Here is a 115,343-nt window from a genome sequence, read left to right as displayed (position 1 = left end):
CAATTTTAATCCCCCTTAAAAGAGTAGCTGTTATTAAGCAGTACATTCTTATTAAATATATGATTAATTAAGGAGATAATGAGTGAATTGTTTGTAACAATTTATTAGTACTATCATAATATGTACCAAAAAGAAGGGGGGAGAAATAAATGCATCATTACCCGTACTATCCATACAGCCCGTATTATGGTTTGCCACGACACTATATGGATATTTATGATGACAGAAGTGGATTACTTGATATGTACCCAGAAATTTATAGGAGGATTTATCCAAGTGTACAGGAGGTTTGTAGACATTATGACGTTTATACAGACCCAAGAATGCATCCAAGGGTGGATCCTGCTGTTGTAGAAGAAATGGCAGACAGGGTTTATGAAATGGAAATGTCTAGACCATATGAGCAGCAAATAGGAGGAAGAGGGATTTTTAGAGACTTAATTAGTATTCTAATTATTAGAGAGCTGTTAGGCAGAAGGAGACGTCGTTATAGACCTTATTACTAAGGAAAAGATTAAAAGAAGCTGGGTTAAAGTTTATGGCTCAGCTTCTTTTCTTTAGAAAAAGAAAAGGCCTTAATTATGTATAAGAATAAAGGTGTAATAAAAACAAAAAAGTAGTAATATATATTTATAAAACATATGTTGTGGAAGTGTGTCTCTAGTGTGAACAAAAAAATATAAGTAAAGATAGAAAAAAATATATACCAATTATTTGAAGTATTTAGAAATGAATAGAAATTACACAGTAATCACTAAAAATTTAAAAGACCGAGTAGTATTGAAATTATAAGGCATTGAAGCATTCAAGTTATACATAATTAATAAAATTTAGAATTATTTAATAAATTCTAAATTTTTTCTATTTATTAAAATCATTTGACAAGTCTAGTCAAGCAGTATATACTTAATTCTACAGCACATGGACAATGTATAATTTTAAATAAAAGTTAGGGGGAGAAAAATGAGTACTAAAGTAGAAAGTCAAAAGAAACGTGGCTTATTTAGTAAGTTTCTTGACGTTATAGAATTCGTCGGAAACAAATTACCACATCCAGTAACACTGTTTGTTCTTTTAAGTTTAATCGTTATTATTATTTCTGATATTGCAGCAAGAGCTGGCGTGGTAGTGGAATTTGAAAGACTTGTTAGTGGAGAATTGCAAGCAGAAACTGTAGAGGCAGTGAGTTTATTAACTAAAGATGGTATTAGAAGAATTTTCTCAGAAGCGGTAGGTAACTTTACAGGGTTCCCTCCTCTAGGAACTGTATTAGTTGCTATGCTAGGGGTTGGGGTTGCTGAAGGTACAGGATTAATTCAAGCAGCTTTAAGAAAACTTGTTCTTGTAACACCAGCTAGATTAATTACATTAGTTGTTATTTTCGCAGGTATCATGTCAAACGTTGCATCTGATGCAGGATACGTTGTACTTGTACCACTTGGGGCATTAATTTTCTTAAGTTTTGGAAGACATCCTCTTGCAGGACTTGCAGCAGCATTCGCTGGGGTGTCTGGTGGTTTCAGTGCCAACTTAGCTATAGGTACATTAGATCCGTTACTAGGTGGAATCAGTCAATCTGCAGCACAAATGTATACACCAGGATACATCGTTGATCCAACTGCAAACTGGTACTTTATGATTGTTTCAACCTTTGTTATCATGGCTGTAGGAACATTCGTTACAGAAAAAATTGTTGAGCCTCGTCTAGGTGAATTTAAAGGCGATGCAGAAGTAAATATAGATCAAATTACAAAAGAAGAATCAAAAGGATTAGTATGGGCATTAATTGCATTATTAGGATTTACAGCAGTTATTTTAGCACTAGTTGTGCCACAAAACGGTATCTTAAGAAATGATGCAGGTGAAATTCTTGGATCTACACCATTTATGGGTGGTCTAGTACCAATTATTGCATTAGGATTCTTAATCCCAGGTATTGCCTATGGTATTGCAGCAAAAACAGTAAAAAATGATAAAGACGTTGCAGGATTTATGGGTAAAGCAATGGCTTCTATGGGTGGATATTTAGCACTAGCCTTTGTTATGGCACAATTCGTTGAGTACTTTAACTGGACGAATTTAGGTACAATATTAGCGGTTCAAGGTGCAGATTTCTTAGAGGCAACAGGTTTAGTAGGATTACCGATGTTAATTGGATTCATCATTGTATCCGGATTCATTAACTTATTTATCGGTAGTGCTTCTGCAAAATGGGCTATCATGGCACCGATCTTTGTACCAATGCTAATGAGATTAGGTTATTCACCAGAGTTTACACAATTAGCATACAGAATTGGTGATTCAACAACAAACATTATTACACCACTAATGTCATACTTTGCAGTTATTGTTGCATTTGCTCAAAAATATGATAAGAAGACTGGTATCGGAACACTTATATCAACAATGCTTCCTTACTCAATATTCTTCTTAGTTGCATGGGCATTACTATTTATTGTGTGGTTCATAATTGGGTTACCAATTGGACCAGGAGTTTATGTAACATTATAAGATCCAATAAAATGAAAACAGGTGCCTTTTTATTGGCACCTGTTTTTTTAATATTAAATAGGGCATAATATAAAATAAAGATAAAGTACATATATTTTGGAGGTTAAAGAATGGTTAATCAAGAGAGAATTGTAAAAGAATTTGTGGAACTCGTTCAGATTGATGGTTTATCAGGCAAAGAAGGGAAAATATCGAAAGTTTTACAGGAAAAATTAAAGGATTTGGGATTAGAAGTTACCATAGATGATGCAGGAGAAAAGGTAGGTGGTGAGACAGGTAATATAATTGCTAGACTAAAGGGGAATAAGTCAGGAGAGAAAATTCTTTTTAGTTGTCATATGGATACCGTTAAGCCTGGAGAGGGAATAAAACCAGTTATAAAAGAAGATACGATTTATAGCGATGGTACTACAGTATTAGGAGCAGACAATAGGGCTGGTATTGCATCGGTACTTGAGGCCATAAGGTTACTAAAGGAAAATAAAATAGATCATACAGATATTGAAGTTATATTTAGTATTTGGGAAGAAGGCGGCTTATTTGGCGCAAAGAACTTAGATATAGACAAAATTGAAGCTAAATATGGATTTGTAATTGACAGCACTGGTTCTCCCGGGGAAATTATAACTACGGGACCAGCACAAGACAAAATCAATGTAAAAATTAAAGGGGAACCAGCTCATGCGGGATTAAATCCTGAAAAGGGAGTCAGTGCAATTATGATTGCAGCAAAAGCCATTGAAAATATGAATCTTTTAAGAATAGATGAAGAAACAACTGCTAATGTAGGCGTAATTAAAGGAGGAGAAGCAACAAATGTTGTTACTCCAGAAGTAATAGTGAATGCAGAGGCAAGGAGTTTAAATGAAGATAAATTAGATACTCAAACGAAGCATATGGTAGATGCCTTTATCGAGGCAGCTAAAGACTTAGGTGGAGAAGTAGAGTTAGATGTAGGTAGAGAATATCCATCTTTTAATATAGAAGAAGATGAAGAGATCGTAACAAAAGTGAAAGAAGCTTTTAAAAATATGAATATTGAAGCTTATACAAAGGCTACCGGTGGTGGAAGTGATACCAATATCCTAAACAGTCATGGTATAAAATCTGTTAATTTAGGAATGGGTGCCCAAAAACCACATACACTAGGAGAGCATATTAAGATAAAGGATCTACGGGATAATGCACAGATGATTGTAGAAATTATTAAAATATTTACTGAAGCATAAGTTTAATAAAAAAAATTCCAAACAATAATCTTGTCTATTTTGACAAGATTATTGTTTTATAATCTTCTACAAGCCCTTTTATAGACAAGATTATATAAAAATATTGATTTTTATAGGAAAATAGTTTTTAATTAATCTACTGTATAAAATAATTAATAACAGCACATAACAAAACAACATATATTTAGATGAGATGGCGGTGAGTAGCAATGGCGATTATGAATCATGACCAAACACCAATTTTTACAGCTTTAAAAGCGTACCGAAAACGAAATGTAGTTCCCTTTGATGTCCCTGGACATAAACACGGATTAGGTCTTCCTGAATTTGTTGAATTTGTAGGGAAAGAAGTAATGGAGATCGATGTAAACGCAATGAAGTGTTTAGATAACATATGCAATCCGATTAGTGTTATTCAAGAGGCTGAGGCACTGGCAGCAGACGCCTTTGGCGCTGATAATGCTTATTTACTAGTAAATGGTACAACATCAGGCGTACAAACCATGATTATGAGTGCTTGTCAACCTGGAGATAAAATTATTCTTCCTAGAAATGCACATAAATCCGCTGTGGCAGGGATTATACTAAGTGGTGCAATACCTATTTATATTCAGCCAGAAATAGATGAAAAATTAGGAATTGCAATGGGGATAACTATTGAAAGCTTAGAAAAAACCATTGGAAGGCATCCTGATGCAAAAGCTGTTTTTATTATTAATCCAACCTATTATGGAGCTACATCAGACTTGAAAGAGATTGTAAAAATCGCGCATAGAAGTGGCATGGCAGTTTTAGTAGACGAAGCCCATGGTGCACATATGGCATTTCATGAGGATTTTCCTATAAGTGCAATGGAAGCTGGTGCCGACATGAGCGCAGTTAGTACCCATAAAACCGGCGGATCGTTGACACAAAGTTCTTTGCTTTTATTACGACAGGGAATTATAGATCCTTTTACTGTTAAAAAGTCTTTAAACTTAACCCAGACCACAAGTGCCTCCTACTTGTTAATGTCAAGTATAGATGTTGCTAGGAAACAGTTGGCAACAGAAGGTGAGCGAATATTTACAAAGGCACTTCACTTAGTAAGAGAAGCAAGAAAAAAAATAAATGAAATAGAAGGGCTATATGCCTTTGGTCAAGAAATTGTAGGAATGCCTGGTGTACATGCTTTTGATGAAACAAAACTAAGTGTGCATGTAGCTAAAATAGGGTTAACAGGTTTTCAAGTATACGACCTTTTAATAGATGAGTACAATATCCAGGTAGAGATTGCAGATTATTATAATATTATGGCAATTATTAGCGTAGGGGATAATGAACAATCTATTGAAGTGCTTGTGGATGCCTTAAAAGACATTGCATTAAAACATAAAAAAGAGCAGAGAATCCAGTTTAAAAGTAGTGTGTTAAAAAATCCCGAGGTAATTGTTTCTCCTAGAGATGCTTATTACAGTAGTAAGAAGAAAGTACGATTAGAAGATGCAGCCGGAGAAGTAAGTGGGGAATCAATTATGGCATATCCACCGGGCATACCAGTTGTGGCTCCAGGTGAGCGTATTACTAAAGAAATAGTGGAGTATATAGCCCTGCTAAAAGAAGAGGAAAGTTTGTTACAAGGAACAGAAGATCCATTTATAGATTATGTTAGAGTTTTAGGGTTTAGTGCTAAATTTTAACGAATAAAAGCACCAGTATTATTTTTAATGCTGGTGCTTTTATGTTAAAAGATAAATTAAGCATTCAATTTTGATTTAAGCATTTCACCTATTTCAAAAACATTGCCAGCACCCATTGTTATAACCATGTCTCCTGGCTGTACATTTTTACTTAAATAGGTTGAGATAGTTTCAAATTCAGGAATGTAGACTACATTTTCATTTGGAACAATGCGGTCAGCAAGGTCTTTACTGCTAACTTCTCCTGTATCCGGTTCCCTTGCAGCATAAATATCCGTAATAATTACATGGTCAGCTAAAGAGAAAGATGTTGAAAAGTCATTTAACAAAGCCTTTGTTCTACTGTAGGTATGGGGCTGAAAAACACACCACAATTTATTGTGGGAATAGTTTTTCGCTGCCTCTAATGTTGCTTTTATTTCAACAGGATGATGGGCATAGTCATCAACAATTTTGATATTATTAACCTCGCCAATAAAGTCAAAACGACGTTGGATCCCGTTAAACTTTTGAATTGGTTCAACTAAAGCATTAGGCTCAATTCCAAGGGTAAATAAAGTGGTAATTGCTGCTAGTGCATTATAAACATTATGCATACCCGGTACGCTTAACTGAAAAGGTCCGTATTGCTTATTTGAATGGACAACATAAAAACTAGGGTGGCCATCTTCATTAAATACAATATCTCTTGCTTGAAAATCCGAGTTGCTGTGAATACTATAAGTGATTAAATTACAGTTTAAGTCTACGGTTACGTCCTTAACGTTGGTGTCGTCCCAGTTTGCGACTAGGAAGCCTTCTGCTGGAATTTGATGAGCAAATTTATTAAAAGCAGATTTAATATGATCTAAGTCTTTAAAATAATCTAAATGGTCCACATCAATATTTAAAATAATACCGATAAACGGAAAGAACTGCAAAAAGCTCTCGACATACTCGCAAGCCTCCGTAATAAAATGTTCTGTATTACCTATTTTTACGTTTCCACCAATTTCTTTTAAGTCACCGCCCACTAAAATAGTAGGATCAAGCTTTGCATATGCCATTAAAAGAGAAATAAATGAAGTAGTAGTGGTTTTACCATGACTCCCTGAAACAGCAATAGATTTATTATACTTTTTCATTAACTGACCAAGCATTTGCGCACGGGTAGTTTGAGGAATCCCCTTTTCCATACCGGCTACTCTTTCTGGGTTATGTTCTTTAATAGCTGCGTTATAGACAATAAGATCCGGACTGTGAACGTGGGATTTTTCATGACCTATAAAAATTTGTGCCCCTTTATCTCTTAATCTTACTGTAGTTTTAGAGTCCGTTAAATCTGATCCAGAAACTTGATAACCGTGATGGAGAAGTATTTCAGCAATGGCACTCATGCTTATACCACCAATGCCAATGAGATGTATATGCTTAATTTTATGTTCCGAAATATCGAAATTAGACAATTGCGTCACTCCTTTAATTTCATTGAGCATTTGCTACTATTGTTTCCAAGTTATACAATTATATGAACAAACAAGTAATATTATAGCATACAAGATATAAAATAGTCTGTAAATTTTAAAGATATAAAGGTAAATAGCCTGGGATATAAATTGTAAATAGGACCAAAATTGTTTTTATTTTTTATTTATGTTAAATAAGCTATAATATAGGTAAATATTTTAAAGGAACAAATAAGATGGGAGGATTAGAAAGAATGAATAAATTAAAAAGAAATGAACGGATCGCAGCAATGGTTAAAATTTTATCCGACTATCCAAATAAATTATTCACATTAAATTACTTTACAGAAAGATTTGATGCAGCTAAATCAACAATTAGTGAAGACATTGTCGTTGTTAAACAATCTATGAATAAATTAGGGCTTGGACAGGTAAAGACCGTAGCTGGGGCTACTGGAGGTGTAAAGTATGTACCACAAACAAGCCAGTACCAAAATAAGAAAGTATTAGATGAAGTATGTGAAAAGTTAATTGAAAAAAATAGAATTCTACCAGGTGGATTTCTGTATATGATGGACGTGCTTTTTTACCCTGCAATTATACAAAAAATCGGAGAAATATTTGCAAGTCAGTTTACGGATAAAAAGTTAGACTATGTTGTTACAGTTGAAACTAGAGGAATTCCCTTAGCCATTATGACTGCTAAAGCCTTAAATTTACCCCTAGTTATTTTAAGAATCAATAGTGAAGTTACAGAAGGTTCTGTAGTAAGCACAAGTTACACATCTGCTACTACTGGGACGATAAGAAGATTATCTTTAGCAAGAAGGGCAATAAAACCAGGTTCAAAAGTTGTAATTATAGATGACTTTATGAGAGGTGGAGGTACTGCTAAAGGAATGATCGATATGATGCAAGAGTTTGAATCAGATGTGGAAGGTATAGGTGTTTTAGTAGCTACCAAAATACCAGAACAAAAGATGGTAGATGATTATATACCACTGCTGATTTTCGATGAAGAAAATGAATGTGATGGAAAAATAAATTTGTACCCCAACAGCCAACTTGTACAAAATGAAAAAAATTCTGAAAACTTAAAAATATAAGAAGGAAAATTTACACAAATGAAGAATAAAGTAATAATAGGGAAAATTTTCATTTTTTTGCCCAAGCCAAAAACATAAAGACTTGCAGCTGGAAGGTGGTGAAAGACAGATGAAAGTAACAGATGTACGGGTTCGTAAAGTAGCAACTGAAGGAAAAATGAAGGCAATTGTATCTGTAACCTTAGATGATGAATTTGTAGTACATGATATAAAAATCATTGAAGGACAAAGTGGTCTCTTTATTGCAATGCCGAGTAGAAAAATGGGTGAAGGAGACTTCAGAGACATTGCTCATCCAATTAAATCTGAAACAAGAAACAAAATTCAAGAGGCAATTTTTAATGCCTATGAAGCAATGAATAACCAATTAGAAGATCAAGTACTAAGTGAAGCAGTGAGTGAATAAAATAAGTACTTAATAAAAGAGGCCTTACATAAGTAGGCTTCTTTTATTTTTTGCAGATAATCAAAACGCCATATAGCCAAAATGTAGTGTGAAAGGGTTTATTAATTTTATAAAATAGTATAAACTAATAAGGACAAAATGTAAAAATAGATCTGAGGACGGTGAGTAAATGAAAATTCAGGGGATTATTTTAGCTGCCGGTGCTGGAACACGAATGAAATCAGACATACCTAAAGTATTACATAAAGTTTGTGGTGAGACAATGCTGGATCATGTTATAAATAGTGCGATAGATGCAGGTGTAAGTGAGTGCATAGCAATAATTGGTCATGGGGCAGATAAAGTGAAGCAAACACTAAACGAAGATGTAAAAATTGCGATGCAGCATGAACAATTGGGAACAGGCCATGCAGTACAGATGGCTTTTGATCAAATAAATGATGAGGGTATCGTGCTACTGTTGTGTGGGGATGGACCTTTAGTAACTGCAAACACTTTAGAAAATATAATAGACTTTCATAAAAAACAAAAAAATGCAGCCACTGTTCTTTCTACAGAGTTACAAAATGCATTTGGATATGGAAGAATTGTTAGAACAAACAATCAAGAACTTGAAGGAATAGTTGAAGAGAAAGATGCAACTAATGAACAAAAAGAAATAAAAGAAGTGAATTCTGGCATTTACTGTTTTGATGCAAAAGCGTTAAAACATACACTGCCTTTGCTACAAAACAACAATGCACAAAAAGAGTATTATCTAACAGATACATTAACCATTCTAAAAAATGAGAATAAAAAAGTAGGCGTTTACAAAATAAATGACTATGAAGATATTATGGCGGTCAATTCAAGAATCCAGTTAGCAGAAGTAGAAAAAATAATGCGAAAACGAATCAATGAGTATCATATGAATAATGGGGTTACAATTATTGATCCAAGCAATACATATATTGAAAAACAAGTACAGATTGGATCAGATACGATTGTCTATCCAAATGTGATACTTAAAGGGGAAACAGTTATAGGCAAAGCCTGTATAATAGGGCATAACTCCAGAATAGAAAATGCTGAAATAGATAATAATGTAGAAGTACAAAATTCAACAATAATTGATAGTAGAGTAGAGTCTGGAACAACCATTGGACCCTATGCGTATCTGCGTCCTAAAGCACATATTGGACAGAATGTAAAGATAGGCGACTTTGTAGAAGTGAAGAACGCTAAAATAGGGAATAATTCTAAAGCTTCTCATCTAGCATATATAGGAGATGCAGAGGTGGGGGAAAATGTAAATATTGGATGTGGCGTTGTTTTTGTGAACTACGATGGCAAAAATAAATATAAAACCATAGTTGAGGACAATGCCTTTATTGGAAGCAATTCAAATCTTGTGGCACCAGTAAGGGTGGAGGCTTCGGGGTACGTAGCTAGTGGATCAACAATTACAAAGGATGTTACGACTGGAAGTTTAGGCATAGAAAGAGGCAAACAAAAAAACATAGACGGTTGGGTTGAGCGAAAAAACAAAGGGAGGAAATAACATAATGAACACAAGTGGTAGCGAAATTAAAATATTTAGCGGAAATGCAAACAAATCCTTAGCGGAGAAAATAGCCAAAGCACTAGATTTACCATTAGGAGATGCTCAGGTAGGTACTTTTAGTGATGGGGAAGTTTATGTAAATATAAATGAAACTGTAAGAGGGACAGATGTTTTTGTTATTCAACCAACAGACCCTCCAGTTAACGAAAACTTAATGGAGCTTCTAATTATGATTGATGCACTAAAAAGGGCTTCTGCAGGAAGAATTACCGCAGTACTTCCTTACTACGGTTATGCAAGACAAGATAGAAAAGCAAAGGCAAGAGATCCGATTACAGCAAAGCTTGTTGCAGATTTATTAACTACAGCAGGAGCGGATAGGATATTAGCAATGGACCTACATGCAGCACAAATACAAGGATACTTTGATATCCCTGTGGACCATCTTTTAGGAGTTCCGATACTAGCAACACATTTTCAAAATAAACAAATAGAAAATATTGTTGTTGTTTCCCCAGACTTAGGAAGTGTAACAAGAGCAAGAAACTTTGCTAACCACTTAGATGCGCCAATAGCAATAATAGATAAAAGACGTCCTAAGGCAAATGTATCAGAGGTAATGAATATTATCGGAGATATAAAAGATAAAAATGTTATTTTAATTGACGATATGATTGATACTGCTGGTACAATTACACAAGCTGCCGATGCACTAATTAACTTTGGCGCAAAGGAAGTTTATGCTTGTTGTACCCATCCAGTTTTATCAGGACCAGCTATTGAAAGAATACAAAATTCATCAATTAAAGAGTTGATAACAACAGATACAATTCAATTACCTGAAAATAAGAAAATTGATAAAATAAATATAGTATCCGTAGATCAGCTATTTGCAGAAGCGATTAGAAGAATTTATCAGAATTCATCTGTTAGTGAGATTTTCGAATAGACAAAAAGAGGTGTAGACATATGTATGTCTTGGTTGGACTAGGAAACCCAGGAAATAAGTACGATGGCACACGCCACAATATTGGTTTTGATACAATAGATATTTTTGCTGCAAACCATAATATAGCTATTACTAAATTAAAACATAAGGCTTTAATAGGAGAAGGAAGAATCTTCGGAGAAAAGGTTCTTCTCGTTAAGCCCCAAACATATATGAACTTGAGTGGTGAAAGTGTACAGGATATTATGAATTACTATAAAGTAGAACCTGAGAAGCTAATGGTTATATATGATGATATTGATTTAAATGTGGGAGCAGTAAGAATTAGGCAAAAGGGAAGTGCCGGAACCCATAACGGAATGAAATCAATTCTGTATAATATACAAACCGATCGGTTTCCAAGAATACGTATCGGCGTAGGTCGGCCACCACATGGCGACCTTGTAAACTTTGTACTCGGGAAGTTTACAAAAGAAGAAGTTCCATTAATGGAGGAAGCGGTTAAGAAATCTTCTGATGCTTTAACGTCTTTTATAAAAGATGGAATTGAGATTGCAATGAATAAATATAACGGATAATATGCAAAATGTAAATAAGATTACATTTTAAGGAGCAAGATCATGATTAGAATTTTGATTGCAGGTATATTTTCCGCTGGATTTTCTTATATATTAAATAAGCTTATGCTAACAAAACTAGGGGATAGGGCATTGATTGTTCTTATCCCCTTTATAGAGGAAATGGCTAAGAGTACAGCAGCTATTGTACTAAAAACTAACTTTATTGGTGTACACTTTGTATTTGGTTGTATAGAGGGCATATACGATTATATTTACTCAAACAAAAAAATTGGTAAGTGGGCTGCCCTGGCAAGTGTGATTAGTCATACATTCTTTGGTAGTGTTACTTTTTTAATTTACACAACCACACAAAGAGCATTGCTAGGTATTTTAGTCGCCTGGATTTTTCACAGCACTTGGAATTGGTATATCACAAATAAAATCTAATTAACTTTTAATGGATGGTGTAAAATGTTGTATCAAGCTTTATTAAATCCTATAAAACAATCAATAGCCTATCAACAACTGATGGATAACATTCAGAGTAACAAGTTGCCTACTATACTTCAGGGCCTTATAGAAGTACAAAAAGGCCATTTTATTTCCTGTTTATTTGAAGACATCCAGCAACAAGTGTGCATCGTAACCCACACAGAGCTAGAAGCCCGTCAAATTTATGAGGACTTAAGTATTTATTTAGACGACAAGGCAGTATTTTTTCCGAAAAAAGATATACTCTATCATCGAATGGAAGCAATGACTGATGAAGGACAGGAAACAAGGGTAAACGTACTTAAAAAACTGCTGGCCAAGGAGCCTTGTATTATTATTACAACAATAGAGGCCCTTTTATTTAAATTACCAAATCCGGATGTGTATAAAAATTTTCAATTGAAATTTTGTGTAGGAGAAACGATTGAGTTAGAGAATATACTAGAAACCTTAACGGTTCAAGGTTATGAATCCGTAGAGATGGTAGAGGCAAAAGGGGAGTACAGTCTTAGAGGCGGGATACTTGATGTTTACCCAATGACGGAAAAGGAACCAATACGTATAGAGTTATTTGATGACGAAATTGATTCAATAAGAGGGTTTGAAGTAGATACACAAAAATCCGTCAGTCGTCGGGAGTCAGTTGACATATATCCTGCTGCACAAACAGTTATAGAAAAAGAAGATAGGATATTGATGATTCAAGGCATAAGAAAAGAATTAGAAAAAAGGTTAAAAACTATTGAAGAAGAAAAAGGACAGGTTTTAGAAAAGAAAATAAATAGTTATATAGAAAAGTTAGAAAATACATCTAATTTTAATGGAATAGAAACATTCTATCCTTACGTACAAAAGCAGGATATATCTTTATTAGATTACATAGATCGTGAGGCTATTCTATTTATAGATGAACCCAATCGTATAAAATCAATGGGACAAGAAGCAATTGAAAATTTCAGATCCTATTTTAACAATCTTCTTGAAACTGGAGAGGTACTACCAACCCAAGGCAATATGATGGTAAACCTTAATGAACTACTGATGGAGATACAAAAACGTAGGCTTATATTGCTAAGTTTATTACCACAAAATCCAGTTTTTGAATATAAGGAAATACAACAGGTTTTAACAAGACCGGTTCAAATGTTTCATGGCAAGATCGATATCTTAAAAGAACAACTGAATCTATACCTTCAAAATAAGTACAAAGTAGTATTGTTGCTATCTACTAAAGATAAGGCTTTAAATTTATTAGAAGAACTAAAAAATAATAATATATCAGTGCAATTTTTAACAAAAGACAATCAAGTGATTCAAGAACAACAGGTTAATATTCTAGTTGGCCACGTACAAAAAGGGTTTGAATATGTCCAGGAAAAATTCATTGTCATTACCGACTATGAAATTTTTGGTGTGCAAAAAAAGAAAAAACATGCAAAAAAAATGAAAAATGCCGCTCCAATTAAATCCTTTATAGATTTAAAAGTTGGGGACTTAGTGGTACATGAAGGACATGGAATAGGTAAATACGAAGGCATAGAGCAATTAAGGGTTGAGGGTGTAAAAAAAGATTATCTTAAAATAAGTTATTTTGGCCAAGACAGTTTGTATGTTCCTACAGATCAGATGGACTTAATCCAAAAATATATTGGTGGAGATGATCGAAAACCAAAGTTAAATAAATTAGGTGGAACAGAGTGGGCGAAAACAAAGCATAAAGTTAAAAAAGCAATTGAGGACATGGCAGAGGACTTGTTGAAGCTGTATGCTCAAAGACAAGAACAAAAAGGATATGCATTCTCAGAAGATACTGAGTGGCAAAAAGAATTTGAATACATGTTCCCCTATGAAGAAACACCTGATCAGTTAAAATCAATTGCAGAAGTTAAAAAAGATATGGAGTCAGAAAAGCCAATGGATAGGCTCCTTTGTGGTGATGTGGGCTATGGAAAGACAGAAGTTGCTATACGAGCCGCCTTTAAAAGTGTTATGGATGGAAGACAAGTAGCATTTTTAGTACCGACAACAATTTTAGCTCAGCAGCATTATAATAATTTTAAACAGCGCTTTAGTAAATTTCCAGTAAAGGTAGAGATGTTAAGTCGATTTAAAACCCCAATACAGCAGAAGAAAATACTGAAAGAAGCAGAAGAAAACAAGGTAGATGTAATAATCGGTACCCATCGTATACTATCAAAAGATTTAAAATTCAAAAATCTAGGACTACTAATAATCGATGAAGAACAGCGATTTGGGGTAAAGCATAAAGAAGTATTAAAACAACTAAAGCAATCCATAGATGTACTTACACTGACCGCTACACCGATACCCAGAACCTTACATATGTCATTAATCGGAATAAGAGATATGAGTGTAATAGAAGATCCACCGGAGGAAAGGTATCCTGTACAAACATATGTATCTCCCTTTAATGAGGCATTAATAATTGATGCAATTACAAGGGAAGTCAATAGGGGTGGACAGGTATTTTATGTGTATAACCGTGTACAAGGAATTCATGCCATTGCCAATAGAATAACTAATTTAATGCCCCAAATGAGAGTAGCTGTAGCCCATGGACAAATGGGTGAGCGTCAGCTAGAAAAGCTAATGCTTGATTTTTATTATCGTGAATATGACATACTCGTTTGCACTACCATTATTGAAACTGGTTTAGACATACAAAATGTAAATACGATTCTTATACATGATGCAGATAAATTAGGTTTATCACAGCTTTACCAGTTAAGGGGACGGGTAGGTCGATCAAATCGACAGAGTTATGCGTATTTAATGTTTGAGCGAGATAAAATGTTATCAGAAGCATCTGAAAAACGATTGAAAGCAATAAAAGAATTTACCGAGTTTGGTTCTGGGTTTAAAATAGCTATGAGAGATTTAGAAATTAGGGGTTCAGGTAACTTATTAGGGGCACAACAACATGGACATATGTCGGCTATAGGCTATGACCTATATGTAAAGCTATTGGAAGAGACCATGGCAGAACTAAAAGGTGAAAAAGTAGAAAAATATGAAGATACTTTAATTGAAGTTAATATCGATGCTTTTATATCTGAAAGATTTATAAAAAACCATAGTCAAAAAATTGAAGTATATAAAAAAATAGCGCTTATCAGGGAACTACAAGATATGTATGATATAGAAGAGGAAATAGAGGATCGGTATGGGGATATTCCTACTAGTGTTCGGAATTTACTGCAAATATCATATATAAAAGCCCTTGCACAAAAGATGGGAGTTCAATCTATTCAGCAAAAAGACAATGATATTACAATACAATTTAAAGACTTAAATCGTGTTTCTTTAGAAGAAATTTCAAATGTATTAAATAAATTTAAATTCAAACTTACCTTTCATGCCCAGGAACAGCCATATTTTATCTATAAAATAAAAAAAGGAATAGATCAAGAAGATATACTCAAAGATTTAAGAAAGATTATTGAAGGGGTACTGTCTTGAAAAATGGGCAAAAATCCTGTATAATATACAGATGGTTTACATTAGTGAGGAGGAAGTATTGTGATGAATAAGGCTATAAATAAAAAAGTTGTATTAGCCATGGCAGGGATTATGATATTGGTAACTGTATTATCAGCATGCGCTTCATTATACCCAACAGATAAAGAGGCAGATTTACCAAGTGATGCAGTAGCGGTAGTAAATGAAGAAGTCGTTTCTTTAGAAGAATTTAATAAATTATTAGCACTACAAAAGTTAAACTATGAAAATCAGCTAGGGCCAGAAGCATTGTCTCAAGAGATAGAGGGCGTAACTTTGTTAGATCGTATTAAAGAAAGTGTTTTGGAGCAAATGATTTTTAAGGAAGTTGTAACACAAAACGCGCTTGAAAGTGGTGTTGAAGTTACCGACACTCAAGTAGATGCAGAATATGAGTCATTTCTATATTCAATAGCAGAGGATGAAAACTTCCAAACTGCATTAGAGGAATATGGTTGGGATGAAACTTTTACAAAAGAGTTCTTTAGAAGAGAATTACTAACTGAAAGATATGCAACAAGTTATATGGACGAACTAGAAATATCCGACGAAGAAGTTCGTGAATTCTATGATGAAAATATTGACTATTTTACAGTTGATCAAGTAGAAGCAAGACACATTCTTGTAGAAGAGAAAGAATTAGCTGAAGCATTAATAGAAAGAATTAATAATGGAGAAGATTTTGAAGAATTAGCAAAAGAATATTCTATTGAACCTAATGCTAATGAATCTGGAGGTTATCTTGGAGAATTTGGTAGAGGTCAAATGGTACCAGAGTTCGAATTAGCTGTATTCTCAATGGATAGTGGAGAAACAAGTAGTGAACCAGTTAAAACAGACTTTGGGTATCATGTAATATTAGTAGAAAATAGAATTAATGAAGTATCAGAATTTGAAGAAGAAGTAGCGTTTATAAAAAATGAATTAAAACAAGAAGCTTTCCAGCACCATATAATTGACTTAATGGAAAACGCTGAAATAACAACTAGAAGCAATCTATAAAAAATAGTGGGGGACAACACCCTCCACTATTTTTTTATGTAATATATAAGTTTGTTTTTGTACTATAAAAAAATATATCCTTTATCTTTAAATTAACGACTTGTTTTTATAGATAGCTCTATAAGATGATGAAGTGTGTTATTTTCTAAATTACCTGACTATCTATTTTAAAATTAATTAAAGATATAAGTTAATTCTTTGACTTGTAAATTGAATAATATGGAAGGAATCAAAATTTTTCCTCGTGAATAAAAAATAACCTTTGGTAAAATACTATGATTACACTAAAATTTTACTTATTTAGGAGGGAAACGTATTGAAGGCAACTGGAATTGTAAGGCGAATTGATGATTTAGGGAGAGTTGTTATTCCTAAAGAAATAAGAAGAACATTGAGGATAAGAGAAGGCGACCCTCTTGAAATATTTACTGACAGAGAGGGAGAGGTAATACTGAAAAAATACTCTCCTATTGGTGAGTTGAGCGAATTTGCTACAGAATACGTTGAATCACTTAACGAAGCATTAAATCATGTTGCAATAATAGCTGACAGAGATACGGTGATCGCAGTTGCAGGTGGATCAAAGAAAGACTACATGGAAAGACGTGTAAGCAAACAACTTGAAAGAATGATGGAAGATAGAGAGGTCCAGCTGTTAAATCAAGGAGACAGATTTGTTGCTATAACTTCAGATGAAGGTGATGAAAGCAAGTATACTGCTCAAGTAATTGCACCAATTGTTACTCACGGAGATCCTATAGGAGCTGTTATCCTTTGTTCAAAGGAAAACGGTATATCTATGGGAGAATTAGAGAAAAAAATTGCCACAACGGCATCGTCCTTTTTGTCTAAACAAATGGAACAGTAAAAAAGCATTAGCTCCGTGATCCGGGGCTATTTTTTTTAACTTTATTTTGATATAATAAATCGATATGTAGAATAGGAGAGTGGAGGCTAGGAAGTTGAAAAATTCTTTTATTAAAGGCGCATTTATACTAGGAATGGCCGGAATAATTGTAAAATTTATAGGTGCATTTTTTAGAATCCCATTAGGAAGGATCATCGGATCTGAAGGATTAGGTTACTATCAAGCTGGGTATTCAGTATTTAACTTTCTATTAGCTTTTACTGCAGCAGGATTACCAACAGCTATTTCTAAGCTTGTATCAGAGAAAAGGGTTAAGGGAGACTATAAGGGTGCCCATAAAGTTTTTAAAACCGCTTTTTTCTTATTACTAGGGTTAGGTTTAGTTGGAACGATTGTATTCGCATTAATTACATCTTATTTAGTAAATGAAATATTTAAAAACCCAAATGCTTATTATGCAGTAATGGCTTTAGCCCCTGCATTGATATTCATATGTTTACTTGCCGCATTTAGAGGCTATTTTCAAGGGATGAAAAATATGAAACCTACAGCCACTTCCCAAGTTGTAGAGCAGCTTGCAAGGGTTACGATTGGGTTAACCTTAGCTGTAGTGTTACTCAATAAACTAGACGTGCGCTTTGCGGCAGCAGGGGCATCATTTGGCGCTACCGCAGGAGGTTTATTTGGGTTAGTTATTATGCTTTACATATATCAAAAACAAAAAAATAGTATTATACCAAGGGATATAGAACATATTCAAGTAGAAGAAGAGAGAACAAAACAAATTATAAAAAATATTTTAAAAATATCTATACCTATTTCCATTGGTGCAGCCGTAATGCCATTAATCAACATGTTAGATACAATTGTGGTTATAAGAAGGTTACAAGATATAGGATTCACTACAGAAGAAGCAAATAGCTTGTTTGGTCAGCTCTCTGGAATGGCAACGACCATGGTTAATTTTCCACAGGTAATAACCGTAGCAATAGCAATGAGTGTTGTTCCAGTTATTTCTGAATCTGCAGAGATTGGCAAGTGGGATGATGTCAGAGAAGATACAAAATCAGCAGTTAAACTGGCACTTTTGATAGGGTTGCCTGCTGCTGTAGGTTTGGCAACCTTATCCCATCCAATTATGGCCATGCTTTTTCCAGATGAGCCAGCAAGCGTAGGACGAATTTTATTGTTTTTGTCTTGGGCGGTAATATTTTTGACCCAAGTACAAACTTTAACTGGTGTTCTTCAAGGTTTAGGCAAACCACACATTCCTGTAAGAAATTTAATTATTGGTGCTGGCGTAAAATTAGTAATCACTTATATCTTAACAGGTATTGAAATAATTAATGTTTTGGGTGGTGCCATTGGAACAGTAAGTGCTTACTTTGTTGCCTTTACGTTAAATCTGATAGCAGTAAAAAAAGAGACCGGAGTGGTATTTTCAAAGCGAGAGTTTCTATTAAAGCCAATTTTATCTGCAGGAATTATGGGACTAATAGTACTTATTGTATACCATCAGTTATACCCGTTTTTAGGTAATACAATAGCTACACTATCATCAATTGTAATAGGTGGAATAACCTATGGAATTATGCTTCTTAAAACAAAAACCCTAGGGCAAGTAGAGTTAGAATTATTACCAGGAAGTAAAAAAATAATAAAAGTTTTAAGACATTTTAAACTCATATAATTATAAACACATTGAAAATACTTGCTTATTTGTTGACATATTACAATAAAAATACTATAATGTGAATAATTTACTCTTTCTATTGCAATATTAAATAAAAATTGTTTAAAAAAGAGGATTTTACAAATTTACAGAGAATATGACTATACGTATTCTAAATTCAAGGAGGTTTATACTTATGAACAAAGCAGATTTAGTTGCTAAGATGGCTGACAAAGGTGAACTAACGAAAAAAGATGCAGAAACTGCATTAAACGCATTTATGGAAAGTGTTGAAGAAGCACTAATTGATGGAGAAAAAGTACAATTAGTTGGATTCGGGACTTTTGAAGTAAGAGAAAGAAAACCAAGACAAGGTAGAAATCCGAGAGACCCTGAGCAAGTAATTGAGATTCCTGCATCTAAAGCACCAGTTTTCAAAGCAGGGAAAACTTTAAAAGAAAAAATAAACGACTAATATAACAAATAAAAATCAGGGATAACCCCTGATTTTTTATTTGTTATATTAAATTATATTAAAAAATAAATTCGCAAAATAGATTACAGATTCAACTTATATATTTTACTTTATTAACGTGGGAGATGATGATCAGTGCGTTTAGATAAATATTTAAAAGTCTCACGACTTATTAAGCGCCGAAGTGTAGCTAAGGAGGCTTGCGAAAAAGATCGTGTACTAATTAATAATAAAATAGCTAAACCAGGAACAGAAGTAAAAGTAGGGGACCAAATTGAAATAAAATTTGGAGATAAAAGTGTAAAAGCAGAAATAACTAGCGTTGTAGAGCATGTAAGGAAAGAAGCAGCAAAGGATATGTTTAAAATTTTATAAAAGTAATAAAAAGAACTGGAATAGGAAACTCCTTTTTTCAAATAATAATAATAAATCCAAGAAAAAAGGAGGATTTCCATGATTAACAGTAAATATAGAAAATTGATAGTCTTACTTATTGTTTTAACAATAATATTGGCAGCGTGTAGACCAGAGCAAAGACCTGAAATAGAAGGGCAAGATGAACAACCAGCTGAAATGCCGGCGATTCCTGAAGAAATTAGTCAAGGGGAAGGACAGGAACCGATGCTAAATGTTTATATTGCAGAAACTGGAGAAATAAGAGAAATGGCATTTGAAGAATATCTAAATGGGGTTCTAGCAGCCGAAATGAATAATGATTTTCCTTTAGAAGCTTTAAAAGCACAGGCAATTTTAGCAAGGACCTACGCAATGGGATTTATTGCTGATGGTAAGTCTAAGCATGAAGGCGCACATATATCTACGGATATAGAAGAAGCTCAAGCTTGGAAGGAAGAAGAGGTTAACGAAAGAATAGAACAAGCAGTTCAAGAGAGTCGAGGGATGGTTGCTGTATATGACAACCAATATATAAACGCTTGGTTTCATGCACACGCAGGAGGACAAACTGCGACAGCACAAGAGGGATTAGATTATGATGAAGAAGAGCCCCCCTACGTACACGTAGTCGAGTCTCCAGATTCCCCAGAAGCACCAGAGGAAGATGCGAATTGGACAGAAACATTCTCAAAAGATGAGATAATTGCCGCTGTACAAGAACTTGGTGAAGAGGTTGGAGACTTTAGCACAATAGAAGTAATTGAGACAGGACCATCAGGTAGAGCAACAATGATTCAAATTGGTGAAGCAGAAGTTTCAGCTCCTGGATTTAGAATAGCAATCGGGAGTACCCGAATGAAGTCTACTTTTATAGAAAATGTTGCAGTAGAAGGAGATCAAGTATCAATAAGTGGAACAGGATATGGACACGGTGTTGGGATGAGCCAGTGGGGTGCATATCAACTTGCAGAAGAAGGAAGCGTTGGTGAAGAAATTGTTAAGCATTACTTTAAAGATATAAATGTAGTGCAGCTATGGGAATGAAGAAGAACATCTTGAGTTAGTAACTCAAGATGTTTTTTTATTTGTGAATGAATGGTGCAAGTTCTAATCCCATTTAAATAGACATAAAAATGAGTATAAGAAAGTATGGTATAGGTCTTCATAGGGGGTGATTTTTTGGAAGAACGAAGAACTGAGCGGCATACAAGGCATAGTTTAGCCTTAGAGAGCAGAGAAAAATTAAATTTATCTGGTGTAGTACATGTAGAAAGTTTTAATGATGAAACAGTAATACTTGAAACCGCAGGAGGCGTTCTAACCGTTAAAGGTCAAGCGTTAGATGTAAAAAAGCTTAATCTAGAGGATGGAAATGTAATGATTAGGGGAAAGATTAACTCTTTGATTTACAGTGACCGTGAGGGATTTGGCGCCAAGGGGTCTAGTTTCTTTGGTAAAATGTTTAAATAGCTGTGGCGATTTTTCGCACAGCTAATTTTTTTCTAATTAGTAACACATTGATTATTAAAAGCATACACTAATTAAATAAAGAAATACGGAGGTGAGGACATGCATCTTTATAGTGTTTCTCAAGAACTATACATATTTTTAGCCTGTGTATATGGTGGATTACTAATAGGTTTTGTGTATGATATTTATAAAATATTTAGATTGGTGTTTAACCCCAAAAAAATTGCAACGATGCTACAAGATTTAATTTTCTGGATAATTATTTCCTGTATTGCTTTCTATATTTTAATATGGAGTAATAAAGGCGTTATCAGATTTTATAATTATTTAGGATTTATATTAGGAGCTTTCGCATACTACCATGTACTTAGTAAAGCCATCACAAAAACAATTTTATTTATACTGCAATCAATAAGAACCTTTGTAATAGATTTATTCAAACTAGTCACATATCCACTTCGTGTCGTAGCATGTCTATTTCAGGGGCCATATTCCTATTGTAAAAAGAAAACAAAGCCTGTATACTATAAGTCAAAGAAAATTGTAAAAATGCCCTATAAAAGTATAATAAAAACAAAAAGAAACGTGAAATTATATTTTACGAAGAAATAATCCATAAAAACTAGAGGAGGGATGAAGTTGCAAAAGAAGAAAAAAAATAAAGGAAAAATAAAGTTTTATTTTTTAGCCATTCTGTTAGTGTATTATGGATATACCTTCTTTCAACAACATCTACAGTTAAAAGATTTAGAAGAACAAAAATCCTTAGTTAAAATGGAAATTGAAAAAGCAGAGCAGGAAATAGAAGCTTTAAATGAGGCGATTGACCTAGGAGAAACTGATGAATTTATTGAAAAGTATGCAAGGGAGCACTTAAGAATGATCGGTGAAGGGGAAACACTATATATCGATATTTCAAGATGATATAAGAAAAGGTATGTACCTTTAAGCGTTCATGTGATATAATACAAGTAATTGTTTAATTCAAAATTTATTATTATTTCGGCGTTACATAGTCGATCAAGGAGGAGAATTTTAGCTTTATGCCATTGGATGTAGGAGTTATAGTTGAGGGGACCGTTTCGGGAATTACAAATTTTGGTGCATTTGTTGAACTTGAAGGAGGGCAAACGGGACTAGTACACATTTCTGAAGTTGCTGATGATTACGTAAAAAACATTAGGGAGTACTTACAAGACAAGCAAAAAGTAAAAGTAAAAGTTCTATCCATAAATGATGAAGGTAAAATTAGTTTGTCTATTAGAAAGGCTGCGCCACCAAAAAAGAAATCAATGAAGCCAGCTGAGGTTGACTGGTCAAATATGAACAGCGTTGGTTCTGGAATGTCTTTTGAAGATAAGATGAACCGATTTATGAAAGACAGTGAAGAAAAAATGCAAGTAATAAAAAGCAAAAATAAAGCAAATGGTAGAAAAGGCAATGGCTTTTCTAATCGAAAATAAATTTTAAAATACCAGGGGATTATGCTGGTATTTTTCATATAATAGGAAAGTGCGCTTTCTTATTACATAAAAAATAAAAAAATATTTGAGAGCAATCAAAAAAGATATCGGGGAACCGATATCTTTTTTTTGATGTGATGAAATGTATATTGTTTTTTAAGTATTATTTTAAATAAAATCTGTAAAAGCCTTTATTACTTTATCCAAATCATCGACTAAAGGGTTATGGCTACATCCTTCTAAGATGTGAAGCTGAGCGTTATCACCGATCCCGGATACAATATCCTTTGCTACTTCAACTTTTACAACAACATCTTTATCTCCTTGTAGCACAAGGGTGGGAGCAGTAATTTGATCCACTTCCCCTGTACCAGGCTCTACACCATTATGTTCATGAGAGATATTAAAGTGTATAAGGGCATAGTTTACATCGATAAGGTTTCTTTGTTTAAACATAGCATCGATATAGGCATCATAGTGTTCCTCTGTTGGTTTATTAAGATTATAAAGGGTAAAATCAGCTACTTTTTTAACAATCCATTTCCGTCTTTTATTAAGTGCTTTTATAAGCATTTTAATATCTTTATAAATGTCCTCTTTTGATGTAATATATTGACCGATTTTAGGCTTTTTAAGGAAGTTCTTCTTATAGGCAGTATAGCCCTTAATATTTCCAGAAGCAAGAAGGACTAACTTATCAACATAGCCTGGGTATGTTGCAGCGAATTGCATACAAACCGCCCCACCTAAGGACCACCCAGCTAAAGCAAAGCTATTTAAGTCCAAAGCATCTGCAAATAACTTTAAATCTTCTGCATAGGTCTTTATATCGTCAGCTGGTGTATTATATGTAGAATCACCAAAACCTCTCATATCAATAGCATATACCTTATACTCAGAAGGTAAGTTTTCTATAAGCAAATCCCAATGAATAGAAGAATTCATATTTCCATGAACAAGTACTAGAATCTTCTCTCCCCCAGTACGTTCCCTGTAAGCTAAAGTTTCATCGTTACTCAATTGTATTTTCTTTAACGCTATACTAGTCGACATAATAAACCTCCATTTCAGCATTTAATTCTATAACTATTATATTATGGTTATAAAAAAGAATCAATCAAATATCAATTCAGAATAATTTTTATCCTATTTTAATAAATAAATTTTTAACAATGAAAGGAAAATAAAGAAATTTGTCGAAAGAACTATATATAATATACTAAAATATAAGGAGTTTAAGTATATTTTTAGATTTTAAAAGATAGAAACTAAGTTTTATGGCAAGGAGAGAGAAACTTGAGCTTAAAATTTATAGAAAAAGTATCAAGGGAAAAGGGATTAGAAAAAGAAGATCTAGAAGTTTTGCAATTTGGGTATAAGTTGTTAATAGGTAGTATTTTAGGTTACCTTGCCATACTCGTTCCAGCCTATTTATTTGGGACATTAACAGCAGTTTTCTCCGCTACTATTACAACTTCCTTATTTAGAGTAACTAGCGGTGGCGCCCATGCTAAAAGTCAAAAACAGTGTATAATTTTTGGCATGATTATATTTAATGCCATAGGTAGTGCTGCCGTTTATACAAGTACTATGATGAATGTGGGACATGTCTGGGTATTATTTATAAGTACAATTGTGATTGCTACAATTAGTTTATATTTATTTGCACCTGCTGATACACCAGGCAAACCGATTAGTGAAAAAGCACAAAAAAGCAAACTAAGATTTTTGTCATTTTCTTTTTTACTTATTTGGGTAGTAATATTGGGTCTAGGTTTCAAGGGGGATTATTTTAATCATCAGTTAGTAGTAGCAAGTTGTTTTGGTTTATTGTGGCAAAGTATTTCACTATGGCCAATAACCTATAGGTTTTTTGGCTACTAATTAATTTTTTTTGGGATAAGAGAAATTTAAAGGGGGAAATAAAATGAAGAAAAAATTAGTAGGGTTTATGATTACAGCTTTAACTTTTATTGCTTTTTCAAATATTGCAGCAGCATCATCAGTTACGTTCCATCAACCAGAACTTCCAGCAAAATTTAAAAAGTAAGTTTTAAATAGACCCAAAGGAGGCACATGCTATGATTTACTTAACCAATTTTATACACGCTTGGCTCATCTTCATCGCCCCCTTGAGCCTTTTTAATGTTAAAAGTAGTTTAAATGAACAAATTATATTTACGTTTATTTATGGCAATGCATTACATCTAATACGCACCTATTTTATGCCCATAGCACCTATGATGACCCATACGGTATTATTAATGATGATAACAATTTTTTTGTATAAAGTGCTAATAAAACAGCTTATATGGTCTAAATGTATTTTAATGGCATTTATATGGATCATTGCTCTAGTAATAGCAGAATTATTAATTACTTTCCCAATCATGCATATAACAGGTATTACAGTAGCAAGTGCCGATACTGTTTTTGCTCACAGACTAGTTATATTATTCACATCAAATTTAGGGTTGATTATGATATATGCAATAGGAAGATTTAAACATAGAAAATCAAAGGTCTCAGCAAAAAACTTTTAAAAAAGTTTGATATTTTTTCAAATAAACATGTATAGTTTATATTACAATAATAAGTTTAAGATGTATAACTGAAACATATACACAGAAGCGGTAGCTATAGCATAAGATACATATTACAATTTTGAGTTGGTGAAGTTTTGAAAAATAAAGTCATAAGTTTATTGGTTAATAATAAAAAAAATATAATTATATACACTATAACCCTTCAGCTTACGCTAGTACTATTTATTTCTGCAATGTACATTGTTAACGAATGGGACTTGATAGGCGATGAGTACATAAATATAACTTGGACAGCTAACTTTGTATTTGGAACACTCTTAATTAGTGGTGTCATAGGAGTCTTGAGTCTTTTTTGGTTAGAGAACATCTTTAATATTATAGACGAAGAAAACCGTTATAAAATCCAACAAGAAAAATTAAAGCAAATGGAAGCGCATAATGATATTTTACGGGGACAAAAACACGACTTTATGAATAATCTTCAAGTCATATGGGGTTTAGTAGCAATGAATGACAGAGAACGGACAATAGATTATATTAATGAACTAACCCAAGCTTTTAAATACGATGAAACCGAGAGTATAGATGTGTGTGAAGATTGTCAATATCTGAATACATTACTACAAAACAAGGCGTATCAATGTAAAGAACTAGACATTACTCTAGAATTAAATCTTTATGATATAGAAGCATTAGCATTTGTTAACCCAATAGACAAAGTAAATATTTTTGGTAATTTAATTGATAATGCTATTTACGAGGTAAAAAAGCTAGAGCGCAGTGAACGGAAAATAGCAATAGATGTATATAAAGAAAAAAGTGAAGTTTTAATCGACATTTTTAATGTAGGCCCTAAAATAGACGATCAAATTAAGCATAACCTGTTTGACAAAGGATTTACTACTAAAGGGGATAAAGGTAGTGGATTTGGGTTGTTTAATGTAAAAAAAATTGTAGACAAATATAATGGTGCCATTGAGGTCTTAACGGACCAGTATGGAACAAGTTTTTTTATAAAACTACATAATTAAATAGCATCTTTGCACGTAACAATTACATAAAAAAAGCCATTTATAAAAGATATGGCTTTTTTTTATGCAAAAATTAACGGATTTAGAGAAAATGCATAAATTTCAAACAAATTTAGATGTTAAAATTATTTTATTACTAAAAAATTTTAAAACAAGTAAAAATTTCAACAAATAATAGAAAGTATTAATAACTAAATTATCAGATAATTCAAAAACAAATATTAATTTTTAACTATTTTTCAATAATATTGTTGTAAAATGTCGTTTTATTTAAAAAAAACCATTTTTAAGGATGTTTTTGGCACAGATATTGCTCTTATGTATAAACAATCCACTAAGAAGTGGGAAACGCATTAGCAAATAATTAAGAAAGAAAGGTAGGAGGAATTGTACATGTCTAATAACTTATATCAAGTTCAGGCTGGGCCTGAAGGATATCTTCCACCAGCTGCTGCTACTATGGGAGTCAAATTACCTGAAACAGGACAAGCATTAGTAGAAGGAAGCATAGTTTTGGAAGATGAAGCAATGGAAACAATTGCAGACAAGATTTTAGCTGCAAAAAATCCTGTATTTTTCCCAGGGCCACTTGTATTATGGGCGTGGAAAGAGGGAGTAGAAGAAAAAGCAGAAGCAGTAAAAGCACTTGCAGAAACCGCAGGGGCTAGGATTATACCAATGCCGGACTATCGTCCAAAGTATCCGATGATTAATCCTGAAATTGAAATTAATCCGAATCATCCAAATCTAACTATTTGGCACAATGATATAGATCTTTGCATATTTGTAGGGGTGCATTGTCACTATGCAAATATAGCACTGAAAATAATTAGAGGTGGAACTAATTGCTATACTGTTGCACTATGTGGTGAAGAAGGTCACGAAGATGCTATGGCATCTCTAAGAGATGTTAACTTAGATAAAATGAAAAAACTAAATGAAATAATTAAAGCAAAAAAGGAGGGACTTAAGTGAAAAATCAAAGGGTTGTTGAACCTGAACACTTATTTTTCGAAGCCGAAAGAGAGCAAAAATTTATTACAGGAAGTCAAGCTGTAAAAGAAGCTATTAAAAGAGCAAATGTTGATATAGCTATTTCTTATCCTATTACGCCTCAATCGGAAAGTATGCATTTAGTAGGAGATATATATGCTGAAGGATACCTTAAAGAATATTTTCGTGGAGAAAATGAATTTGCGGTAATGTCTGAGGTAGCAGGGGCAGCTATGGGTGGAGCTAGAGCCTTTACTGCAACAGGTGGTCCTGGGACATTAAGAGCCTTTGAAATGTTTCCAACATGGGTTGGTGCAAGGTTACCGATTGTCTGTACTTTTTTAACTAGAGGAATAAACTCACCTCTAACTATTCAGCCAGATACAATAGAAATGTCATTTATGCTAGATACAGGGATGTTAATGCTACATGCAGAAACTGCTCAAGATTTATATGACATGACCTTAAAAGCTTTCATGATAGCGGAAAAAACAGATGTACATATCCCAGTAGGGGTGTTTGCTGATGGTTTCTTTGTAACACATACTAGAGAAACAATAGAAGTTGCACCAGAGGATATTAAACTACCTTCTTATGATGCTTATAGTGCACCAGTACCAGTAATGGATATGGAAAATGCTCCAGTAAGACAGATGCGTGATCCATTTGTAATGAAAAGTAACTTTATTAGTTATGCTGCCCATGCTTCATGGCAACAAGAGACGGATGCCGCAGCACAAAGAGCTCGTAAGTACATACACAAATACTTAGGAGGACTAGTGGAAAGTGAAAATGAAGATGCAGACGTTCTTATTGTAGCTTCAGGTACCGCTGTTTCACAAAGTAGAGAAGCAATTGCCCTTGCTAAAAAAGAAGGATTAAACGTTGGTTTAGTTAAAATAAAAAGTATCAGACCTTTCCCTACAGAAGAAATTAGAGAATTAACAAAGAATGCAAAAGCAGTTATTGTACCTGAGTTTAATAGAGTAGGATGGTTAAGCAGAGAGATTAAGTCTGTAGTTAATGATTCTGACAAGGTTATTGGCGCACCAAGAGTATATGGTGGTATGACGATGCCAGTAGAACTAATTTTAGATGAAATCAGGAGGTGTTCCGTATGAGTAAAAGTCCTATGAAGATATCACCTTGTTTTGAGGATATCATGCCTAAAGAATACACGGAACTAGTTGAACAGGGCCCATTTGGTAGAGATGATGTAGGTGTTTCAAATCTAGGGAATTTTAAGGAATTAATAGAAGAGCATCCGCTTTGCGCAGGGTGTGGGTTAGCACTTTCTATGCGTATGATTTTGGCTTCTTTACCAGATCCAGAAAATACAATTATTGTCGGATCGACAGGATGTAGTGCATTAGCCTTTTCACAAGTAGCTGTTCATAATATTCACTCCGTATTTGGAAATCAAAATGCAGTAGCATCAGGATTAAAAAGAGCGTTAAAACTAAGATTTCCTAATAAACCAAAGGATGTAGTTGTAATAGCAGGAGACGGTGCAACTGCAGATATCGGACTTGACATGGTTATGCATTCTTGGTTCCGTGGAGAGAACATTACGACAATTATGTTAGATAATGAAGCTTATGCAAATACAGGTGGACAAGAAAGTGGAATGACTACAGAAGGATCAGTACTTAACATGGCACCAAAAGGTAAGAACTTCAAAAAGATTGAATTAACAGACATTGCTGAAAAATCCGGTTGTGGTTATGTAGGAAAATGTAATCCTGCTAAACCTAAAGTTCTAGAAAAAATGGTACGTAGAGCTATATTAACAGCTCGAGAAGTAGGACCAACTTATGTGCAAGTATATGGACCATGTCCAACGAATTACAAGCTTAAGCCAGACGAAGTAATAGATACCATAAAAGCTAGAGAAAAAGATGGAACTTATGCTACAAAAGAGTATATATCCGAAGAAGTACAAGAATTACTGAATCGCCTAGAAGGGGGTCAGAAATAATGAGTGAAAAAATGTCTATAAGGATGTCCGGTTTAGGAGGTCAAGGGGTTGTTACAGCTGCCCACATACTTGGTGATGCTGCAACCCGTGATAAAAAGTATAGTACAGTAAATCCTTTCTTTGGGGCTGAAAAAAGACTTGCTCCTGCAGAAAGTTATGTTCGTATATCTGATGATCGAATTAATGAGCGTGGAGAAATTCTTTCTCCAGATGTTATTATGATTTTTCATCCAGATGTTATTACTAAGGGTAAGTGTTATACCATGCCTTTCTTTGATGGTTTAAAGCCTAATGGTAAAATCATAATTAACTCAGATACACCACTTAAACTGTCTCAAGAGGAAATGCGTACATTAGATAAACTAAATGTTAAGATATTTTATGTGCCAGCAACTAAAGTAGCTACAGAAGTAGGTGGTACAGAACTTTCTACAAATATGGCTATGCTTGGTGGTCTAATGAAAACGACTAATCTAGTAAGCTATGAGTCTCTAAGAGTAGCAATTGAAGATAGATTTGATGGTGGTAGTTTCGTAGCATCAGGATCTACTGCTGCCCTTGATGATGTATTAAAGAGTAAATATAATAAAGTAGCTCAACTAGTAGAAAAGAATATGAATGTAATGGAAGAGGCTGCAGCTGCAGTTAACGAATTTGATTATAAAAGTCTGTTACAAGGTCAGGAGGTAAGATAACTATGTATGTTTCGGCTAAGGTAGATAAAGAAAAGTGTATCGGATGCAAACTATGCATATTTGCTTGTCCTGAACCAAATGTATTTGATTTTATCGAAGAAACTAGAAAAGTAGAAGTAATTGAAAGTCGATGCAAGGGTTGCGGGCTTTGTGCTAAAGCATGTCCAAAAGATGCTATATCTCTTAACTTTTAAATAACAAAAGTAATACACATTAGGAAGGGTTAATAATAAACCCTTCCTAATGTTATATGAATGGAGAAAATAATTTTGGGGATAGGGGATGTTTTATGAAAAAAATATTAGAAAATCGCTGGTCTGTTGTTTTTGGTGCTGTTTTATTACAATTATGTGTTGGGGCGATATATTCTTGGAGTTTATTTAACCAACCCCTTATGGATAAGTTTGGGTGGACAAATAGTGAGACTGTGTTTACATTTTCGCTGATTATATTTGTTTTTGCATTTGTAACAATTTTATCCGGCAGACTTCAGGATAAAATTGGCCCTAAAATTGTAGCCACTATAGGTGGTCTATTTTATGGCGTGGGTTTAATGTTATCATCCACTGCAACCTCCACAACGCAGCTTTACATTTATTACGGAGTGATATCAGGGATAGGAGTAGGTTTTGTTTATGTATGCCCACTGGCTACATGTATAAAATGGTTTCCTGATAAGAAAGGATTTATTACAGGGATTGCAGTTGGTGCATTTGGACTAGGTAGTTTAGTCTTTAAATCAGTAATACAGCATTTATTAGATGCAACTGGCGTTTCTGCAACTTTCTTATATTTAGGAATAATTTATACAATACTAATAATAATAGGAGCACAGTTTCTCAGAGTCCCTGGGGATCAGGGTATGTCCTCCAGCAATGTAGTAGTTGATAGCAATAACTTTACAGTTTTAGAAATGGTTAAAACTAAAGCTTTTTATTTAATATGGATTGTATATTTATTGGGATCTATGAGTGGTTTGTTAGTGATTGGATTAGCAAAAGATATTGGTGTAGAATTAGCAAATCTTGATCCTGTTGTTGCTACAAGTGCAGTATCTATGATTGCGCTATTTAATGCAGCGGGAAGACTTTCCTGGGGAGCCTTATCAGATAGAATGGATAGATTAAAAGTTGTATTCATGATGTTTTCTATCACTGCAATATGTATGGTCATAATGAGTGTGCTTTCTTTAAACTTTGTTACTTATTTTGTTTCCGTAGCAGGAATAGCCTTTTGCTTTGGCGGATTCCTCGCAGTATTTCCAACTATTACAGGAGAATTTTATGGCATTAAAAATTTAGGTGCAAACTACGGTGTGGTTTATCAGGCCTATGGTGTTGCAGCATTAGTTGGACCTATGATTGTTGCATATGTGGGAGGACTTAAGCCAACCTTTATTATTGCAGCTATATTGTCAATAATTGGTGCTGTTGTAACATTAACAATTAAAAAACCCATGCCTAGCGATGACTTAGAGCTAGCAGAAAATATTTAAAAACATAAGCGGGTACCTCATTTTGAGGTATCCGCTTATATTTGCAGAAAAAGATAACTTAATTACTATATTCAGAATAATGAAAAAAATTACCTAAAAATTTGCTTTTTTCTGAAAAAAACCTTTTAAACTATGCGGATAATTGATAATATTAGTATATATGAACCCCAAAGGATGTTATATTATTTATAAATACATCAGACACTTTTAGTAAACACTCTTTTGTTAATCATTAGGGAAGACAACTGATCTACTGATAAACATGGTAGTGGGGTTTTTGTACAACACTTATGTTGCAGGTTACTTTGTTTTTTATATAAAAACAAGGCAAGATTCACTAAAAAATAAGGGGGAAACAAAACATGGCAAGAACGATGAAAACAATGGATGGAAATGCCGCAGCTGCACATGTATCTTATGCATTTACAGATGTAGCCGCAATCTATCCAATTACACCATCATCAAACATGGCTGAAAATGTTGATGAGTGGAGTGCATATGGTAAAAAAAATGTATTTGGACAAAGGGTTAAGGTTGTAGAAATGCAGTCAGAGGCTGGAGCTGCTGGAGCAGTTCACGGTTCTTTAGCATCGGGAGCATTAACAACTACTTACACAGCTTCACAAGGGTTACTTCTAATGATTCCTAACATGTACAAAATTGCAGGGGAGTTACTGCCAGGCGTATTCCACGTAAGTGCGAGAGCGCTTGCAGGTCATGCACTGTCTATTTTTGGAGATCATTCAGATGTTATGGCAACAAGACAAACAGGATGTGCGATGATTGCATCTGGAAGTGTTCAAGAAGTTATGGATATAGGTGGCGTGGCCCATTTAGCAGCAATTAAAGGAAGAGTACCTTTTGTACATTTCTTTGATGGATTTAGAACTTCTCACGAAATGCAAAAAATTGAAGTGATTGAAAATGATGAATTTGCTGAACTTCTAGACTGGGATGCTGTAAAAGCGTTTAGAGACAATGCCTTAAACCCAGAACACCCAGTTATTAGAGGAACTGCGCAAAACCCAGATATTTTCTTCCAAGCTAAAGAGTCGGCAAACAAATTCTACGACAACTTACCAGACATTGTTGCCGATTACATGAATAAAATTAGCGAATTAACAGGAAGACATTATGCACCGTTTAATTATCATGGGGCACCAGATGCAGAAGATATAATAATTGCAATGGGTTCTGTTACAGATACAATTGAAGAAACAGTAGATTATTTAGTAGCAAAAGGAGAAAAAGTAGGTGTTATAAAAGTTCATTTATATAGACCTTTCTCTGAAAAGTATTTCTTTGATGTGCTTCCAGAAAGCGTAAAAAGAATAGCTGTGCTTGATAGAACAAAAGAGCCAGGTGCATTAGGTGAGCCTCTATACGAAGATGTTAGAACCATGTTTTATGATAGAGAAAATGCACCAATGATCATTGGTGGAAGATTTGGTCTTGGTTCAAAGGATACAACACCAACTCAAATAAAAGCAGTATTTGATAACTTAAAGGGTGAAACACCTAAAAATAGATTTACTGTAGGGATAAATGATGATGTTACAAATACATCAATTCCTATGGATGATAAAATTGTAGCAGCACCAGAAGGAACAATTCGTTGTAAATTCTGGGGAATAGGATCAGATGGTACAGTTGGTGCGAATAAAAATGCAATTAAAATAATTGGAGATAACACTGACTTATATGCTCAGGCTTATTTCTCATATGATTCTAAAAAGTCTGGTGGGGTAACGGTTTCTCACTTAAGATTTGGTAAGAAGCCAATTAAGTCAACGTATTTAATTGATGAGGCTGATTTTGTTGCCTGTCATAAACAATCCTACGTAAATCAATATGATTTAATAAAAGGATTAAAACCAAATGGAACCTTCCTATTAAATACAACATGGACACCAGAAGAGTTAGACGAAAAACTACCTGGGAACCTTAAAAAATATATTGCAGACAATAATATTGATTTCTACATGATCAATGCTACTGATATTGCTACAGAAATAGGGCTAGGTGCAAGAATTAACATGATTATGGAATCTGCTTTCTTCAAATTAGCTAAGGTTATTCCATTAGAAGATGCAGTGAAGTACATGAAAGAAGCAGTTGTTGATTCTTATGGTATGAAGGGCGATAAAGTAGTTAATATGAATAATCAAGCTGTAGATAAAGGAATTGAAGCATTAGTTAAGGTAGAGGTGCCTGCTAACTGGGGAAGTGCAGTAGAAGAAGCTGCAGCAGCTGTTGAAGAGCCTGACTTTATTAAAAATGTTTTAAGACCGATTAATGCACAAAATGGCGAAAGCTTACCTGTAAGTACTTTTGAAGGCGTAGAGGACGGAACTTTCCCATTAGAAACAACAAAATATGAAAAACGTTGTATTGCTGTTGACGTACCTGAGTGGTTGCCAGAGCACTGTATACAATGTAACCAATGTTCTTTTGTATGTCCACATGCTGCTATAAGACCGTTTTTATTAGATGAAGAAGAAGTTAAAAATGCACCTGAAAGCTTTAAAACGGTTAAGGCAATTGGTAAAGAGTTTGATGGATTACAATATAGACTTCAAGTTAGTCCATTAGATTGTCCAGGTTGTGGTAACTGTGTAGATATTTGTCCATCTAGAACAAAGGCAATAAAAATGTCACCAGTAGAGCCACAGGTAGCAGAGCAAAAAGAAAATTGGGAATTTGCGACAACGGTTACAGATAAATCAAAGTTAACAAATATTGAAACTGTAAAGGGAAGTCAGTATTCACAACCATTATTTGAGTTCTCAGGAGCGTGTACAGGATGTGGAGAAACACCATATGTTAAGCTGGTTACGCAATTATTTGGAGATAGAATGATGATTTCCAACGCTACTGGTTGTTCATCAATTTATGGTGGTAGTGCGCCATCAGCACCTTATTGTACAAACCAAGAAGGTAAAGGTCCAGCTTGGGCAAACTCACTATTTGAGGATAATGCAGAGTTTGGTTACGGTATGTTCTTAGCATCTGCACAAATTAGAGATCGTATTGCTGATTTAATGACAGAAGCTTTAAATATGAATATTGCACAAGAACTTAAAGCTGCATTTAAAGCTTGGTTAGATGGTAAAGATGATGGAAAAGCATCAAAAGCAGCAACTTATGACATACTACCACTTCTAGATAAAGAAAAAGGAAATAAAGTAATTGATGAAATTATAGAGAAAAAAGACTATCTAATTAAACAATCTACTTGGATGTTTGGTGGAGATGGATGGGCATATGACATTGGATTCGGAGGATTAGACCATGTTATTGCTTCTGGCGAAGATGTAAACTTACTTGTTATGGATACAGAAGTTTACTCAAACACTGGGGGACAATCATCAAAAGCTTCTCCTACAGCATCTATAGCGAAATTTACAACATCAGGTAAAAAGACTAAGAAGAAAGACTTGGGAATGATTGCAATGAGCTATGGCTACGTTTATGTTGCTCAAGTTGCCATGGGAGCAGACAAGAACCAATTAATGAAAGCAATCAAAGAAGCAGAGGCTTATAAAGGACCTTCAGTTGTAATTGCATACTCACCATGTATAGCTCACGGTATTAACATGGGTAGAACACAAGATCAGTCTAAGAAAGCTGTAGAAGCAGGATACTGGCATTTATATAGATTTAATCCTGAACTTAAAGAGCAGGGTAAAAATCCATTTACGCTAGATTCAAAAGCACCAACAGCATCTTTCAAAGACTTCTTACTAAGCGAAGTAAGATATGCTTCATTAGTTAAAACATTCCCACAAGAAGCAGAGGAACTGTTTGCAAAATCAGAACAAGAAGCTATGGAAAGATACGAAACATACAGAAGATTAACTCAATTTTATGCAGTAGACTAATAGTTTAAACAAAAAACCTGAGACAATATATTGTCTCAGGTTTTTTGTTTGCTATAAAATCCAATTTTTCTAATGAATTTTTAGACGAGACATTTATTCTTTTAACATAAAGCGCTATATAATTTGGATATACTATAAACATATGTGAAATTACACAGTAAAGTAAGTTGAATTTAATCTAGATGGTATTTTATAAGAACTTTAAAGTAATTTAAGTAAAAAAGAAGGATTAAAAGGGCGTGAATGTATGTATGTTAGGCTTAACACTTGAAGGTGGAGGTGCAAGAGGTGCTTATCAGATTGGGGCTTGGAGAGCATTAAGGGAGCTAGGAATGGATTTCCATGGTGTTACGGGCACTTCAGTAGGGGCTTTGAATGGCGCACTAATCATGCAAGATAACTTTGAAATTGCCTATGATTTATGGTATAACATTACGCCGTGTCAGGTAATGGCAATAGACGACATATTAACGCAACAAAGAAAAAGTCTAAAAAATGTTATGGCAATGTACAACGAACTTAAAAAAATAATTAAAGATTTTGGAGTAGATACGAGTCCTTTAGAAGCACTAATAAAAAGACATCTATGTGAGGAAACATTAAGAACATCAATTAAAACCTTTGGAATAGTAACGGTTTGCTTAACGGATTTAAAGCCATTACAACTCTTTAAAGAAGATATCCCAGAGGGGAAAGTTTGTGATTATTTACTTGCATCTTCTTTTTTGCCGGTCTTTAAATCAAAAAGATTAGATGGAAAAAAATTTTTAGATGGAGGCATATACAACAATCTTCCTGTTGATATGCTATATAGAAAAGGCTTTCGGGAAATTGTTGTCGTTAAATTAAATAAAAGAAGAATTCCAAAGAAAGTCATGAAAGAAGATCTTAAGATTCATTGTGTTCAGCCCAATAAATCTTTAGGGGGAATTTTAGATTTTTCTAGAGAGAACATAAGGCAAAACCTTAAACTAGGGTATTTTGACACAATGAAATGTTTTAGAAATTTAAAGGGAAAAGATTATTATTTATATGAGAAGATCGAAGAAGAACGGGCATGGAATTATTTTATGACATTAAAGGAAGAAACGATAAAATCATTGGCTGTCTTATTTAAAATACCCCACTGCAGTATAAACAAGCGGTTAATATTCGAAGAAATTGCCCCTAGATTGTTTGCATTAACAGGTTTAAGTAAAGAAGATGGGTATGACGCATTGATGCTTGTAATTTTAGAAAAAGTTGCAAAAAGTCTCAACATAGATGCATATATGTTTTATTCAATAAATGATTTTCTGGATAAAATAGAAGAAAAGAAAAATAAAGTGGATATTAACAAAAGAGGTTTACCTACAAGGAACACTGGAGTGAGAACAAAGCAAAGTCTATTAAACCAAGTCGTAGAAATTTTAATATATGATGAGGGTGGATTTAATATTTAAAGAATATACAATTTTATTTTCGGTTTTTATACAATTTCACAGAATTAAAAGCCTTAATAAAAAGTACAGGGACCGATTTAAAAATCGATCCCCTATACTTTTTATTCCTTAACTGTAACTTCTTTTGAATTTTCCCATAAACCATGGATATTGCAATAACTTACCGCATAAATAGTCCCTGATTTACTTAGTTGTACTTCTGTTAGACCAACGTAACCAGTAAAGTTTTCGCTTTCCCCATGAGCTGAAAAATCAAATGTTGCTAGTTCAATAGGAAACTTACCCCCTTCTGGGTGAAAGAAAACTTTGAACCATGAAATATAATGTTCAAAAGTATTGGGATGTTTTACGGCATCTCCAATAGAAATCTTAATGTCAAAAGACTCATTTTTAGTTACTTCATCAGGGCAATGAATGACAGGTACATGCTTTTCTCCTTTCCAATCACCGCTACTAAATAATTGTCCTATACTTTTCATTAATAAAACCTCCTCAAAAATTTTGCTTATTAAATTAACTCTAATTGATTTATATCCATTTTATATTTATATTAATCAAAAAATAAAAAAAGCACCTAAAAAGTTTATCCTTAATAGGCACTTGTTATTCATTTTTTTACAAGTTCAATAAAGCTTTTGCTTTTTCTATTTGTCTTTTGACTTCGGTTCTAGCTGTACCACCAAAAGTACTTCTTCGATCAACCGCTGAACGAGGAGAAAGTATACTTAATATATCAGAATCAAAAGCAGTATGCTGCGTCTTCCACTCTTCAATAGAAAGGGTTTCAAGTGTTTTGTTTTCTTTTAAACAGTATTGAACTAACCTTCCAACGATGCTATGGGTATCTCTGAAAGGAACGCCTTTCAATACTAAATATTCTGCAACATCCGTAGCTAACAAAAATCCTTTATTCAAATGATGGGCAATACTTTCTTCTTTTACACGAATACCTTTAATTAAAGGGGTCATTATATCTAAAATCATATTTACTGTTTCTATTGAGTAAAAAACAGGTCGTTTGTCTTCTTGAAGATCCCGGTTATATGTTAATGATAGACCTTTTGTATTAATCATAAGGTCATACAGGCTACTAAGTACACCACTAGTTTTTCCTCGGGTAAGTTCTAATGCATCAGGATTCTTTTTGTTGGGCATCATACTTGAGCCGGTACAAAAAGCGTTAGAAAGCTCGATAAAATCAAATTCAGATGTATTCCAAATAATCAAGTCTTCACTAAGCCGACTAGTATGCAATACAAAGGTAGATGCAGCGAATAAAAATTCTAATAAGTAGTCCCGGTCAGATACAGTATCTAAACTATTCTCTGTAATATTAGAAAAATGCAATTCATTTTTAGTAAATTCCCTATCTAATGGAAGTGTCGATCCAGCTAAAGCACCGGAGCCCAAAGGATTTATATCAGTTGTCTCGTATGCAATTTGAAATCTTTTTAAGTCTCTATGAAATTTCCAAAAAAATGCCATCCAATAGTGGCCTAAGGATATAGGCTGTGCATGCTGAAGGTGGGTGAACCCAGGAATAATAACGTCAATATCTTCCTGCACTTTCTCAATAATTGTATTCAAGAATAAGTTTAATTTCGATTGAATACCTTCAATAGCATCTTTCATATATAATCTATAATCTGTTGCCACCTGATCATTTCGAGATCTTCCAGTATGGATTTTTGCGCCAAGAGGGCCAAGCTTCTCGATTAATCTTGCTTCAATATTCATGTGGACATCTTCTAGAGAAATTGTAGGATAGAATTCTCCGTTGGTTATTTCTTCTTCAATTTCATCAAAAGCTTTGGTAATTTTATTAAGTTCATCGGGCTTTAAAATACCAATATGTCCAAGCATTTTTGCATGGGCTTTACTTCCAAGAATATCATGCTTATAAAAGCGCCAGTCCATATCTAAAGATTGACTAAATTTTTGCATAATATCCGCTGGTGTACTAGAAAATCGACCGCTCCATAAAGCCTTATCTTTTTTCTCATTACTCATTAAAAGAGACCTCCTTTTATTGCATTTACATTGCTATATCAATATTATATACAAATAGAGTATAGTACAAAATTGTAAAAGTCAACTTAAAAGGAGGAATTCTCCTTTTCACTGTAAAAGGCATATGATAAAATAGACAATGGTTTAAAAAAGGTTAGAAATTTTGGAGGTATTAATGATGGAACTACACCAAATGTTTTACATACAAAGTCAACTTGATAAAAAAATAGCAGAGAGTAATGAAATCCAAGGAAAAGATTTAACAACAGAAAAAATTTTAGCGCTGTTAGTTGAACTTGGGGAATTAGCAAACGAAACTAGAAGCTTTAAATTTTGGAGCGTAAAAGGACCTTCGGAAAGAGAGATTATTTTAGAAGAATATGTAGATTGTCTACATTTTATATTAAGCATAGGGCTTGATAAAGGTTATGTAATCTCAAAGGTGGACTTATTAGATTGTCATAAAGAAATAAATGAACTTTTCTGTGACGTTTTTGAAAAGACTATTCAATTTAAAAATGAGCTAACAGAAGAAACCTATTTAGATCTATTTGAAACTTTTTTCGCATTGGGGAGGAAACTTACCTTTAAAGGGGATGAAATACTGCAATCATATCTTGAAAAAAATCAAATTAATCATCAAAGACAAAATGATGGATATTAGGTTTACTAAAAACAGGCAGGTTATAGAATAAACAACCTACCTGTTTTTAATTTTTAGGCTAACAACCTCTTTATTTATCATTAAAAATTTGTAAAAAAAATGTAAGGTTATAAAGCTATATCTAAGCTTCTAACAAAGTTTCCAATTTCGTCTATATTGCCATTACTTTCATCAATTTTTTTTATGAGCGCAGAACCTACAATAATACCATCCACATAAGGCTTAAATCGATGAACGTCCTCTTTGGAGGAGATGCCAAAGCCTAAAGCTAGAGGCAAAGATGTTTGCTCCCTTACGTACTTAAGAAAATCTTCTGTATTTTTGCTGAAGTTTTTTCTTGACCCAGTGACACCTAAGGAGGATACACAATAGACAAAGCCTTGACTCTGACTAATTATATTTTTAGTACGCCCTATAGAGGTAGGGGACACCAAAGGGATGAGGGCAATATCATTTTTTATACAATAAGGTAAAAGCTCATCTCTTTCCTCAAGAGGTAAATCTGGTACAACTAAACCATGAACTTCTGCAGACGTGCAAGCGGATAAAAACTTTTCAATGCCATAAGCAAGAATGGAATTATAATAAACCAAAAGAACAATAGGAATTTTTGTTTTTTCACGAACTTTTTCTATACAGTTGAATATATCTTTGATGGTAATACCCTTGTCTAAAGCAATTTGGTTGGCGCTTTGGATAACAGGACCATCAGCAAGCGGGTCAGAGTAGGGAATACCTAGTTCAATAATATTGGCACCAAAATCTTTAAGTGCATAAATAAGCATCTCGGTCTTTTGAATATTAGGAAAACCTGCGGTGATAAAAGGCATAAAAGCTTTTCTATTTTGTTTTTTAAGCGTTGAGAAAGTTTCTTCTAATTTATTCATTGTTTTCCTCCAATCTATCTAAGTAGGTTTTATTATTAAGAATTGCATCAACATCCTTATCTCCTCGCCCGGAAAGATTAATAACAATTATTTTATTTTGCTCCATTTCTTTAGCAAGTTTACAAGCATAAGCAATGGCATGAGCACTTTCTATTGCAGGAATAATTCCTTCTGTTTTAGTAAGAAACCTAAAAGCATCTAAGGCTTCAATATCTGTTATACATTTATACTTGACTCTGTTTGAGTCATGCAGATAGGCATGCTCCGGGCCAATGCCTGGGTAGTCTAGTCCAGCAGAAATAGAGTGAGCAGGAATAATATGCCCATCCTGACTTTGTAATAAATAGGTCTTCATACCATGAAGTACACCAACACTGCCTTTAGTCAGTGTTGCAGCATGCTTTTGCGTTTCTATACCTTCACCGGCTGCTTCAATACCAATTAGTTCAACGGTACTATCCTGTAAAAAAGGATAAAAAATCCCCATGGCATTACTTCCACCACCAACACAAGCAATAATCGTGTCTGGGAGGCGCCTCTCTTTATTTAAAATTTGTTTCCTTGTTTCTTCTCCAATAATTTTTTGAAATTCACGAACCATCGTTGGATATGGGTGGGGGCCAACAACGGAGCCAATAACATAAAAAGTATCTTCAACATGGGAAACCCAAGAGCGGATCGCTTCATTAGTAGCGTCCTTTAAGGTTTTAGAGCCTGAAGAAACGGGAATAACCTTTGCCCCTAATAATTCCATACGAAAAACATTTAGTTTTTGTCTTTCAATATCCTCTTCGCCCATAAAAACCGTACATTCCATATCAAATAATGCAGCCCCTGTTGCCGTGGCTACCCCATGTTGACCTGCTCCAGTTTCAGCAATGACTTTTGTTTTGCCCATATATTTAGCTAAAAGCAGTTGCCCGATAACGTTATTTATTTTATGGGCCCCAGTGTGATTTAAATCTTCCCGTTTCAAATATATTTTTGCACCACCTAATTTTCGGGAAAGTCTTTCGGCAAAAAACAAGGACGTCGGTCGACCTACGTATTCTTTTAAGTAATATAAATATTCTTTTTTAAACTGCGGATTATCCATACATTTTAAATAAGCATCTTCCAAAGCTTTTAAAGGATTCATTAATGTTTCTGGAACATATTGGCCACCAAATTGACCAAATTTTCTATTTAATTTCATGGTTTTTTACCCTCCTAACAAAAGTATCAATTTGTTTTTCACATTTCATGTTATTTCTCTCAACGCCAGAGCTTACATCAATAACATGAGGTCTGACAATGTTAATAGCCGAGCGTATATTTTCGGCGTTTAATCCACCAGCTAATATAATAAAGTGGCCCTGGGAAAAGCCTGTGGATAGTGTCCAGTCAAATGTGGTACCGGTTCCACCTGCTAATCTAGGGAGTGATGCATCTAAAAGAAAGCCCTGTGGCGTAGTATAGTGATTAATTAGATCAAAAGAAGCAGCATTTTTTATGCTAATGCTCTTCCAGATCGGTTTAATGAATTGGGTACAAAAATCATCATTTTCATTTCCGTGGAGTTGAATAATGTCTAAATTACAGTGGGAAACAATATGGTTTATATGCTTTGAACTTTCGTTAACAAAGACGCCTACAGTTTTAATGTTTTTGCGCAGGCTGGATATCAATATTTTGGCTTTATCCGGGGTAACATGTCTTTTGCTAGGAGCAAAGACAAAACCGATATAATCAATAGGATAATTATTGATCATTTGAATTTCTTTTTCATATTGAATGCCGCATATTTTAATTTTAGGCGTCATAGGCTGCAATCAACTCCAAGGCAGTGTTTTTAATGTTCGGACTACGCATAAAGGTTTCTCCTATTAGAACCCCATCAATTTTTGTCTGCTTTAGTATTTGAATATCTTCTTTTGACTGAATACCACTTTCGCTAACAACTAAAATATCTGAGGAAATAAGAGGACGAAGCCCTAAGGTTTTTTTAATGTCAACGGTAAAGTCGGTGAGATCTCGGTTATTAATACCTATAATTGTGGCATCTGCGTAGTGGGCTTTTTCAATATCTGATTCACTATGCACTTCGATTAATGTGTCAAGCCCAAGACTTTTGGCAAGATCATTGAATGATTTTAAGGTTTTTTTATCTAAAATGGAAGCAATCAACAGGACACAATGAGCACCTAAATACTTTGCTTCATAGATTTGGTAGGGATCCACAATAAAATCTTTACGTAAAAGGGGTAAAGAAGTACGTGTATAAACCTGTACTAAATCATTAGGAGAACCTAAAAAGTAATTTTCCTCTGTTAATACAGAAATACAACGAACACATTCTGCATAGTTTTCAACAATTTTATTAATCAATAAATCCTTTTTAATTGTTCCTTTAGAAGGGGAAGCCCGTTTAATTTCTCCGATAATAGATAAGCCTTTTGCTGCAACTTCATTGTAAAATTTTTTTTCTGAGTTTGTGGCAGGTAGCTTATCTAAAATTTCAAATAAGGGAAGTTGTTGTTTTCGAAGTGTAAGGCTTTCTCTTTTTTTTGCAATAATTTTTTCAAGAAACAATGGAATCATCTCCTTTATTTGTAAATTGAATGAATTTATTATAAACAAGGCCAGAATCTAGAAGGTTTTTAGCATAATGAACCCCTTCTTTTATAGTAGGGCATTTTCCAGCCACATATAGGGCTGCAGCGCTGTTTAAAACTAAAATATCTCTTTTTGGACCAGAGGCACCACGAAATAAATTTTTAATAATGTTAGCATTATGGGAAGCATCCCCCCCAAGCAGTTCTGTAGAGGAGCAAGGGGATATACCGTAATCTTCAGGGGAAATATAATAGGTAGATACTACACCATTATTTAGTTCTGTTACCTTAGTTTTTGTTGTAACGGTTATTTCGTCCATTCCATCCATGCCATAGACCACTAATGCACGGCGGACGCCTAAGTTATGTAACACTTTTGCTAAAGGTTCAGTCAGTTTTGCATCGAAAACCCCTAACACCTGCCCTTTAGTACTGGCCGGATTAGAGAGGGGACCTAAAATATTAAAAATGGTTCTAAAGCCCAGTTCTTTTCTGACAGTACCGATGTTTTTCATGGTTTTGTGGAATAAGGGTGCAAAGAGAAAGCTTATTCCATGTTTTTGTAGGGAAACTTTTATTTCTTCCGGGGATTGAGATAAGTTAACCCCTAATTTTTCTAAAACATCTGCACTGCCGCTTTTACTTGAAATAGAACGATTGCCGTGTTTAACTACGATAACCCCAGCAGCTGCTGCAACGAAGGCAACTGCGGTAGAAATGTTGTAAGTATTGCTTCCATCCCCGCCGGTGCCGCAGGTGTCTAGTGTGAAAGGGTAGTCTAAATGAACCTGTAAACAGTTATTTCTTAAAAACTTTGTTCCACTAGTAATTTCATCTACCGTTGCGCCTTTAATTGCCAAAGCTGTTAAAAATGCCCCAGCGATTACTTGGTTAGCATTTTTGGATAATATTTCTTCGAGTGCAGCATACATTTCTTTTCCCGATAAATCATATCCTCGCATTAGTTTAATCGTTAATTCATGAAGCATCTTATATCTCCTTTCCTTCAGCAAAGTTTTGTATCATCTGAAACCCATATTTTGTAGAAATCGACTCGGGATGAAATTGCAACCCAGTTAAAGGGTAGATCTTGTGAGTCATAGCCATAATTTCTCCTTCATTAGTTTTGGATAATATGTTAAAACAGTTTGGTAAAGATTGATCATCCACAACTAAAGAGTGATACCTAGCCACAGTTACAGGGTTAGGAATATTATTAAAAATAGCATTAGAAGTATGGGTGATTTCGGAAGTTTTACCGTGATAAAGTGCTTTTGCATAGACGATTCGAGCACCAAAAGCCTGACCGATGCACTGGTGACCTAAGCAAATACCCAAAATAGGAACAGAATGACATAAATCTTTAATTATAGGAATGCAATTCCCTGCTTCATTAGGTGTTTTGGGGCCTGGAGAAATAACAATTTTGTCTGGGTTTAATGAGTAAATCTCTTTTGTAGATATCTGATCATTTCTAACAACAGTAACCTTATCAAAGGCGCCTAAATATTGATACAAGTTATAGGTAAAGGAATCGTAATTATCAATTAACAAGATCATGCTAAAACCTCCTTTGTTTTAATATTCAAGGGCCCTTACAAGGGATTGAATTTTGTTTTTACATTCTTCATATTCACTTTCAGGTACTGAGTCGGCCACAATACCTGCACCAGCTTGAAGGTAAACCCTTTGATCCTTTATCACCATGGTACGAATAGCGATACAGGTATCTAGATTTCCATCAAAGCCAAAATATCCTACAGCTCCACCGTAGAGCCCTCTCTTTTCTTTTTCTAATTCATCGATAATTTCCATTGCCCTTATTTTTGGTGCACCAGACAAAGTACCAGCAGGGAGAAAATGAGAAAGGATAGAAAATTGATTTTCATCCTCATTTTTAATCCCTTCTACAGTGGATACAATATGCATTACATGGGCATAATGATGTACTTGCATAAATTCCTCAACATGAACTGTTCCAATTTTAGAAACTCGGCCCATGTCATTTCTAGCTAAGTCTACTAACATAATGTGTTCCGCCTTTTCTTTAGGATCTGCAAGTAAATCTTTTGCCAATTGGTGATCTTCAGCAGGGGACTTGCCTTTTTTTCGTGTACCAGCTATAGGGCAGGTGAATACTTTTTCATTTCGAACCTCTACTAGCATTTCTGGTGAACTACCAGCAATTTGATAGGTACCAAAGTTAAAATAAAATAAGTAAGGTGACGGGTTGATCTCTCTTAATTGTCTATACAATGTAAAGGCATCTTTTTTATTTTCTAAAGACCACCTTTGTGAAAGAACAACTTGAAAAATATCTCCTTCTCGAATATAAGCCTTAGCTTGGTTTACTTTTTCAATAAAGTCTTCTTTAGTGGTATGTTCATTCATAATTGTAGGGGACTTAGTAGATTCATTTACTGAACTGATTTTTGTATCGGCAAACTGAAATAACTGTTTTTCCATAAGCTGTATTGCATTAAACCCACGATCTTTACCTTCATTTGTTGAATCATCAAGTACAACTAAATGTATTTGACTGTGGAAATGGTCGTAAACCACTACTTCTTTTACTAGCATCAAATGAAGATCAGGCAGACCTAAAGTATCTTGGTTTACATTAGGTAAATTTTCGTGTTGTCGAATAACATCATATCCAATTGTACCTACAGCACCTCCAACAAATGGAATATTCGTGTTATTGCTAACTTGATACTGCTCAATATATTTTTGGGCTAATGCAAAGCTGTTACCATATAGTGTTTTTGATTCGTTGTCGGAAGTTATAAGTAAACTTTCGTCTAAACCTTGTAGTGTAATAAAAGGATTTTTAGCAATAAATGAAAATCTACCCTTTGCTGGATCTTTACTCTCTAAAAGAAATCCAACAGATTTACCAACGTATTTTTCATACAGGGTAATAGGTGTTTCTTTATCACCGGATAGTGTCTTTACATAGGGAACCATGTTCATAAATAAAAAACTCCTTTCGCTATTAAATTTGAGAACAAAAAAACCACTTCGCCCTTATTTTGGGACGAAATGGTTATTACGCGATACCACCCAATTTAGAAATGTAAAATTAGTGAATCGGGTTAAAAAAGGAAACAAAAAAGCACTTCGCCCCTTTGGGACGAAATGCAATTATTTCGTATAGCCACCCAATGTTTTAAAAAACATTTCTCGCTCATTTCAGATACGGAGAAAAACTCGATATCTTACCCCTATAACGTGAGGACACGGCATCGGCTACTATATTTTCACCTAGCATCTCATGGAACCATTCCTTTTTATCCTTTAGTACCGGACCTCACACCAATCGCCGGCTCGCTGAGACAAATTCAAAAAAGTACTCTTTCCAATCATGGATTTAAAAGTATTATTAGATAGTATATACTGTATTAAAATAAAAGTAAATAAAATATTAAAATATTTTGAAATGTCAGAAAAAATAACTAAAGTAACATATTAGAAAATAAAGGTAACACTGCTTGCAATTAACTTAAAGCTATGTTAAAATGTTCATATTGCATATACAAATGTTCATGGTTGGAAGTCTTGGAAGGGGGAAAGACATGATAAATACAGAAGAGGACACTTATTATATTGTAAACGCGAAGGCATTGCCAGAAGTGTTTATTAAGACGATGGAGGCAAAGGAACTACTTAAAAGAGGCGGTGCTTGCACTATTTACGAAGCAGTAGAAAAAGTGGGGATCAGTAGAGGGGCTTATTATAAATATAAGGACTATATATTTCCTTTTTATGAACTTGGTCAAGGAAAGATCATTACATTTTCTTTTTTGTTAGACCATTCGGCTGGGATTTTATCCGAGGTGCTTAATAAAATAGCCGATGCTGGTGGTAGCATATTAACGATAAATCAAAACATACCAAATCACGGTGTAGCAAATGTCACAATTACAGTCGAGGTTAAAAATTTAGTAGGCGATATTGAATTGTTAGTTAAGCGAGTAAAAGAATCAAAAGGTGTAAAAGAAGTTGATATTTTAGGGAAAGAGTAATGGAATAAATAAATACATGATTATAGGGGGAATACGTTATGAAAAAGGTGAAAATTGCACTATTAGGTTTTGGTACTGTAGGAACAGGCACATGGAAAATTATCAATGAAAACCGTGAGGATATTATAAAACATTGTGGATACGATATAGAAATTAGTAAAGTTTTAGTTAAAGATACTTCAAAAGACAGAGGGTTAGATATTTCTAGAGATGTTTTTACAAATGATATAAGAGACATTATCAATGATAGTGAAATCGAAATTGTAGTTGAACTAATGGGAGGAATAGATCCAGCAAAGGCCTATATTATGGGGGCACTGAATGAGAAAAAGCATGTTGTGACAGCAAATAAAGCTTTAATAGCAACCCATGGAAAAGAAATTATAGAAACTGCTGAACAGGCGGGGGTGAAGTTCTTATACGAAGCCAGTGTTGCTGGGGGCATACCAATTATACATAGTATCAAAGAAAGTTTAACAGGAAACAAAATTGAAGAAATAATCGGAATTATGAATGGTACGACAAATTATATTTTAACAAAAATGGCAAAGGAAAAAGTAGATTTTAAAACCGTATTGAAGGAAGCTCAGGACCTTGGGTATGCGGAAGCAGATCCTACTGCTGATATAGAAGGCTATGATGCGGCACATAAATTAACTATTTTAGCATCACTTGCTTACGGTCATCCTGTAAACTTTGACAATATATATAGAGAAGGCATTACAAAAATTGATACAATTGATATTGAATATGCTAATGAAATGGGATATGTAATTAAGCTTCTTGCGATTGCGAAAGAAAAAGAAGGAACCATGGAATTAAGAGTACATCCAACATTTATATCAAAAAATCATCCATTAGCTGCTGTTAATGATTCTTTCAATGCCGTATTTTTAAAAGGAAATGCCGTTGGTGAGCTTATGTTTTATGGTAGAGGAGCAGGGGATTTACCTACAGGGAGTGCAGTAGTTGGTGATATTGTCTCAATTTTAAAAACAAGAGAGAACCCTTATATTGTTAAACAGTTTAATCGTAAGAATCCGATTAAAAGAGTTAAACCAATGCAGGAGACTAGATGTGAGTACTATGTACGACTACTAGCGGAAGATAAATCAGGCGTGCTTGGAAAGGTATCTTCTATATTTGGACAGCATGGGGTAAGTATTTCTTCTATGATCCAAAAAGGAGAGCGGGAATGTCCGGTATCATTAGTTTTTGTTACCCACTATACAGAAGAAGGAAATATTCAAAACGCCATAGAAGAAATCAAGTCCCTATCTGAAGTAGTTGAAATATCAAATATTATAAGGTTAGAAAACGGAAAAAAATATTAAAATAAGCCAATGATCAGTCGTCGGCAACGACCAGGGGGAGATAGCGTGATAAAAGTTACAGTGCCGGCAACAACAGCAAATATGGGGCCTGGATTTGATTGTCTAGGCATGGCCCTGTCTCTATACAATATAATAGAGGTAAAAGAGATAGAAAAAGGGCTTTGTGTTGAGGTTGAAGGAATAGATAAAGAAGTTATTGAGGTTGATGAACGTAACTTAGTATATATTTGTATGAAAAAAGTTTTCGAAAAGGTTGGATACAATCCTAAGGGTTTATCTATTAAGCAATATAACAATATTCCTGTGTCCAGAGGTCTTGGCAGTAGTGCAGCTTGTATCGTTGGAGGCTTACTAGCTGCAAATATGTTGTGTGGAGAACCTTTAACGAAAGATGACTTACTAGAATTAGCCGTTGAGATTGAAGGACATCCGGATAATGTGGCACCTGCAATGTTTGGTGGGTTTATTGTATCAAACAATTATGTAGGGAAAAGAACAAGCTTCATAAAAACAGAGGTTAATACAGCACTTCAAGCATTGGTGGCAATACCAAAGATTGAATTAAGTACTAAAGCATCAAGAGCGGTACTACCAGAATATGTTTCATTTAAAGAGGCAAAGTTCAATATAGGGAATACAGCTTTATTAGTTGCTGCCATGATGTCAGGTCAGTATGACAAGATTGAGGGAGTTTTCGAAGATAAGATCCATCAACCTTATCGCCTAAAGCTTATGGAAGATTTGGAAAAAGTTTTTATAAAATCAAAAAAAATTGGGTTCAAGCACATGTTTTTAAGTGGAGCTGGACCGACAATTATAAACTTAAGCTGGCAAAGTGAGAAAGAGAAGATAGAACAATTAAAAGAAAGTTTAAAAGATATGACGGAAGTATGGGAATTGAGTACGCTAAATGTAGACAACATAGGCGCGCGAGTTGAATACTTGAAATAACAGTATAATTTACTTGTTTTTTCAAATAATATATAAATGAGGGAAGTTTATAATACCATATTTCTTCTGGGTTCCTTCATATTTCTTCATTTTAGCGAACTTAAAGATATAAGACAATAAGGAGCGTGTGAGCACGTGGCAGATCAGAGATTAAATAAACTAGCAAAACTTCTAGTGGATTATTCAACAGAGGTTAAAACCGGTGATCGTGTATTTATACAATGCGAAGATATTGCAATGCCATACTTGGTTGAGGTTGCTAAAGAAGCGATAAAAAAAGGTGCCATTGTTGAAACTAACGTAAAAATACCAGAGGTGACAGAGGCAGTTTATAAATATGGCACTGAAGAGCAGGTTGGTGCTGAAAATTCAATTTCAAAACATATCGTCGAAAATGCAAATGTATTTTTAACTGCATGGGGAACAAAAAATACTCGATCAAATACAAACGTTGATTCAAAAAAAATACAACTTTCTGCTAGGGGAAATAAAAGAACCCGTGAGTTACTCTCAAAAAAAATTGGAACTGGCGAAATAAGATGGTGTGGAACACAGTATCCAACTCATGGTGATGCGCAAGAAGCGGGAATGAGTTTAACAGAATATGAAGACTTTGTCTATGGCGCTGGATTATTAGACAATGAAGATCCAATTGCTGAATGGAAAAAGATTGCGCAAGAACAAGAACGATGGGTTGAATATTTAGATAGTAAAAAAGAATTACATATAAGATCAGAGGGAACGGATATTAAAGTAAACATATCAGGACGGAAATGGATAAATTGCTGCGGGAAAGAAAATTTTCCAGATGGCGAAATATTTACTTCACCAGTAGAGGATGGGGTAGAAGGTCATATTACTTTTTCCTTTCCCGGAATTTATGCCGGGAAGGAAATAGAGAATATCTACTTAGAAGTTAAAAAAGGAAAAGTTGTAAAAGCAACGGCATCTAAGGGAGAAGCCTTATTACATGCCTTACTAGATACTGACGAAGGTTCAAGATATTTTGGTGAAGTTGCTATAGGTACCAATTACGGGATCAAACAGTTTACTAGAAATATGTTATTTGATGAAAAAATAGGTGGAACAGTTCATATGGCAATTGGAGACGCTATGGGAGAAGCAAAAGGAAAAAACAAATCAGCTATTCATTGGGATATGCTTTGTGATATGAGAACCCAAGGGGAAATCTTTGCAGACGGTGAATTATTCTACAAAAACGGTAAGTTTATAGATAGTGTGTTAGAATAACAAGGTATGGTTACCCATACCTTGTTTTTTTATATAGATAGTAGGAAAGTTCTACTTTCTTACTATATAAAAAAATAGTGAAAAAATATTATTAAAGACGCTGATGCAGATCGTTATTTAAATTAAAATGTATTTTGCCACGTAAATATTTAATACTATATTTAGGTGATTACGAAATAGACTGGAGTTCAGTATAAGAAAGGGGATTTAAAATGCTTATAAAAGGAGGCGCGCTATTAATAGGGATAGTAATTGCAGTAATGATTCAAATGAATGGAACTTTATCGGAATATACCAACATTTATTTTAGTTCTTTTTTTGTTCATGGAACTGGTGCTATTATTTTAATACCGATAACACGAATCTTTTCCCAGGGAAAGAAACCTTCAAAAAGGATACCGCTGTACTATTATGGAGGAGGAATAATTGGTGCAACTATTATAGTCCTTAACAATATAAGTTTTCAGAAGCTAGGGGTATCGGTAACAGTTGCACTAGTTTTACTGGGTCAAATTATAGCTTCTTTAGTAATTGACACCTATGGATTATTAAGTATAGATAAAGTTCCTTTTGTCAAAAGGAAACTATGGGGATTTTCCCTTATAGGCCTTGGAATTATTATGATGTTTGTATAGGAGGAAATAATGAACATAATTTATATTGTATTAGCAACTTTGTCAGGTGCCATGATTACAGTATCATCCATTCTAAATGCCCAAGTGGGAAAAAAACATGGTGTATATATAGCAGCATTATTAAATAATTTTTTCGCTACAGTGATTATGGGCATTACATTACTTAGCTTGTATAATGGATTTGGTTTTTCGGTTGAAAGCGTCGGGAAGGTGCCTTGGTGGGCAATGCTCGGAGGTATAGCAACAATTATAATTGTTGTAGGAAGTAATATTGTCATACCAAAGATGCCAGTTATATATACATCTTTACTAATTTTTTTAGGCCAATTCAGTATGGCATTAGTTTTAGATATAAAAGTAAATAGAACTTCTATATCATTATCCCGTATATTGGGGTTTGTTTTAATACTAAGTGGATTAATTATTAATATGAAAATAGATTATAAAAAGGCTTGATAGGTTACATTTAAATAAATTTGGTTAAACTTACAAATATATTATGGGATAGAATTTGAATTTATTGCAATAATGTTAGGTAACATTTTGCACATTTATTCTTTAAAATATTATAATGTAAATTAGTGATTTCCTTAGTTTACTATAGTTTTATACATATATATCGTTTATAATAGTGTAAAGCAATAGTGAAGTTGATTGCAAGTTTTGAATGTGAATTAACTAGGATTATAATCTAAGGGATAAATACATTCTTAAAGTAAAGGGGGAGAAGGATGAAAATAAAATGGGATAAACAGTACTTAAAATATTCCCTTTATGCAACACTAACCGTGGTGTTGTCTATTATGTTTTATCAGATTTTAGAAAATGTCGGTGTATTGATTAATCTAATAAGTGATCATTTTAGACTGCTAAGAATTATATTAAGCCCCTTTATTATAGGAGCTTTTATTGCATATCTACTGAACCCAGGAGTCAGATGGCTTGAAAAAAATGTATTTTTAAAAATTAATGCCATTAAATCTAGAAGAAGACTAATTAGAACATTGAGTATTTTAACGATTTTTGTACTTGCTATTAGCATGGTTGTTACCCTTTCTTTTTTTGTAGCACCTGAAATTAGTCAAAATGTTGGAGATTTATTAAGACGTGTTCCAGAATACTTTGACTTAACTAGTGAGTTTGTAAGCGAAAAAGTACAAGAGCTTGAAGTAGAAAACATTAAAATTATTGAACAACATATTGAGCAACACATTGAAGGCATATTTAATACAGCAAGTGGTGCCTTAGAGTATGTCTCAAGAAATCTTGTAGGTAGCCTTTTAACAATTACCACCGGAATATTTAATTTTGTATTGGCATTAATTATATCTTTTTATATCTTATCGGAAAAAGAATCATTCAAAATTGGTGCTGAAAAAATTTTATTTCTATTTTTAAAAAAGGAACATCTTGAAAAAGTAAAGAGCTTTGGAAGAGAAGCCGACGAGTTATTTGCTAAATTCATTGTAGGGAAATCTTTAGACTCTCTTATAATAGGGATTTTATGTATAGTTGGATTAAGTTTAATGAATATTAGATATGCCTTGCTATTAGGTGTAATAGTTACAATTACAAATATGATTCCATATTTTGGGCCATTTATCGGTGGAGCACCTGCTGTTGCTATAACATTTTTTGATAGTCCAATGAAGGCGTTGTGGGTTGCAATATTTATATTAGCCCTGCAACAATTTGATGGATTATATTTAGGTCCTAAAATATTAGGAGATAGCGTTGGCCTAAGTCCTTTATGGGTTATTTTTGCTATTATAATAGGGGGAAAATTAGCAGGAGTACTTGGTATGTTTTTGGGAGTGCCAGTATTCGCCATAATTCGGTTACTAATAGTAAGATTAATAGACCGTCTTATTGAAATAAAAGTGCTAAAAGAAGTAAATACAAAAGAATCACCAATAGACAATGAGGACTGTACACAAAAATAACACATGTACTATAAGAAAACAGACACTTTTTAAAATAAGGACTAAGTGGTTTGAAAAGTAGAAAATTGTAAAAAAAGAAAAAATAATGGGACACGCTAAGTTTCAAACAATATGGCCACAGGATATGTAATATAACTTTCCTGGGGTCTTTTCTATGTTAAAGTGGCATATAACTTGCATTACTCAATGGGGAGAATTTGATTTAGTTATATTTAGCTAGAACAACTAGCTAAGTAAATTTTATAATTTTAGAAAGGTGGATAAAAATTATGAGAGAAGTTGTAATTGCAAGTGCAGTAAGAACACCTATTGGAAGTTTTAATGGCGCATTAGCTAAAGTATCAGCAGCAGACTTAGGAGCGACAGCAATAAAAGAAGCTTTAAACAGAGCTGGGGTTAAAGGTGAGCAAGTTGATGAAGTATACATGGGTTGTATTTTACAAGCAGGAGCAGGGCAAAATGTTGCTAGACAAGCATCAATGAATGCAGGTGTTCCTCAAGAAGTTCCAGCAACTGCACTTAACATTTTATGTGGATCAGGACTTAGATCTGTATCGTTAGCAGCGCAAACAATTATGACAGGTGACAATGATATCGTTGTTGCTGGTGGTACTGAGAGCATGAGTCAATCACCATACTTATTACCAAAAGCAAGATGGGGAATGAGAATGGGTCATGATAAAGTTCTTGATTCAATGATTAACGATGCATTAACAGATGCTTTTGGTGGATTCCATATGGGAATTACTGCTGAAAACTTAGCAGAAAAATATGAAATTTCAAGAGAAGAGCAAGATGCATTTGCTGTAGCAAGTCAAAACAAAGCAGAAGCTGCTCAAAAAGCTGGTTTATTTGATAAAGAAATCGTTCCAGTAACGATTAAATCAAGAAAAGGCGACGTTGTTGTTGATAAAGATGAATACATAAAGCATGGTGCAACATTAGAGTCTTTACAAAAACAAAGACCAGCATTCAAAAAAGACGGAACAGTAACTGCAGGAAATGCATCAGGAATCAATGATGGTGCAGCAGCAATTGTTGTTATGAGTGCTGAAAAAGCAAAAGAATTAGGCATCAAGCCATTAGCAACTATTAAAGGATTTGCAAACGCTGGAGTAGATCCTTCTATAATGGGATACGGACCAGTTCCTGCTTGTGAAAAAGCATTAGCAAAAGCTGGTTGGACAGTAGAAGATATTGACTTAATTGAGTCAAACGAAGCTTTTGCTGCTCAATCATTATCTGTTGCAAAAGGACTAGGATTTAACCCAGAAATAACAAATGTAAACGGTGGGGCGATCGCACTAGGACATCCAGTTGGAGCAAGTGGAGCGAGAATCTTAACAACATTACTTTACGCAATGGAAGATAGAAATGCGAAAAAAGGTTTAGCAACATTATGTATTGGTGGCGGAATGGGTACAACGCTACTTGTAGAAAAAGAGTAATTTAAATAAATAATAGTCTTACTTATAAAACAACCTACACTTATCTTAAGTGTAGGTTGTTTTTTTTGTATTGATATAAATTCATCTAAAATATATAACTAAGCATAATTTTTTGACATTTGGCAAAACTTTTAAAAGCACTGTAGTGCCAGATATACTAAATTTTGAGAGGTGGATATTTATATGAAAGAAGTAGTAATTGTGTCAGCAGCAAGAACCCCTATAGGGAGTTTTGGTGGTGTATTAAAGGACGTAAGCGCCGCAGAGTTAGGTGGCGTAGCCATCAAAGCAGCTTTGGAAAGGGGTGGGGTAAAACCTGACCAAGTTGAAGAAGTATTTATCGGCTGTATTAATCAAGCCGGCAATAAACAAAATATTGCTAGACAAGCAGCTGCGAAAGCAGGAATACCATATGAAGTGACATCCATGACTGTAAATATGCTTTGTGGTTCTGGGCTTCGTACAGTTTCTCTGGCTGCTCAAACAATTTTGTCAGGAGACAATGATATAGTTGTAGCAGGTGGAACAGAAAGTATGTCTCAAGCACCTTATGTATCTAAACAAATGCGTTTTGGATCAAAAATGGGACATGTTGAAATGCAAGATACCCTTATACATGACACATTAAGTTGTGCATTTAATGACTATCATATGGGGGTTACAGCAGAAAATCTAGTTGAGAAATACAATATTACAAGACAAGAACAGGATGAGTTTGCAAGAGACAGCCAAAATAAAGCTGAAAAAGCGCAAAAAGAAGGGCTATTTGATAAAGAAATAGTTCCTGTGACGGTCAAGTCAAGAAAAGGTGAAGTTGTCATAGATAAAGATGAATACATTAAACACGGGGTAACGATTGATTCGTTACTAAAACTTAGACCTGCATTTAAAAAAGAAGGATCTGTAACTGCGGGGAATGCATCGGGAATTAATGATGGTGCTGCGGCGGTAGTTCTTATGAGTGCGGATAAAGCAAAAGAGCTAGGGATAAAACCTTTAGCAAAGTTAGCTGGTTATGCATCAGGAGGTGTAGATCCATCAATTATGGGCTATGGACCTGTGCCAGCAACGGAAAAAGTTTTTAAGAAAACCGGTTGGAAAGTAGAAGACTTAGATTTAATTGAAGCGAACGAAGCCTTTGCTGCACAAGCCATATCTGTAGCGAAAGGATTAAACTTTAACATGGACATTGTTAACGTTCACGGGGGAGCAATTGCTTTAGGGCATCCGGTTGGTGCCAGTGGTGCGAGAATTTTAGTAACCTTGTTACACGCAATGGAACATAGAGATGCAAAAAAAGGCTTAGCAACATTATGTATAGGTGGGGGAATGGGTACCTCGGTACTAGTTGAAAGAACTTAAAGTATTATATTGAACTAGAAATTGTAAAGTTAGAATGATACTTTGGTAATATCTAAGATTATTATGGAGGAAATGCTTTGAAACTTTGGACACCGGATAGAGTATACTTTGAACCGACAGCAAAAAACACAGCGGTAGGGCAACGAGTTTTGGATTATTGTAAAAGTAAAAGCATACCGATTTTACAGACAACGTCCCATAACCAAGTAAGGGATTTACCGGGAAAAGATGAAAAAGAAAAATATGCCTCTGCAAAAAAAACATTAGTAGTAGGGACAAAAAGAAGCATGAAATTTGATGTTTGCAAACCCTCGGCCCACTATCAATTCTCTCTTATGACCAATTGTCCAGGAAGTTGTGAGTATTGCTACTTATTTAGCACCCAGGGGAAAAAACCCTATGTAAGAGTATATGTAAACCTGGATGATATTTTTGACACGGTTGAAAAGCATATAGAAAAACGATTGCCTCATGCTACTATGTTTGAAGCAGCAAGTACAGGAGACCCTTTAGCTGTTGAACATATTACTGGAACATTAAAGGATACAATTCAACATTTTGGAACCTTAGATAAAGGCCGTCTTAGAGTAGTGACAAAATATGCAAATGTGGACGCTCTTCTGAATGTAAAACATAATGGTCATACAAGATTTCGTTTTAGTATTAATTCAGAGTATGTCACGAAGAATTTCGAACACAACGTACACTCACTAGATGCCCGTTTTAAAGCTGCTAATAAAGTTGGAGAAGCTGGTTTTCCTTTAGGTTTTATTATTGCACCAATTATGATTCACGAAAATTGGCGTGAAGAGTATAAAGAATTGTTAGAAAAATTATATGAAGCCTTACCATCAAAGAGAAACAGCACAATTACATTTGAGTTAATCCAACATCGTTTTACGATGAATGCTAAAAACGTCATTGAAGAGCGCTTTCCAAATACGAAGCTTGAAATGAATCCTGAGGAGCGAACTAAAAAATGGGGTAAATACGGCCGGACAAAATACGTTTACCCAAAAGAAGATATCAATGAAGTAAAGGGTTATATCGAGGGTTTAATTAAGAAACTTTTTTCAAGAAGTCACATACAATATTTTACGTGAGCATAAACGATATTGGTAAACCATTATATACCTTTATTTTTTGACAATTTTTTATCAAAAACCCGTTTTAAAAAACGGGTTTTTGTGTTATTCTATTTAAGGAAAACACTAGGAGGTGTAGTTTGTATGGAAAAACAACAAAAGATAGCTATTATACTGTTACCTTTAATATCCATTGTATTTTTATTGGGCGTTGCTGCTTTAAGACCAGAGGAAGCTGATCGATATATAGGTATAGGTCAAGGTTACGGTGGAAATATAGAACTAGAAGTCTCTATGAGAGAAGATAAGATTACGGCGATTAACATTATAGAAATGAATGAAACCGCAAACTTAGGCGATGAGGCAATAGAAAAAACCATAGAAAAAATAATAGATGCTCAGTCTACAGATGTAGATACAGTATCCGGTGCTACTGTTTCCAGTGAAGGAACCATTGAAGCCGTAAGTGATGCTTTGGTTAAGCACTTTGGAGTCGAAGGTGTAGGACAAGGCTATGGTGGTGAAATTAAAGTAAACCTTAAGCATGATGGTAATGAGTTTACGGCTATTGATGTAATAGAAATGAATGAAACTGAAAATTTAGGAGATAACGCAATAGAAAAAACAATTGCACAAATCTTAGAAAACCAAACAACAGAAGTAGATGTTGTGTCTGGTGCAACCCTATCCAGTGAAGGGTTAATAGAGGCAGTAGAAAATGCACTAGAAGCACAATATGGCGTCGAAGGTGTAGGACAAGGTTACGATGGCGAGATTAGAGTTCGAGTTAAAGCTGACGAAGAAGGGATTCACGCTATTAGAATCTTTGAAATAAATGATACACCAGACTTTGGAGATAGTGCGGCTGAAGAGGTAATTGAAGCAATCTTAGAAACTCAAAGTACTGAAGTAGATGTTGTAACTGGCGCGACTTTGTCTAGTGAAGGAACCATAGAAGCAGTAGAAGATGCTTTATCAAAACAATAACAAGCAGATAATATATTGAAAAATAACCAAAGTTTTTAAAACTAAAACTTTGGTTATTTTTTTTGGCTGAGAAAATTTTATAAACAAATATACTAAGTAGTTTTGAATAATACAGCAATAAAAACACATAATAAATTGAATTAAGTTTAGCACTATTTTATTGTTATTATCATTTTACTTTGAAAAAATAAAGATATTGTCATATAATTCTAATTGGAGGTGGAACATTTTGATAATAAAAAATGCAAATGAAAGTTTAAAGAATATTCTAGTAGATGGGATTATAGTAGGTATTTTCGAAGACGACCACAGTCTTCCTGAAGCATTACAAGAAACAGATCAAAACTTAGGGGAAGCAATACAAGAATTAGTACGCAATCAGGAATTTACAGGAAAAGAAAAGGAAACAATGGTGGTACATACTTTTGGTAAAATTTCTGCAAAAAAAATAATACTTGTAGGTTTTGGAAAAAAAGAAAAATTTCAAGAAGAAAGCATCAGAGCAGCTACAGCAATTGGTTTAAAGCTAGCAAAAAAGCTAAAATGCAAATCAGTTGGTATTAATTTCATAGATCAAGTAGAAGGTTTGTGCCCTAAAAAAGCAACAAGTGCGCTTTGTGAAGGAGGGCTACTTGGATTATATGAATTTAATAAATATAAATCATCAGATAAAGCACAAGTCACTGTAACGGACTTATTAATTTTGAATAAAAGCATTGAAAACAAAACTCTAGTAGAGGAAGGAATTGATCTAGGTAAAAATTTAGCAATGTCGACAATGTTAGCAAGAGATTTAGTGAATGAGCCAGGAAACGTGCTAACGCCTAAAGAAATGGCCAGTAGGGCCATAGACATTGGAAAACAACACGGAATCCAGGTAGAAGTTTTAGAAGAAGAAGATATGAGAAAACTTGGAATGGGTTGTTTCTTAGGAGTTGCTCAAGGATCAGAAGAGCCTCCAAAACTTGTAGTGATGAAATATGAAGGCGGCAAAAAAGATGATGAGTACACCGCATTTGTAGGAAAGGGAATTACCTTTGATTCAGGGGGAATTTCATTAAAACCTGGAGCAGGAATGGATGAGATGAAAACAGATATGGGTGGATCTGCAGCTGTTTTAGGTGCTATGGATGCTATAGGAAGATTAAAACCCAAGACAAATATCATCGGTATATTAGGACTATGTGAAAATATGCCATCAGGCAGGGCAATGAAGCCTGGGGATATTATTACATCAATGACTGGTAAAACAGTAGAAATACTTAATACAGATGCTGAAGGAAGACTTGTTTTAGCTGATTGTGTAAGCTATGCCAAGAAGCTAGGTGCAACAAAAATAGTTGATTTAGCTACATTAACTGGGGCTTGTGTAGTTGCTCTAGGGGCTATAACGACAGCTTTAATTACAAATAATAAAATATGGGTAGAAAAACTGAAGCAATCAGCAGATGAAGCTGGTGAAAAGGTTTGGCAGTTGCCAGCGGACTCAGAGTACGGTGAACTAATAAAAAGTGACATTGCAGACATAAAAAATATTGGTGGAAGAGATGCAGGAACAATTACAGCAGGACTTTTTATAGGTGAATTCATTGGTGAGACACCTTGGGTGCACATGGATATCGCAGGAACTGCAAGAGCAACAAAAGAAAAAGGATACACTCATAAAGGCGGTACAGGTGTTGGCGTAAGAACTCTGTATTACTTGGCAAAAAGTTTAGAAAAATAATAGCAATAAAAAAATCACTTATGAGAGATAAGTGATTTTTTTATTGCTATTTAAGTTGGATAACATAATTAACAAATGAAATGAGCTAAGGTTAATATTAATACTTTATTTGTTTTCTGAAGCTGTCAGAAGTGCCGATTTAACTTGATCTACACTTGGAATACGACCAGACAAATAAATTTTACCATCAATCACAAGGGCAGGTGGAGATACAATCCCTTGGTTTAATATAGCCTGCATATCCGAAATTAGTTCATAGTTAATATCAATGTTTAATTCTTCCATAGCTCGTAACAAAACATATTCCAATGTGCTTCCCCTACAACAGAGGTGTTCATAAATTTTTATATTCACGATAGTTAGCCTCCAAAAGATTATTTTTAAAAGTAAATTTCTTTTAGTTTAGTTTTAACAAATAATAAAAAAATAAGCAAGTAAGAAAATGTATCTAATAAATTTACTCAAACAGTATATGTATGATAATACAAAGAAAAATATGCACAGTAGCGAATAACTTAACATATTATATACTACGGTTACACTGAAATGCTTAAAAATTCAAAAGAATAGGGGGGATAGAGGTTGTGCATACAGAAGGACCACAAGTAAAAATATATGATGTAGAAAAAGATATAGTGAGTAAAAAGCCTTTCGATGAGTTGTTAAAAGAGTTAGTAGCCAGTTCTGCGCCGCTAACCTTTCATATAGAGTCCTTAAAAAGTTTAGCCATTGTAATGAGGACAAATATAAAAAGGGCAATGAGATTATATGGAGGCAAAGGAATTGGAGCAAATAAAGAAGCGGATATTTCTACAGAAAATTACCCAGATTTTATGGAACTTGAAAAATACAAAAATATCTGGGGAAAGGATTTCAATGTTTTTAAAGAAAAACTAAATAAAGCCATAACAGAAACAGATGGCCAAGTGATTTACTTGAATAACAAACTAATCAATGCTAAGTTTCACCCAGTATGTGGTGGTGCGACAGAAAATAGTGAAAATGTAGAAGGTAACATAGTTAAGTATTTGAGAAAAGTGCTTTGTAATCAGTGTAGGAATACGCCCTACTATATTGATCATAAGGATGTCAATATAGAAGATATAGAGAAGAAGTTAGGCGTTAAATTTGTAAAAGACAGTTCCACTAAAAATATGATGATAGAAAATATTTTTGAAGATATAGTGAGAGATGAAGAGGGTAGAATAAAAAAAGTAAAAATCGGAGGCAAAGAATTTAAGGGTAAAGACATCGTTGAATTATTAGGGTTAAACTCAACTCGGTTTAGCTGGAAGCCACAGAAAATTCGTTTTTTTACACAAGGAAAAGGTGATGGTTTGGGGTTATGTTTGTTTGGGGCAAATAATTTAGCAATGGAAGGAAAAGCTGCAGAGGATATTATTAAATATTATTATACAGGAGTAAATGTTGGCCGAATAAAAAAAATTAGCATAAATAAGCCAATGGAGGGTAAAACTATAGTAATTGATCCTGGTCATGGCGGCGAGAAATCTGAGGATCATATTAGTTCTGCAGGACTAAGGGAAAAAGAAATCAACTTAGAAATTAGTAATAACTTAAAACAGAAACTGATAGACTTAGGGGCTAAAGTCTATTTAACAAGAGAAGAAGATACCTATGTGCCCTTAGGCAGCAGAGCGGCGCTAGCGAACAGCAAACGCCCAGATTTTTTTATATCTATTCACCAGAATTATATTGATGAACCTAAAATAATGGGGACCGAGATCTATTATTATCCAGGAGATCATCAAGCAAAAAGGCTGGCAAACAGCATCATGAATCAGTTGGCTACTCGTTTACAAAGGATAAACAGAGGTGTAAAAGAGGCTGAATTTTATCTCTTGAGAGACGTTAAAGTAAGTACATTGCATATAGAAACAGCCTACTTGTCTAGTCCAAGGGAAGAAAAACTGTTAATGAATTTAGGATACAAAAAAGACGTTGCAGAAGCTATTGCACAAGGGATCGTTGATTATTATTTTGTCTAAATAAGAAATATTATGGAATATTTAAAAATACAATTGACAAGAAGTATTTCATCGGTGTAAAATGTAATGTTGAAAGCTTGACAAAAAAGTTACACTGTGTTATAATTGACTTGTTCAAGATGAAAGTAGGTGGATGTTTTGGCTGATAGAAATACGTTAAATGAAATCAGAAGAAGTATCGAAGGGTATGTAGGATGCCCGGTTACTCTAAAAGCTAACAAAGGAAGAAAAAGAATTCTTGTAAGAGAGGGCATTATAGAAAATGCATATCCAAATATCTTTATCGTAAAGATTAATGGTAACTTTGATTCAGTTAGAAGAGTGTCTTATAGCTACTCAGATGTTTTGACAGAAACCGTTCAATTAACAGTAAATAACGACAACGGAGATATAAAAGTAAGTTAATAAAAGCTGCTATAGTAATAGCAGCTTTTATATTTTTTGTTGCATTACTGATAACTTATGCTATAATTATACAAAATGATGAATATTTATAAACATTTGATGATAATTGGATTAGGGGGGAATCAAATGCCATTAAACTTAAAAGGAAGAAGCTTACTGACATTAAAGGATTTTTCACCAAAGGAGATAAAGTATTTACTAGATCTAGCGAAAGATCTAAAATCAAACAAACGATCTGGTATACAAGCAAGACAACTACAAGGAAAAAACATCGTTTTATTATTTGAAAAATCATCTACAAGAACAAGGTGTGCTTTTGAAGTGGCAGCCTTAGATGAAGGCGCTAATGTTACTTTCTTAGGTGCACAAGACTCTCAGATGGGGAAGAAAGAATCCTTAGAAGATACTGCCAAAGTACTAGGACGATATTACGATGGTATTGAATTTAGAGGATATAAGCAAGACAGTGTGGAAGTATTGGCCAAGTATTCTGGGGTGCCAGTTTGGAATGGGCTAACTGACCTGTATCATCCCACCCAAATATTAGCGGACTTACTAACAATTACAGAACATGTACATAAGCCCTTAAATGAAGTGAAGTTTGCTTATGTGGGTGATGGTAGAAACAATATGGGAAACTCTTTAATGATAGGTGCAACAAAAATGGGAATGGATTTTAGGGCCGTTGCACCTAAGTCACTGTTTCCTTCTTCGGAGCTGGTGGATGAAATGAGAAAATTATCTACATCCACTGGAGCAAAAATTACATTGACAGAAAATATACAAGAAGGGGTAAAAGACGCTGATGTAATATATACAGATGTATGGGTATCTATGGGAGAAGAAGCGCAATTTGAAGAAAGAATTAACTTGTTGCTGCCATATCAAGTAAATATGGATATGATAAAATCAACAGGTAATCCAAACGTTGTATTTATGCATTGCTTACCTGCTTTTCATGACTTAAATACAACTGTAGGGAAACAGATTTATGATAAATTTGGACTGAAAGAAATGGAAGTCACAGATGAAGTATTTCGAAGTAATCATTCCATTGTTTTTGATGAAGCAGAAAATCGAATGCATACAATAAAGGCTGTATTAGTAGCAACTTTATAATAAAACATACTCTTTTTTGAAGTGGATAAAATTCCACTTCTTTTTTTGTTATACAGGCATATAAATATATAGGAGAGATACTAACCACAGAAAATTTATAATTATATGATTGCAACAGGAAATATTTTATAACTTTATAACATATATTTTTATGACACAAATATGATGTAGTAAAGTTTCTAAATTTAGTAAAAGGGGGTAGAATAATGCCTATTGAATTGGTAAAAGACCTTTTTAAAGTCGAGCAGCCAGTTGGTGAAAACATGGCACAGGCAATTGTTGAGGGGGATATAATTGTACCGGATGCAAAGCCTGATATTACAAGAATTTTAACTGTTGACGGCATGATTCACATTAAGAAAAAAGAGGTTAAGGAAAATAGCTTAGATGTGGAAGGCGTAATACATTTTAAAATACTATACGCATCTGACAGCGGGGACGAACCTCTATACAACATTGATAGTATTACGGAATTTAATCAAAAAATTGAGATCCCAGGATTAAATTCGGAAATGGATTGTGAAGTAATCTCTGACATTGAACACATTGACTACACCATTAATAATGATAGAAAGATTGGGGTAAAAGCGGTTATTAATTTGGATGGAAAAGGCTTATATCAACAGGATGTAGAGATTACAAAGGATGTTGAGAATCTAGAGGATATTGAGTTATTAAAAGAAACAATTCAATATACTTCACTGATTGGATCTAATACTTCTGAAACTTTAGTAAAAGACGCTTTCGAATTAGAAGATGAAATGCCAGGGATAAAAGAAGTCTTAAACTGGAATGGCAAAGTTTTTTCTCGAGAAACTAAGGTGACAGATGGAAAAGTAATTGTTGGTGGAACATTGTACCTTGACCTACTTTACATAGCAGACGATGAAGAGGATACATTAAACGTAATGAAAAAAGAAATCCCTTTTACCCATTTTGTTGAAGTAACAAATGCCTATAGTGATATGCAGTGTAAGGTTGAAATGAATATAGAAGAGCTGAATACAGAGGTAAAAGAAAATATACAAGGAGTTAAAAAAATAGTTGAAGTAGAAAGTGTTGTTAAGCTAAAAGCGAAGGTAATGGAATTACAAGAAAAAGAAGTATTAGTAGATGCTTACTCTCCAACCCAACCTTTGAAAGCTGAGAAAAATGAAATTGTCTATAATCAGGCTTTAGGAATGAGTAAAAGTAATATCACGGTAAAAGAAACACTACAAATTCCTGCTGAAAAACCACCAATTAATAAAGTTTTATCTGTTCAAACTAAATCTATATTAACAGACTACACAGTAAGTTCAGGAAAGGTAGTTGTAGAAGGGGTTTTAGAAGCAATAATGCTATACACTGCAGAAGATAATTATCAGCCAATTTATAGCTATGTACAGGAAATACCCTTTAAACAAAGTGTAGATATAAGTAATCTAACCGAGGATGCAAAAGTTAATTTAGATTTGTTCACGCAAGAGGTTGAATTTAGTCAAATTAATGGACAGCAGGTAGACGTTAAAGCAAATGTACTTGTTAATTGTGATGCTTATTGTAATAAAAAAGTAGAAGTAATCGTTTCTGCCGAAGAAGCAGAGGTAGAAGAAAGTAGTGCTGAAAGATCTAGTTTAACGATCTGCTTCTTTCAAAAGGGAGATTCTTTATGGCAGTTAGCAAAAAAATATAATACAACAGTAAAACAAATTATGGAAACTAACAATATTGAAAGTCCAGACGCTATTAACCCAGGTGACCACATTATAATTGAAAAAGTCTATAACTTTAAGTTTTAATTAAAGACCGCAGATGAACACTGCGGTCTTTAAAATGAAAAACAAAAGTATAAATCTGTTTGCAAGAAATTTTTATGTTTTATATAATAAAAACAGTGACAATTATAAGGGGAGAACATGAATGAATGATATAAAGATAAAGTCAAGGGCTAAAATTAATTTATCTCTTGATGTTTTGGCAAAAAGACCGGATGGTTATCATGAGGTTCAAATGATTATGCAGCAAATTGACTTGTATGATCATATTTCAATAACAAAAGATTTTAACTCCAATAACATTAGCATAGAAACGGATTGTGAGTTTATTCCAACAAACCATACGAATATAGCTTACAAAGCTGCAGAAGTATTAAAAAACAAATTCAAACTTCCATTTGGATTTAAAATTGACATTAAAAAAAATATACCAGTGGCAGCTGGATTAGCTGGAGGAAGTGCGAATGCAGCTGGTGTTCTGAAAGGGATTAATGAGCTTTGTGAATTAAATCTTACTTTGGATGATCTTATGGATATTGGGGTTAAAATTGGTGCTGATGTCCCCTTTTGCCTTATGGGGAGTGCGGCTTTAGCAGAAGGCATCGGAGAAAATTTAACACCTATTGAAGGGTTAAAAAATGTATGGATCGTTCTTGCAAAGCCATCTATTTCTGTTTCAACTGCTGAAGTTTATCGGGGGTTAGATTTAAATAATATTAAAAATAGACCGGATACTACGTTGTTATTAAATGCGATTAAAAGCCGTGACTTGAATACACTTTCTAAAGAAATGAGCAATGTGCTAGAGACGGTAACGGAAAAGAAATATTATGTGATTAAACAGCTCAAAAACAAAATGATGGAATTTAATGCAATGGGAACTATGATGTCAGGGAGTGGACCTACGGTCTTTGGCATATTTAAAAATTATAAAAAGGCGAAGGCAGCCTATGAAAATTTATCGATTATTAACAAACAAACATATCTTGTTCAAACCTATACAAAAGAAAAGCAACTATCATAAAGGTAAAAGCGCAAATTAAAAGGGATCATTACGATGATCCCTTTTAATTTGCGCTTCTTTGTATATAAACACCTAAACTTGTAAAAAATGAGAAAGGAATAAATATTTAGCGTAAAAGGTAGGGTTGTTCAATGGAAACACAAATAATATATGAGAATATAGCTGGTCTATTTAATTTAGCGGTAGTATCTGCTTTTATACTGATTGGTATCTTTTTAATTAGTTTTGATACACAAAGGCTGTTGAAAAAAAAGCTAAAAAGAGAAAGTATATTTGCAAAAATCTTAGGATTTATCTATATAATTGGCTCGATTGCAGCATACACAGTTTTTCAAATTGTATAAATGAGAGGAGGTTAAACGATGAGTTTATGGGACAAGTTATTCGGTAATAAGGAGGAGCCTCCAATAGGCTATAATGATACAACAAAAATAAGTAAAAGTTTAGATCAAAATCTTGAGGCAATAAAGGCAGATTTGACCGATTGTGACGATATTATTTATCGTGAAGCATACGTAGGGAAAAAAGGAGACTATAAAATAGCCTTAGCCTATATAGATGGGATGGCAGACCGGGACTTGCTCAATAGGGATGTGCTTTCCAATCTTATGGTTAGGGTTAGAATGGCAGATCCGGAACCAAAAGCCATAAAGAGTAAGATTCAAGACTTCATTCTAGATAATAGTCTGGCGATTACGGATATGAGTGAAGTAGAAACCCATGAAGAGGCTATGAATTTTTTACTCAGTGGAGAAACCGTATTATTATTAGAGGAATATGATAAAGCCATTATTATTGCTACTAGAGCATGGGAAGCCAGAGGAATTTCAGAACCCGTAACCGAGGCAGTTATACGGGGGCCAAGGGATGGCTTTGTAGAAACCTTTAGATTTAATACAGTTCTAATTAGAAGAAGAATAAGGGACCCTAAATTAAAATTAAAAATTAAACAAGTAGGCAGACGTTCAAAAACCGATATTGCAGTAATGTATATTGAAGATTTAGTTAACCGCAGGGCATTGGAAAAAATAGAAGAACGATTAAATGCGGTGGATATTGATGCGGTTTTAGATAGTGGTTATATTGAACAGTTAACCGAGGATAATTGGTTATCCCCATTTCCGCAAATACAAAATACAGAAAGGCCAGATACAGCATCTGCAGCATTATATGATGGAAGAATTGTATTGGTTGTGGATAATACGCCCTTTGTCTTAATATTACCCACAACTTTTAATGCATTGCTGCAATCTGCCGAGGATTACTACGAGCGATGGTCAATTGCAACAGCAGTTAGGCTATTAAGATATCTTGCTGTATTTATTTGTTTACTGGCACCATCTTTGTATGTCGCCATTACATCCTTTCATCCCCATATGATTCCTACAGAGCTGGCGCTATTTATTGCTGCCTCCAGGCAGGGCATTCCATTTCCCGCAATTGTAGAAGCACTAATTATGGAAGCTACAATAGAAATATTAAGAGAGGCGGGGGTGCGATTGCCCGGTCCTATTGGCGCAACTATTGGGATTGTAGGGGGGCTGGTTATTGGACAAGCGGCTGTTGAAGCCGGTATAGTGTCTCCCCTGATGGTGATTACAGTGGCAATAACTGCAATATCTTCCTTTGCTATACCTAATTACAATTTGGCAATAGGCTTTAGACTCCTTCGTTTTGGGTTTATATTTATGGCTGCTTTCTTAGGTTTATATGGGGTGGCACTATTAATGTTATTAGTAATGGTACACTTATGCAGTTTAAAAAGCTTTGGGATTCCATATATGTCCCCTTACACTAATTATATTGACAATCCTAACGATTTAAAAGACACCTTTGTACTATTTCCTTTACCCGGTTTAAGAAGAAGAAGCTTAATATCTTTTAGAAAGAATAAAGTACGTCAAAAAGACCTAAGGCCGGAGGATTTTAACAAGGAGGATCAAAGTTAATGTTTAAAAATAACGATCTTATATCTTCGGGACAAATGGCCCATATTTTAATACTGACCCTTATTGGAGTAGGTATTTTAAATTTACCCGGAGATTTAACAGAGGGTATTGGTACAGATGGACTGTGGGCCCTGCTCATAGGTGGCATATTTACAATAGGGGCGGCAGCATTAATTGGGTATATCATTAAAAAGTTTCCAGGAAAAAGTTATTTTGAAATATTAACAACTAGTTTTACCAAACCAATTGCTTGGATCATTGCTTTTTTATTTATTCTGTATGCATTGATGATAAATGCATTTTTAATCAGGGTCTTTGGTGAAGTGGTAAAAATGTTTTTGCTAATTCGAACCCCTATAGAGATAATTATATTTAGTGTATTGCTTATTTCGGCTTATCTCAGTAGAAATGGCATTGAAGCCTTAGGCAGACTAGCAGAACTGCTATTTCCCATTATAATGATTCCTGCATTAATACTCTTTTTGTTGGGCTTAATAGAATCAGACTTAACCAATTTACTACCAACATTCCAAGCCACACCAATGGAGTTAGTAGAGGTGTTGCCTACTGCATTTTTTAGCTTTGCAGGATTTGAGTTTATTTTAGTTTTCGGGACATACCTTAAAAGACCTGACAAGGCACCAAAATTAATGGCAACTGGGGTCGGCATGGTACTTGCTATATATGTGATTATATTTATTACAATTCTATCAATATTTGGCACAGAACAACTGGCTCACCTGGTATGGCCAACAATGAGTGTATTTAAAACCATTGATTTTCCAGGGTTATTCATTCAAAATGTGGAAGGGCTAGTAATGGTCATATGGGTATTTATTGTATTTATGTCCATTGGTCCAATTCATTTAGTAAAAACAATTTTAATAGGAGACTTACTTAATTTAAAGGAAAGAGACTTTATGGCATTACCATTAGTACCAATTTTATATATTGTTGCTTTAATTCCTGAAAACATAGCTCAAACCTATGCGTTTATGGGGAGTTTTTCAAAGTATGCTATTCCTATTTTTGCATTAGGGGTGCCTATATTGATTTTAATTTCATTAGGGATTAGAAAGGGTATAGGAAAGGAGCGTGGAAGTCGTGCTTAAAAAAAGTAGCATAATCCTTATGCTTATAGTGTTCCTATCAAATTTTTTAGTTGGTTGCTGGGATAAAGTCGAAATTGAGGATCGGGCCTATGCTTTAGCAATTGCTGTTGATATTAATGATGAGGCACCAGATGAGGAAGATGAGTTATTACTGACCTTTGCCATTCCCAACAATGCTGCAATTGCAGGAGAAGCAGATGAATTTAATATTTTATTTAGCAGTACAGGCACCAATGGTTATGCTATTATGAGGCGACTAGGAACGCGTATGAATAATGAGCTTTATTTAGGTCATTTAAAAGCGGTTATAATCAGCGATGAAGTTGCAAGGCGCCCCAAACTCTTTAGAGAAATACTCGATGCTATGGAGAAGGATCCCCTTATTAGTCGTAAAATTTATATAGCCCTTACGGAGGGTAAAGCCCGAAAAGTGTTAGAAGTGGAAAGTGAACTTGAACCTTTAACGCCAAGATATATAAGAGAGATTTTTGAAGGGGATAGAGTAACCAATAGGGCGCCATTACTAGATCTAAATGACATTTTCTATAAACTACATAGAAATGGAAATAGTATAATTACCAGGCTTACCCCAGGAGAAACCGATGTGAAAGCAGGGGGAGGCGGTGTGATTAAAGATTTTCAATTAACAGGTTGGTTGGAAGAAGAAGAAATAAGAGGGTTGATGTACTTAAGGGATGAAATAACATTTGGTGGGTATGAACTTGACTACAAAAACTATAGGGTGCCTGTTGAAATCACTGAAAGTAAGACATCCTATCGATTAATAGAGGAAGACGGTAATATAAGCATAATTGTGGATGTGACAACTGAAGGAGATGTAAGGCAGTTCTACTTCGATCCACAGGAGACTTTATTAGAGCATGAAATATTAGAAGCATTAGAAACAATGTTTGAAGAGGCGATAGAAGATAACATTTATTTAGCCATAAGTGCTTTACAGGAAGAGCATGAAGTTGATTTAGCAGGACTTGATAAATATATTCATAAATATCATCCATCAATATGGCAAAAGATCAAAGATGACTATGAAGATGTATTCCCAGAGATTGATATAGTGGTAAATGTAGATGCAAACATACGACGAATTGGACTGACCAAATAATTAGGTATAACTGTATATAATTTCCCCCTTTTGTACATACTGAAAGTATAACAACAAAATGGACACGGAGGGGGAAGTTAAATGAAAAAGAAATGTTTAATAGGATTTGTTATTTTTTCAATACTATTGATAAATGCAAATTTAAGTAAGAATGAAAGTATGGCACTAGAAAATAGGGGAGAAAACCTAATACGATTTCATGTTTTAGCGAATAGCGATTCTCCAGAGGATCAACAACTAAAATTAAAAGTAAGAGATCAAGTGATTGAATATGTATCAACAAAGTTAGAGGTTTCAGAAAGTGTAGATGAAACAAGGGAAGTATTAAAATCAAACCTAGAAAATATAGAAAAAGTGGCAATAGCTGCTTTAAAGGAAAATGAATCAACCTACGGAGTAAAAGTATATTTAGAAGACCATGTGTTTCCAACAAAAAGATATGGAGATGTAGTTTTTCCAGCTGGAAATTATGAGGCCTTAAGAGTAGTGATAGAAGAAGGGACTGGGCAAAACTGGTGGTGTGTTATGTTTCCGCCCCTGTGCTTTGTTGATGTAAAGCACGGTTTAACCGATGAAAAAACAAAGGAATATTTAAAAGAAGCTTTAACAGAAGAAGAATATGAAATCATTTACAGAAATACGGATCATGAACAGCTCCCACTACAGCTAAGATCAAAAGTATTTGAGTTTTTTCAAAATACAGTGGGTGGGTGGAGATTATTTGCCTGGTTGTAGGCTGAAAAGAAACGATATTGAAAAGTGGCGTTAGCCACTTTTTTTGTGTGCAAAACTATAGTAGTTGACTTATAATCACTTAGGTAACATATATTTAGTCAAATAGAACAAAAAACTCTAAAATATTTCTCGTATTGAATAATAGGACGAACAAGAGTAGAATATTAATGTATAAGGAGGCAGGTTAATATGAAAAAGACTAGGATTATGATTTTATTTGGCGGTAAATCTGGAGAGCATGATATCTCTTTAATGTCTGCTGCTTCAGTAATGAGAGCTATGGATAAAGATAAATATGAAATAACTTCAGTAGGAATAACCCGTGAAGGGGACTGGAGAGAATTTGTAGGTAATGTAGCAGAAATTGATGCTATAGACTGGGAAGGTCAATCAAAACCCTTTGATGTGAACCGTTTATTCCAAAAAAATAAGGAAGTAGATACAGTATTTCCAGTATTACACGGGCCATTTGGAGAAGATGGTACTGTTCAAGGACTTTTAGAAATGGCGGGAGTATCGTATGTTGGTGCAGGGGTGTTAGCATCTGCAGTAGCCATGGATAAAGGAATAGCTAAAATGCTACTAGATAGCGAGGGCATTCCCCAAGCAAAATATCAACTAATAAATAGGAAAGACTTTGTAGAGGATAATATGCGTGTCATATCAAGAATAGAGGATCAATTTGAATATCCTGTATTTATTAAACCTGCTAATTTAGGATCCAGTGTTGGAATATCAAAAGCTAAAAACAGAGATGAATTATTAATATCTATAGAAGAAGCAATGAAATATGATCGACGAATTATTGTAGAGACTTTTATAAATGCTAGAGAAATTGAATGCGCAGTGTTAGGCAATGAAAATCCAAAAGCATCTTTGCCCGCAGAAGTAGTACCTTATCATGAATTTTACGACTATAATGATAAGTACTTTGAAGGAAAGAGCCAGTTGATTGTGCCAGCTAACTTGCCAGAGGATGTTGTAAAAGAAATTCAAGCATTAGCTTTACAAGTGTATAAAATATATGATTGTAAAGGGTTATCAAGAGTGGATTTTTTTATTGAAAAAGAGACGAATAATATACTTGTTAATGAAGTAAATACAATGCCAGGCTTCACGAAGATTAGCATGTATCCAAAAATGTGGGAAGCTACAGGACTGCCCTATAGGGAGCTAATTGACCAACTAATTAATTTATCGATTAACAAATGAGTCCTAAAATTTACATTTCGACAAAAAGATAAGTGAGGGTATAAAATGGAACAAACTAAAAATAGCAAAGTGATTCGAGTAACTGGTGTACAGAAGATAATGGATGATGAAAATAAAATTGAGTTAACAACAGAAGCAGCTTTATATAAAAAGAATAACCACCTGTATATTGTTTATGAAGAGTCAGAAATATCTGGGATGAAGGGAACAACGACTACTTTAAAGGTTATGGAAAATAATAAAGTTTCTTTAAATCGTTTCGGTGCAAACAGAAGTCAATTTCTGTTTGCCGAGGGAGAAACCTGTAAAACCCAGTACGACACAATTTATGGGAATCTTCAGATGGAAGTGTATACAAATTTTCTAGAGGTTGATATAGATTTCGAATCTTATACTGGGAAAATAGAAATACGATATGATTTAAACATATCCGAATCGAAAGAACAACTTAAAAATAGTCTTAAGGTTGAGTTGTTGTGATGGATGTGTATAATACACAGTTAATCAGAAATATAAAACTAGATATTGCAGCACAGTTAAAACACAATATTTTATCTGAGTGTGAGGGTATACTGGAAAGAACAGAGATAAATGTGGAGTTAAATCTAAAAAAAGGTTTTGGTGATTTTTCTACAAATGCTGCCCTTAGGTTAAGTAGGCAAGTTGGAATTAATCCTGAGAAATTTGCAAAAAAAATTATTAAAGGTATGACTTTAAAAGAGGTTGATATTGATAAGATTGAAATTGTATCTCCTGGCTTTATTAATTTCCATTTAAAGCCAAACTGGAAACTAAAAGCATTAGAGGCAATACAAAATCTTGAGAGTTGGTCAAATAATCCTGCTATACCAGCGGTTAAGTATGTATTAAAACGTATTGATTGGGTGTTAGAAGTTCTGGGCAATGATGGATTTGAACCAGATATTTCAGTAATCAATTTAGAAGAGGCAGTACCAGCTGACCTAGAAGTGATAAACATCCTAATAAATGGATTAGATGAAGTAGAAAGTGGTGGAACAATATCACTTAATTCAAAAAATATACTGTTAGAAAACTTTGAAATATATCATGACAATCTATCCTTAAGAAAGTTAAATCAAACTAGGCTTAATATTGTGCTTAACATATTTTTAGCAACAAAAAAGCTGTTACAGGCGTAGGGAAACTTATATCATTTTAATTTAACAAATATTATAACAATGTACGAAATTAAAATTTTACAAATAAATTAATGGGAAAGGAGTGTACAGAGCAATTAATAAAGAATAAAAAAGGAGGGTGACAAATGAAACTTAAGTTAACAACAAAAATATTAATTGGTTTATTAGCCGGTATTATAGTAGGTCTTTTATTAGGTGGTTCACCTGAGATTGCAGAAAAATATATAGCTCCCTTTGGAACATTATTCTTTAACTTAATTAGAATGATTATTGTGCCCCTTGTATTATCCTCTTTAGTTGTTGGTGCTGCCAGTACAGGAGATGTAAGAAAGCTCGGTAGAATGGGTGGAAAAACCGTAGCATTCTATCTTGGAACAACTGCAGTAGCTGTAACTATAGGTTTAATCCTTGGAAACTTATTTAGTCCTGGATCAGGCATTGCTATGCCCATAAATGAAACGGCAGAAGCAGTAAGTGCACCGCCATTATTAGAAACCTTAATAAATATTATTCCAAGTAATCCCCTACAAGCAATCGTAAATGCTAACATGCTACAAATTATTGCCTTTGCACTATTTATTGGGGTTGGTATTACAACCGTCGGAGAAAAAGGAAAGCCTTTATTTAACTTCTTTGAAAGTTTAGCAGAAGTAATGTATAAAATTACAGCTTTTATTATGAGTCTAGCACCTTACGGTGTATTTGCATTAATTGTACCAGTAGTCGCAGTTAACGGACCTTCTGTATTAGCACCTTTAGTAAAAGTAATTATAGCTGTTTATTTGGGTGCGCTGATACATGCGATTGTTGTATATTCTTCAATCGTTAAAGCTTTTGGAAAAATGAATCCACTAAAGTTTTTCAAAGGGGTAGCCCCAGCGGCGACCGTAGCCTACAGTACAGCCAGTAGTGCTGGTACTTTACCAGTGACGATTAAATCAGCAAAGGAAAACCTTGGCGTCTCTAACGGAGTTGCTAGTTTTGTACTACCTTTAGGTGCAACAATCAATATGGATGGAACCGCATTGTATCAAGGTGTATGTGCGTTATTTGTTGCCCAAGTATATGGACTTGAGTTAGCTTTAGCTCAACAAGTTACAATCGTATTAACAGCAACATTAGCATCAATAGGGACCGCTGGAGTACCAGGAGCAGGATTTATTATGCTAACAATGGTATTAACAGCCGTAGGATTACCTATAGAAGGGGCTGCTTTAATAGCTGGTATAGATAGAGTATTAGATATGGCTAGAACCGCTGTTAATGTTGTAGGTGATAGCGCAGTTGCGGTTGCTGTTGCAGCAACAGAAGACGAATTAGAACCAGTTACTGAAAAAGTGACATCTTAAATTAAAAAGAAAACATAAAATACAAAAAAATCTCCCTTAACAGGGAGATTTTTTTATATAGTAGGAAAGTACTACTTTTTATAAAAAAGAAACAGGTTTTATTTTCGATATAAATTACTTTGCGAATATAACTATATTTAAGCTTTGTGAACAATACCTTGAATAACTAAGTTCTTTTCTTCTATCAAGTTGATAATTCTGGAGTTTTCTTTACTTTTTGTACGAATTAGACGAATAACCGGTCGTGAAAACAGATCCTTATTAACCTTAGCTACAACACCAACACTACCATCATTAAGTTTTACAATGGTATTAAGGGGATAAGGATTAATTCGTTGAATAAAGGCTTTTACTAACTCTGGATCGAACAGAGTACCGCCGCTTGCCATAATAAATTCAATAACTTCGAACACTGGTAAAGCTTTTCTATGAGGTCTATCCGAAGTCATGGCATCAAAGGCATCAACAATTCCGATAATCTTTGAAAAAAGGTGTACTTTTGAGTGATCCAACTGCTTCGGGTAGCCTTTGCCATTGTATGTTTCATGGTGTTGTAAGACGGGTATTCGAACAAGTGGACTTAAGTTTGTAGATTTCTTTAAAAATTCAAATCCTAATAATGGATGACGTTTTACTATCTCAAATTCTGATTTTGTAAGAGGTGTGTCTTTATTTAAAAGCTCCTGGGGTACGAACATCAAACCGATATCATGCAAAGAAGCCGCTAGGGCCAACTTGTCTAGATCTGAGCGGTTCAAACCAATGCTAGTTCCTAAAATAAGCGATAACACCATTACGTTAATGGAATGTTCATAGATGTAACCACCTACTGTTTTAAGATCCATCAGCTCTATGACGACATCTTTTTTAGTAAAGAGATCGTCAACAATAGAAGAAATAGATGCCTTTGCAAAGGTCAAATCCTTCTCAAATTCTTCTTTAACGTTTTTAGAACCATTCTGTCTTGTTGCTAAAGCAGATAACTTTCGAATATGTCCGATAGATTTTTGTCTTACTTCAGGAGAAATAACATCCTCTATGTCACTTTCTGTATGTTCGTCTCGTATATATACGCGGGTATAACCCAACTGTATTAATTTTTCAACCAGAGAAGCCTTTAACTTAACACCTCTAGAAAGTAGTATCTTACTATTCTCATCAAAAATCGGGGTAGCCAATGTGTGCGCTTCTGAGGCATGAATTAATTCGATTGCTCTCAATTTTAATCACCTTTTTCTATTGTATTCCCTTATATCCTATTCTAATATATTCAAAGATACCACAGTTAATTTAAATAATCTATAGCAAAATTTGTTGTAAAATAAATAATTGAGGAGTTTTAAAATAATATTTAAGAACTACCTAGGGAATTGAATAAATGTTTATAACTTATTCCTTGGCATTTAATCTTTTTGTCTTTTCCGTACAAGCCTCCATAGCCTTAATGATACTTCCCCTAAAACCACTTTTCTCTAAGCTGTAAATTGCTTCAATGGTAGTTCCTCCAGGAGAACACACATGATCCTTTAGCTTACCCGGGTGTGTTTCTGTATCTAATACCATCTTAGCCGCACCTAGTACTGCTTGAGCGCCATATGCATAAGCTTTATCCCTAGGGATTCCCTGCAGAACTGCACCATCAGCTAAAGCCTCAATAAGTAAATACACATAAGCCGGGCTACTTCCGCTAATAGCCGGGATAGCATCCATTAAATTTTCTTGTATAATATCAACTTTACCAACGCTACTTAACAGCGATACAACAATTTCTAGATCTACATCTTTGATTTGAGCGTTTGGAGAAGCCACAATCATACCTTCTTTAACGTGAACTGGAGTATTTGGCATCGTTCTAATCAATTTAACTGGTTTAGAGAAAAAACTTTCCATATATTCATTTGAAATACCAGGCGCTAAAGAGACTAGAATGTGTCTATCTTCAACAATATCTTTCAACTCTTCTAGAACATAGCTATAGACATTAGGTTTAATGGCCAAAAAAATAATGTCACATTCTCGGAGCGTTTCTTTATTTGATAAAAAATGGCCGATCCCGTACTTACCAGATAAATTCATTGCTTTATTTTTATCTTTATCTGTAACAAATATATAGTTTTTAATATCTTTACTATAATCTACAAAACCTGCAATAAGTGCTTCAGCCATGTTTCCTGACCCGATAAAACCGATTTTTAAATTCAATTAAAACACCTCTTTTTTTAATTTATTATAAGTTTAGCATAGCGAAACAAAGCAAACAAGAAGGAGTAAAATGTATTAGAGAAAACTAATTTATAACTTAAGCATAAAAAAGACACCGGTTTTAATATATTATAGTAAGAATTGTACTTTATTATTTTAGTCATAATAAAAATTGTTTGGAGGGGTGCCTATGATTAATGGATTAAAAATAAGACAAATAAGAAACCTTAAAGGCTATACCACCCATGACATGTCAAGGATAACGGATATATCCAAAAGCTATATAGAAGAGTTAGAGAGAGGAGCAAAAGTTAATCCTTCATTTAATAAAGTTGTTTTAATTGCTAAAGCACTAGGAATTAAAGTAGATGATCTAATTGCGTAAACATAAAAACATATAAATCATAATGAGTACATAATTTCTTTTGGCTCCCTTGTTCTAGAGACAGCTAATACAACAACTGTTTATTCCAAGGGGGTCTTTTTGTGTAAAAAAGTATAGGAGTTTTTATAAAAGAACGCTACAATGTATAGATTTCTTCTGTATTGTCTATAAATCTATAAAAACAGGAGGTTTCTCATATGGAAAAAGATGTGTTAATGAGACAAATTATACTTGTAACTGATGGACAATCAAATGTAGGTGGAGACCCGGTAGTGTCAGCATCTAAAGCTTTTAAAAAGAACATAGTGGTGAATACCATAGGTATTGTAGATAAACAGGATGTAAATGATCAAGCTTGTGATGAGATTAATAATATTGCAAAAGCCGGGGGTGGACAGTATGAGCATACTTTTATCGACCATCTTTCATATACAATGCAGAGTATGACGATGAAAACAGTTAACCAAACGATTCAGGAAGCTGTAAACAGTCAATTAAAAGAACTAATTGGACAAGAATTAGAGAACATGGCGCCACCAACTAGAAGTAAATTACTAGATTACGTAGAGCGTTTTTCTGAAGAGGTACAAATAGATTGTTGCATACTGATGGACTGTAGTGGAAGTATGGCTAAGAAAATAGATGAGGCAAGATATAGCATATTAGATTTAATGAAATCCTTTAAAGCAAGAAAAGGAAAAGTTAATTTAGCTGTCGTTGCCTTTCCGGGTAGTGGCGCATCAAATTGTGAGGTGATTCATCATTTTACGGATAATATAGCGGAGCTAGAGAATAGAATATATAGAATAAATGCAAAAGGTGGAACACCAACTGCATCAGCCATAGATCAAGCTATTGATTTAATTGAAGCCTTTAATGGTGGAATAAATAAGTCCGGTGAAATATTAGAAATGGAGGAATGTACAGGATAGACAATAATACTAGAATAAATATTCCATATTTGTAAATAATAGTTTTAATTATTTTTAGAAATAAAAGGTAGCGTAAACGCTACCTTTTTAATTTTTTTACTTGGGAAAGCACATAATTAAATAGGGCAACTTTTTTTAAAAAGTTCAATAAAGTTCAATAAAGTTCAATAATCTAATTTCCTCAATGTATAAAATACGATTTAATTTACAGAAATAAGGTTTAAAAATAAGCATATAAAGCCCAGCTGTTTACAAGTGAAACAATCCGGCTAATTCTTGAGTATATAAGAGAGGTGTTAGATCGTGTTACCTCATTTGAGTCCCTATACTGTTATTAAAGGAAAATGGAATAAAAAAAGCTACGAGGTCAAAAAAAAGCTAGGAGAAGGTGGGACTGGTGCTGTATATTTAGTGAGAGACATTCATTTAGATCGTGAGTATGCCTTGAAGCTAAGTGAAGACAATATTGCAATTAATAGGGAGTTTGGGCTTCTTAAAAAGTTCCAAAATGTAAAACTAGTAGTAAAAGTATATGATATGGATGACGTAGAGATTCAAGGGAAGACGTTATACTATTTACTTTTGGAGCATATTGATGGTGTGAATTTACAAAATTATTCGGAAAACAACCTTGTATCAACAAAAACCGTATTAGGCGTTATTATAGTCATTTTAGATGGTTTAGTTAAAATACATAATATGGGATATATCATGGCAGATCTAAAGCTGGAAAACATAATGTTAGATCGAGAAAAAAAGAAAATCAAGCTAATTGACCTAGGTGGTCTTGTGAAAAAGGGAGAAGCAATTAAAGAGTTTACACCAAGCTATGATCGGGCTAGTTGGAATTGTGGAGATCGTATAGCAGAAACGTCTTATGATTTATTCCTTGTAATAATGATACTAGTAAGACTCACAATAAACGAAAATCTTAATCCAAGAAAAGATACAATTGAAACAGTGATTAATAAGATACAAAAAAGTTCCATTCACAAAGACATAAAATCCTTTATGATCAAAGGCCTTTTAGGAAAAGAAAAAAATATTGAAAAATTCTCGAGAAGAATTAAAGAATTATATAATAAAGAAAAACAAATTTTCAAAACAAATAATGTAATAAAAAATCCTTTAAATGTAGATTTCTTTTTTATATGTAGTTGCTCTCTTTTTATTTCTACATTGATTTTTGCTTATCTAAATATAAGGTAAATTAAAATTAAAGATATCCTAGAATGAGATAATTTATTTTTTGACGATATAAAACTATCGGATAACTGATAATAAAAAGACTGGGTATACATTAATCTTTATCTTATATTTAACGATTGTGTTTAATTATAAGATTACCTAAATAAATAAAATTGTAATAAAATTACGTAATTTAAAAGGAAAATGTGAGTATATATAGAAATAGCAATTAAGAAAGAATGAATAAAAGAGGGATAAAGTATGATACAAGAGATAAAAGAGACAATAAAAAGAGAAAAACTAATTGAAGTTGGAGATAAAGTAATTGTCGGAATATCCGGTGGACCGGACTCCGTATGTTTATTGCATGCATTACATAGTATTAAAGAGGATCTTAAAATTGATTTATATGCTGCCCATTTAAATCATAATTTTAGAGGGATAGCATCACAATTAGATGCCCACTACGTCTCCCAGTTATGCGAAAGATTAAACATTCTTTGTTTTATAAAGAGTGAAGATGTGTCTGAATTTGCTAAAAAAAATAGTTTATCTTTAGAAGAAGCGGGTAGAATTAAGAGGTATCAGTTTTTTGAAGAAGTTTCCGAAAAAGTAGGGGTGTCTTCTAAAATTGCTGTGGCACATAACCTTAATGATCAAGCAGAAACAGTGTTGATGCGGTTCTTAAGAGGTACTGGAACTGAAGGGTTAACGGCAATCCATTTTAAAAGAGGAAAGATTATTAGACCATTACTAAATGTAAAAAGAAAAGAGATAGAGGATTACTGTTTTCTACATAAGCTAGACCCAAGAATTGATGGAACAAATTTAGAGCCCATATATCATAGAAACAAAATCCGTATTGAGTTAATCCCGTATTTAAAAGAAAATTATAATCCAAATATAATTGAGACTATGGCAAGAATGGCGGAAATTTTAAAGCACGATAGCTCCTTTATGGAAGAACAAGGTAAGATTGCATTTAATGACGCAGTACTAAGTGAAGAAAATAACGTTATTGTTTTATCAGTAGAGAAAATCAAACAAAAACATGCAGCATTAAAACCTAGAATATTAAGGTTAGCAACTGAAAAACTAATGGGAAGAAAAGAAGCTTTAGAATACAAACACATTCAAAGTATTTTAAATATATTAGAAAAAGGGGATACGGCTAAACGGTTAACTCTGCCTTTGGGGATCAGTTTTAGAACGAGCTATGATAAGCTAATTCTTTCGATGGGAGAAAGTGACTATGATGGAGAGTATGCTTATGAATTAGAGCCAGAGGGTTACAAATATATCTCTGAAATTGGGCAAGAAATACATATTAAGGTATTAGAGAAAGAGGAAAAGGTGGCAATAAGTAGAGATAAGTATTTGAAGTATTTTGACTATGATAAGGTAAAAAATAACTTATTAATTAGAAACAGAAAAGAAGGAGATAGATTTTGGCCATTGGGGCTTTCTGGTTCCAAAAAGCTAAAGGACTTTTTTATTGATTATAAAATTGATAGAGAAAAGCGCAAACTCATTCCTTTAGTATGTGATGGTGAAGAAATCATGTGGGTAGTGGGTTATCGAATGAGTGAGAAATATAAAATAACAGACAGTACAAAAAGAATTTTAGCAATAGAATTTAAGACAATTAAATAATACAAGAAGGATATTGAAAAGCAAAAAAAAAGGAAATGCATATTTAACGATAATGGTATAAGAATTAGAGAAAGTTTCATAACAAGTTTTAGTAAATTTTTATATTTATTGGACTATACAAATGATGAAATTCACTAAGTTGTTTTAAAATAAATAGTATGATAAAATATTAGAATGCATAAAATATACACATTGTAGAGGAGGGCGTCGAGTGAGGAAATTTTTTAAAGGAGCAAGTTTCTGGGTGCTCATGTTTGTCATTTTATTGGCCTTAGTAAGCAGATGGCCAGCAACTACGCAAGATATTGTAGACATTGAGTTTTCCGGATTATATAAAGAGCTAGTAGATGGGAATGTAACAGAAATTCATATCGTTGAACGGAATGTTGAAGGTACGATTGTGAAAAATGGAGAAACCAGCTATTTTAGATCTTTTATTCCGACGGTATATAGCCATGAACGTTTTAGTGAAATTATCGATAATCAGATGATAGAAACTAATGGATTAAGAGTTACTGCAGAACCACCTCCAACAACCCCATGGTTTATTGAACTTTTACCGTACATATTCTTGGTGGTTGTATTTGTGATTTTCTGGGTGTTCTTTATGCAACAGTCCCAGGGTGGCGGCAACCGTGTGATGTCTTTTGGTAAGAGTAGAGCAAAGCTGCATAAAGAAGATGAGCAAAAAAAGGTTACTTTTGACGATGTAGCTGGATTAGATGAAGAAAAAGAAGAATTAGTAGAAGTTGTAGATTTTCTAAAAAGTCCTCGTAAGTATATAGACTTAGGTGCAAGGATACCAAAGGGGATCTTAATGGTTGGACCTCCGGGAACAGGAAAAACTTATTTAACAAAAGCAATTGCTGGAGAAGCAGGAGTACCGTTCTTTAGTATAAGTGGTTCCGATTTTGTTGAGATGTTTGTTGGTGTAGGAGCATCGAGAGTTAGAGATCTATTTGATCAATCAAAGAAAAATGCACCTTGTATTATATTTATTGACGAAATTGATGCTGTAGGTAGAAAAAGAGGGGCTGGCCTTGGTGGTGGTCACGATGAAAGAGAGCAGACATTAAATCAGCTTCTTGTAGAGATGGATGGTTTTGGCGTTAATGAAGGTATTATAATTGTTGCAGCGACAAATAGACCAGATATTTTAGACCCTGCACTTTTAAGGCCTGGAAGATTTGATCGTCAAATTTTAGTAGGTGCACCGGATATTAGAGGTCGAGAAGCGATCATCAATGTACATGCAAAGAATAAACCTGTTGATACGGATGTAGATGTGAAAGTTTTAGCTAGAAGAACCCCAGGATTTACCCCTGCAGACATTGAAAACTTAATGAATGAAGCTGCGCTACTTACAGCTAGAAGAAATGAAAAGAAAATAAAAATGGCAACAATAGAAGAAGCGATTACAAAGGTAATTGCTGGGCTTGAGAAGAAGACTAGGGTTATTAGTGAAAAAGAAAGAAAACTTACTGCATATCATGAAGCAGGGCATGCTGTCGTAGCCACTCTTTTACCTAATACGGATCCAGTACATCAAGTTTCTATAATTCCTCGAGGTAAAGCTGGTGGATTTACAATGATCTTACCAACTGAAGATAAATACTATAATACAAAAACAGAAATGGAAGAACACATTATCCATTTACTTGGGGGAAGAGTTGCTGAACAACTTGTTCTTGAAGATATTAGTACAGGGGCACAAAATGACTTACAAAGAGTGTCAGCTGTAGCCAGAGGCATGGTTACTAAGTATGGAATGAGTGAAAAAATTGGTCCACTTAGCTTGGGTAGTGGTGACGAAGAAGTATTCCTAGGAAGAGATATGACTTCAAAACGAAATTACTCAGAAGAAGTTGCGGCGGAAGTAGACAAAGAAATTCGAAGAATTGTGGATCAGTCATATAGTCGAGCACAAAATTTACTAACTGAAAATATGGAAATGCTACATACTGTAGCCAAAGCATTGTTAAAATTAGAAACATTAGATGCAGACCAATTTAAGCATATTTTCGAAGGGAAAGTAGTAGTAGAAGAAGATGACACAGTAGATAGTCTAGATGCAAAATTCAAAGCATTAAAGCAAGAAAACAAAAAATCTACTGATGACGCCACAGATCATGAAAATAATAGTGACACAGAAAATATAGATAAAGATGAAGAATAACCAAATTTAAAAGCTTCGAAGCTACGCTTCGGAGCTTTTTCCTGTTTTTGCAAATTAAAATGTATAATTACTTTTATTAAAATAAGTTTACAAATTGCACTAATAATAAAATAGTATAAAAAAATTAATTTAGTAAAATATGAAAGTATGGGAAATTACTAATTAAATCAGGATTTATCAGAAGAAGCGTACAAAATGTAAACACCCAAGAAATTTGTATTGGTTAAATGTGTTTTGTGCATTTTGTTAATAATAAATATTAGGAGGAGTTATAATGCCGAATACTAAACTAGGTGAATTTCGAAGGGAAAGGGAGCGATATCGAAGGGGACAAGATATTGATGATTTGGATTTACAGAAAAATAAAAACAAAAGAACAGCCAGGGAAAGAATTTCATTACTATTTGATGAGGGAACCTTTGTAGAATTAGATATTTATATAAAAAATCCTAAGGTAGGTCTAAATAATAATAACGAAGTGTATTCTGGTGAAGGTGTTATAACAGGATATGGACTAGTTGATGGTAGGCTTGTTTATGCTTATGCACAGGAGCACACAGTTATGGAGGGGGCTGTAGGAGAGGTACAAACAAAAAAAATAGCAAGAATTCAACAGATGGCATTAAAAATGGGGGCGCCTATTGTTGCGCTAAAAGATTCCAGTGGGGCTAAGATTGAAGAAGGAATAGATGCTTTAGCAGGATATGCAGAAATACTAAAACATACGACACGATTATCTGGGGTTGTACCTCAGATATCAGCTGTAATGGGTTCTTGTGCGGGTGTGGCTGGATATGTACCTGCTTTAACGGATTTTATTTTTATGATAGAAGAAATAAGTCAAATGTTTATAACTGGACCAAGTAGAATTGAGAGTGTAACTGGAGAGCAAGTATCAATGGAAGCTTTAGGTGGAGCAATGATACACAATAGGAAAAGTGGCGTAGCACATTTTATTACAAAAACTGAAGAGGAATGTATAAAAGAAATAAGGAAACTACTAAACTTATTGCCCTCAAATAATATGGATTCTGGGCCGATTACAAGCACAGGAGATATAATAAATAGAACCAATCTAGAATTAGAAGAAATAATATCAAATGATACAAGTAAAAATTATGATATGAAAGTTATTGCACATTCAATTTCAGATGATGGGTATTTTTTTGAAGTGCAAAAGCATTATGCACAAAATATCATAATCGCTTTTATTAAAATGAATGGACAAACTGTTGGATTGATAGGAAGTCAACCAATGGTATTAGAAGGAGCATTAGATATAAACGCATTAAATAAAGCTGCTAGATTTATTCGTTTTTGCAATAGCTTTAACATTCCAATACTTACTATAGTGGATAGTCCTGGTTTTTTACCTGATATCAGACAAGAATATGGGGGCGTAATTAGACATGGCGCAAAATTAATTTATGCTTATGCAGAGGCAACCGTCCCGAAGGTTACATTAATTACAAAGCGGGCGTATGGTGGAGGGTATCTTGCCATGGGCAATAAGAATTTAGGTGCTGATTTAGTATTTGCTTGGCCAACTGCGGAGATTGCAATTATGGATCCAGAGGCAGCTGCAAATATTATTTATAAAAATGAAATTGCCCATGCTGAGGATCCAAAGGATGATAGAGTAGCAAAAATAGAACAATATAAGAAAGAAGTTGCCACACCGTACAAAGCCGCGGAGATGGGATATGTTGATGATGTAATAGAACCCTCTGCTACTAGACCTCGAATAATAGATGCGCTAAATATGTTAGCAACCAAAAGAGAATTAAACCCAGCAAAAAAGCACGGAAATATTCCATTATAAATAAAATATGAGGTGAAACTGAATGAATTTAATGGAAAGGATGAACACAGACTTTGAGTCTTTAACCTTAAGTGAGAGAATTCTAGGTGGTATTGAGGTTGCATTATTTGGTGTAGGGATTGTATTTTTTATTCTTATATTAATTATGTTAATTATTATGATTTTAAAAAACATATTTACTGGGTCCTCTAAAGCACCAGCAAATGAAATGTCTGGACAAGAATCGGACCCTATTCCCGAAGTGGAAGAAGAAGTATATGAGGAAATGGTACAAGAACATGAACTAGTAGCCATAATAACTGCTGCTTTAGCTATGAGGTTAGAGACATCAACCCATAATATAATTGTTAGAAATATTCATCGTACTGCGGATCATAACACCACATGGTCAAGGGTGACGAGAGTTAATCAAATGAATCGCTAGTGTCTGCTAATATTTTAGTAACCATATCTTATAACTACAGTTAATATCATTTTTATATTCAGGAGGTATTTTAATGAGAAAATTTAATGTTACCGTAAATGGAGTCACTTATAAGGTCGATGTTGAAGAGGTTGTGGGTGAAGATGTAAGAAGTCCAATAGCCAAAGAGGAGAAGTCAGAAACTAAAAATATTATGTCTGAAAAACCATCTGCTAGTAAATCAGGACAAGGGACTAACGTAGCTTCTTTAGAAATGCAAAGGGGAAGTACAATCATCGAATCTCCAATGCCAGGAAATGTGTGGAAGATTCTTGTTAAAGAAGGAGAAACAGTAAAAGTAGGACAAGTTCTCGTTATATTAGAGGCAATGAAAATGGAGAATGAAATAACATCACCTAAGGATGGTGTGGTGGCAACTGTTGATGTTAAGGAAGGGATTGCTGTGGGTGGAGGCGATCTACTAGTTACTTTGAAATAGCTTTATAATTGACTTTATTTATATTCGACTAGCTTAATAATGCAATTTTCTCATCTGTTTAAATTGCAAGGTATCGGATAGAAATTTCCTAGGGCCATGAAAGGAGAGACAAAATGATTCAAGTATTATTAAATTTTTGGGAAATGACTGGTTTTGCAAATATGACTTGGCAACAGTTTGTGATGATACTTGTGGGGTGTTTTTTGTTATATTTAGCAATTAGTAAGAAGTTTGAGCCATTATTGTTACTGCCCATTGCATTTGGAATGATTTTGACTAATTTACCTTTAGGAGGTATCATGGACGAGGGTGGATTATTATATAATTTTTATACTGTTGGTTTACAGTCAGGTGTATTTCCACCATTGATATTTTTAGGGGTTGGAGCAATGACTGATTTCGGGCCATTAATAGCTAACCCTAAAAGTATATTATTAGGAGCTGCGGCTCAGTTTGGTATATTTTTTACATTTATAGGGGCGATCCTAATAGGATTTGATGCACAAGGAGCGGCATCCATAGGAATTATAGGAGGTGCAGACGGTCCGACAGCCATATTCTTAACCTCACTTTTAATACCTGAATTGTTAGGTCCAATTGCTGTAGCTGCATATTCATATATGGCCCTTGTACCGGTAATACAACCACCCATAATGCGACTATTAACTACGGAAAGAGAAAGAAAGATAAAGATGGAACAATTACGGACCGTATCAAAAAAGGAAAAAATAGTATTCCCAATTATGGTTACTATTTTTGTTTCTTTATTTTTACCATCTGCTACAGCCCTTGTAGGCATGTTGATGCTAGGGAATCTTTTAAAAGAAAGCATGGTTACTGATCGGTTGGCAAAGATGGCACAAAATGAACTTATAAATATAGTAACCATTTTATTAGGTTTAAGTGTAGGAGCCACTGCACAAGCACAGTACTTTTTAACTATTCAAACGATACAAATTATCGCTTTAGGCATTTTGGCCTTTGCTTTTGGTACAGCATCCGGGGTAATATTGGCTAAAATTATGAATAAATTATTAGGTGGAAATGCAATTAATCCATTAATCGGTTCTGCTGGTGTATCCGCAGTACCTATGGCGGCTCGGGTTTCTCAGGTGGAGGGACAAAAGGCGAATCCAAGCAACTTTTTATTAATGCATGCTATGGGCCCTAACGTTGCAGGGGTGATTGGATCAGCAGTGGCCGCGGGAGTATTTTTATCCCTATTTAGTTAGATGAGTCTTCTTCGTTTCGGATTTATTGACTTGTGTTTATTTCTTAATTAAAGGATACTGTTCATAAATGAGGTGGACAGAAGGTATTTTTTACAATTTATTATATTGAAAATCTCAAAAATGTAATTATGCAATTTATGTAGATGTTAATGTATAATTAAAACTAAGAAGATGCAATGAACTAAAAAATAAGTTTATGAAGATAAGAAAAGGTCTATGAAACCTTAGGATTTATATTACGTAAAAATTAATAAGGGGTATAGGTGGGATTATGCGAGAACAGGTACTTAAGATACTATATAATAGTAAAGGGTTTATATCCGGTGAAGAAATCAGTTCAAAGTTACAAGTATCAAGAACCGCTGTGTGGAAGCACATTAACGCACTGAAACTAGAAGGTTACTTGATAGAATCGGTTCATAAAAAGGGATATCGAATAATTGAAAAAAGTAATAGTCTGTTACCAGTCGAGATTAGTAATTACTTGACTACAGAAAAAATAGGGGAGAATATTATTCATTTTGAAAGCATTCAATCAACAAACGATTACGCTAAAGAGAATGGAAATAGCTTAGATCATGGAACCATAGTAATAGCTGAAGAACAAGTTGAAGGAAGGGGACGGATGGGTCGTAGTTGGGTGTCTCCAAAAGGGACTGGCATCTGGATGTCTCTTGTTCTTAAACCTGATATTGCCCCAGTAGAAGGGGTAAAAGTTACACAAATTGGTGCTGCAGCAGTGAGTAATGCACTACGTGAAAGTTTAGGCGTAGATGCAAAAATCAAATGGCCAAATGACATAACGATTAAAGGGAAGAAAGTGTGCGGTATTTTGACGGAAATGTCCGCAGAGATTAACGAAATTCACTATCTTGTAATTGGTATTGGAATAAATGTTAATGTTAAACAATTTCCTGCTGATATTGAAAACATGGCAACTTCCTTGATGATAGAAAAAGGTGAACCTGTAGATCGAAAGAAAATACTTGTTGATATATTATCTGAGTTCGAGAGACTTTATGATCATTTCATACATAAAGGAACACTGGATAAAACAATTAAAATATGTAGGGATCATTCGGCATTAATAGGTAAAAATGTATCTATAATAAAATCAGGCAAAAAAATAGAAGAAGGAAAAGTACTTCGACTATCTGATGATGGGTTTATCATTATAAAGAAGCATAGTGGTGTAGAGGAAACAATTCAAAGTGGAGAGATTAGTATACGAGGAGAAGCGGGTTATGTATAGAGCTTTTTATTGCATTCCCCTATGTAAACTGCTAAAATAATACGGTACACTTCGTGTATAAAGTTAAATGTTAGAAGGTGACTGATTTGATATTAGTTTTTGATGTTGGGAATACCAATATTGTATTGGGGCTATATAAAGATAAGGAACTTATAAATTCTTGGCGAATTTCAACAGATAAAGATAAAAGCTCCGATGAGTACAGCATGTTAATACATCAGCTATTTATGTATAGTGAACATGACAGTAAAGAGATAGAAGTGGTTATTATTTCATCTGTTGTACCAAATATTATGTATTCTTTGGAACATGCTACAAGGAAATTGTTCGATGTTGAGCCTCTAGTTGTTGGACCAGGAATTAAAACTGGTATAAATATTAAATATGATAATCCAAAGCAGGTAGGTGCAGATCGGATTGTAAATGCGGTTTCAGCTTATGAAAAATATGGTGGTCCCCTTATTATTGTTGATTTTGGAACAGCTACTACTTTTTGTGCTGTATCGAAAAGTGGGGAGTACTTGGGTGGAACCATTTCGCCGGGTATTAAAATATCAGGGGATGCTTTGTTTCAAAGAGCTGCTAAATTGCCAAGAGTAGAGTTAATTAAGCCGGGAAAAGTGATTTGTAAGAATACCGTAAATAGTATGCAAGCAGGTATTATTTATGGTTATGTAGGATTGGTTGAATATATAATAAATAAAATGAAAAGTGAGTTAAAAGGCAAAGTGACTGTAGTTGCAACGGGAGGACTAGCGACACTAATTGCTAGTGAAACCGATGCCATCGACGTTGTTGATAAATTTTTAACATTAGAGGGATTAATGATTATTTATGAAAGAAATAAAGACGATATAATTGAAAACAAAAAGGGGCACAATTAAACCGTGTCCTTATTTTTTTGCTGCAAACTGGAAAAAATTTATAAAAATAAAAGGAATTTGGGTATAAATAAAGTATATTAATGATAAGGCACATATTTAGGAGGAAAAAGACATGCAATGCGATAAAGGGAGTAAAAGTGAAAGAAAAAATAAAGATAAAAGACAAGAAACCTTAGACCTATATAGAAATATTTTCTCTAATCTGTATAACTGGATTGTAGTTGTTGATGCAGAAGGATATGTTGTTATGCTTAATAGAGCTTACTGCAATTTTTTAGGTGTGAAGCAGGAAGATGCAATTGGAAAGCATGTGACAGAAGTTATTGACAATACCCGTATGCATGTTGTTGCGAAAACAGGAAAACAAGAAATTGGAGATATTCAAAATATAAAAGGCAACCAAATGATAGCAGACCGTGTTCCTATAGTGAAAGATGGGGTTGTGATTGGTGCAGTAGGAACAGTCATATTCAAAGACTTAGTAGAATTAGATACGTATACGAAAAAGATTCATCATATAGAAGAAGAATTTGATTTATATAAAAAAGAGCTTAAAAAAGCTTTAGGTAGTGAGTATACATTTGAAAATATAATTGGAGATAGTGAAAGCATAGAAAAAGTTAAAAATTTCTCAAGAAAAGTAGCTAAGTCGAAGTCAAATATTTTAATTCTGGGAGAGAGTGGTACAGGAAAAGAACTTTTTGCCCATGCCATACATAACGCTAGCAATAGGGTTGATTATCCACTTATTAAAATTAATTGTGCGGCTATACCCACAGATCTTTTGGAATCCGAGTTATTTGGATACGAAGCAGGTGCTTTTACAGGGGCTAAAAAAAGTGGGAAACCAGGCAAGTTCGAATTAGCGGATAAAAGTACAATTTTTCTTGATGAGATTGGTGAGATGCCTTTAAATATGCAAGCAAAAATTTTAAGAGTGATACAGGAAAAAGAAGTTGAAAGAATAGGCGGAGTGACAACGAAAAAAATCGATGTGAGAATTATTGCTGCAACAAATCAAAATCTTGAAGAAATGGTAAAGAACAAAAAATTTAGGGAAGATTTATATTACAGATTAAATGTTATAAGCTTACGGGTACCCTCATTGAGAGAAAGAGTAGAGGACATCCCTATTATTGCAAATCATTTAATGAAAAAGATGGCCCGTGAGATGGATCGTCATGTTACAGAAATTAGTCATGACGCAATGCGTTGCATCCAAAACTATTCTTGGCCAGGGAACGTAAGAGAGTTACAAAATATAATTGAAAGAGCGTTAAACATTGTGGAAAAAGAAGCTATGATTTTAACCGATCATTTGCCCTACAATATTACGAAGAAAAGCAAAGTACAAATGGATACACAAAAAAATAGTTTAAAAGATATTTTAGAAGCTGTTGAAAGAGAAGAAATTAAAAAATGTTTAATTAAAACTTCGGGAAATAAATTAAAAACAGCAAAATTATTAGGAATAAGCAGAACAAGTTTATATGAAAAATTAGAAAAGTATAACATAGAAGTGTAAAAATAAATTACATTGTTCATAAAAATTGCATGATTAAAACATAAATCAACTTATCACTTAACTTCATGAAATGACCTCTCTTTTAAATTTTACTTTAGATATCGTTCATAAAAATCTATAAGTTTGTCAATACTATTAACACTATTCTAAGTATGCATTTATAAATTCAGCGGACTCTCATATTACTTATAATACTTGAAATTAAATAAAAATAAGAATTGGAAAAAAATATTACTTCCTTTGGCACGGACATTGCATTATAATGAGACATAAGTGAGAGGCCGCCACTTAAATAGTGACTTAAAAACAGACAAAACGACAAACTTGTACATTTTGCACATCTCAAATGTATGAACAGAAAACAAAAATAGGGGAGGTCATAACATGGCAATAAATTTTATGACAGCAGATGAAGCAGTAAAATTGGTTAAATCAGACAGTACAATTGCAACGGCAGGTTTCGTTGGGAATGCAGTTCCTGAAGAACTAGAAATTGCTTTAGAAAAAAGGTTTTTAGAAACTGGAGAACCTAGTAATATGACATTAATTTTTGCTGCCGGACAAGGAGATGCAAAAACAAGGGGACTAAATCACCTTGGTCACGAGGGGTTACTAAAAAAAGTAATTGGAGGTCATTGGGGACTAATACCTAAAGTGCAAAAACTAGCACTGGAAAATAAAATTGATGCCTATAATCTACCTCAGGGTGTTATTGCCCATCTATTTAGGGATATTGCCGCTGGAAAACCAGGAACGGTAACCCATGTAGGTCTAAAAACCTTTGTGGATCCAAGACTACAAGGTGGAAAGTTAAATGATAAAACTAAAGAGGATATCGTGGAGCTAGTAGAACTTGCTGGACAAGAATACTTATTCTATAAAGCATTACCGATAGACTTCGCATTTATTAGAGGAACCTATGCGGATGAAAACGGCAACGTAACTTTAGAAAAAGAAGCCGGTACTCTTGAGGTACTTTCAATAGCCCAAGCATGTAAAAACTCTGGCGGGAAAGTAATCGTGCAAGTTGAAAAAGTTGTCAAGAATGGAACTTTAGATCCTAGACTTGTAAAAGTACCGGGGATTTATGTAGATTCAATTGTTGAAGTTGAAGACATGACAAATCATATGCAAACTTTTGCTGAGCAATTCAATGAAAGCTATACAGGAAACATTAAAATACCAATAAATAAAGTAAAACCATTGGAGCTAAACGAGAGAAAGATTATTGCTCGTCGTGGTGCCATGGAGCTACCGCCTCAAGCGATTGTAAACTTAGGAATTGGAATGCCAGAAGGGGTAGCAATGGTAGCCAATGAAGAAGGTCAAGGGGATCAAATGACCCTAACTGTTGAGCCTGGTCCAATAGGAGGCGTACCTGCTGGAGGATTAAGTTTCGGTGCAGCAATGAATCCACAAGCGATCATTGATCAGCCGTATCAGTTTGACTTCTACGATGGTGGTGGACTAGATGTAGCCTATCTTGGTTTAGCCCAATGTGACGAAAAAGGAAATATCAATGTAAGTAAGTTTGGTCCAAAAATAGCTGGTGCTGGTGGGTTTATAAACATAACCCAAAATGCGAAAAAGACAATATATTGTGGTACTTTTACAGCCGGTGGACTAAAAGTTGAAGCGAAGGATGGCAAGTTAAACATTATACAAGAAGGTAAAGCAAGGAAGTTTGTAAAAGAGGTTGAACAAGTTACCTTTAGTGGTGCTTACGCAAATGAAGTTGGGCAACCTGTATTATATATAACAGAAAGAGCTGTATTTGAATTAACTAAAGATGGTGTAACTTTAATTGAAATTGCACCAGGAGTTGATTTAGATAAAGATATTCTAGCACATATGGACTTTAAGCCAGTAATTAGTAAAGACTTAAAGTTAATGGATGAAAAGATTTTTAAACCTGAAAAAATGGGTTTAACTATATAATAATAAAAAAGGGGAGTTGATTTTATGCCATTGTTTGGAATTATTCTAGGTTTAGCTTTACTAATGTTTTTAGCCTATAAAGGCATGTCAATTATTTGGATTGCACCACTTTGTGCATTGGTTGTTGCTTTAACTGGAGGTTTAGATTTACTACCGGCATATACAGATACGTATATGACTGGACTTGTAGGTTTTGCTAGAAGTTGGTTCCCAGCTTTCTTACTAGGTGCCATATTTGGGAAGGTTATGGATGAATCAGGGGCAGCCCGTTCTGTAGCCTACTGGATAACAAGATTAATCGGTACTAAGTTTGCTGTTGCTGCAGTAGTTATAGCGTGTGGCGTTTTAACTTGGGGTGGGGTTTCCTTATTCGTAGTTGTGTTTGCAATTTACCCTCTTGCAGTAGCCCTATTTAGAGAAGCAAACATTTCAAGAAAATTAATACCAGGCGCCATTGCATTAGGGTCCTTTACCTTTACAATGACTGCAATACCAGGAACGCCGCAAATACAAAATATGATCCCGACTGACTATTTTGGAACATCTGCGTATGCGGCACCAATTATGGGTATTGTAGGTGCAGCAATAATGCTCTTTGGTGGATTAGCTTACCTAATGCACAGAGAGAAAAAGTTGACTGCTGCAGGTGATGTGTTTACAGAGCCAAAGGATAAAGTAAAAGACGTGGATGTAAAATCATTACCAAGCCCAGCTTTATCTGCAATTCCACTAGTGTTAGTTATAGGAGTATTATTTACACTAGAAAACATGGAAAATTTAGCTGAAACATACTCTTCTGCACAGTATTTAATTATTGCTTTAGTTACAGGGATTTTAGCTGCAATATTATTAAATTTAAAACGCTTACCAAAACTTATTGAAACTTTAAATGCAGGTGCATCTGGATCTGTAATGGCAATTCTAAACACAAGTGCTGCTGTTGGGTTTGGAGCAGTTGTAAGAGCTTCAACAGGATTTGAAACACTAACAGATCTTGTATTAGGTATTGAAGGAAATCCACTTATATCCCAAGCTTTAGCAGTTAATGTACTTGCTGGTGCAACAGGATCAGCTTCCGGTGGTATGGGGATTGCTTTAGAAGCGTTAGGCGAGCAATATGTAGCGCTATCAGTATCCTCAGGCATTCCTATTGAAGCATTCCATAGAATTGCATCTATGTCTAGTGGTGGTTTAGATACATTACCACATAACGGGGCTGTATTAACACTGTTAGCTGTTTGTGGTATGACGCATAAAGATTCTTACAAAGATATTTTTGTAGTCGGTTCTTTAATCCCGGTTGCAGCGGTTATATCAGGTATACTTTTAGCGAGTATAGGATTAATATAATAAGATTGAAAATTAAATATAAAAATAAAGAGGCGGGGCGATCCGTCTCTTTGTTTTTAAAATAGCATACTTTTTCTAACTGTTTGTGAATCAACTTGTTTAGATGACAATTATTATATATACATTTTGGAGGGATAAATATGAAAAAAGTTGGTGTAGTGGGAGCTGGAGTGATGGGTGCTGATATAGCAAGGGTTTGTGCCCAATCTGGTTATAATGTTATATTATGTGATATAAATGCAGAAAGCCTTGAAAAGGCAATAGCAAGATTAGAAAAGAGTTTACAAAAGTCTGTCGAAAAAGGAAAGCTTGCTTTAGAAAAAAAAGAGAGTATTCTTAAAAATATTTATATTACTACAGATAAAGTGGGTTTAAAAGATTGTTTTGTTGTGATTGAGGCAATTGTTGAAAAGATGGAAGTAAAAAAGCAACTTTTTAGTGAATTAGACAAGATATGTAACAAAGAAACTATATTTGCTACTAATACTTCTTCTTTATCTATTACTGAAATGGCTAACGCAACAAGTAGACCTGATCGTGTTATAGGCATGCATTTTTTTAACCCAGTTCCATTGATGAAGCTAGTAGAAGTAATAAGAGGGGTAAAAACATCCGAGGATGTAAATAAAACAATTTTAGAACTTACCACCGATTTAAATAAGACCGCAGTAAAAGTAGAAGAATCCCCGGGATTTTTAGTAAATAGAATGTTAGTTCCAATGGTAAATGAGGCAATCGGTATATTATCTGAGGGAATTGCATCCGCAGAAGATATTGATACATCTATGAAGCTAGGCGCTAGTCATGTTATTGGACCATTAGCATTAGCTGATTTAATAGGGCTAGATGTGTGCCTGGCCATTATGGAAGTTCTTTTTGAAGAGTTTGGAGACTCAAAATATAGGCCGCATCCATTGTTAAGAAAGATGGTTCGAGGTGGTTTGTTAGGGAGGAAAGTTGGTAAGGGGTTTTATAACTACTAATTAAGTCAATTAAGAAAATCCTTCTTTTTATATACAATAAAACATTAGAAATGAATATATTCTATAGTAAAAATCTGTAAAAAGAATTGGCTTTAGGCGTATTTTGTGGTTTAATAAATGTATACGAAAACTGCTTATTAAGGGGGAGATACCTATGAGTTCTAGAGCATTACAAAACTTTGTTGAAGCTGGGCCATATATAAGAAAGGTGCATAGCAGTGATGTTGCCATAGGAATTACTGATCATGAAAAATATTTAGCATTTTACCAAGGGGATTCAATTAAATTTCCAGTTAAGGTTGGAGACAAGTTCAAAGCGGGTACGCTTATTGAGCAAGCCATTAGACAAAATGAAGTCATTACAAAAAAGATGGACAAGACATTGTTTGGTTTTCCATACTTAGGAACAGCAACTCCAATCCATGAAGACGGACAAGTTGTTGGAGCTGTAGTGTTTCTAGAATCAATTAAAAAACAAGAGGATTTATTAGAAATGGCGGAGGTGTTGTTTAGTGGGATTTCTCAACTACAAGCATCTTCTCAACAAATGAGTGCTGAAGCAGATGGCTTATCACAAATAGGATTTAACTTAGGAAATTTATCTAAAACAGCTTTAGAACATGCTGAAAAAAGCGGAGAAATAACCCTGTTAATAAAGAGTATTGCTCAACAAACAAATCTATTAGGCCTAAATGCTTCTATAGAAGCAGCCAGGTCCGGGGAAGCTGGTAGAGGGTTTAGTGTTGTAGCAGAAGAAATTAGGAAATTAGCCGTTTCAACTAAAGAATCAGTGGAGAATATTGAGCGTATTGTTAAAGATATAAAAACCACCAATACTAGTATAGCTACAAGTTCTGAGCAAATTGATAAAACTTCAAACGAACAAGTTAATGCTTTAGATGAAACAAACGCTGCGATTGAGTCTTTATTTGATTTAGCTAGAGATTTGAAAAGTCAAGCAGAATCTTTAGGTTTAAAATAGTAATTTTATACTGATTATATTAACGTTTGGAAATGCATTTTGTTTTATATCAAATTAGAGACTTTATTAAAAAAGTGGCCATATAATTTAGCCACTTTTTTTATATGAGGAAATTTATATACCTTCATTTCTAATTTGCGGATTAATCTTATAATTGAACGGGCATCAATAATTTAACAAGTGAGGAGAGATATTAGATTAGGAAATTTCAACATATTTACGCTGTGAGAATTTTTAATAATGGGAATCATGCAAATTCCTGTTATAATGGATAATTAAGACTTAAAAATGTTATTATAGTACATAGCTAAAATAATATATTTTGCACATAATACTTAAAAAGATTTTTGAATGAAATAGAGGGTGAGAATTTTGAAGTTTGGAAATATTGAAGTAGAAGGGGATGTATTCTTGGCACCAATGGCTGGGGTAACAGATTTACCCTTTAGGTTAATGTGTAAGAAGTATGGCTGTGGATTAGTATATACAGAAATGGTAAGTGCTAAGGGTTTATACTATGGTGATAAGAAAACAGAGCACCTTTTACATATTATAGACGAAGAAAAACCAGTAGCCATACAGATATTTGGATCGGATCCTGAAATTATGGCTAGAGCAGCATACTTGCTTAATGGTAGGGAAAATATTATTTTAGATATAAATATGGGATGTCCGACACCTAAAATAGTTAAAAACGGTGATGGATCAGCCCTAATGAAAAATCCTAAGAAAGCTGGAGAGGTTATAAGGGCCGTTGTAAAAGAGTCTGTTAAGCCGGTTACAGTTAAAATTCGTAAGGGATGGGATGATGCCTCTGTAAATGCGGTTGAAATGGCAAAAATCATTGAGGACAGTGGAGCACAGGCGGTTGCGGTTCACGGCCGAACAAGAGAACAATTTTACGCAGGTAATGCGGATTGGGATATCATCAAAAAGGTAAAAGCATCTGTAAATATCCCTGTGATCGGAAACGGGGATGTATTCTCTGCCCAAGATGGCATGCAAATTTTACAGCAGACAAAGTGTGATGGGATTATGATTGGACGAGGAGCACAAGGGAACCCTTGGATATTTAATCAAATTAACGAATACATAAAGTCAGGAAAAATAATCGATAGGCCGTCTTTAGAAGAAGTGGTATCTGGTGCAATAGCCCATATGGATTTATGTGTACAGTTCAAAGGGGAATATTTAGCAGTACGAGAAATGAGAAAACATATAGCCTGGTATTTAAAGGGATTTAAACATGCAGCACAAGTTCGGCATAGGATTAATTCACTAGAATCTATACAGGAAATAAAAGCGTTACTTTTGGACTATAATACGAAGCAAATATAATAAGGAAAGTTTATTTTTGTGCAGGTGAAATTTATTAGTATTCCTAGGCTATAATAGTGATAAATAATATTAAAAGCATAGAATTAGAGATGTATAGTATTATTCTTGACAATAAACATACACTGAACTATAATATCTAGGAAGTGAAGCAGAAAACAGTTACATCGTTACAGTTTGTGATTAGATATATAGAAAATTAAGTTACCTCAGCAAATATACGACTGAGGTTTTACAACGTTATTCAGTTCTTTCAAAATACTTCTGGGGGATAAAATTACCATAGAGATTGCTGAATAAATTGACTTAAGACACATATATTATCAACAAACATCATAGAAATAGATTAAATTTTTATTATATTAGGGGAAATGACTAAAAGGTGAAGGAGAGAATAAAATGCACGGTAGAGATATTGTTTTAACAATGAAGGGTTTAAAGAAAATTGAGGATGAACTTGAACATTTAAAAACTGTCAGAAGAAAAGAAGTAGCGGAAAGGATTAAACAAGCCATTGCATTTGGGGATATTAGTGAAAATTCCGAGTATGATGAAGCTAAAAATGAACAGGCACAATTAGAAGAAAGAATTATTAAGCTTGAAAATACATTAAAAAAAGCAAAAGTGGTTGATGAAGAAGATATTAGTTTAGAAAAAGTAAGTATTGGTACAGTGGTTGAAGTAAAAGACTTAGATTTTGATGAAGTGTTAGCGTATACAATTGTAGGTTCTTCGGAAGCAGATCCATATGAACTAAAGATTTCTATTGAATCCCCAGTAGGTAAAGCTTTGTTAGGTAAAAAGGTGGGAGATACGGTAGAAGTACAAATTCCTAATGGAACAACTAAGTATGAAGTACTTAATATTGATATAGATAAGAGTAGTATATAGTCTTTTTAAGAAGGGTGGAACAAAGGATGAGTGATCACACTAGTGAAGAAAAAAGCTTAAATGAGCTGATTAAAATACGACGTGAAAAACTAGATGAGTTGAAAAATACAGGCCAGGATCCTTTTAAAATAGAGAAAGTTAATGTAACCCACCATAGTAGCGGGGTAAAAGAGAAATTTGAAACCTTAGAGGGAGAAGTAGTTACTTTAGCAGGTAGGATCATGGCAAAAAGAGGTCATGGAAAAGCCAGTTTTATTAATATACAAGATAAAGACGGGCAAATTCAAGCCTATGTAAGACAAGATCGTATTGGAGAAGCGTCTTATCAGCGATTTATTACCTATGATATGGGAGATATTATTGAGGTAGAAGGTGAAGTGTTTAAAACAAAAAAAGGGGAAATTTCTGTAAAGGCAACAAGGGTACAGTTGCTTTCGAAGTCCTTACAAATTTTGCCTGAAAAGTGGCATGGGTTAAAGGATACTGAGCTTCGTTATCGACAAAGGTACGTTGACTTAATTGTTAATCCTGATGTTAAAAATACATTTTTAAAAAGGTCAAAGGCAATTAAAGCAATTAGGGAATTTCTTGATAATAGGGATTACATAGAAGTTGAAACACCAATATTAGATACCATTGCTGGTGGTGCAAGCGCAAAGCCTTTTATAACTCACCATAATACGTTAGATATTGATATGTATATGAGAATTGCTACAGAGCTTCACTTAAAGCGCCTTATTGTTGGGGGCTTTGATCGAGTATATGAGATCGGTAGACTTTTTAGAAATGAAGGGATGTCCATTAAGCATAATCCCGAGTTTACAACCATAGAGCTCTATGAGGCTTATGCTGATTATCAAGATATGATGGATATAACAGAGCAATTAGTAGCATATGTGGCAGAAAAGGCCTTAGGTACGACTAAAATTAATTACCAAGGAAAAGAAATTGATTTAACACCACCTTGGAATAGAATATCTATGATTGATGCATGTAAAAAATATGCGAATGTAGATTTTGATAAAGTTACTAATGATGAAGAAGCTATAAGGATTGCAAAAGAACTAGGAATAGAAGTAAAACCAACAATGAAAAAAGGACATATTATTAACGAAGTGTTTGAGACTTTTGTTGAAAAACATTTAGAGCAACCTACATTTATAACCAATCATCCTGTAGAAGTTTCGCCTCTAGCTAAAAGAAATCCAGACAACCCAGAGGTAACAAATCGGTTTGAAGCCTTTGTAAACACATGGGAGATAGCGAATGCTTTCTCGGAACTAAACGATCCGATTGACCAAAAAGAAAGGTTTATGGAACAATTATCCCAAAGAGAAGCAGGAGATGAAGAAGCACATATGCTAGATGAGGATTTTATTAATGCTTTAGAAGTTGGTTTGCCACCAACAGGAGGTTTAGGCATTGGTATAGATCGTTTAATGATGCTTATTACAAATTCGCCATCTATTAGAGATGTTATCTTATTCCCGACAATGAAGCCCTTAGAAAAATAATGACTTTTAGGGACTAAGGATTTATAATAAAATAATAAACGATAGAAAGCTAGCTGAAGTTAGCTTTCTGTCAATTTTTGATACTATAGTAAAGGAGAGGTATCTATGAATAGTCAACAAAGAAGAAACTGTGTACTGGAAAAGTTACAAAAGACCGAAGAACCAATAAAGGGAAATCACTTAGCAAAAGAATTAAAGGTTTCAAGACAAGTGATTGTTCAAGATATTGCGCTATTGAGGGCCCAAGGGCAAAATATTATGGCCACACCTTTAGGGTATATAATACCAAAAGAGAATATATTAAAATTAAGAAAAACCTTGGTTTCACAACATAGAACTTACGATGAAATGAAAGAAGAGTTACAGATTATGATAGATTATGGAGCAAAAGTATTAGATGTAGTTGTTGAACATCCGGTTTATGGAGAATTAAAAGGTATTTTGGATATTAGCCATAAGCAAGATCTTGAAGGCTTTATGAATGGAATAAATGAACATAATGCGGAGCCGCTATCCACGTTAACTGAAGGTGTACATATACATACTATTGAAATCGATAATGAAGAGAACTTTGAAAAAATGAAACTTGCTTTATATAAAAAAGGATACTTGATTAGGGATTAAAACTGTGGTATATTTTTATAGTCTAGTGACAAGACAGGTGATATAACACCTGTTCATTTTTTCGGGAGGTTAAAAATATGTCAGAAAAAAAAGTTTTTTCAATCCGTGAATATTTAACTAAAGCTTTAAATGGTATGGCATTAGGACTTTTTTCATCCTTAATAATTGGATTAATTATTAAACAGGTAGGGGAGCTTTTAAACATTCCAACACTAATACTGTTTGGTACAATTGCACAGTACTTAATGGGACCTGCAATAGGTGCGGGTGTTGCCTATACTGTAGGGGCACCGTCCTTGGGTATATTTGCTTCTTTGGCCACCGGTGCTATAGGTGCCAATGTATTTTCAATGACTGACGCTGGTGTCTTAACCTTTTCTGGAGGATTTGGAGAACCCGTAGGGGCATTTATTGCCGCATTAATAGGTGCTGAAGCTGCAAAGCTAATAGCAGGGAAAACAAAAGTTGATATTGTGTTGATACCATCTGTTACAATTATAGCTGGAGGACTGGCTGGCCTTTTTGTAGGACCAGGAATAGCAGCTTTTATGGCATGGGTAGGAAGTGCTATAAATACAGCTACAGTACTACATCCTTTTCCAATGGGGATTATAATTGCAGTGTCAATGGGAATGATTTTAACTTTACCAATAAGTAGTGCTGCCATAGCAATATCTTTAGGCTTAGATGGATTGGCCGCTGGAGCAGCAGTTGTTGGGTGTGCTACACAAATGGTTGGATTTGCAGTGGCTTCTTATAAAGAAAATGGATTTGGAGGCTTGATTGCCCAAGGGTTAGGAACAAGTATGTTACAGGTACCAAACCTAATAAAAAATCCAAAGATTTGGTTGCCACCGATTATTGCAAGTGCAATTATTGGGCCAATTGCAACTACAATTTTTATGATGGAAAGTAATAGTATTGGTGCAGGGATGGGTACTAGTGGATTAGTTGGACAGTTTGGTACCTTTGCCAAAATGGTAACGGAAAACGGACAAAGCGCTACAGTTGTTTTAATTTATATAGGGATATTACATTTTGTTTTACCAGCTGTACTTACTTTCTTTATAAGTCAGTGGATGCGAAAAAAACAATGGATCAAAGATGGGGATATGAAGCTAGATTAATAAATTTGTCATATAAAACTTCCAATAGTATAATAAGTATACTATTGGAAGTTTTTTTATATAGTAGAAAAGTGACTTTTTACTATATAAAAAGACTCAAAATAACATATAAAATTTATCTGAATTGTTCCAGGTTGGGGCTTGTTTGATGATAAATACTTAGGGGGAAACAAAATGAATCGAAAAGGTATTTTTGTAACAGGGGTAATATTGGTACTGTTATTTTTAATAACCTCTTTTACAGAAATCATTACATTTATTACTGATTTTCAGTGGTTTCAAGAAGTAGGTTATGAACAGGTTTTTTTATTAGAATTAAAGACGCAGCTTAAGATCGGCATACCTTTATTTATTGTGTCTATGATTTTTTATTACATTTACTTATATTTTTTAAAGAAGAATTATTACAAAAGGGTTCAGGCCTATCATACAGATATGTCTGAAAAAACAGTTAACAAATTGATTGCCATCCCAGCGGTACTTCTTGCAGCCTTGACTAGTAGGACTATTGCCGGATCTCTTTGGTTTGATATCTTGACCTATATAAATGCAAAAAGTTTTGACATAGCCGACCCAATTTTTAATAAAGATATCTCTTTCTATATGTTCGAGTTACCTCTTTTTGAAAAGTTGATAAATGTAATGACAGGAATTATATTTGCAGTTGTTTTTGTTACAATTTTATTCTACATTGCATTATTTATCATTAGAAGACCTACGCTCTATGAAGCAAAAACGGAAAGTCTTGATTACAATCAACCCTTTGTCAAAGACTTTTTACAAGTTTCATTTAAACAAATTACAATATTAGCAGCACTATTTTTTGTTATTATAGCCGTGAGAAACTACTTTGCTGCATATAGTATTTTGTATTCAACTAGGGGCGCTGTTTTTGGTGCAAGTTATACAGATGTAAGTGTAAGTTTATATGTGTACCGTATAAAAATGATCGTTTCTCTATTAGCGGTCGTTATGGTAGGGGTCGCTTATATAAAGCGAAATCTAAAAATGGCTATTGCCGCCCCTGTAGCTTTGGTAATAATCACTGTAATGGGGGGCATTACTGCTGGATTAGTACAAAATTTTGTTGTTGATCCGAATGTTATACAGAGAGAAACACCGTATATTGAAAATCATATAAAATTTACACAACAGGCCTATGGGCTAGATGATATTAAGGTAAGAGATTTTGATGTATTAGATAATTTAACACTTGATGATTTAGAAAATAATCAAGAAACCATTAGAAACATAAGAATTAACGACTATCGACCCACTTTAGAGTCATACAACCAGTTAAATGCCATACGACTATATTACCGTTTTCTAGATGTTGATATAGACAGATATATGGTAAATGGTGAATATAAACAGGTGTTTTTAGCCCCAAGAGAGCTAGATATAACTAGGTTAAGCGAAAATGCAAGTACTTGGATGAATCATCACTTAAAATACACCCATGGTTATGGAGTGGTTATGTCTCCAGTAAATCAGGTGACAGCTCAGGGGCAACCAGAAATGATTATTAGGAATATCCCCCCTATCTCTACTACGGATATTGAAGTCACACGCCCTGAAATCTATTTTGGAGAATTAACAGATCATTATATAATTGTTAATACGGAAGAAAAAGAATTTGACTATCCAATGGGCGAGAATAATGCAGAAACACTATACGAAGGAGAAGCAGGAATATCATTGAGGGGAATAAACAGAGTGTTATATGCCTTAAGAGAAAGGCAACCACGAATTTTGCTATCCGGCAGTATTACGTCCGATAGTCGCATTGTAATGAATAGAAATGCACATGAAAGAGTAAATAAGATAGCACCGTTTATAGAATATGATGAAGATCCATATATTGTAATTAATGAAGGCAGACTTTATTGGATCATAGATGGATATACTGTAGCGGGAAGATACCCTTATGCACAACCCTATTTAAAAGGAGATAGAAACTACATCAGAAATTCAGTAAAAGTGGTGATAGATGCATACAATGGAGATGTAAATTATTATATTTCTGATGAAACAGACCCGGTCATTCTTACCTATAATGAAATTTTTCCTGGATTATTTCAGCATATAGATGAAATGAAGGAAGGATTAAGAAGCCATATACGATACCCTCAAGACCTATTTGATATTCAGTCAGAAGTTTATGAGCTGTATCATATGAATAATCCAGTTGTCTTTTACACCCAGGAAGACCTATGGAGAATCCCTCAAGAAAAGTACTTTGGAAATCAACAACCCGTAGAATCACAATATATGATTTTCAAATTACCAGAGAAAGAAGAGGAAGAATTCATTTTATCTGTACCTTACACACCAAATAGATTAAATAACATGACAGCGCTTTTAGTGGCAAGAAATGATGGGGATCAATACGGAGAATTAATTCTATATAGATTACCTAAAGATAGAAATATCTATGGTCCAATGCAAATTGAGTCAAGAATTGATCAAGATCCTGAAATATCCTCCCAGCTCACGTTGTGGGGTGAAGGTGGATCTACGGTTATAAGAGGAAATCTACTTGTTATACCAATAGAAGATTCTATTCTATATGTGGAACCTTTATATATAAAGGCTGCGAACACAGAAAGTCCACCGGAAATGAGAAGAGTTATCGTAGCTTATCAAGATGAAATCGTCATGGAAGAATCTTTAGATAAGGCTTTGGAACAAATTTTTGGCGGAACTGGAAGAAAAGAAGGGCCTAGAGAAGATATTGAAATTATAATAGATGATGGGCTGTTAGGAGATATAAATGATTTAGTTCAAAAGGCCAATGATGCTTTTGATAATGCAAATAAGGCGGTCAGAGATGGGGATTGGGCAGCCTATGGTAGGTATATAAATGAGTTAGAAGATATTTTAAGTCAGTTGCAAAAAGAAAGTGAAAAAGAAATTTTAGAATAATACAAACGAGGTGGCCGATGGACACCTCGTTTTATTGTATGGTTAAAGATATTCAAAAGAGTAAATTATATAATCAAATTTAGTCAAATAAATATAAAAAATAGCTATGAAGCCTTTTATACTAGACATATTTATAGTAAAAGATGAGTTAGGTTTAGGTTGTAATTTAAAATTAAAAATAATAATATTTAGTGGTTGATATGGTATAATGAAGAGGTAAAAAAGGTCAATAATTTTAAAAGATATAGGAGGACTATATGGATTTACAAGATTATGTCATAATAGCATTATTAGTAATGGTGTACTTAAGTCTAGGATCTATGACGTTTAATAGAATTATGCTGTTTAAAGCACAGTCTAAAACAGCGCTGTTGAAAGTTTCCTCTAAACAGTTTTTCTTTTCGGAAAAAATGCATAACTTATTTACATTAGTTTTAGTTGGACTACTTTTGGTACAGTTGGTCATGGATATACAGGCGGGTAGGTATCTTTACGGAGGGATATTTTTTATTGTAGTTGTATTTATTATTTTAAAAATTCATTTTACCAGCATGTCATCAAATGTGTGGGCAATACGAGAAGAAGGTCTTTTGTTGTACGGATATAAAGAAATTATACCCTGGAGTAAAATAAAAAAATATACTTGGGATACAACCAAATCTGACAAATACAACGAGCTCTATATAGTTGAGGATAAAAATGAAAAGTCTATAACAAAAAGCAAGAAAAGATTGATTGTGGACAAAAGCATGATGAAAGATGTGCAAAAGCTTTTTAAAAAATATAAGGCATAATGGATAAAAAGAAGCTACAGCGGTAGCTTCTTTTTTATATAGTAGGAAAAGTGCTCAGACAGCTTTGCTGTTGTCGAAGGAAACCTAGGGTTTCCTAGCGAAAGTGCCTTAGCCTTAAGCATTTACTATGAAGTTAATTTTTAAAGTAGTAAAAAAAATAAAAATGCAAAGAATATCTATTACACAGAACTAACAGTGAAAGGATGAGTTCTTTGTCTAGTTTATTCTTTTTATTATTGACAGATTATTTACTTACATATATGGGAATACACTTTTTTGAAGTTATTACAGAACTAAATCCGTTTATGGTGAAGATTATGGAATTGCCTTTTACTTTGGGTTTTTTAGTTAGAATAGTACAAGCGACAATAATTACGGCTATTGTGTATTATATTTTTTTAAAAAGCAAAAGATACTATAGTTTTGTTTTAACGACAAGTTTTATATTATACGCAATCGTAATGATACTGCACATAAGCTGGATTATAAAACTATAAAAGAATATTTAAAGATAAAGACTGTGTATATGTAGAGAAAAAATAAATAAGTGTGGATAATAATAAGATTTATAAAAAGTTACTAACATGATGAACTACAAAAGCTATCATTTTCGATTAAACCTTATGGAATCATTTTGTGCTCTGATTGCTTTAAGTTCTTCTAAAGACATATTGTCTAATTGATGAGCCTGCTTTGCAAATTGACTTCGTGTGATAATGCCTTGCTCTACCAAAACCTCAATAAGTGTTGCAATAGCTAAGGTGTTTCTATAGTCGATGTTTTTTAAATCGCTTATTTGTGCCAAGATATCTACTTTGTTCATATAAGATCCCCCTTTGAATTTAATTTTTCGTATTATTCCCCAAAAATAATTTATTATTCACATGTGAATAAAGAGATAAATATGGTGTATAATAAAAATATGTTGAAAGACTACACAAATTATGGTAGAATACTTCTCGAAAAGCGTAGATGAGAATTAGTAAGTAGGAGGCTTTTATAGAGAGTCGGTGGGTGGTGGAAACCGACAAAGATAACTACTGAATCCGTCTCGGAGCTGTTTGCTGAAATTACAGTAGGTTTAGCCGGGTTGCAACCGTTAAATTGCAATGAGAGGATTAGAAAAGATATGGTTGAGTTTCTAATCAATTAGGGTGGTATCGCGGAAATAGACTTTCCGTCCCTTTGTTGGGGCGGGAAGTTTTTGTATGTACATATAGATTCTATAAGCAATAGGAGGAAGAAATCGTGTTAGATATAAAACGAATTCGTATGGACCTAGATAATGTAAAATTAGCAATGGCAAGAAGAGGAGAAGAAGATTTTGACTTAGATTATGCCGTGCAGCTAGATGAAGAGAGAAGAACTTTGCTACAGCAAGTAGAACAAATGAAAAGTGAACAGAAAATTGTATCAAAGGAAATTCCTAAGCTAAAAAAAGAAGGAAATGATACAACTGAGATTATGGAACGTATGAAAGAGATGTCAGGTCAGATTAAAGCATTAGATGGTCAGGTAAGAGAAGTAGAAGAGCGCTTAAGAAATACGCTACTGACCATTCCAAATGTCCCTCATCCAGATGTTCCTCAAGGGGAAACCGAAGATGAAAACGTTGAATTAAAGAAGTGGGGAGAAATAAAAGCGTTTAAGTTTGACCCAAAACCTCATTGGGATATTGGGCAAGATTTGGGAATATTAGATTTTGAAGCCGCAGCTAAGGTGACAGGATCAAGATTTACAGTATATAAAGGGAAAGGTGCTAAGTTAGAAAGAGCATTAATTAATTTTATGCTAGACTTACACACTGAAGAGCATGGTTATGAAGAAGTGCTGCCACCTTTTATGGTGAATAGAGATAGTATGACAGGAACAGGGCAGTTACCAAAATTTGAAGATGATGCTTTTAAATTAGCGCAAAAAGATTACTTTCTTATTCCTACAGCTGAAGTGCCAGTAACAAATATTCATAAAGAAGATATAATAGATGCTAGTGATCTTCCTGTATCATATGTTGCCTATACTCCATGTTTTAGATCGGAAGCTGGGTCAGCGGGTAGAGATACTAGAGGACTGATAAGACAACATCAATTTAATAAAGTGGAACTGGTGAAGTTTGTTAAACCAGAAGCATCTTACAGCGAGCTAGAGAAATTAACAGCTAATGCGGAGAAGGTGTTACAGCTTTTAGGGTTGCCATACAGAGTTGTAAAAATATGTACTGGAGACTTGGGATTTACTGCCGCATTTAAGTATGATATAGAAGTTTGGATGCCGAGTTATAATAGATATGTAGAGATATCATCTTGTAGTAATTTTGAGGACTTTCAAGCAAGAAGAGCAAATATTAGATTTAGACCAGAAGAAAAAGGAAAAGTTGAGTTTGTCCATACACTGAATGGATCAGGAGTGGCTATTGGAAGAGCACTAGCTGCAATTCTTGAAAACTATCAACAAGAAGACGGGTCAGTAATTATTCCAGAGATTTTAAGGCCATACTTTAGAGGTAAAGATACCATAAAATAAAATCATGTATCTTATTTACTGCATGGGGAGATTGTATAAGTAAAGGGCCCTTGTTGCATGTATTATCGTATATGCAATTTCTTCATGTGAAAATAAGTATATATTCAACATGCAAGGTAAAAATACATTACAAGAGAGTATTATTTTGGAACTAATGAGAACAAATCTCATTGATTTTTATCCTTTTTCGTGCTAGAATAATTCTTGTGACTTAAAACTAGTAGCATAAAAATAGCATTTATGAGGTGCATCGGTTTGGTAGAAGAAATCTATATGAGATTGGCTTTAGAAGAAGCAGACAAAGCTTACTCCAAAGGTGAGGTGCCGATAGGTGCTATAGTCGTTCAAGGAGATCGCGTGATTGGAAGTGGACATAATTTACGAGAATGCTCGAAGGACTCAACTGCTCATGCGGAAATTGTTGCAATAAGAAACGCCTGTAATACTATTGGTGGTTGGAGATTGACAGAATCCACTTTATATGTTACTATTGAACCCTGTCCTATGTGTGCTGGAGCAATCCTACAAAGCCGAATTAAAAAGGTGGTAATTGGAGCGATGGACTCAAAAGGAGGGGCATGTGGGTCAGTGGTTAATTTACTGAATAATAATGGATTTAACCATCAAACCGAAATACAATCTGGGGTACTAGAGGAAATGTGCGCCGATAAAATGAAGTCCTTTTTTAAAGAACTGAGAAGCAAGTAAGCTAAATTATGGAGAGGTGTCCGAGTTGGCTAAGGGGCACGCCTGGAAAGCGTGTAAGACCGCAAGGTCCCGCGGGTTCGAGTCCCGCTCTCTCCGCCATAAATATGTTTATAAGTTTGCTGTGCTAGACGGGGAGGTAGCGGTGCCCTGTACCTGCAATCCGCTATAGCAGGGTTGAATTCCTTGCGGAGGCTTGTTTGTTGTAGTGCTGGCTTAAGTAAGTGGTAATGAAGATTGGGTCCTACGCAACGGAAACTCATGAACTCCGCCAGGTCCGGAAGGAAGCAACGGTAAGTGATCATTTTCGTGTGCCGTAGGGAAGCCTGATCAGAGCTAACTGCTTGAGTAACGGCTATGACCACAAGTCGAAGTGAGGTGCACAGCGCTAATTTTATATAAAGAAGCAGAAACGATATTTCTATATATTTGTTTCTGTTTTTTTCTTTTTGTTTTAGTTAGGAAGAATAGATATGACTAAATGGAAAGATTGAATAAAAAAATATATATTGATATACTATACTTATATTTACTGAACAAGGAAGGAGGATATGGTAGTGGAAAGTATATTAGAATTACTAAAAGATTGGGTGATTATACGTGGGTTTGGTAGTAAAGCACTAAGCATACTGATTACAGTTGTACTAGCTGCAATTGCAGTCAAGACAACTAATTCCCTAGTAAATCGTCTTTTCGATGAGGAAAAACCAAGTAAAATTAATATGGACCCACACCGTATGAGCACGATCAGGGGATTGCTTAAAAATCTACTGAAGTATATTATCTATTTTATTGCATTTACTTCTATTGCAAGGCTTTTTATTGACATAACAGGACTTATTGCAACGGCAGGAGTTGGAGGGTTAGCCATAGGATTTGGTGCTCAAAACTTGGTGAGAGATGTAATAACTGGGTTCTTTATTCTGATTGAAGAACAATATAATGTAGGTGCATTTGTACAAGTAGATGGTATTAGTGGAATTGTTGAAGACATGACCCTTAGAGTTACAAAAATTAGAGATTTTAACGGAGATCTACATATTGTACCTAACGGTGAAGTGAAAAAGGTAACAAACAAGAGTAATGGAAAGATGCGGGCGCTAGTTGAAATGTCAATTGCTTATGAAGAAGATATTGATCGAGCAATAGAGGTGTTAACACAAGCCAGCGAAAAGCTGCAAGCAGAAAACCAATCTATTCTAGAAGGACCTACGGTTTTAGGTGTATCACGTCTTGATGACTCAGATGTAGTAATTTCTGTAATGGCAAAAACAGTGCCGATGGAACAATGGTCGACAGAACGATTAATGCTTAAAACATTCAAACAAGCTTTTGATAAAGAGGGAATTGAAATTCCTTATCCAAGGAGAGTAATTATAAATCAGTCGGAATAAATATTCTTATTATGATGGAAAGGTAGGTGGATCCGAAATATTCGGAGAAAGTATGCCATTAAACCTAAAAGTAGGAGATTGTGTAGCGTTAAAAAAACAACATCCTTGTGGAAATCACAAGTTTGAGATTATGAGAACCGGAGCAGACTTCATTATTAAATGTGAAAAATGTGAAAAACAATTATGGATTGCTAGATCAAATTTAGAAAAGAGAGTAAAAAAAGTTTTTCCAAAGGAAGAATCACAATAAAAGAAGAGTGGATATAAATCCACTCTTCTTTTCGTTAAGGGGGAGATTGGGATGAATAAAATGTTGTATTATGGGGGGCTATCAGTAATAGTATGGCCATAATTAAAATCTCTATACATTATTTTTAGAATATTTTATACAGTTTATTTAGAAAGTTAGCTATTAATAAATGTTTTGCTCTAGGTTATAATGACATATAAGTAAAGAAATTTTTAATTCATAGAATTTAAGGTCAAGCAATAAAAATTAGGTGTACAAAAATATTATGTACATAAAAAGGAAAGATATTAGTGAAAGAAAATTTCAAAGATAGTAACTACTTTATAAATAGAGAGTTGAGTTGGCTAGAGTTTAACCAACGGGTTTTGGAGGAAGCTGAAGATCAGGAAAATCCTTTAATGGAAAGAATGCGGTTCTTATCTATAGCAAGCTCTAATCTAGATGAGTTTTTTATGGTTAGAGTAGCTTCATTAAAGGACCAAGTAAATGCAGGATTTGAAAAACTAGACGCTTCCGGGCGCACGCCTAAAAAACAGTTAAGGCTTATTTCTCAAAAAACACAAAAAATAGTTAGAAACAAGTACACCATTTATCATGATATTTTAGATAAATTAAAGGACGAGTGTCTAGTTATACGACCATCAGATCAACTTAGCATTAAACAAGAATCTTTTCTAGAAAAATATTTCAATGATATTATTTATCCCGTATTAACCCCGATGGCTGTGGAAAAAAGCAGATCCTTTCCTATTATTCTTAATAAAAGTTTAAATATTGGAATGATGATAGAAGACCTTAAATGCACAAAAGAACCTATTTTTGCTACGGTTCAAGTACCTGCTGTATTGCCTCGATTAATAGAAATTCCTAGTGAGAGTAGTAATAAATGTTTTATTTTCTTAGAAGAAGTAATCCGGTTATATATAGATAGGTTGTTTCTTGGACATAGGGTAACGACACCTTTTCCGTATAGAATAACACGGAATGCAGACCTAAGCATAGAAGAAGAAGAGGCAGAAGATTTATTGATTGAGATTGAAAAATCTTTAATTAAAAGAAAGACGGGAGCAACGATCCGACTAGAAGTGGATAAAAGAATGCCAGAAGGGATAACGCAAATTTTAGAGCAAGCACTCCATATTCACAAGGGAGAGGTTTATCGAATTGATGGACCAATAGATTTAACTTTTCTAAATAAGATATATGAACTTGACGGCTATGACTATTTAAAATTTGAGAAGTATGAACCTAAAATCCCTCAGGAGCTGTTGGCAAGTAAAGATATTTTTGGCGCCATCTCAAAAAAAGATATTGTTTTATTGCACCCTTTTGAAAGCTTTGATCCTGTTGTCGAGTTTGTTAGAAAAGCATCAGAAGATCCTGCTGTACTGGCAATTAAACAAACGTTATACCGAGTTAGTGGGGATTCTCCTATTATAAAAGCTTTAGAGATTGCAGCATCAAAGGGAAAGCAAGTTACAGTATTAGTTGAAGTTAAAGCAAGATTTGATGAAGAAAATAATATTCAGTGGGCTAAAAGACTTGAACGGGCAGGTTGTCATGTTGTATATGGATTAGTAGGCTTAAAGACCCATTGTAAGGTTACTTTAGTTGTTAGAATGGAAGGACAAAATATTAAAAGATATATACATTTAGGAACAGGAAATTATAATGACATTACTGCTAAAGTGTATACTGATTTTAGCCTTTTCACATCAAATATTGACTTTGGGCAAGATGCTACTTCCCTCTTCAATATGCTGACTGGGCACTCCCAGTTGCCACCGATGAATAAATTTTATATAGCACCTATAAATATGAGGGCGCAGTTTAAAAAAATAATAAACAATGAGAGAAAGAATGCAAAGAACGGAAAAGAAGCTAGAATTGTAGCTAAAATGAATTCTCTTGTTGACTCAGAAATTATAGTTGAACTTTTTAAAGCTTCTAAAGCAGGTGTAAAAATCGATCTGATTGTAAGAGGCATATGTTGCTTGCGACCAGGTGTGCCAGGAATAAGTGAAAACATTACAGTAAGAAGCATCGTTGGAAGATACTTAGAACATACCAGAGTGTTTTATTTTTTAAATGGTGGAAATGAAGCTGTGTACTTGTCTAGTGCAGATTGGATGCCAAGAAATCTAAATAGGCGGGTAGAATTACTTTTTGAAGTAGAGGAACCTGAGGCGAAAAATAAAATTTTAGAGATAATTCAATTTACACTAATGGATACAGCTAAAACTAGAGTGCTTAATAGTGAGTGTGAATATCAAAAAATATCTGAAGGCAGTGGCGAGTCATTTAACTCCCAGTGTTACTTTATGCAATTGTTTACACATAAAACAGATCACTAATGATTTAAGGTGAAAGATATTGAAAGATGAATATAACAGTAAGAAATGGGGGTGTCTAACTGTGCCAGAAAAAATAGGCGTAATTGATATTGGCTCAAACTCTATAAGAATGGAAATCATAAAGATCAATGATGATAGGTCCTATTGTAAAATTGACGAATCTAAAGAAATGGTTAGACTTAGTCAAGGTATGGAAAGGGATAACAAGTTAAAAGAAGCCCCAATAAAAAGAACGATAAAAGTGTTAAAGTTATATAAAGCTATTGTAGATTCCCATAATGTTGATCAGTTGTTTTGTGTTGCAACTGCAGCAGTGAGAAATGCTAGTAATCAAAAGACATTTATTAAAAGAATTAATGAAGATGTTGGACTAGATATAGATGTAATTTCTGGTGAAAAAGAAGCCCATCTTGGATATTTAGGAGTAGTTAATACAATTGATATAAAGGACTGCCTCATTGTTGATATTGGGGGTGGAAGTACTGAAATTACCTTAGTTAAAGATAGAACACTAAAACGATCCATTAGTTTACCCTATGGAGCTGTTAATTTAACTGAGCAATACTTAAATAGTGACCCAATTAAGAAGAATCAGATACAAGAAGTTGAAGATGTGATAAAGGAAAGTTTAGATGCAATATCTTGGATAAAAGGAGCAGAGAGCTTGCCTATAGTAGGTCTAGGGGGAACGATCAAAACCTTGGCAAGGGTTGATAAGCACAAAAAGAGAGTGCCCTTAAATTTTATCCATAATTATCAAATGTCGAAAGAAGAATCCCTAAATATATATAAACAAATAGTTAAGGTAAATATAGACAAACGAATTAAACTACCAGGAATCAACAAAAGCCGAGCTGATATAATAAGTGGGGGATTAATACTTTTTACGTGCATAATGCAATATATAGATGCAAGCAATCTTATAATAAGTGATGCGGGAATGAGGGAAGGTATTTTTTATAGCCATTATTTAGATCATATTAATTATAAATACAAATATATTGACAATATTTTATCTCATAGTATAGAAAACACACTATTAAAGTATAATTTTGATAAGATTGAACCTAATGGGCCCCCTATAGCTATAGCATTTTTTGATAAAATTAGTGATGTATATAGCTTGGATCAAGAATATAGAAAGATTTTATGGGTGGCCTATAAAATGCAAAACTTAGGTAAGGGCGTGGATGGTTACTATAGTTCCCAACAGGGATTTTATCAAATATTAAACAGTAGATTATACGGGTTAAATCATAGGGAAAAAGTATTAAGTGCTTTGCTGGGGGCATTAGTAAGCGAGGATGTATTGAAAAGCAAATTTAAAAAATATAGTATGTTAATTAAGAAAAAGGACCATGATAGTATACGTATGCTAAGTCTGTTATTAAAAATAGGGAATGTATTAGAAAGAAGTTTAATTGACACATCTAGTGTTACTTATGAAATTAAAAAGAATTCAATAGATATTACAGTTAGTGGGAAGGATTTCTTACAGCTGGAAAAGGTGTATAAATACAAAAAGGAATTTAATAAACTTTTAAGTAGGGATTTATTTATTTTTTATAAATAAATTGCAATATATTTTTCTTAATGATATAATATACCGATGTGAGAGAATATTTCTTCTCTGCTCTGAAAAACAGAGCCGCATGAGTCCAAAGGGAGGTGGAAAATATGAGAAAATACGAATTAATGTACATTGTTAAAACTGATTTAGAAGAAGAAAAAAGAAATCAGTTACTAAACAAAGTAACAGGAATTATCGAAACAAACGGAGAAGTTGAAAACGTAGATGAGTGGGGAACAAGAAAGTTAGCCTACGAAATCGAAAAACTAACTGAAGGTTACTATGTTTTAATCAACTTTAAGTCAACTATTGACGTTCCGAAAGAAGTTGAGAGAAATCTTAGAATTTCTGACAGCGTAATTAGACATATGATTTTCAATATGGAAGAAAAATAATAAGTATTAATAAAAAGGAGGGGTTTGTATGAACAGTGTAATATTAACAGGAAGACTTACAAGGGACCCCGAGTTGCGATTTACATCAAATGGAAAATCGGTAGCGAGATTTAACATAGCCGTAAATAGACTATATTCTAAAAATAATGAAGCGGATTTTTTCAATATTGTAGCATGGGGAAAAACTGGCGAAAATTGTGCAAACTACTTATCTAAAGGAAGCTTGGTTGGCGTGCAGGGCGAAATTCATAATAATAATTATGAAACACAATCTGGCGAAAAGCGATATAGCGTGGAAATCAATGCTTCTAGAGTCGAATTTTTAGAAAAAGCCAATAAGTCAGCTTCAACCGGTAATGCAAACAATGCAAACTCTAACAATACTAATGCAAATAATAATTTTGATGATATTGATTTAGATGAGTTTGAATCTATAGAAGATGAAGATATTCCGTTCTAAAAAAAGGAGGGGAAAAGATGATCAATAAAAGAAAAAGAAGAACGAAAAAGAAAATTTGTTCATTCTGTGCGGATAAGTCAGCTAATATCGACTACAAAGATGTTCAAAAACTAAAAAAATATATTACTGAAAGAGGTAAAATTACACCTCGTAGAATCACAGGTAACTGTGCGATACATCAAAGAGCGTTAACAATTGCATTAAAAAGATCAAGACAAATGGCGTTGTTACCATATTCAGTAGACTAATAAAAAAGGCTCTTTGTCAATAGTTGGGGTGGGATTATATTTAATCCCACTCCATTATTACATTAGAGCCTATTTTAGTATAATAATGAGACTCCACGTGTTTTAGGGTGCACTTAATAAACCTAA

Annotated in this window: 109 protein-coding genes, 1 tRNA gene, 1 other RNA gene and 2 other annotated features (1 of these 113 running past the window's edge); of the genes, 95 read left to right on the top strand and 16 right to left on the bottom strand. The window is 34.1% G+C overall.

Annotated features, from left to right (window positions below):
- Window positions 1-3, bottom strand: partial view of a YtrH family sporulation protein gene (locus RH915_RS06820; protein ID WP_310478826.1) — the start only. It extends 327 nt beyond the left edge of the window; the window shows 3 of its 330 coding nt (coding positions 1-3); its start codon is at window positions 1-3; its stop codon lies beyond the left edge, outside the window.
- A 146-nt stretch (window positions 4-149) separates the two neighbouring features.
- Here RH915_RS06820 and RH915_RS06815 point away from each other — a divergent pair, with 146 nt between their 5' ends.
- The 4 genes from RH915_RS06815 (at window position 150) to RH915_RS06800 (ending at window position 5,419) form a co-directional block, all read left to right on the top strand.
- Window positions 150-506: a hypothetical protein gene (locus tag RH915_RS06815; RefSeq protein WP_310478824.1), complete on the top strand. Its 357-nt coding sequence runs from the start codon at window positions 150-152 to the stop codon at window positions 504-506.
- A gap of 457 nt (window positions 507-963) precedes the next feature.
- Window positions 964-2,511, top strand: a complete 1,548-nt coding sequence (locus tag RH915_RS06810; RefSeq protein ID WP_310478821.1) for an AbgT family transporter — start codon at window positions 964-966, stop codon at window positions 2,509-2,511.
- A 110-nt stretch (window positions 2,512-2,621) separates the two neighbouring features.
- Window positions 2,622-3,740 carry a M20/M25/M40 family metallo-hydrolase gene (locus tag RH915_RS06805; RefSeq protein WP_310478819.1) on the top strand — a complete coding sequence of 373 codons (1,119 nt, stop codon included), beginning with the start codon at window positions 2,622-2,624 and terminating at the stop codon, window positions 3,738-3,740.
- 209 nt (window positions 3,741-3,949) lie between these two features.
- Window positions 3,950-5,419 (top strand): aminotransferase class I/II-fold pyridoxal phosphate-dependent enzyme, encoded by a 1,470-nt coding sequence (locus RH915_RS06800; protein ID WP_310478817.1) that lies wholly within the window; start codon window positions 3,950-3,952, stop codon window positions 5,417-5,419.
- A gap of 56 nt (window positions 5,420-5,475) precedes the next feature.
- Here RH915_RS06800 and murC read toward each other — a convergent pair whose 3' ends face one another.
- Window positions 5,476-6,864, bottom strand: coding sequence for a UDP-N-acetylmuramate--L-alanine ligase (murC, locus tag RH915_RS06795; RefSeq protein ID WP_331618333.1), 1,389 nt, complete (start codon window positions 6,862-6,864; stop codon window positions 5,476-5,478).
- A gap of 254 nt (window positions 6,865-7,118) precedes the next feature.
- Between murC and purR the strand changes: the two genes are divergently transcribed.
- The 17 genes from purR to RH915_RS06710 all read left to right on the top strand — a co-directional run bounded on the left by purR (window position 7,119) and on the right by RH915_RS06710 (window position 22,785).
- On the top strand, window positions 7,119-7,970 hold the full coding sequence (gene purR / locus RH915_RS06790; RefSeq protein ID WP_310478813.1) for a pur operon repressor: 852 nt from the start codon (window positions 7,119-7,121) through the stop codon (window positions 7,968-7,970).
- Between the two features lie 109 nt (window positions 7,971-8,079).
- The gene (gene spoVG, locus RH915_RS06785) at window positions 8,080-8,376 is read left to right on the top strand and encodes a septation regulator SpoVG (protein WP_310478812.1); all 297 of its coding nucleotides are present in this window, start codon (window positions 8,080-8,082) and stop codon (window positions 8,374-8,376) included.
- Window positions 8,377-8,545: 169 nt separating this feature from the next.
- Window positions 8,546-9,916, top strand: coding sequence for a bifunctional UDP-N-acetylglucosamine diphosphorylase/glucosamine-1-phosphate N-acetyltransferase GlmU (glmU, locus tag RH915_RS06780; protein ID WP_310478811.1), 1,371 nt, complete (start codon window positions 8,546-8,548; stop codon window positions 9,914-9,916).
- Between the two features lie 4 nt (window positions 9,917-9,920).
- Window positions 9,921-10,868 carry a ribose-phosphate diphosphokinase gene (locus RH915_RS06775; protein WP_310478809.1) on the top strand — a complete coding sequence of 316 codons (948 nt, stop codon included), beginning with the start codon at window positions 9,921-9,923 and terminating at the stop codon, window positions 10,866-10,868.
- A 20-nt stretch (window positions 10,869-10,888) separates the two neighbouring features.
- Window positions 10,889-11,446 (top strand): aminoacyl-tRNA hydrolase, encoded by a 558-nt coding sequence (pth, locus tag RH915_RS06770; RefSeq protein WP_310478807.1) that lies wholly within the window; start codon window positions 10,889-10,891, stop codon window positions 11,444-11,446.
- A 42-nt stretch (window positions 11,447-11,488) separates the two neighbouring features.
- The gene (locus RH915_RS06765; protein ID WP_310478806.1) at window positions 11,489-11,875 is read left to right on the top strand and encodes a hypothetical protein; all 387 of its coding nucleotides are present in this window, start codon (window positions 11,489-11,491) and stop codon (window positions 11,873-11,875) included.
- A 24-nt stretch (window positions 11,876-11,899) separates the two neighbouring features.
- On the top strand, window positions 11,900-15,400 hold the full coding sequence (mfd, locus tag RH915_RS06760; RefSeq protein WP_310478803.1) for a transcription-repair coupling factor: 3,501 nt from the start codon (window positions 11,900-11,902) through the stop codon (window positions 15,398-15,400).
- Window positions 15,401-15,463: 63 nt separating this feature from the next.
- A complete protein-coding gene (locus RH915_RS06755) occupies window positions 15,464-16,441 on the top strand; it encodes a peptidylprolyl isomerase (protein WP_310478882.1) in 978 nt (325 codons plus the stop codon).
- A gap of 316 nt (window positions 16,442-16,757) precedes the next feature.
- The gene (spoVT, locus tag RH915_RS06750; RefSeq protein ID WP_310478801.1) at window positions 16,758-17,309 is read left to right on the top strand and encodes a stage V sporulation protein T; all 552 of its coding nucleotides are present in this window, start codon (window positions 16,758-16,760) and stop codon (window positions 17,307-17,309) included.
- A 94-nt stretch (window positions 17,310-17,403) separates the two neighbouring features.
- Entirely contained in the window at window positions 17,404-18,999 is a 1,596-nt protein-coding gene (locus tag RH915_RS06745) for a putative polysaccharide biosynthesis protein (protein ID WP_310478799.1), read from the top strand.
- 178 nt (window positions 19,000-19,177) lie between these two features.
- The gene (locus RH915_RS06740) at window positions 19,178-19,456 is read left to right on the top strand and encodes an HU family DNA-binding protein (RefSeq protein WP_310478798.1); all 279 of its coding nucleotides are present in this window, start codon (window positions 19,178-19,180) and stop codon (window positions 19,454-19,456) included.
- Window positions 19,457-19,591: 135 nt separating this feature from the next.
- Window positions 19,592-19,831 (top strand): RNA-binding S4 domain-containing protein, encoded by a 240-nt coding sequence (locus tag RH915_RS06735; RefSeq protein WP_310478797.1) that lies wholly within the window; start codon window positions 19,592-19,594, stop codon window positions 19,829-19,831.
- A gap of 78 nt (window positions 19,832-19,909) precedes the next feature.
- The gene (locus RH915_RS06730; RefSeq protein ID WP_310478795.1) at window positions 19,910-20,896 is read left to right on the top strand and encodes a SpoIID/LytB domain-containing protein; all 987 of its coding nucleotides are present in this window, start codon (window positions 19,910-19,912) and stop codon (window positions 20,894-20,896) included.
- Between the two features lie 135 nt (window positions 20,897-21,031).
- Window positions 21,032-21,322, top strand: a complete 291-nt coding sequence (yabP, locus tag RH915_RS06725; protein ID WP_310478793.1) for a sporulation protein YabP — start codon at window positions 21,032-21,034, stop codon at window positions 21,320-21,322.
- Window positions 21,323-21,421: 99 nt separating this feature from the next.
- The gene (yabQ, locus tag RH915_RS06720; RefSeq protein ID WP_310478791.1) at window positions 21,422-21,934 is read left to right on the top strand and encodes a spore cortex biosynthesis protein YabQ; all 513 of its coding nucleotides are present in this window, start codon (window positions 21,422-21,424) and stop codon (window positions 21,932-21,934) included.
- A gap of 27 nt (window positions 21,935-21,961) precedes the next feature.
- Window positions 21,962-22,246 (top strand): FtsB family cell division protein, encoded by a 285-nt coding sequence (locus RH915_RS06715; protein WP_310478789.1) that lies wholly within the window; start codon window positions 21,962-21,964, stop codon window positions 22,244-22,246.
- Between the two features lie 119 nt (window positions 22,247-22,365).
- The gene (locus tag RH915_RS06710) at window positions 22,366-22,785 is read left to right on the top strand and encodes a S1 domain-containing RNA-binding protein (protein ID WP_310478788.1); all 420 of its coding nucleotides are present in this window, start codon (window positions 22,366-22,368) and stop codon (window positions 22,783-22,785) included.
- Between the two features lie 168 nt (window positions 22,786-22,953).
- Here the strand turns inward: RH915_RS06710 and phaZ are convergent, their stop codons facing one another.
- A complete protein-coding gene (phaZ, locus tag RH915_RS06705) occupies window positions 22,954-23,838 on the bottom strand; it encodes an intracellular short-chain-length polyhydroxyalkanoate depolymerase (protein WP_310478786.1) in 885 nt (294 codons plus the stop codon).
- 243 nt (window positions 23,839-24,081) lie between these two features.
- Between phaZ and RH915_RS06700 the strand changes: the two genes are divergently transcribed.
- The 12 genes from RH915_RS06700 to RH915_RS06645 all read left to right on the top strand — a co-directional run bounded on the left by RH915_RS06700 (window position 24,082) and on the right by RH915_RS06645 (window position 36,846).
- A complete protein-coding gene (locus RH915_RS06700) occupies window positions 24,082-24,669 on the top strand; it encodes an accessory gene regulator ArgB-like protein (protein ID WP_310478784.1) in 588 nt (195 codons plus the stop codon).
- 43 nt (window positions 24,670-24,712) lie between these two features.
- Window positions 24,713-24,835 (top strand): cyclic lactone autoinducer peptide, encoded by a 123-nt coding sequence (locus RH915_RS06695; protein ID WP_310478783.1) that lies wholly within the window; start codon window positions 24,713-24,715, stop codon window positions 24,833-24,835.
- Window positions 24,836-24,866: 31 nt separating this feature from the next.
- Complete coding sequence (locus RH915_RS06690; RefSeq protein ID WP_310478782.1) at window positions 24,867-25,328, top strand: hypothetical protein; 462 nt, start codon at window positions 24,867-24,869, stop codon at window positions 25,326-25,328.
- Window positions 25,329-25,465: 137 nt separating this feature from the next.
- Window positions 25,466-26,362: a sensor histidine kinase gene (locus RH915_RS06685; RefSeq protein WP_310478781.1), complete on the top strand. Its 897-nt coding sequence runs from the start codon at window positions 25,466-25,468 to the stop codon at window positions 26,360-26,362.
- Window positions 26,363-26,755: 393 nt separating this feature from the next.
- On the top strand, window positions 26,756-27,337 hold the full coding sequence (locus tag RH915_RS06680) for a carbon monoxide dehydrogenase beta subunit family protein (RefSeq protein ID WP_310478780.1): 582 nt from the start codon (window positions 26,756-26,758) through the stop codon (window positions 27,335-27,337).
- A complete protein-coding gene (locus RH915_RS06675; RefSeq protein ID WP_310478779.1) occupies window positions 27,334-28,476 on the top strand; it encodes a transketolase C-terminal domain-containing protein in 1,143 nt (380 codons plus the stop codon). The genes RH915_RS06680 and RH915_RS06675 overlap by 4 nt, the downstream gene beginning before the upstream one ends.
- Window positions 28,473-29,333 carry a thiamine pyrophosphate-dependent enzyme gene (locus RH915_RS06670; RefSeq protein ID WP_310478778.1) on the top strand — a complete coding sequence of 287 codons (861 nt, stop codon included), beginning with the start codon at window positions 28,473-28,475 and terminating at the stop codon, window positions 29,331-29,333. Before RH915_RS06675 ends, RH915_RS06670 begins: the two co-directional genes overlap by 4 nt.
- On the top strand, window positions 29,333-30,028 hold the full coding sequence (locus RH915_RS06665; RefSeq protein ID WP_310478777.1) for a 2-oxoacid:acceptor oxidoreductase family protein: 696 nt from the start codon (window positions 29,333-29,335) through the stop codon (window positions 30,026-30,028). The genes RH915_RS06670 and RH915_RS06665 overlap by 1 nt, the downstream gene beginning before the upstream one ends.
- Before the next feature lie 2 nt (window positions 30,029-30,030).
- A complete protein-coding gene (locus RH915_RS06660; protein WP_310478776.1) occupies window positions 30,031-30,222 on the top strand; it encodes a 4Fe-4S binding protein in 192 nt (63 codons plus the stop codon).
- A gap of 95 nt (window positions 30,223-30,317) precedes the next feature.
- Window positions 30,318-31,523 carry an L-lactate MFS transporter gene (locus RH915_RS06655; RefSeq protein WP_310478774.1) on the top strand — a complete coding sequence of 402 codons (1,206 nt, stop codon included), beginning with the start codon at window positions 30,318-30,320 and terminating at the stop codon, window positions 31,521-31,523.
- A gap of 362 nt (window positions 31,524-31,885) precedes the next feature.
- Window positions 31,886-35,404, top strand: a complete 3,519-nt coding sequence (nifJ, locus tag RH915_RS06650; protein ID WP_310478773.1) for a pyruvate:ferredoxin (flavodoxin) oxidoreductase — start codon at window positions 31,886-31,888, stop codon at window positions 35,402-35,404.
- A 239-nt stretch (window positions 35,405-35,643) separates the two neighbouring features.
- Complete coding sequence (locus RH915_RS06645) at window positions 35,644-36,846, top strand: patatin-like phospholipase family protein (protein WP_310478772.1); 1,203 nt, start codon at window positions 35,644-35,646, stop codon at window positions 36,844-36,846.
- A gap of 101 nt (window positions 36,847-36,947) precedes the next feature.
- On the opposite strand, the gene RH915_RS06640 is transcribed toward RH915_RS06645, so the two are convergent.
- Window positions 36,948-37,325, bottom strand: coding sequence for a class II SORL domain-containing protein (locus RH915_RS06640; protein WP_310478771.1), 378 nt, complete (start codon window positions 37,323-37,325; stop codon window positions 36,948-36,950).
- A 136-nt stretch (window positions 37,326-37,461) separates the two neighbouring features.
- Entirely contained in the window at window positions 37,462-38,856 is a 1,395-nt protein-coding gene (argH, locus tag RH915_RS06635) for an argininosuccinate lyase (RefSeq protein ID WP_310478770.1), read from the bottom strand.
- 178 nt (window positions 38,857-39,034) lie between these two features.
- Between argH and RH915_RS06630 the strand changes: the two genes are divergently transcribed.
- Window positions 39,035-39,520 (top strand): dUTP diphosphatase, encoded by a 486-nt coding sequence (locus RH915_RS06630; protein WP_310478766.1) that lies wholly within the window; start codon window positions 39,035-39,037, stop codon window positions 39,518-39,520.
- A 107-nt stretch (window positions 39,521-39,627) separates the two neighbouring features.
- On the opposite strand, the gene trpA is transcribed toward RH915_RS06630, so the two are convergent.
- From trpA to trpE, 7 genes are read right to left on the bottom strand one after another with little or no spacing between them, the layout of a single operon-like run.
- Window positions 39,628-40,407 carry a tryptophan synthase subunit alpha gene (trpA, locus tag RH915_RS06625; RefSeq protein ID WP_310478764.1) on the bottom strand — a complete coding sequence of 260 codons (780 nt, stop codon included), beginning with the start codon at window positions 40,405-40,407 and terminating at the stop codon, window positions 39,628-39,630.
- Entirely contained in the window at window positions 40,400-41,602 is a 1,203-nt protein-coding gene (gene trpB, locus RH915_RS06620; protein WP_310478762.1) for a tryptophan synthase subunit beta, read from the bottom strand. The genes trpA and trpB overlap by 8 nt, the downstream gene beginning before the upstream one ends.
- The gene (locus RH915_RS06615; RefSeq protein ID WP_310478761.1) at window positions 41,589-42,209 is read right to left on the bottom strand and encodes a phosphoribosylanthranilate isomerase; all 621 of its coding nucleotides are present in this window, start codon (window positions 42,207-42,209) and stop codon (window positions 41,589-41,591) included. Before RH915_RS06615 ends, trpB begins: the two co-directional genes overlap by 14 nt.
- Window positions 42,199-42,978 carry an indole-3-glycerol phosphate synthase TrpC gene (gene trpC / locus RH915_RS06610; protein WP_310478760.1) on the bottom strand — a complete coding sequence of 260 codons (780 nt, stop codon included), beginning with the start codon at window positions 42,976-42,978 and terminating at the stop codon, window positions 42,199-42,201. Before trpC ends, RH915_RS06615 begins: the two co-directional genes overlap by 11 nt.
- A complete protein-coding gene (trpD, locus tag RH915_RS06605; RefSeq protein WP_310478758.1) occupies window positions 42,968-43,990 on the bottom strand; it encodes an anthranilate phosphoribosyltransferase in 1,023 nt (340 codons plus the stop codon). Before trpD ends, trpC begins: the two co-directional genes overlap by 11 nt.
- A gap of 1 nt (window position 43,991) precedes the next feature.
- Window positions 43,992-44,561 carry an anthranilate synthase component II gene (locus tag RH915_RS06600; protein ID WP_310478756.1) on the bottom strand — a complete coding sequence of 190 codons (570 nt, stop codon included), beginning with the start codon at window positions 44,559-44,561 and terminating at the stop codon, window positions 43,992-43,994.
- Between the two features lie 18 nt (window positions 44,562-44,579).
- Window positions 44,580-45,974 carry an anthranilate synthase component I gene (gene trpE / locus RH915_RS06595; protein WP_310478754.1) on the bottom strand — a complete coding sequence of 465 codons (1,395 nt, stop codon included), beginning with the start codon at window positions 45,972-45,974 and terminating at the stop codon, window positions 44,580-44,582.
- 57 nt (window positions 45,975-46,031) lie between these two features.
- Window positions 46,032-46,376: a binding site (T-box leader), on the bottom strand.
- A gap of 200 nt (window positions 46,377-46,576) precedes the next feature.
- Between trpE and RH915_RS06590 the strand changes: the two genes are divergently transcribed.
- From RH915_RS06590 to RH915_RS06535, 12 genes are all read left to right on the top strand, one after another.
- On the top strand, window positions 46,577-47,026 hold the full coding sequence (locus RH915_RS06590; protein WP_310478752.1) for an ACT domain-containing protein: 450 nt from the start codon (window positions 46,577-46,579) through the stop codon (window positions 47,024-47,026).
- Between the two features lie 38 nt (window positions 47,027-47,064).
- The gene (locus RH915_RS06585) at window positions 47,065-48,360 is read left to right on the top strand and encodes a homoserine dehydrogenase (protein ID WP_310478750.1); all 1,296 of its coding nucleotides are present in this window, start codon (window positions 47,065-47,067) and stop codon (window positions 48,358-48,360) included.
- A 45-nt stretch (window positions 48,361-48,405) separates the two neighbouring features.
- Complete coding sequence (gene thrB / locus RH915_RS06580; protein ID WP_310478748.1) at window positions 48,406-49,311, top strand: homoserine kinase; 906 nt, start codon at window positions 48,406-48,408, stop codon at window positions 49,309-49,311.
- 135 nt (window positions 49,312-49,446) lie between these two features.
- Window positions 49,447-50,562: an aminopeptidase gene (locus tag RH915_RS06575; RefSeq protein ID WP_310478746.1), complete on the top strand. Its 1,116-nt coding sequence runs from the start codon at window positions 49,447-49,449 to the stop codon at window positions 50,560-50,562.
- Window positions 50,563-50,774: 212 nt separating this feature from the next.
- Window positions 50,775-51,197, top strand: coding sequence for a DMT family transporter (locus RH915_RS06570; RefSeq protein WP_310478744.1), 423 nt, complete (start codon window positions 50,775-50,777; stop codon window positions 51,195-51,197).
- Between the two features lie 9 nt (window positions 51,198-51,206).
- A complete protein-coding gene (locus RH915_RS06565) occupies window positions 51,207-51,653 on the top strand; it encodes a DMT family transporter (protein ID WP_310478742.1) in 447 nt (148 codons plus the stop codon).
- Between the two features lie 275 nt (window positions 51,654-51,928).
- Window positions 51,929-53,140 (top strand): AI-2E family transporter, encoded by a 1,212-nt coding sequence (locus RH915_RS06560; protein WP_310478741.1) that lies wholly within the window; start codon window positions 51,929-51,931, stop codon window positions 53,138-53,140.
- Window positions 53,141-53,409: 269 nt separating this feature from the next.
- Window positions 53,410-54,588 carry an acetyl-CoA C-acetyltransferase gene (locus tag RH915_RS06555; protein WP_310478740.1) on the top strand — a complete coding sequence of 393 codons (1,179 nt, stop codon included), beginning with the start codon at window positions 53,410-53,412 and terminating at the stop codon, window positions 54,586-54,588.
- Window positions 54,589-54,771: 183 nt separating this feature from the next.
- Entirely contained in the window at window positions 54,772-55,950 is a 1,179-nt protein-coding gene (locus tag RH915_RS06550; protein WP_310478738.1) for an acetyl-CoA C-acetyltransferase, read from the top strand.
- A gap of 77 nt (window positions 55,951-56,027) precedes the next feature.
- Window positions 56,028-57,053: a spore photoproduct lyase gene (gene splB, locus RH915_RS06545; protein ID WP_310478737.1), complete on the top strand. Its 1,026-nt coding sequence runs from the start codon at window positions 56,028-56,030 to the stop codon at window positions 57,051-57,053.
- A 126-nt stretch (window positions 57,054-57,179) separates the two neighbouring features.
- Entirely contained in the window at window positions 57,180-58,022 is an 843-nt protein-coding gene (locus tag RH915_RS06540) for an FMN-binding protein (RefSeq protein WP_310478736.1), read from the top strand.
- Window positions 58,023-58,251: 229 nt separating this feature from the next.
- The gene (locus tag RH915_RS06535) at window positions 58,252-59,748 is read left to right on the top strand and encodes a leucyl aminopeptidase (RefSeq protein ID WP_310478735.1); all 1,497 of its coding nucleotides are present in this window, start codon (window positions 58,252-58,254) and stop codon (window positions 59,746-59,748) included.
- A 105-nt stretch (window positions 59,749-59,853) separates the two neighbouring features.
- On the opposite strand, the gene RH915_RS06530 is transcribed toward RH915_RS06535, so the two are convergent.
- Window positions 59,854-60,102, bottom strand: a complete 249-nt coding sequence (locus tag RH915_RS06530; protein ID WP_310478733.1) for a thioredoxin family protein — start codon at window positions 60,100-60,102, stop codon at window positions 59,854-59,856.
- Window positions 60,103-60,332: 230 nt separating this feature from the next.
- On the opposite strand from RH915_RS06530, the gene RH915_RS06525 reads away from it, so the two are divergent.
- From RH915_RS06525 to RH915_RS06460, 14 genes are all read left to right on the top strand, one after another.
- Complete coding sequence (locus RH915_RS06525; protein ID WP_310478732.1) at window positions 60,333-61,757, top strand: N-acetylmuramoyl-L-alanine amidase; 1,425 nt, start codon at window positions 60,333-60,335, stop codon at window positions 61,755-61,757.
- Between the two features lie 138 nt (window positions 61,758-61,895).
- A complete protein-coding gene (locus RH915_RS06520) occupies window positions 61,896-62,162 on the top strand; it encodes a Veg family protein (protein ID WP_310478731.1) in 267 nt (88 codons plus the stop codon).
- Window positions 62,163-62,288: 126 nt separating this feature from the next.
- On the top strand, window positions 62,289-63,281 hold the full coding sequence (gene argF, locus RH915_RS06515) for an ornithine carbamoyltransferase (protein WP_310478730.1): 993 nt from the start codon (window positions 62,289-62,291) through the stop codon (window positions 63,279-63,281).
- 206 nt (window positions 63,282-63,487) lie between these two features.
- The gene (locus tag RH915_RS06510; protein WP_310478729.1) at window positions 63,488-65,062 is read left to right on the top strand and encodes a DUF3794 and LysM peptidoglycan-binding domain-containing protein; all 1,575 of its coding nucleotides are present in this window, start codon (window positions 63,488-63,490) and stop codon (window positions 65,060-65,062) included.
- 121 nt (window positions 65,063-65,183) lie between these two features.
- Window positions 65,184-66,062 carry a 4-(cytidine 5'-diphospho)-2-C-methyl-D-erythritol kinase gene (ispE, locus tag RH915_RS06505; RefSeq protein WP_310478728.1) on the top strand — a complete coding sequence of 293 codons (879 nt, stop codon included), beginning with the start codon at window positions 65,184-65,186 and terminating at the stop codon, window positions 66,060-66,062.
- Between the two features lie 131 nt (window positions 66,063-66,193).
- Window positions 66,194-66,406, top strand: coding sequence for a CLC_0170 family protein (locus tag RH915_RS06500; protein WP_310478727.1), 213 nt, complete (start codon window positions 66,194-66,196; stop codon window positions 66,404-66,406).
- A gap of 18 nt (window positions 66,407-66,424) precedes the next feature.
- Window positions 66,425-68,011: a spore germination protein gene (locus RH915_RS06495; protein ID WP_310478725.1), complete on the top strand. Its 1,587-nt coding sequence runs from the start codon at window positions 66,425-66,427 to the stop codon at window positions 68,009-68,011.
- On the top strand, window positions 68,011-69,123 hold the full coding sequence (locus tag RH915_RS06490) for a GerAB/ArcD/ProY family transporter (RefSeq protein WP_310478724.1): 1,113 nt from the start codon (window positions 68,011-68,013) through the stop codon (window positions 69,121-69,123). The genes RH915_RS06495 and RH915_RS06490 overlap by 1 nt, the downstream gene beginning before the upstream one ends.
- Window positions 69,116-70,246 (top strand): Ger(x)C family spore germination protein, encoded by a 1,131-nt coding sequence (locus RH915_RS06485; RefSeq protein WP_310478723.1) that lies wholly within the window; start codon window positions 69,116-69,118, stop codon window positions 70,244-70,246. Before RH915_RS06490 ends, RH915_RS06485 begins: the two co-directional genes overlap by 8 nt.
- A gap of 81 nt (window positions 70,247-70,327) precedes the next feature.
- Window positions 70,328-70,981 (top strand): stage II sporulation protein R, encoded by a 654-nt coding sequence (gene spoIIR, locus RH915_RS06480; protein WP_310478722.1) that lies wholly within the window; start codon window positions 70,328-70,330, stop codon window positions 70,979-70,981.
- 189 nt (window positions 70,982-71,170) lie between these two features.
- Window positions 71,171-72,193 carry a D-alanine--D-alanine ligase family protein gene (locus tag RH915_RS06475; protein ID WP_310478721.1) on the top strand — a complete coding sequence of 341 codons (1,023 nt, stop codon included), beginning with the start codon at window positions 71,171-71,173 and terminating at the stop codon, window positions 72,191-72,193.
- A gap of 45 nt (window positions 72,194-72,238) precedes the next feature.
- Window positions 72,239-72,673 (top strand): DUF1934 domain-containing protein, encoded by a 435-nt coding sequence (locus RH915_RS06470; protein WP_310478720.1) that lies wholly within the window; start codon window positions 72,239-72,241, stop codon window positions 72,671-72,673.
- Window positions 72,673-73,353 carry a hypothetical protein gene (locus RH915_RS06465; protein WP_310478879.1) on the top strand — a complete coding sequence of 227 codons (681 nt, stop codon included), beginning with the start codon at window positions 72,673-72,675 and terminating at the stop codon, window positions 73,351-73,353. Before RH915_RS06470 ends, RH915_RS06465 begins: the two co-directional genes overlap by 1 nt.
- A 125-nt stretch (window positions 73,354-73,478) precedes the next feature.
- Window positions 73,479-74,702 carry a dicarboxylate/amino acid:cation symporter gene (locus RH915_RS06460; protein ID WP_310478718.1) on the top strand — a complete coding sequence of 408 codons (1,224 nt, stop codon included), beginning with the start codon at window positions 73,479-73,481 and terminating at the stop codon, window positions 74,700-74,702.
- 137 nt (window positions 74,703-74,839) lie between these two features.
- Here the strand turns inward: RH915_RS06460 and RH915_RS06455 are convergent, their stop codons facing one another.
- Both RH915_RS06455 and proC read right to left on the bottom strand, forming a co-directional pair.
- The gene (locus RH915_RS06455) at window positions 74,840-75,922 is read right to left on the bottom strand and encodes an HD-GYP domain-containing protein (RefSeq protein WP_310478716.1); all 1,083 of its coding nucleotides are present in this window, start codon (window positions 75,920-75,922) and stop codon (window positions 74,840-74,842) included.
- Window positions 75,923-76,091: 169 nt separating this feature from the next.
- Window positions 76,092-76,904, bottom strand: coding sequence for a pyrroline-5-carboxylate reductase (gene proC / locus RH915_RS06450; RefSeq protein WP_310478715.1), 813 nt, complete (start codon window positions 76,902-76,904; stop codon window positions 76,092-76,094).
- A gap of 190 nt (window positions 76,905-77,094) precedes the next feature.
- Between proC and RH915_RS06445 the strand changes: the two genes are divergently transcribed.
- From RH915_RS06445 to RH915_RS06330, 24 genes are all read left to right on the top strand, one after another.
- Window positions 77,095-77,289, top strand: a complete 195-nt coding sequence (locus RH915_RS06445) for a helix-turn-helix domain-containing protein (protein ID WP_310478714.1) — start codon at window positions 77,095-77,097, stop codon at window positions 77,287-77,289.
- A gap of 197 nt (window positions 77,290-77,486) precedes the next feature.
- Window positions 77,487-78,221 (top strand): vWA domain-containing protein, encoded by a 735-nt coding sequence (locus RH915_RS06440; protein WP_310478713.1) that lies wholly within the window; start codon window positions 77,487-77,489, stop codon window positions 78,219-78,221.
- A gap of 303 nt (window positions 78,222-78,524) precedes the next feature.
- Window positions 78,525-79,430 carry a protein kinase domain-containing protein gene (locus RH915_RS06435; protein ID WP_310478712.1) on the top strand — a complete coding sequence of 302 codons (906 nt, stop codon included), beginning with the start codon at window positions 78,525-78,527 and terminating at the stop codon, window positions 79,428-79,430.
- Between the two features lie 240 nt (window positions 79,431-79,670).
- Complete coding sequence (gene tilS / locus RH915_RS06430; RefSeq protein ID WP_310478711.1) at window positions 79,671-81,062, top strand: tRNA lysidine(34) synthetase TilS; 1,392 nt, start codon at window positions 79,671-79,673, stop codon at window positions 81,060-81,062.
- A gap of 211 nt (window positions 81,063-81,273) precedes the next feature.
- Window positions 81,274-83,238 (top strand): ATP-dependent zinc metalloprotease FtsH, encoded by a 1,965-nt coding sequence (gene ftsH / locus RH915_RS06425; protein ID WP_310478710.1) that lies wholly within the window; start codon window positions 81,274-81,276, stop codon window positions 83,236-83,238.
- A 274-nt stretch (window positions 83,239-83,512) separates the two neighbouring features.
- Complete coding sequence (locus tag RH915_RS06420) at window positions 83,513-85,060, top strand: acyl-CoA carboxylase subunit beta (RefSeq protein WP_310478708.1); 1,548 nt, start codon at window positions 83,513-83,515, stop codon at window positions 85,058-85,060.
- 22 nt (window positions 85,061-85,082) lie between these two features.
- The gene (locus RH915_RS06415) at window positions 85,083-85,484 is read left to right on the top strand and encodes an OadG family transporter subunit (protein ID WP_310478706.1); all 402 of its coding nucleotides are present in this window, start codon (window positions 85,083-85,085) and stop codon (window positions 85,482-85,484) included.
- 73 nt (window positions 85,485-85,557) lie between these two features.
- Window positions 85,558-85,962, top strand: a complete 405-nt coding sequence (locus RH915_RS06410) for a biotin/lipoyl-containing protein (protein WP_310478705.1) — start codon at window positions 85,558-85,560, stop codon at window positions 85,960-85,962.
- A gap of 113 nt (window positions 85,963-86,075) precedes the next feature.
- Window positions 86,076-87,194, top strand: coding sequence for a sodium ion-translocating decarboxylase subunit beta (locus tag RH915_RS06405; protein WP_310478704.1), 1,119 nt, complete (start codon window positions 86,076-86,078; stop codon window positions 87,192-87,194).
- Window positions 87,195-87,465: 271 nt separating this feature from the next.
- Window positions 87,466-88,446: a biotin--[acetyl-CoA-carboxylase] ligase gene (locus RH915_RS06400; protein WP_310478702.1), complete on the top strand. Its 981-nt coding sequence runs from the start codon at window positions 87,466-87,468 to the stop codon at window positions 88,444-88,446.
- A gap of 86 nt (window positions 88,447-88,532) precedes the next feature.
- Entirely contained in the window at window positions 88,533-89,330 is a 798-nt protein-coding gene (locus RH915_RS06395) for a type III pantothenate kinase (protein ID WP_310478701.1), read from the top strand.
- 112 nt (window positions 89,331-89,442) lie between these two features.
- Complete coding sequence (locus tag RH915_RS06390; protein ID WP_310478700.1) at window positions 89,443-90,855, top strand: sigma-54 interaction domain-containing protein; 1,413 nt, start codon at window positions 89,443-89,445, stop codon at window positions 90,853-90,855.
- A 384-nt stretch (window positions 90,856-91,239) separates the two neighbouring features.
- Window positions 91,240-92,793: an acyl CoA:acetate/3-ketoacid CoA transferase gene (locus RH915_RS06385; RefSeq protein WP_310478699.1), complete on the top strand. Its 1,554-nt coding sequence runs from the start codon at window positions 91,240-91,242 to the stop codon at window positions 92,791-92,793.
- Window positions 92,794-92,817: 24 nt separating this feature from the next.
- Entirely contained in the window at window positions 92,818-94,143 is a 1,326-nt protein-coding gene (locus RH915_RS06380) for a GntP family permease (protein ID WP_310478698.1), read from the top strand.
- Window positions 94,144-94,283: 140 nt separating this feature from the next.
- Window positions 94,284-95,126, top strand: coding sequence for a 3-hydroxybutyryl-CoA dehydrogenase (locus RH915_RS06375; protein WP_310478697.1), 843 nt, complete (start codon window positions 94,284-94,286; stop codon window positions 95,124-95,126).
- Between the two features lie 154 nt (window positions 95,127-95,280).
- The gene (locus RH915_RS06370; RefSeq protein ID WP_310478695.1) at window positions 95,281-96,108 is read left to right on the top strand and encodes a methyl-accepting chemotaxis protein; all 828 of its coding nucleotides are present in this window, start codon (window positions 95,281-95,283) and stop codon (window positions 96,106-96,108) included.
- A gap of 372 nt (window positions 96,109-96,480) precedes the next feature.
- Window positions 96,481-97,446 carry a tRNA dihydrouridine synthase DusB gene (gene dusB / locus RH915_RS06365; RefSeq protein WP_310478693.1) on the top strand — a complete coding sequence of 322 codons (966 nt, stop codon included), beginning with the start codon at window positions 96,481-96,483 and terminating at the stop codon, window positions 97,444-97,446.
- Between the two features lie 396 nt (window positions 97,447-97,842).
- A complete protein-coding gene (greA, locus tag RH915_RS06360) occupies window positions 97,843-98,334 on the top strand; it encodes a transcription elongation factor GreA (RefSeq protein WP_310478690.1) in 492 nt (163 codons plus the stop codon).
- Between the two features lie 26 nt (window positions 98,335-98,360).
- Window positions 98,361-99,848, top strand: coding sequence for a lysine--tRNA ligase (lysS, locus tag RH915_RS06355; protein ID WP_310478689.1), 1,488 nt, complete (start codon window positions 98,361-98,363; stop codon window positions 99,846-99,848).
- A 105-nt stretch (window positions 99,849-99,953) separates the two neighbouring features.
- Complete coding sequence (locus RH915_RS06350) at window positions 99,954-100,472, top strand: transcription repressor NadR (RefSeq protein WP_310478688.1); 519 nt, start codon at window positions 99,954-99,956, stop codon at window positions 100,470-100,472.
- Between the two features lie 77 nt (window positions 100,473-100,549).
- Window positions 100,550-101,599, top strand: a complete 1,050-nt coding sequence (locus RH915_RS06345) for a PTS transporter subunit IIC (protein WP_310478687.1) — start codon at window positions 100,550-100,552, stop codon at window positions 101,597-101,599.
- Window positions 101,600-101,773: 174 nt separating this feature from the next.
- Window positions 101,774-104,524, top strand: a complete 2,751-nt coding sequence (locus RH915_RS06340) for a UPF0182 family membrane protein (RefSeq protein WP_310478685.1) — start codon at window positions 101,774-101,776, stop codon at window positions 104,522-104,524.
- A 257-nt stretch (window positions 104,525-104,781) separates the two neighbouring features.
- A complete protein-coding gene (locus RH915_RS06335; RefSeq protein ID WP_310478683.1) occupies window positions 104,782-105,318 on the top strand; it encodes a hypothetical protein in 537 nt (178 codons plus the stop codon).
- Between the two features lie 212 nt (window positions 105,319-105,530).
- Window positions 105,531-105,815 carry a DUF5658 family protein gene (locus RH915_RS06330; protein ID WP_310478682.1) on the top strand — a complete coding sequence of 95 codons (285 nt, stop codon included), beginning with the start codon at window positions 105,531-105,533 and terminating at the stop codon, window positions 105,813-105,815.
- Window positions 105,816-105,922: 107 nt separating this feature from the next.
- Here the strand turns inward: RH915_RS06330 and RH915_RS06325 are convergent, their stop codons facing one another.
- Window positions 105,923-106,141, bottom strand: coding sequence for a hypothetical protein (locus RH915_RS06325; RefSeq protein WP_310478681.1), 219 nt, complete (start codon window positions 106,139-106,141; stop codon window positions 105,923-105,925).
- Between the two features lie 137 nt (window positions 106,142-106,278).
- Window positions 106,279-106,506: a binding site (T-box leader), on the top strand.
- A 60-nt stretch (window positions 106,507-106,566) separates the two neighbouring features.
- On the opposite strand from RH915_RS06325, the gene serS reads away from it, so the two are divergent.
- From serS to rpsR, 11 genes are all read left to right on the top strand, one after another.
- A complete protein-coding gene (serS, locus tag RH915_RS06320) occupies window positions 106,567-107,841 on the top strand; it encodes a serine--tRNA ligase (protein ID WP_310478680.1) in 1,275 nt (424 codons plus the stop codon).
- 255 nt (window positions 107,842-108,096) lie between these two features.
- Window positions 108,097-108,549, top strand: coding sequence for a tRNA adenosine(34) deaminase TadA (gene tadA, locus RH915_RS06315; protein WP_310478679.1), 453 nt, complete (start codon window positions 108,097-108,099; stop codon window positions 108,547-108,549).
- A 10-nt stretch (window positions 108,550-108,559) separates the two neighbouring features.
- Window positions 108,560-108,648, top strand: a tRNA-Ser gene (locus RH915_RS06310).
- 20 nt (window positions 108,649-108,668) lie between these two features.
- Window positions 108,669-108,932: signal recognition particle sRNA large type (gene ffs / locus RH915_RS06305), an RNA gene on the top strand.
- 171 nt (window positions 108,933-109,103) lie between these two features.
- Complete coding sequence (locus tag RH915_RS06300) at window positions 109,104-109,940, top strand: mechanosensitive ion channel family protein (protein WP_331618328.1); 837 nt, start codon at window positions 109,104-109,106, stop codon at window positions 109,938-109,940.
- Between the two features lie 52 nt (window positions 109,941-109,992).
- Window positions 109,993-110,190, top strand: a complete 198-nt coding sequence (locus RH915_RS06295) for a DUF951 domain-containing protein (RefSeq protein WP_310478677.1) — start codon at window positions 109,993-109,995, stop codon at window positions 110,188-110,190.
- A gap of 290 nt (window positions 110,191-110,480) precedes the next feature.
- Complete coding sequence (locus tag RH915_RS06290) at window positions 110,481-112,544, top strand: RNA degradosome polyphosphate kinase (protein ID WP_310478675.1); 2,064 nt, start codon at window positions 110,481-110,483, stop codon at window positions 112,542-112,544.
- A gap of 61 nt (window positions 112,545-112,605) precedes the next feature.
- Window positions 112,606-114,117, top strand: a complete 1,512-nt coding sequence (ppx, locus tag RH915_RS06285; RefSeq protein ID WP_310478673.1) for an exopolyphosphatase — start codon at window positions 112,606-112,608, stop codon at window positions 114,115-114,117.
- A 104-nt stretch (window positions 114,118-114,221) separates the two neighbouring features.
- Window positions 114,222-114,509: a 30S ribosomal protein S6 gene (gene rpsF / locus RH915_RS06280; RefSeq protein ID WP_310478671.1), complete on the top strand. Its 288-nt coding sequence runs from the start codon at window positions 114,222-114,224 to the stop codon at window positions 114,507-114,509.
- Between the two features lie 28 nt (window positions 114,510-114,537).
- A complete protein-coding gene (locus tag RH915_RS06275) occupies window positions 114,538-114,969 on the top strand; it encodes a single-stranded DNA-binding protein (RefSeq protein WP_310478670.1) in 432 nt (143 codons plus the stop codon).
- A gap of 17 nt (window positions 114,970-114,986) precedes the next feature.
- On the top strand, window positions 114,987-115,217 hold the full coding sequence (gene rpsR / locus RH915_RS06270; RefSeq protein ID WP_310478669.1) for a 30S ribosomal protein S18: 231 nt from the start codon (window positions 114,987-114,989) through the stop codon (window positions 115,215-115,217).
- Window positions 115,218-115,343: the final 126 nt, after the last annotated feature.

The organism is Serpentinicella sp. ANB-PHB4 (assembly GCF_031432315.1).
In the GTDB taxonomy this organism is placed as follows: Bacteria; Bacillota; Clostridia; order Peptostreptococcales; family Natronincolaceae; genus Serpentinicella.
This window is presented reverse-complemented; position numbering and strand designations above follow the sequence as displayed.

Coding starts and splice junctions, on each gene's coding strand:
- RH915_RS06815 (WP_310478824.1), top strand. CDS start 150: ATGCATCATTACCCGTACTATCCATACAGCCCGTATTATGGTTTGCCA.
- RH915_RS06810 (WP_310478821.1), top strand. CDS start 964: ATGAGTACTAAAGTAGAAAGTCAAAAGAAACGTGGCTTATTTAGTAAG.
- RH915_RS06805 (WP_310478819.1), top strand. CDS start 2,622: ATGGTTAATCAAGAGAGAATTGTAAAAGAATTTGTGGAACTCGTTCAG.
- RH915_RS06800 (WP_310478817.1), top strand. CDS start 3,950: ATGGCGATTATGAATCATGACCAAACACCAATTTTTACAGCTTTAAAA.
- purR (WP_310478813.1), top strand. CDS start 7,119: ATGAATAAATTAAAAAGAAATGAACGGATCGCAGCAATGGTTAAAATT.
- spoVG (WP_310478812.1), top strand. CDS start 8,080: ATGAAAGTAACAGATGTACGGGTTCGTAAAGTAGCAACTGAAGGAAAA.
- glmU (WP_310478811.1), top strand. CDS start 8,546: ATGAAAATTCAGGGGATTATTTTAGCTGCCGGTGCTGGAACACGAATG.
- RH915_RS06775 (WP_310478809.1), top strand. CDS start 9,921: ATGAACACAAGTGGTAGCGAAATTAAAATATTTAGCGGAAATGCAAAC.
- pth (WP_310478807.1), top strand. CDS start 10,889: ATGTATGTCTTGGTTGGACTAGGAAACCCAGGAAATAAGTACGATGGC.
- RH915_RS06765 (WP_310478806.1), top strand. CDS start 11,489: ATGATTAGAATTTTGATTGCAGGTATATTTTCCGCTGGATTTTCTTAT.
- mfd (WP_310478803.1), top strand. CDS start 11,900: ATGTTGTATCAAGCTTTATTAAATCCTATAAAACAATCAATAGCCTAT.
- RH915_RS06755 (WP_310478882.1), top strand. CDS start 15,464: ATGAATAAGGCTATAAATAAAAAAGTTGTATTAGCCATGGCAGGGATT.
- RH915_RS06740 (WP_310478798.1), top strand. CDS start 19,178: ATGAACAAAGCAGATTTAGTTGCTAAGATGGCTGACAAAGGTGAACTA.
- RH915_RS06730 (WP_310478795.1), top strand. CDS start 19,910: ATGATTAACAGTAAATATAGAAAATTGATAGTCTTACTTATTGTTTTA.
- yabQ (WP_310478791.1), top strand. CDS start 21,422: ATGCATCTTTATAGTGTTTCTCAAGAACTATACATATTTTTAGCCTGT.
- RH915_RS06710 (WP_310478788.1), top strand. CDS start 22,366: ATGCCATTGGATGTAGGAGTTATAGTTGAGGGGACCGTTTCGGGAATT.
- phaZ (WP_310478786.1), bottom strand. CDS start 23,838: ATGTCGACTAGTATAGCGTTAAAGAAAATACAATTGAGTAACGATGAA.
- RH915_RS06695 (WP_310478783.1), top strand. CDS start 24,713: ATGAAGAAAAAATTAGTAGGGTTTATGATTACAGCTTTAACTTTTATT.
- RH915_RS06690 (WP_310478782.1), top strand. CDS start 24,867: ATGATTTACTTAACCAATTTTATACACGCTTGGCTCATCTTCATCGCC.
- RH915_RS06680 (WP_310478780.1), top strand. CDS start 26,756: ATGTCTAATAACTTATATCAAGTTCAGGCTGGGCCTGAAGGATATCTT.
- RH915_RS06670 (WP_310478778.1), top strand. CDS start 28,473: ATGAGTAAAAGTCCTATGAAGATATCACCTTGTTTTGAGGATATCATG.
- RH915_RS06665 (WP_310478777.1), top strand. CDS start 29,333: ATGAGTGAAAAAATGTCTATAAGGATGTCCGGTTTAGGAGGTCAAGGG.
- RH915_RS06660 (WP_310478776.1), top strand. CDS start 30,031: ATGTATGTTTCGGCTAAGGTAGATAAAGAAAAGTGTATCGGATGCAAA.
- RH915_RS06655 (WP_310478774.1), top strand. CDS start 30,318: ATGAAAAAAATATTAGAAAATCGCTGGTCTGTTGTTTTTGGTGCTGTT.
- nifJ (WP_310478773.1), top strand. CDS start 31,886: ATGGCAAGAACGATGAAAACAATGGATGGAAATGCCGCAGCTGCACAT.
- RH915_RS06640 (WP_310478771.1), bottom strand. CDS start 37,325: ATGAAAAGTATAGGACAATTATTTAGTAGCGGTGATTGGAAAGGAGAA.
- argH (WP_310478770.1), bottom strand. CDS start 38,856: ATGAGTAATGAGAAAAAAGATAAGGCTTTATGGAGCGGTCGATTTTCT.
- RH915_RS06630 (WP_310478766.1), top strand. CDS start 39,035: ATGGAACTACACCAAATGTTTTACATACAAAGTCAACTTGATAAAAAA.
- trpA (WP_310478764.1), bottom strand. CDS start 40,407: ATGAATAAATTAGAAGAAACTTTCTCAACGCTTAAAAAACAAAATAGA.
- trpB (WP_310478762.1), bottom strand. CDS start 41,602: ATGAAATTAAATAGAAAATTTGGTCAATTTGGTGGCCAATATGTTCCA.
- RH915_RS06615 (WP_310478761.1), bottom strand. CDS start 42,209: ATGACGCCTAAAATTAAAATATGCGGCATTCAATATGAAAAAGAAATT.
- trpD (WP_310478758.1), bottom strand. CDS start 43,990: ATGCTTCATGAATTAACGATTAAACTAATGCGAGGATATGATTTATCG.
- RH915_RS06600 (WP_310478756.1), bottom strand. CDS start 44,561: ATGATCTTGTTAATTGATAATTACGATTCCTTTACCTATAACTTGTAT.
- trpE (WP_310478754.1), bottom strand. CDS start 45,974: ATGAACATGGTTCCCTATGTAAAGACACTATCCGGTGATAAAGAAACA.
- RH915_RS06590 (WP_310478752.1), top strand. CDS start 46,577: ATGATAAATACAGAAGAGGACACTTATTATATTGTAAACGCGAAGGCA.
- RH915_RS06585 (WP_310478750.1), top strand. CDS start 47,065: ATGAAAAAGGTGAAAATTGCACTATTAGGTTTTGGTACTGTAGGAACA.
- RH915_RS06570 (WP_310478744.1), top strand. CDS start 50,775: ATGCTTATAAAAGGAGGCGCGCTATTAATAGGGATAGTAATTGCAGTA.
- RH915_RS06565 (WP_310478742.1), top strand. CDS start 51,207: ATGAACATAATTTATATTGTATTAGCAACTTTGTCAGGTGCCATGATT.
- RH915_RS06560 (WP_310478741.1), top strand. CDS start 51,929: ATGAAAATAAAATGGGATAAACAGTACTTAAAATATTCCCTTTATGCA.
- RH915_RS06555 (WP_310478740.1), top strand. CDS start 53,410: ATGAGAGAAGTTGTAATTGCAAGTGCAGTAAGAACACCTATTGGAAGT.
- RH915_RS06550 (WP_310478738.1), top strand. CDS start 54,772: ATGAAAGAAGTAGTAATTGTGTCAGCAGCAAGAACCCCTATAGGGAGT.
- RH915_RS06540 (WP_310478736.1), top strand. CDS start 57,180: ATGGAAAAACAACAAAAGATAGCTATTATACTGTTACCTTTAATATCC.
- argF (WP_310478730.1), top strand. CDS start 62,289: ATGCCATTAAACTTAAAAGGAAGAAGCTTACTGACATTAAAGGATTTT.
- RH915_RS06510 (WP_310478729.1), top strand. CDS start 63,488: ATGCCTATTGAATTGGTAAAAGACCTTTTTAAAGTCGAGCAGCCAGTT.
- ispE (WP_310478728.1), top strand. CDS start 65,184: ATGAATGATATAAAGATAAAGTCAAGGGCTAAAATTAATTTATCTCTT.
- RH915_RS06500 (WP_310478727.1), top strand. CDS start 66,194: ATGGAAACACAAATAATATATGAGAATATAGCTGGTCTATTTAATTTA.
- RH915_RS06495 (WP_310478725.1), top strand. CDS start 66,425: ATGAGTTTATGGGACAAGTTATTCGGTAATAAGGAGGAGCCTCCAATA.
- RH915_RS06490 (WP_310478724.1), top strand. CDS start 68,011: ATGTTTAAAAATAACGATCTTATATCTTCGGGACAAATGGCCCATATT.
- spoIIR (WP_310478722.1), top strand. CDS start 70,328: ATGAAAAAGAAATGTTTAATAGGATTTGTTATTTTTTCAATACTATTG.
- RH915_RS06475 (WP_310478721.1), top strand. CDS start 71,171: ATGAAAAAGACTAGGATTATGATTTTATTTGGCGGTAAATCTGGAGAG.
- RH915_RS06470 (WP_310478720.1), top strand. CDS start 72,239: ATGGAACAAACTAAAAATAGCAAAGTGATTCGAGTAACTGGTGTACAG.
- RH915_RS06465 (WP_310478879.1), top strand. CDS start 72,673: ATGGATGTGTATAATACACAGTTAATCAGAAATATAAAACTAGATATT.
- RH915_RS06460 (WP_310478718.1), top strand. CDS start 73,479: ATGAAACTTAAGTTAACAACAAAAATATTAATTGGTTTATTAGCCGGT.
- RH915_RS06445 (WP_310478714.1), top strand. CDS start 77,095: ATGATTAATGGATTAAAAATAAGACAAATAAGAAACCTTAAAGGCTAT.
- RH915_RS06440 (WP_310478713.1), top strand. CDS start 77,487: ATGGAAAAAGATGTGTTAATGAGACAAATTATACTTGTAACTGATGGA.
- tilS (WP_310478711.1), top strand. CDS start 79,671: ATGATACAAGAGATAAAAGAGACAATAAAAAGAGAAAAACTAATTGAA.
- RH915_RS06420 (WP_310478708.1), top strand. CDS start 83,513: ATGCCGAATACTAAACTAGGTGAATTTCGAAGGGAAAGGGAGCGATAT.
- RH915_RS06415 (WP_310478706.1), top strand. CDS start 85,083: ATGAATTTAATGGAAAGGATGAACACAGACTTTGAGTCTTTAACCTTA.
- RH915_RS06410 (WP_310478705.1), top strand. CDS start 85,558: ATGAGAAAATTTAATGTTACCGTAAATGGAGTCACTTATAAGGTCGAT.
- RH915_RS06405 (WP_310478704.1), top strand. CDS start 86,076: ATGATTCAAGTATTATTAAATTTTTGGGAAATGACTGGTTTTGCAAAT.
- RH915_RS06400 (WP_310478702.1), top strand. CDS start 87,466: ATGCGAGAACAGGTACTTAAGATACTATATAATAGTAAAGGGTTTATA.
- RH915_RS06390 (WP_310478700.1), top strand. CDS start 89,443: ATGCAATGCGATAAAGGGAGTAAAAGTGAAAGAAAAAATAAAGATAAA.
- RH915_RS06385 (WP_310478699.1), top strand. CDS start 91,240: ATGGCAATAAATTTTATGACAGCAGATGAAGCAGTAAAATTGGTTAAA.
- RH915_RS06380 (WP_310478698.1), top strand. CDS start 92,818: ATGCCATTGTTTGGAATTATTCTAGGTTTAGCTTTACTAATGTTTTTA.
- RH915_RS06375 (WP_310478697.1), top strand. CDS start 94,284: ATGAAAAAAGTTGGTGTAGTGGGAGCTGGAGTGATGGGTGCTGATATA.
- RH915_RS06370 (WP_310478695.1), top strand. CDS start 95,281: ATGAGTTCTAGAGCATTACAAAACTTTGTTGAAGCTGGGCCATATATA.
- greA (WP_310478690.1), top strand. CDS start 97,843: ATGCACGGTAGAGATATTGTTTTAACAATGAAGGGTTTAAAGAAAATT.
- lysS (WP_310478689.1), top strand. CDS start 98,361: ATGAGTGATCACACTAGTGAAGAAAAAAGCTTAAATGAGCTGATTAAA.
- RH915_RS06350 (WP_310478688.1), top strand. CDS start 99,954: ATGAATAGTCAACAAAGAAGAAACTGTGTACTGGAAAAGTTACAAAAG.
- RH915_RS06345 (WP_310478687.1), top strand. CDS start 100,550: ATGTCAGAAAAAAAAGTTTTTTCAATCCGTGAATATTTAACTAAAGCT.
- RH915_RS06340 (WP_310478685.1), top strand. CDS start 101,774: ATGAATCGAAAAGGTATTTTTGTAACAGGGGTAATATTGGTACTGTTA.
- RH915_RS06335 (WP_310478683.1), top strand. CDS start 104,782: ATGGATTTACAAGATTATGTCATAATAGCATTATTAGTAATGGTGTAC.
- RH915_RS06325 (WP_310478681.1), bottom strand. CDS start 106,141: ATGAACAAAGTAGATATCTTGGCACAAATAAGCGATTTAAAAAACATC.
- RH915_RS06295 (WP_310478677.1), top strand. CDS start 109,993: ATGCCATTAAACCTAAAAGTAGGAGATTGTGTAGCGTTAAAAAAACAA.
- rpsF (WP_310478671.1), top strand. CDS start 114,222: ATGAGAAAATACGAATTAATGTACATTGTTAAAACTGATTTAGAAGAA.
- RH915_RS06275 (WP_310478670.1), top strand. CDS start 114,538: ATGAACAGTGTAATATTAACAGGAAGACTTACAAGGGACCCCGAGTTG.
- rpsR (WP_310478669.1), top strand. CDS start 114,987: ATGATCAATAAAAGAAAAAGAAGAACGAAAAAGAAAATTTGTTCATTC.